98 protein-coding genes, 1 tRNA gene, 1 other RNA gene, 2 pseudogenes and 1 riboswitch are annotated in these 111,728 nt (G+C 44.3%); of the genes and pseudogenes, 95 read left to right on the forward strand and 7 right to left on the reverse strand.

Annotated features, from left to right (window positions below):
* The 14 genes and pseudogenes from C232_RS18320 to C232_RS0101940 all read left to right on the forward strand — a co-directional run.
* Nucleotides 1–831, forward strand: an 831-nt coding sequence (locus C232_RS18320; RefSeq protein ID WP_018660676.1) for an ISLre2 family transposase, incomplete at its 5' end; no start/stop codon positions are given.
* Between the two features lie 254 nt (nt 832–1,085).
* Nucleotides 1,086–2,018: pseudogene (locus tag C232_RS19180) on the forward strand (Rpn family recombination-promoting nuclease/putative transposase).
* Between the two features lie 366 nt (nt 2,019–2,384).
* Nucleotides 2,385–3,296: a MurR/RpiR family transcriptional regulator gene (locus C232_RS18325; RefSeq protein WP_018660682.1), complete on the forward strand. Its 912-nt coding sequence runs from the start codon at nt 2,385–2,387 to the stop codon at nt 3,294–3,296.
* Nucleotides 3,297–3,313: 17 nt separating this feature from the next.
* Nucleotides 3,314–4,594, forward strand: coding sequence for an allantoate amidohydrolase (locus C232_RS0101890; protein ID WP_018660684.1), 1,281 nt, complete (start codon nt 3,314–3,316; stop codon nt 4,592–4,594).
* A gap of 1 nt (nt 4,595) precedes the next feature.
* Entirely contained in the window at nt 4,596–5,948 is a 1,353-nt protein-coding gene (locus C232_RS0101895) for an amidohydrolase family protein (protein ID WP_018660686.1), read from the forward strand.
* Nucleotides 5,949–5,963: 15 nt separating this feature from the next.
* Nucleotides 5,964–7,166: an aconitase X catalytic domain-containing protein gene (locus C232_RS0101900; protein ID WP_018660688.1), complete on the forward strand. Its 1,203-nt coding sequence runs from the start codon at nt 5,964–5,966 to the stop codon at nt 7,164–7,166.
* A complete protein-coding gene (locus C232_RS0101905) occupies nt 7,166–7,573 on the forward strand; it encodes an aconitase X swivel domain-containing protein (protein WP_018660690.1) in 408 nt (135 codons plus the stop codon). The genes C232_RS0101900 and C232_RS0101905 overlap by 1 nt, the downstream gene beginning before the upstream one ends.
* A gap of 32 nt (nt 7,574–7,605) precedes the next feature.
* The gene (locus C232_RS0101910) at nt 7,606–8,574 is read left to right on the forward strand and encodes a C-terminal binding protein (RefSeq protein WP_018660692.1); all 969 of its coding nucleotides are present in this window, start codon (nt 7,606–7,608) and stop codon (nt 8,572–8,574) included.
* Between the two features lie 35 nt (nt 8,575–8,609).
* Nucleotides 8,610–9,623: an ABC transporter substrate-binding protein gene (locus C232_RS0101915; RefSeq protein WP_018660694.1), complete on the forward strand. Its 1,014-nt coding sequence runs from the start codon at nt 8,610–8,612 to the stop codon at nt 9,621–9,623.
* Between the two features lie 44 nt (nt 9,624–9,667).
* Entirely contained in the window at nt 9,668–11,674 is a 2,007-nt protein-coding gene (locus C232_RS0101920; protein ID WP_018660696.1) for a urocanate hydratase, read from the forward strand.
* A 15-nt stretch (nt 11,675–11,689) separates the two neighbouring features.
* Nucleotides 11,690–12,964: an imidazolonepropionase gene (gene hutI, locus C232_RS0101925; protein WP_018660698.1), complete on the forward strand. Its 1,275-nt coding sequence runs from the start codon at nt 11,690–11,692 to the stop codon at nt 12,962–12,964.
* A 2-nt stretch (nt 12,965–12,966) separates the two neighbouring features.
* Nucleotides 12,967–13,842 carry an ABC transporter permease gene (locus C232_RS0101930; protein WP_018660700.1) on the forward strand — a complete coding sequence of 292 codons (876 nt, stop codon included), beginning with the start codon at nt 12,967–12,969 and terminating at the stop codon, nt 13,840–13,842.
* Between the two features lie 24 nt (nt 13,843–13,866).
* A complete protein-coding gene (locus C232_RS0101935) occupies nt 13,867–14,658 on the forward strand; it encodes an ABC transporter ATP-binding protein (RefSeq protein WP_018660702.1) in 792 nt (263 codons plus the stop codon).
* A 183-nt stretch (nt 14,659–14,841) separates the two neighbouring features.
* Nucleotides 14,842–15,774 (forward strand): Rpn family recombination-promoting nuclease/putative transposase, encoded by a 933-nt coding sequence (locus C232_RS0101940; protein WP_018660704.1) that lies wholly within the window; start codon nt 14,842–14,844, stop codon nt 15,772–15,774.
* 311 nt (nt 15,775–16,085) lie between these two features.
* Here the strand turns inward: C232_RS0101940 and C232_RS0101950 are convergent, their stop codons facing one another.
* The gene (locus C232_RS0101950) at nt 16,086–16,715 is read right to left on the reverse strand and encodes a DUF421 domain-containing protein (protein WP_018660706.1); all 630 of its coding nucleotides are present in this window, start codon (nt 16,713–16,715) and stop codon (nt 16,086–16,088) included.
* 183 nt (nt 16,716–16,898) lie between these two features.
* The gene (locus tag C232_RS20355; RefSeq protein WP_018660709.1) at nt 16,899–17,021 is read right to left on the reverse strand and encodes a hypothetical protein; all 123 of its coding nucleotides are present in this window, start codon (nt 17,019–17,021) and stop codon (nt 16,899–16,901) included.
* A gap of 168 nt (nt 17,022–17,189) precedes the next feature.
* On the opposite strand from C232_RS20355, the gene C232_RS0101960 reads away from it, so the two are divergent.
* The 3 genes from C232_RS0101960 (at nt 17,190) to C232_RS0101975 (ending at nt 20,919) form a co-directional block, all read left to right on the forward strand.
* A complete protein-coding gene (locus tag C232_RS0101960) occupies nt 17,190–19,610 on the forward strand; it encodes a Lon protease family protein (RefSeq protein ID WP_018660711.1) in 2,421 nt (806 codons plus the stop codon).
* Between the two features lie 370 nt (nt 19,611–19,980).
* Nucleotides 19,981–20,283 carry a hypothetical protein gene (locus C232_RS18330; RefSeq protein WP_018660713.1) on the forward strand — a complete coding sequence of 101 codons (303 nt, stop codon included), beginning with the start codon at nt 19,981–19,983 and terminating at the stop codon, nt 20,281–20,283.
* Nucleotides 20,284–20,322: 39 nt separating this feature from the next.
* Complete coding sequence (locus C232_RS0101975; RefSeq protein WP_018660715.1) at nt 20,323–20,919, forward strand: DNA-3-methyladenine glycosylase; 597 nt, start codon at nt 20,323–20,325, stop codon at nt 20,917–20,919.
* 49 nt (nt 20,920–20,968) lie between these two features.
* On the opposite strand, the gene C232_RS0101980 is transcribed toward C232_RS0101975, so the two are convergent.
* Nucleotides 20,969–21,259 carry a hypothetical protein gene (locus tag C232_RS0101980; protein WP_018660717.1) on the reverse strand — a complete coding sequence of 97 codons (291 nt, stop codon included), beginning with the start codon at nt 21,257–21,259 and terminating at the stop codon, nt 20,969–20,971.
* A gap of 203 nt (nt 21,260–21,462) precedes the next feature.
* Between C232_RS0101980 and flaG the strand changes: the two genes are divergently transcribed.
* The 18 genes from flaG (at nt 21,463) to C232_RS0102090 (ending at nt 42,872) form a co-directional block, all read left to right on the forward strand.
* Nucleotides 21,463–21,840, forward strand: coding sequence for a flagellar protein FlaG (flaG, locus tag C232_RS19185; protein WP_026314438.1), 378 nt, complete (start codon nt 21,463–21,465; stop codon nt 21,838–21,840).
* A gap of 14 nt (nt 21,841–21,854) precedes the next feature.
* On the forward strand, nt 21,855–23,984 hold the full coding sequence (gene fliD, locus C232_RS0101990) for a flagellar filament capping protein FliD (protein ID WP_018660721.1): 2,130 nt from the start codon (nt 21,855–21,857) through the stop codon (nt 23,982–23,984).
* A gap of 13 nt (nt 23,985–23,997) precedes the next feature.
* Entirely contained in the window at nt 23,998–24,402 is a 405-nt protein-coding gene (gene fliS, locus C232_RS0101995; protein WP_018660723.1) for a flagellar export chaperone FliS, read from the forward strand.
* Nucleotides 24,402–24,749: a flagellar protein FliT gene (gene fliT / locus C232_RS0102000; protein WP_018660725.1), complete on the forward strand. Its 348-nt coding sequence runs from the start codon at nt 24,402–24,404 to the stop codon at nt 24,747–24,749. Before fliS ends, fliT begins: the two co-directional genes overlap by 1 nt.
* Before the next feature lie 233 nt (nt 24,750–24,982).
* A complete protein-coding gene (gene hpf, locus C232_RS0102005) occupies nt 24,983–25,543 on the forward strand; it encodes a ribosome hibernation-promoting factor, HPF/YfiA family (RefSeq protein WP_018660727.1) in 561 nt (186 codons plus the stop codon).
* Nucleotides 25,544–25,695: 152 nt separating this feature from the next.
* Nucleotides 25,696–27,306, forward strand: a complete 1,611-nt coding sequence (locus C232_RS0102015) for a gamma-glutamyltransferase family protein (RefSeq protein ID WP_018660729.1) — start codon at nt 25,696–25,698, stop codon at nt 27,304–27,306.
* A 71-nt stretch (nt 27,307–27,377) separates the two neighbouring features.
* On the forward strand, nt 27,378–27,947 hold the full coding sequence (locus tag C232_RS0102020; RefSeq protein WP_018660732.1) for a chromate transporter: 570 nt from the start codon (nt 27,378–27,380) through the stop codon (nt 27,945–27,947).
* The gene (locus tag C232_RS0102025) at nt 27,944–28,474 is read left to right on the forward strand and encodes a chromate transporter (protein WP_018660735.1); all 531 of its coding nucleotides are present in this window, start codon (nt 27,944–27,946) and stop codon (nt 28,472–28,474) included. The genes C232_RS0102020 and C232_RS0102025 overlap by 4 nt, the downstream gene beginning before the upstream one ends.
* 342 nt (nt 28,475–28,816) lie before the next feature.
* On the forward strand, nt 28,817–31,333 hold the full coding sequence (secA, locus tag C232_RS0102030; RefSeq protein WP_018660738.1) for a preprotein translocase subunit SecA: 2,517 nt from the start codon (nt 28,817–28,819) through the stop codon (nt 31,331–31,333).
* Between the two features lie 200 nt (nt 31,334–31,533).
* Nucleotides 31,534–32,635 (forward strand): peptide chain release factor 2 gene (gene prfB, locus C232_RS0102040; protein WP_155891528.1). Its coding sequence is split into 2 segments (ribosomal slippage): nt 31,534–31,605 and nt 31,607–32,635, totalling 1,101 coding nucleotides; the frame shifts between segments, so codons are not numbered across the junction.
* A gap of 89 nt (nt 32,636–32,724) precedes the next feature.
* Nucleotides 32,725–33,048, forward strand: coding sequence for a cytochrome c551 (gene cccB, locus C232_RS0102045; RefSeq protein WP_018660745.1), 324 nt, complete (start codon nt 32,725–32,727; stop codon nt 33,046–33,048).
* A 448-nt stretch (nt 33,049–33,496) separates the two neighbouring features.
* Nucleotides 33,497–34,183, forward strand: coding sequence for a cell division ATP-binding protein FtsE (gene ftsE / locus C232_RS0102050; RefSeq protein ID WP_026314439.1), 687 nt, complete (start codon nt 33,497–33,499; stop codon nt 34,181–34,183).
* The gene (ftsX, locus tag C232_RS0102055) at nt 34,173–35,057 is read left to right on the forward strand and encodes a permease-like cell division protein FtsX (RefSeq protein ID WP_018660749.1); all 885 of its coding nucleotides are present in this window, start codon (nt 34,173–34,175) and stop codon (nt 35,055–35,057) included. Before ftsE ends, ftsX begins: the two co-directional genes overlap by 11 nt.
* Nucleotides 35,058–35,277: 220 nt before the next feature.
* Nucleotides 35,278–36,618, forward strand: a complete 1,341-nt coding sequence (locus C232_RS0102065; RefSeq protein WP_018660752.1) for a murein hydrolase activator EnvC family protein — start codon at nt 35,278–35,280, stop codon at nt 36,616–36,618.
* 308 nt (nt 36,619–36,926) lie between these two features.
* A complete protein-coding gene (cls, locus tag C232_RS0102070; RefSeq protein WP_018660754.1) occupies nt 36,927–38,372 on the forward strand; it encodes a cardiolipin synthase in 1,446 nt (481 codons plus the stop codon).
* A 93-nt stretch (nt 38,373–38,465) separates the two neighbouring features.
* Nucleotides 38,466–38,574, forward strand: a riboswitch (SAM riboswitch).
* A 143-nt stretch (nt 38,575–38,717) separates the two neighbouring features.
* Nucleotides 38,718–40,016: an O-acetylhomoserine aminocarboxypropyltransferase/cysteine synthase family protein gene (locus C232_RS0102075; RefSeq protein WP_018660756.1), complete on the forward strand. Its 1,299-nt coding sequence runs from the start codon at nt 38,718–38,720 to the stop codon at nt 40,014–40,016.
* Between the two features lie 288 nt (nt 40,017–40,304).
* Nucleotides 40,305–41,276 (forward strand): homoserine dehydrogenase, encoded by a 972-nt coding sequence (locus C232_RS0102085; protein WP_018660758.1) that lies wholly within the window; start codon nt 40,305–40,307, stop codon nt 41,274–41,276.
* 159 nt (nt 41,277–41,435) lie between these two features.
* On the forward strand, nt 41,436–42,872 hold the full coding sequence (locus C232_RS0102090) for a S41 family peptidase (protein WP_018660760.1): 1,437 nt from the start codon (nt 41,436–41,438) through the stop codon (nt 42,870–42,872).
* Between the two features lie 138 nt (nt 42,873–43,010).
* On the opposite strand, the gene C232_RS0102095 is transcribed toward C232_RS0102090, so the two are convergent.
* A complete protein-coding gene (locus C232_RS0102095; RefSeq protein ID WP_018660762.1) occupies nt 43,011–44,264 on the reverse strand; it encodes a M20/M25/M40 family metallo-hydrolase in 1,254 nt (417 codons plus the stop codon).
* A 319-nt stretch (nt 44,265–44,583) separates the two neighbouring features.
* Here C232_RS0102095 and C232_RS0102100 point away from each other — a divergent pair, with 319 nt between their 5' ends.
* The 12 genes from C232_RS0102100 (at nt 44,584) to C232_RS0102155 (ending at nt 58,689) form a co-directional block, all read left to right on the forward strand.
* A complete protein-coding gene (locus C232_RS0102100; RefSeq protein WP_018660764.1) occupies nt 44,584–45,828 on the forward strand; it encodes a M20 family metallopeptidase in 1,245 nt (414 codons plus the stop codon).
* Between the two features lie 22 nt (nt 45,829–45,850).
* Nucleotides 45,851–46,873 carry an ABC transporter ATP-binding protein gene (locus tag C232_RS0102105; RefSeq protein ID WP_018660766.1) on the forward strand — a complete coding sequence of 341 codons (1,023 nt, stop codon included), beginning with the start codon at nt 45,851–45,853 and terminating at the stop codon, nt 46,871–46,873.
* Nucleotides 46,870–47,859 carry an ABC transporter ATP-binding protein gene (locus tag C232_RS0102110; RefSeq protein WP_018660770.1) on the forward strand — a complete coding sequence of 330 codons (990 nt, stop codon included), beginning with the start codon at nt 46,870–46,872 and terminating at the stop codon, nt 47,857–47,859. Before C232_RS0102105 ends, C232_RS0102110 begins: the two co-directional genes overlap by 4 nt.
* A gap of 24 nt (nt 47,860–47,883) precedes the next feature.
* Nucleotides 47,884–48,834: an ABC transporter permease gene (locus tag C232_RS0102115; RefSeq protein ID WP_018660772.1), complete on the forward strand. Its 951-nt coding sequence runs from the start codon at nt 47,884–47,886 to the stop codon at nt 48,832–48,834.
* Nucleotides 48,835–48,852: 18 nt separating this feature from the next.
* On the forward strand, nt 48,853–49,785 hold the full coding sequence (gene opp4C / locus C232_RS0102120) for an oligopeptide ABC transporter permease (RefSeq protein WP_018660774.1): 933 nt from the start codon (nt 48,853–48,855) through the stop codon (nt 49,783–49,785).
* 24 nt (nt 49,786–49,809) lie between these two features.
* The gene (locus tag C232_RS0102125; protein ID WP_018660776.1) at nt 49,810–51,453 is read left to right on the forward strand and encodes an ABC transporter substrate-binding protein; all 1,644 of its coding nucleotides are present in this window, start codon (nt 49,810–49,812) and stop codon (nt 51,451–51,453) included.
* Between the two features lie 119 nt (nt 51,454–51,572).
* Complete coding sequence (locus C232_RS0102130; protein WP_018660778.1) at nt 51,573–52,955, forward strand: M20/M25/M40 family metallo-hydrolase; 1,383 nt, start codon at nt 51,573–51,575, stop codon at nt 52,953–52,955.
* 465 nt (nt 52,956–53,420) lie between these two features.
* The gene (locus C232_RS0102135; protein ID WP_235801503.1) at nt 53,421–54,629 is read left to right on the forward strand and encodes a PDZ domain-containing protein; all 1,209 of its coding nucleotides are present in this window, start codon (nt 53,421–53,423) and stop codon (nt 54,627–54,629) included.
* A 449-nt stretch (nt 54,630–55,078) separates the two neighbouring features.
* Nucleotides 55,079–56,029, forward strand: coding sequence for an ABC transporter permease (locus tag C232_RS0102140; protein WP_018660781.1), 951 nt, complete (start codon nt 55,079–55,081; stop codon nt 56,027–56,029).
* Nucleotides 56,022–56,972 carry an iron chelate uptake ABC transporter family permease subunit gene (locus C232_RS0102145; RefSeq protein WP_018660784.1) on the forward strand — a complete coding sequence of 317 codons (951 nt, stop codon included), beginning with the start codon at nt 56,022–56,024 and terminating at the stop codon, nt 56,970–56,972. The genes C232_RS0102140 and C232_RS0102145 overlap by 8 nt, the downstream gene beginning before the upstream one ends.
* Nucleotides 56,966–57,724, forward strand: coding sequence for an iron ABC transporter ATP-binding protein (locus tag C232_RS0102150; RefSeq protein WP_018660785.1), 759 nt, complete (start codon nt 56,966–56,968; stop codon nt 57,722–57,724). Before C232_RS0102145 ends, C232_RS0102150 begins: the two co-directional genes overlap by 7 nt.
* Before the next feature lie 26 nt (nt 57,725–57,750).
* Nucleotides 57,751–58,689 (forward strand): siderophore ABC transporter substrate-binding protein, encoded by a 939-nt coding sequence (locus C232_RS0102155; protein WP_018660787.1) that lies wholly within the window; start codon nt 57,751–57,753, stop codon nt 58,687–58,689.
* Nucleotides 58,690–58,747: 58 nt separating this feature from the next.
* On the opposite strand, the gene C232_RS0102160 is transcribed toward C232_RS0102155, so the two are convergent.
* Complete coding sequence (locus tag C232_RS0102160; protein WP_018660789.1) at nt 58,748–58,984, reverse strand: indolepyruvate ferredoxin oxidoreductase subunit alpha; 237 nt, start codon at nt 58,982–58,984, stop codon at nt 58,748–58,750.
* A 404-nt stretch (nt 58,985–59,388) separates the two neighbouring features.
* On the opposite strand from C232_RS0102160, the gene C232_RS0102170 reads away from it, so the two are divergent.
* Both C232_RS0102170 and pnpS read left to right on the forward strand, forming a co-directional pair.
* Nucleotides 59,389–60,084, forward strand: coding sequence for a response regulator transcription factor (locus tag C232_RS0102170; RefSeq protein ID WP_018660794.1), 696 nt, complete (start codon nt 59,389–59,391; stop codon nt 60,082–60,084).
* 3 nt (nt 60,085–60,087) lie between these two features.
* Nucleotides 60,088–61,875 (forward strand): two-component system histidine kinase PnpS, encoded by a 1,788-nt coding sequence (pnpS, locus tag C232_RS0102175; protein WP_018660796.1) that lies wholly within the window; start codon nt 60,088–60,090, stop codon nt 61,873–61,875.
* A gap of 135 nt (nt 61,876–62,010) precedes the next feature.
* Here pnpS and hemG read toward each other — a convergent pair whose 3' ends face one another.
* Entirely contained in the window at nt 62,011–63,435 is a 1,425-nt protein-coding gene (hemG, locus tag C232_RS0102180; RefSeq protein WP_026314441.1) for a protoporphyrinogen oxidase, read from the reverse strand.
* A 237-nt stretch (nt 63,436–63,672) separates the two neighbouring features.
* Here hemG and C232_RS0102185 point away from each other — a divergent pair, with 237 nt between their 5' ends.
* From C232_RS0102185 to C232_RS0102335, 29 genes and pseudogenes are all read left to right on the forward strand, one after another.
* Nucleotides 63,673–64,569: a phosphate ABC transporter substrate-binding protein PstS family protein gene (locus tag C232_RS0102185; protein ID WP_018660801.1), complete on the forward strand. Its 897-nt coding sequence runs from the start codon at nt 63,673–63,675 to the stop codon at nt 64,567–64,569.
* Between the two features lie 100 nt (nt 64,570–64,669).
* Nucleotides 64,670–65,611, forward strand: a complete 942-nt coding sequence (gene pstC, locus C232_RS0102190; RefSeq protein ID WP_018660804.1) for a phosphate ABC transporter permease subunit PstC — start codon at nt 64,670–64,672, stop codon at nt 65,609–65,611.
* Nucleotides 65,608–66,492, forward strand: coding sequence for a phosphate ABC transporter permease PstA (pstA, locus tag C232_RS0102195; RefSeq protein WP_018660805.1), 885 nt, complete (start codon nt 65,608–65,610; stop codon nt 66,490–66,492). Before pstC ends, pstA begins: the two co-directional genes overlap by 4 nt.
* Before the next feature lie 62 nt (nt 66,493–66,554).
* A complete protein-coding gene (gene pstB, locus C232_RS0102200) occupies nt 66,555–67,355 on the forward strand; it encodes a phosphate ABC transporter ATP-binding protein PstB (RefSeq protein ID WP_155891531.1) in 801 nt (266 codons plus the stop codon).
* A gap of 21 nt (nt 67,356–67,376) precedes the next feature.
* A complete protein-coding gene (gene pstB / locus C232_RS0102205) occupies nt 67,377–68,165 on the forward strand; it encodes a phosphate ABC transporter ATP-binding protein PstB (RefSeq protein WP_018660809.1) in 789 nt (262 codons plus the stop codon).
* A gap of 21 nt (nt 68,166–68,186) precedes the next feature.
* Nucleotides 68,187–68,846, forward strand: coding sequence for a phosphate signaling complex protein PhoU (phoU, locus tag C232_RS0102210; RefSeq protein ID WP_018660811.1), 660 nt, complete (start codon nt 68,187–68,189; stop codon nt 68,844–68,846).
* Between the two features lie 157 nt (nt 68,847–69,003).
* The gene (locus C232_RS0102215; RefSeq protein WP_018660813.1) at nt 69,004–69,648 is read left to right on the forward strand and encodes an HD domain-containing protein; all 645 of its coding nucleotides are present in this window, start codon (nt 69,004–69,006) and stop codon (nt 69,646–69,648) included.
* Nucleotides 69,649–69,941: 293 nt separating this feature from the next.
* Nucleotides 69,942–70,187 (forward strand): CsbA family protein, encoded by a 246-nt coding sequence (locus C232_RS0102220; RefSeq protein WP_018660815.1) that lies wholly within the window; start codon nt 69,942–69,944, stop codon nt 70,185–70,187.
* Between the two features lie 14 nt (nt 70,188–70,201).
* On the forward strand, nt 70,202–70,447 hold the full coding sequence (locus C232_RS0102225) for a DUF2164 domain-containing protein (protein ID WP_018660817.1): 246 nt from the start codon (nt 70,202–70,204) through the stop codon (nt 70,445–70,447).
* Between the two features lie 215 nt (nt 70,448–70,662).
* Nucleotides 70,663–72,645 (forward strand): excinuclease ABC subunit UvrB, encoded by a 1,983-nt coding sequence (uvrB, locus tag C232_RS0102230; protein ID WP_018660819.1) that lies wholly within the window; start codon nt 70,663–70,665, stop codon nt 72,643–72,645.
* Between the two features lie 7 nt (nt 72,646–72,652).
* Nucleotides 72,653–75,517 carry an excinuclease ABC subunit UvrA gene (gene uvrA / locus C232_RS0102235; RefSeq protein WP_018660821.1) on the forward strand — a complete coding sequence of 955 codons (2,865 nt, stop codon included), beginning with the start codon at nt 72,653–72,655 and terminating at the stop codon, nt 75,515–75,517.
* A gap of 235 nt (nt 75,518–75,752) precedes the next feature.
* Complete coding sequence (gene tagD, locus C232_RS0102240) at nt 75,753–76,151, forward strand: glycerol-3-phosphate cytidylyltransferase (RefSeq protein WP_018660824.1); 399 nt, start codon at nt 75,753–75,755, stop codon at nt 76,149–76,151.
* Entirely contained in the window at nt 76,144–77,340 is a 1,197-nt protein-coding gene (locus C232_RS0102245; RefSeq protein ID WP_018660826.1) for a CDP-glycerol glycerophosphotransferase family protein, read from the forward strand. Before tagD ends, C232_RS0102245 begins: the two co-directional genes overlap by 8 nt.
* Nucleotides 77,341–77,373: 33 nt before the next feature.
* Nucleotides 77,374–78,573: pseudogene (locus C232_RS0102250) on the forward strand (CDP-glycerol glycerophosphotransferase family protein); the annotation flags it as partial.
* Nucleotides 78,570–79,373: an ABC transporter permease gene (locus tag C232_RS0102255; protein WP_018660830.1), complete on the forward strand. Its 804-nt coding sequence runs from the start codon at nt 78,570–78,572 to the stop codon at nt 79,371–79,373. The pseudogene C232_RS0102250 and the gene C232_RS0102255, both read left to right, overlap by 4 nt.
* A 213-nt stretch (nt 79,374–79,586) precedes the next feature.
* Nucleotides 79,587–82,235 carry a CDP-glycerol glycerophosphotransferase family protein gene (locus tag C232_RS0102265; protein WP_018660833.1) on the forward strand — a complete coding sequence of 883 codons (2,649 nt, stop codon included), beginning with the start codon at nt 79,587–79,589 and terminating at the stop codon, nt 82,233–82,235.
* Nucleotides 82,236–82,432: 197 nt separating this feature from the next.
* On the forward strand, nt 82,433–83,590 hold the full coding sequence (locus C232_RS0102270; protein ID WP_018660835.1) for a DUF4097 family beta strand repeat-containing protein: 1,158 nt from the start codon (nt 82,433–82,435) through the stop codon (nt 83,588–83,590).
* A 191-nt stretch (nt 83,591–83,781) separates the two neighbouring features.
* A complete protein-coding gene (locus C232_RS0102275) occupies nt 83,782–84,138 on the forward strand; it encodes a phage holin family protein (RefSeq protein ID WP_026314443.1) in 357 nt (118 codons plus the stop codon).
* A gap of 228 nt (nt 84,139–84,366) precedes the next feature.
* Nucleotides 84,367–85,299 (forward strand): HPr(Ser) kinase/phosphatase, encoded by a 933-nt coding sequence (gene hprK, locus C232_RS0102285; RefSeq protein ID WP_018660841.1) that lies wholly within the window; start codon nt 84,367–84,369, stop codon nt 85,297–85,299.
* A gap of 90 nt (nt 85,300–85,389) precedes the next feature.
* Entirely contained in the window at nt 85,390–86,202 is an 813-nt protein-coding gene (gene lgt / locus C232_RS0102290) for a prolipoprotein diacylglyceryl transferase (protein WP_018660844.1), read from the forward strand.
* A gap of 32 nt (nt 86,203–86,234) precedes the next feature.
* On the forward strand, nt 86,235–86,888 hold the full coding sequence (gene ppaX, locus C232_RS0102295; protein ID WP_018660846.1) for a pyrophosphatase PpaX: 654 nt from the start codon (nt 86,235–86,237) through the stop codon (nt 86,886–86,888).
* Nucleotides 86,885–87,388, forward strand: a complete 504-nt coding sequence (locus C232_RS0102300; protein WP_018660849.1) for an acyltransferase — start codon at nt 86,885–86,887, stop codon at nt 87,386–87,388. Before ppaX ends, C232_RS0102300 begins: the two co-directional genes overlap by 4 nt.
* 109 nt (nt 87,389–87,497) lie before the next feature.
* On the forward strand, nt 87,498–89,012 hold the full coding sequence (locus tag C232_RS0102305; RefSeq protein ID WP_018660851.1) for a tetratricopeptide repeat protein: 1,515 nt from the start codon (nt 87,498–87,500) through the stop codon (nt 89,010–89,012).
* 507 nt (nt 89,013–89,519) lie between these two features.
* Nucleotides 89,520–90,485, forward strand: coding sequence for a thioredoxin-disulfide reductase (gene trxB / locus C232_RS0102310; protein WP_268869204.1), 966 nt, complete (start codon nt 89,520–89,522; stop codon nt 90,483–90,485).
* A 556-nt stretch (nt 90,486–91,041) separates the two neighbouring features.
* Entirely contained in the window at nt 91,042–91,500 is a 459-nt protein-coding gene (locus C232_RS0102315; protein WP_026314444.1) for an NUDIX hydrolase, read from the forward strand.
* Between the two features lie 49 nt (nt 91,501–91,549).
* Nucleotides 91,550–92,437 carry an RNase adapter RapZ gene (rapZ, locus tag C232_RS0102320; protein WP_018660857.1) on the forward strand — a complete coding sequence of 296 codons (888 nt, stop codon included), beginning with the start codon at nt 91,550–91,552 and terminating at the stop codon, nt 92,435–92,437.
* Entirely contained in the window at nt 92,437–93,426 is a 990-nt protein-coding gene (locus C232_RS0102325; RefSeq protein WP_018660860.1) for a gluconeogenesis factor YvcK family protein, read from the forward strand. The genes rapZ and C232_RS0102325 overlap by 1 nt, the downstream gene beginning before the upstream one ends.
* Before the next feature lie 134 nt (nt 93,427–93,560).
* The gene (gene whiA / locus C232_RS0102330; protein WP_018660862.1) at nt 93,561–94,520 is read left to right on the forward strand and encodes a DNA-binding protein WhiA; all 960 of its coding nucleotides are present in this window, start codon (nt 93,561–93,563) and stop codon (nt 94,518–94,520) included.
* 82 nt (nt 94,521–94,602) lie between these two features.
* Nucleotides 94,603–94,857 (forward strand): HPr family phosphocarrier protein, encoded by a 255-nt coding sequence (locus tag C232_RS0102335; protein WP_018660864.1) that lies wholly within the window; start codon nt 94,603–94,605, stop codon nt 94,855–94,857.
* Nucleotides 94,858–95,013: 156 nt separating this feature from the next.
* Here C232_RS0102335 and clpP read toward each other — a convergent pair whose 3' ends face one another.
* Complete coding sequence (gene clpP / locus C232_RS0102340) at nt 95,014–95,640, reverse strand: ATP-dependent Clp endopeptidase proteolytic subunit ClpP (protein ID WP_268869205.1); 627 nt, start codon at nt 95,638–95,640, stop codon at nt 95,014–95,016.
* 211 nt (nt 95,641–95,851) lie between these two features.
* On the opposite strand from clpP, the gene C232_RS0102345 reads away from it, so the two are divergent.
* The 17 genes from C232_RS0102345 to C232_RS20095 all read left to right on the forward strand — a co-directional run.
* Nucleotides 95,852–95,923 (forward strand) — tRNA-Arg (locus tag C232_RS0102345).
* Nucleotides 95,924–96,760: 837 nt separating this feature from the next.
* Nucleotides 96,761–98,098 (forward strand): RNA polymerase factor sigma-54, encoded by a 1,338-nt coding sequence (rpoN, locus tag C232_RS0102360; protein ID WP_018660870.1) that lies wholly within the window; start codon nt 96,761–96,763, stop codon nt 98,096–98,098.
* A 21-nt stretch (nt 98,099–98,119) separates the two neighbouring features.
* Nucleotides 98,120–98,368 carry a glutaredoxin family protein gene (locus C232_RS0102365; RefSeq protein WP_018660873.1) on the forward strand — a complete coding sequence of 83 codons (249 nt, stop codon included), beginning with the start codon at nt 98,120–98,122 and terminating at the stop codon, nt 98,366–98,368.
* A 132-nt stretch (nt 98,369–98,500) separates the two neighbouring features.
* Nucleotides 98,501–99,523, forward strand: a complete 1,023-nt coding sequence (locus tag C232_RS0102370; RefSeq protein ID WP_018660875.1) for a sugar-binding transcriptional regulator — start codon at nt 98,501–98,503, stop codon at nt 99,521–99,523.
* Nucleotides 99,524–99,597: 74 nt separating this feature from the next.
* Nucleotides 99,598–100,605: a type I glyceraldehyde-3-phosphate dehydrogenase gene (gap, locus tag C232_RS0102375; RefSeq protein ID WP_018660877.1), complete on the forward strand. Its 1,008-nt coding sequence runs from the start codon at nt 99,598–99,600 to the stop codon at nt 100,603–100,605.
* 108 nt (nt 100,606–100,713) lie between these two features.
* Nucleotides 100,714–101,898, forward strand: coding sequence for a phosphoglycerate kinase (locus tag C232_RS0102380; RefSeq protein ID WP_018660879.1), 1,185 nt, complete (start codon nt 100,714–100,716; stop codon nt 101,896–101,898).
* 35 nt (nt 101,899–101,933) lie between these two features.
* Nucleotides 101,934–102,695, forward strand: a complete 762-nt coding sequence (gene tpiA, locus C232_RS0102385; protein ID WP_018660881.1) for a triose-phosphate isomerase — start codon at nt 101,934–101,936, stop codon at nt 102,693–102,695.
* Nucleotides 102,688–104,223 (forward strand): 2,3-bisphosphoglycerate-independent phosphoglycerate mutase, encoded by a 1,536-nt coding sequence (gene gpmI / locus C232_RS0102390; RefSeq protein ID WP_018660883.1) that lies wholly within the window; start codon nt 102,688–102,690, stop codon nt 104,221–104,223. The genes tpiA and gpmI overlap by 8 nt, the downstream gene beginning before the upstream one ends.
* A 42-nt stretch (nt 104,224–104,265) precedes the next feature.
* Nucleotides 104,266–105,558 (forward strand): phosphopyruvate hydratase, encoded by a 1,293-nt coding sequence (gene eno, locus C232_RS0102395; protein WP_018660885.1) that lies wholly within the window; start codon nt 104,266–104,268, stop codon nt 105,556–105,558.
* Between the two features lie 284 nt (nt 105,559–105,842).
* Entirely contained in the window at nt 105,843–106,076 is a 234-nt protein-coding gene (secG, locus tag C232_RS0102400) for a preprotein translocase subunit SecG (protein ID WP_018660887.1), read from the forward strand.
* 240 nt (nt 106,077–106,316) lie between these two features.
* Nucleotides 106,317–107,066 (forward strand): alpha/beta hydrolase, encoded by a 750-nt coding sequence (locus C232_RS0102405; RefSeq protein WP_018660889.1) that lies wholly within the window; start codon nt 106,317–106,319, stop codon nt 107,064–107,066.
* Nucleotides 107,067–107,092: 26 nt separating this feature from the next.
* A complete protein-coding gene (rnr, locus tag C232_RS0102410; protein WP_018660891.1) occupies nt 107,093–109,384 on the forward strand; it encodes a ribonuclease R in 2,292 nt (763 codons plus the stop codon).
* A gap of 40 nt (nt 109,385–109,424) precedes the next feature.
* Entirely contained in the window at nt 109,425–109,889 is a 465-nt protein-coding gene (gene smpB, locus C232_RS0102415; RefSeq protein WP_018660893.1) for an SsrA-binding protein SmpB, read from the forward strand.
* Between the two features lie 128 nt (nt 109,890–110,017).
* Nucleotides 110,018–110,380: a transfer-messenger RNA gene (gene ssrA, locus C232_RS19190) on the forward strand.
* 500 nt (nt 110,381–110,880) lie between these two features.
* The gene (locus C232_RS0102420; RefSeq protein ID WP_155891529.1) at nt 110,881–111,063 is read left to right on the forward strand and encodes a hypothetical protein; all 183 of its coding nucleotides are present in this window, start codon (nt 110,881–110,883) and stop codon (nt 111,061–111,063) included.
* Complete coding sequence (locus C232_RS20500; RefSeq protein ID WP_422723650.1) at nt 111,063–111,395, forward strand: type II toxin-antitoxin system PemK/MazF family toxin; 333 nt, start codon at nt 111,063–111,065, stop codon at nt 111,393–111,395. Before C232_RS0102420 ends, C232_RS20500 begins: the two co-directional genes overlap by 1 nt.
* Before the next feature lie 152 nt (nt 111,396–111,547).
* A partial coding sequence (locus tag C232_RS20095; protein WP_026314445.1) for a hypothetical protein occupies nt 111,548–111,728 on the forward strand: 181 nt, incomplete at its 3' end.

The raw sequence follows: 111,728 nt of genomic DNA on the forward strand, positions 1-111,728 counted from the left end.
AGTATGGAAGTCCACCATGCCATTCTCTATGAGGGGTGGGAAATCAATGGCAAAAGGGTTTCCCTGCGCCAGCCTAAAGTGATGATGACAACCAAACCAATTCAGACATTCTGGGATGAGGTCCAAGCCACAGCTGCCAACACATATTCCCTCGAAAAAGCCCGTGTCATTACCAACAGTGATGGAGGCCCGGGGTACACACCTGAACGGTTTCAAACGGCATTCTCACAGTCAGAATTTCCGACACTCAATCAGCTGGATGCTTACCATGTCGCACAGGCCGTTGTCAGGACATTTGGGGGTGGGAAGAGCGAAGTAAAGGAACAGATTAGAAAGGCGATAAAAACGCATGATTTGGGCCAATTCACGCTGTATTTGGACACGTACGAAAGCACATTAACGGACGAAAAGAGCTTCAAGAAAGTCAAGGACTTCCGTTCCTATATCCAGAAAAACTGGGAGCGCATTTTCGACTGGAGAGACAAGGTGGAGAATACGCCTGATGACGCCAGAGGCTTGGGGGCGATGGAATCCAACCAAAGGCATATCTCCTTCAGGATGAAAAAATGGGGCATGCATTGGAGCAAAAAAGGCGCAGAAGCTATGGTTAAAATCAAGCAAGGGATTCTCAACCGAACATTGAGAGAAGCCTATCTGAAGCACCGTACAAGAAGCGTGAGAAAACAACGGGAATTGAAGCAAGCAATCAGGATATCCCAGCTGCTTAAACAGCCTGTGCGCCCGTCAATTGGGGTAAAACATGGGTCGGTCAGCTTGTTTACGAGCACATCATCGGCAATCGGAAATTTAAGCAAAATTTTGAGAGTTTAATTTCAGCCTGGGTAAATGGCATTAATTTGGAAAATTGATGCCATTTACCCAGGAGAGCAAGCGAAGCGCGGTAGCTGAAAGTGTACAAAAAGAGTGTCTTGAAATACCCGATATTTAAACACTATCGAGAAAAACTTGACACATACGATTTGTATAATTCCGTTGACACTTATCGGGCTTTCAAATAATATGAAATAAATAGACATAATACCTCGTACCAATCTCAAATACCACCCCCGAAAGGACCGATCCCCATGACAACAGAATACCTCGACCTCAAAATGGACTTTATGTTCAAACAATTATTCGGCCACCCAAGCAGAAAGAAAATCACGATTGCCTTTTTGAACGATTTACTGCATCGGCAAGGTCGCGACCGGATTACTGACGTTCAATATGAAAACACCGAACTCATTAAGGCAGAGCAGGTTGGCAAGACAAGCCGGCTTGATGTATTGGTTTACACTTCCAACGATGAAAGGATTAATGTGGAAATTCAAATGGTAGACCAGCACGATATGCCGGAACGGGTGCTGTATTAATGGTCAAAACTATTTTCATCATCATTACAAACAGGACAAAATTACACCGAACTCGTCCCTACCATCATGATCTCCATCTTAAACTACCCGCTTTTTCCCCACGAAACCGACAGCTTCCACAACGTTTTTCATCTTTACGAGGATAACGAGCACTTCATTTGGAGCCCGCACCTGGAATTCCACACATTTGATTTATCGCAGTTTATGGTAAAATGGAAAAAATACAGACGTGAGATGAAAGCGAAGCCATCTGCCGAATACCCATGGCTGATGATGCTTTCCGCTGCGGATTACCGTAAAAAGACGATTGACACAAATATTTTCCATGAACTGGAGGAATTTGCGATGAATGAACAGGAAGTGCGTGAAGCGATCAAGGAATGGGAAAGCTTAAGTGCCAACCAGGAGAATAAGGTATTGTACGAAGCACGGTTGAAGTACTTGCGTGACCAGCTCTCGAATATCATGGGTGAAAGGCGGGCCGGCAGAGAAGAAGGCATAAAAGAAGGTATTCAAAAAGAACGGGAAGCTGTAATTAGAAAAATGCTGAGCAGCGGAACCGCACCCGACACGATTGCAAATATGTTGGACTATTCGCTTGAAGAAATCAAAAAAATCCAGCGGGAAATAGAGAGTGATAGGTGATTTTTCACGAACCCGAGGAATTTGCGATGAACGACTAAGTAGCCAAAAAAGATGCCTGAGAAATCGTTCATTCCTAGAATGAGTCCTGCCTACGAAAAATTCACTATTCATAACCGAATAAGTTTACTTTTAAATTAGAACATGCTTATTTAAAGAAGCCTCATCCTCAACTGGAGCTTCTTTTTTTATGCCTCATTTTTTCTAATATACAAAAAATAACTAATGATTAAAAAACATTGTCATATAACCTCACGTAATGACTGACAGCTTTGAAATTATGAATATAATGATTCATATAGGGACATTCATGAATGAAGTCAATCATAACCGAGGTTAACAGAAGGGAAGACACAATGACGAAAAAGGATGAAAGAAGGAACGAATATTAAAGAACTTAACCATTTACTTGAAAAAATATCGGTGCTCTCACAGGAATCACCGACGTATAAAAAATTGGCTTATTTTATCGAGAAAAATTACAAAAATGTGATTTTTATGACGGCTTCAGAGGTTGCGGCAAAAGCAGGAGCCAGCCAGGGGAGCGTGTCAAGATTTTGCATTGCGCTTGGTTATAAAGGATACAACGACTTTCTGCACAATCTGCAGCAGTTTGTCAGAAAAGAGATCACGGCACCGCAGCGATTGCAGTATGCTTCAAATTTTCGCCAAAATACTTCAAATATTATGGATATGGAGCATCAAAATATTGAAGAATTAAAAGAAGTCATCAGCCAGCCGGAATACCGCAAAATCGTTGAAAAGCTTGCTTCTTGCGGGCAGCTGATATTAATCTCGGCAAGGATGTCAGCGACGCTGCTGCCTTATACGTATTACGTATTAAATAAAATGAAGGACCATGTCATACAGGCCACCCCCCATGAACCTTTGTGGGAGACAATGGAGATGCTTGATCCTGCCCATGTTCAGTTTTTGGCAATTGTTTTCCCAAGATACCCAAATATCCTGTTAAATAAGCTGGAAACTCTGCATAAAAAGGGATTCAGGATTTCAGCCATTACAGACAGTATTACTTCGCCGGTAGTCAAAATTGCTGATGAAGTCGTCTGTATTCCCATTACAACTTCTTCCATTTTTGACATATACAGTACCCCTGTCCTGTTTCTTAATTTACTGATGAGGGATGTCGCGCGGCTCGTTGAAGGGGTGGACAAAAGAATCAGCATTCTGGAGAAGCTCGACCAGGAAAATCAAACGTATTTCAAGACGGCATATCTCAAGGAGGATCCCTTTTTTGTAAACAAAGACAATAAAGTCTAGGAGGCTATACAATCTGTATGGAAAATCAACCTATTGAATTGGCCACACCCATTAAAATCAATCAAACCAGGCTGAAAAGAAATCTATTTACACTTGCAGCGATGGGAAAAAACAAACAATCAGGGATCGACCGGTCTTTTGGAAGCCCGGCTGACCTGCAGGCGAGAAAATGGCTGTTAGAATTATGGCGGAAAGCTTTTGGGGCAGAGACAGAAATTGATCCTGCCGCCAATCTTTGGGCCGGGATCGAGGGAAGAGAAGCACTCCCGCCCATCGTTCTTGGATCGCATCATGATTCTGTGCCGAACGGCGGTATGTATGACGGGGCATTGGGGGTACTGCTGGCAACAGAAGTCGTGCAAACGCTCAAAGAACAGGGTACAAGCCCGAGGCATCCGCTCAAAGTGGTTTCCTTTTCCGCTGAAGAGCCCAATCCTTATCATGTCTCTACGCTTGGAAGCAGGGCAATTACAGGAAAGTTGACAAAAGAGGTTTTGCAGCAGCATACCCACAGTGAAACCCATGAAAAGCTGATTGATACGATCAAAAATATGGGAGGTGATGCGGCGAAATTGCGTTCAGGTCTATTAAAACAAGGAGATATTCGTGCGTTTTTGGAATGCCATATTGAGCAGGGAAGAAATTTATTTGACAGCGGCATTGCGGTAGGGATTGTTACAAAAATTACGGGCATCTACCGTGAGAAAATCAAAATTTACGGGGAAGCCAACCATGCCGGGACGACGCATATGAAATACCGCCATGATGCCTTGCTGGCCGGCTCCGAGTTGAATACGGCATTTGAAAAAATTATTTTGGGCATCGGCCGTGATGATGTTGTGGGCACGATTGGCTATATCAACGTACGGCCGAACTCCGCCAATATTATCCCCGGTGAAGTCGAGTTTATTGCAGAAATCAGAACACCTGATCAGCATATTTTAAAAAACATGATTGCGGCATTGACAGAGCAGATTTTCCGAATCGAAAAGAACAGGGAAGTGAGGATAGAAAGGGAAGTGATTCTCAATCAGGATGCCGTTCAAATGGATTCCCATATCCAGCAGGTTTTGAAAAAGGTGCTGCATTCGGCTAATGAACCTTATCTTGAAATTCCGAGCATGGCGGGTCATGACGCCGTACATATGGCAGCCATTGCAAATACCGGGATGGTCTTCGTGCCAAGCATTAATGGCAAAAGCCACTGCCCGGATGAAAAAACAAACATGGAAGATATTGAAAAGGCCGGAAATGTTCTTCTTCAAACGGTATTGATTTTAGATAAGGAGTGTGATTGATTTGACGGTCATTTACAGGCCCTCGCTTGTTTACCTGAATGGAAAGTTTGAAAAAGATAAAGCTGTTGTAACAGAGAATGGCACAATTGTCGAAATCGGGGATGCTGCCAGATTTACCGGCAAATATCCGGATGCTGAACTTGTCGATTGGAAAGAGAAAATTATGATTCCCGGCACTGTGAATGCGCATAATCATTCATTTCAAAGCCTGCTCAGGGGAATCGGGGCGGATATTCCATTTCTGGAATGGCGTGATGAATCACTATACAAATATTCCCCGATGTTAAAAGCAAAGGATGTGTACACAGGCGCTGTTTTTGCTTTTTCTGAAATGATGAAATGCGGGGTCACAACGGTCAGCGATTTCTTTTATGTCCATAATGAAGGAATCGATAGTGATGAAGCAATCATTCAGGCAGCAAAAGACACAGGCATCCGGCTTGTGCTGGCACGGACAATGTATGACTGGGAGGGAGCGCCTTCCGGATATATTGAAACGGTAGAAGACGCGGTCAAAAATACTAAGATGTTAGCTGCTAAATATGCAAGTGATGAGATGACGCATATTGTTCCGGCACCGCACAGCCTGCATGCAGCTTCCGTTGAAATGGTAAAAGCCGGGCACAGGCTCGCACAGGAATTGGATACGAAATTCCATATTCATGTGGCTGAAGAACCTTTTGAAGTCGAACAAATTCAAAAGGAATATCAAATGCGGCCGGTCGAGCTGCTTGAAGAGATTGGCGTCATGCAGGATCACCGCATGGTCGCGATTCACTGCGTATGGCTTGACGGCCATGAAATTGAGCTGATGGGCAGGCATCGGGCAAGTCTTGCTTACTGCCCGTCCAGCAATATGTTTTTAGCGGACGGGATAACCAATATCCCGGCGCTTATGCAGTCCGGCACGGGCATTTCATTAGGATCAGACGGCGCCTGCAGCAATAATCGCATCAGTGTGTTCGAGGAAATGCGGATGTGCGCGCTACTTCAAAAAGTCAAGACACTCGATTCCACGGCCCTAAACTACAAGCAGGTTTTCGAGATGGGTACAGCGAAGGGCGGAGAAATATTAGAACTGCCGGTTGGAAAAATTAAAGCAGGCTATCGGGCTGATTTTGTCGCGCTTAACCAAAATCATTTATCGCTGCAGCCAATTTTCCATTCCAGTGACCAAATCCTTGCGAATATCGTGTATGCGATGCAGCCTGATGCCATTGACGCAGTCGTCGTAAACGGCAAAGTCACAGTAGAAAACGGCAGGCTTGTGAATGGATCAGAAGACGCGATTGCCCATTCTGTTAACACGCTAATGGAAGGGCTGGAACGAAAATTCCAAAAAATTTCAAAATAAAGGAGGAGCGATGGCATGTTTTTAACACAGGAAGAACAGAAAATGCTGGATGGCAAGTATGGAAAAGGCACGCAATTGGCAATGAAAATCCAAGTTGCACTTGGGGAAGTGTTTAATGCAGAACGGATGGCACCTGTCAGCCGAACCCATGTGGCCCTCAGCAATCAGGAAGCTGATCTTTGGTTTGTCGAAAAAATGGTAGATGCCGGAGCAAAATGCAAAGTCTCCCCAACCGTAAACCCGGGTTTTAATTTGGAATATTTCCAATGCATCACAACGATTTCAAAAGAAGATGAGGAAATGATTAAGCGGACGAGGCAGGCGTATAAAGAGGTGGGGGCAACCTTAACCTTTGACTGCACGCCTTATTTGGAAAAAAATATCCCTCGTTTTGGCGAAATCACGGCCTATTCGGAATCCAGCGCAACCCCGTTCATTAATTCGGTGTACGGCGCAAGAACAAACCGAGAATCCGCACAAAGCGCCCTTTGTGCCGCTATTACCGGCCGGACGCCGCTGTATGGGTTTCTGCTCGATGAAAACCGGGCAGGCCAGGTTCTCGTTGATGTGCAGGCCAACATCAAAAATGACTTTGATTATCAGCTCCTCGGCTATGCCGTTCCCAAAAAATTAAAGTTTAAAACGCCTGTATTTGTCAATCTGCCGACAGATCCATCCCCTGCTGCATTAATGAATTTAGGGGCGCAGTTAAATACAGCAGGGAATGTTCCGATGTACCATATCGTCGGAGTGACGCCGGAAGCACCAACTGTAGAAGCTGCTTTTATGGGAAAAGACCCGGAACGTGTCATCACCATTACAAAACAGGATCTGGAAGCTGTCCATGACGAAATTACAGATCCGGGCGGCCCGATTGACTTTGCATTGTTTGGATGCCCGCATTTTAATATTGATCAGGTAGCACAGGTGGCCAGGCTCGTTGAAGGCAGAAAATTAAAAGTCCAATTATGGATTATGACTTCTTCCTTAACGAAAGAATTGGCAAAACGGATGGGATATCTTGAGACCATTCAGCAGGCGGGCGGGGATATTGTCGATGACACCTGCATGGACCAGCCGTGCTGGGAATTTTTATACGGCAAGAAAGGCGTGACGGACTCTCCTAAATGTGCTTACTATACAAAAAGAAGAAATATGCAGTTTGTAATCCGGAAAATAGAAGAATGTATTGATGCGGCGATGAGGGGTGAAATTTAATGGGGAGAACATTTTCCTGCCATAAAGTGTCGGAAGGTTCAATCACAGGTGAGGTGCTGATATCAAGCGATGATATTTGTTTCTACCTGGTCGATCCGGAAACTGGCATTGTGATTGAGAAAAACCATTGTTTAGAAGGCATAAGCATCAAAGACAAAATCCTGGTATTTCCAAGCGGCAAAGGAAGTTCCGTCGTGCAAGCGGATGGAATGTACCAGCTGAAAATGAAAGAAACCGGCCCGAAAGCACTGATCATTAAATATCCCGATACCGTTCTTGTTGCGAGTTCCATCATCATGGAAATGCCTGTAGTGGATAAAGTCGATGAATCGTTTTATACGCAATTAAAGAATGGGGATATGGTGCAATTAGATGCAACTAATGGCGTCATTACAATAGAATCCTAAGATTTAAGATGATAAGGATTGGAGATGGGGATTTGAAGCCTTTAATATGGATCATTGATGAAGAGTGGAAAGATTATGGGAGAGAAGGAGCTATTTTGCAAAAACATTTTCCGGACTGTACCATCCGGTATTCGGGATACAACTATATGGAAGATCTCGCAGAATTCGGCAAACATGCGGATGCAATCCTTTGCCAGGTCTATGTTGAGCTTCCGGAAGCGGTCATCAGGCAACTCACCAAATGCAAGATTATTGCGGTTTACGGCGGGGGATTTGACCGGATAGATGTAAAAGCGGCAAAAGAAAAGAATATTACCGTAACCTTTGTCCCGGGTTATTGTGTGGAAGATGTTTCTGATTTCGTCATTGCAGCTATCTATTTCTTTAATAAAAAACTTGACTATTACTTTAAGGTTGCCGGCAGCGGACCATGGGGCGCACAAGCAGCCGGCTGCCTCTTCCCAAGAATCAGTTCTTCTACTTTGTTTATTATCGGTTTTGGAAGAATCGGAAAAGCAGTAGCCGAAAAAGCGAAAAAGATGGGGATGAACATTATTGTGTATGACAGAAAGGTGAACCCGGAAGATGAAGAAGTATACGGCGTAAAATTTGTACCGCTGGAATACGGGCTTCAAAACGCTGACTTTGTGACCTTGCACATGAATCTTAACGAAGACAATGTGTCTATTATTTCTGAGAGAGAACTGGAAATCATGAAGGACAGCGCTTATCTGATCAATACGGCCAGGGGAGCGCTTATCAGTGAAAAAGACTTAATCAAAGCGGTCCGGAAAAATACGATTGCAGGTGCAATGCTTGATGTCATTGCGAAAGAACCGCCAACAGGGGAAGAAGAAATTTTCCACTGCCCGAATATTTTTGTCACGCCGCATGTTTCCTATTTATCAGTGGAATCACTGAACACGCTTAAAGAAAGAGCAGCGATGAATGTTGTAAAAGTACTAAACGGGGCAGCAACAACAGATGCTGTCATCATCTAATTACACATATAGATCAAGAATTTTGGAGGGAAAAAATGAGAAAATTAGGGTCACTTTTGTTCATTATGGTGCTTGCAAGTGCCGCCCTGCTATCCGGATGCGGTTCTTCTTCCAAAAGCAGTGGAGAAAAAAGCACGGGCAGCAGTTCAAAACAAACAGTAAAAATCGGCATTTCGTCCTGGATCGGATTTGCGCCCATGTACCTGGCCGAGGAAAAAGGTTTTTTTAAGAAACATGGGGTGAATGTAAAACTGCAAACCATCCAAAGCGCTTCGGATAGAAGAACGGCGATGGCAGCCAACCGAATTCAAGGCTTCATGACAACCGTCGATACCCATGTGATGACGGCAGCGGCGAACATTCCTGTCCAGCAAGTACTGGCACTGGATACATCGAGCGGCGGTGACGGAATTGTTGCCAAAAAGGAGATTAAAAGCATAAAAGATTTAAAAGGCAAGAAAGTCGCCTTAGATACAAGCGGCGGTGCCAGTTACTTCTGGTTTATGTATATGCTGGATCAAAACGGGATGAAATTGAGCGATGTCAATGTTGTCAACATGAGTGCCGGGGATGCCGGTGCAGCATTTGTCGGCAAGAAAGTAGATGCAGCGGTAACCTGGCAGCCATGGCTGACAAAAGCAACTAAAACAAGCTTTGGCCACGTTTTGCTTTCCAGTGACAAAACTCCTGGATTAATCGTTGACTCTCTTGGGTTGCGGACGGATTTCATCAAGAAGAATCCAAAGCTTGTCCAAGGTATTGTGGATGCCTGGTTTGAGGCTATTGATTATGCGGAAAAAAATCCGGATGATGCGGATAAAATTATGGCTGACAAAATGGGCCAAACAGTGGATGAGTTTAAAGCAGGGAAGCCGGATGTCACATTTTACGATAAAGCCGGGAACAGAAAATATTTTGGTACGAAAGAAAATGACGGCTTAATCTGGGATGTAACAAACAAGGCAGCGGATTTCTGGCTGCAAGAAGGACTCATCAAGAAAAAACCAAGCACAAAAGATATGATTAACAACAAGTTTGTAAACAATTGATCAATTAGCCGGACAAGATGCTGTACGACGGGAGGAGACGAATCGTGATCAATAAACAAATTTTGAATGATATTTCACTTGAGATGGATGAACTGCCGCCGTTGCCAGAATTTGCAGAAGGAATCAGAAGGGCGCCGGACAGAGGGTATACTTTAAACAAAGAACAAACAAAAACAGCTTTAAAAAACGCCTTGAGATACATCCCGAAAAAATTTCACGCCGCCTTGGTTCCTGAATTTCTTCAGGAACTAAAGAATTATGGCCGTATCTACGGCTATCGATTCCGGCCACAAGGGAGAATTTACGGAAAACCGATAGATTCCTATAAAGGCAGATGTTTGGCGGGAAAAGCTTTCCAAGTCATGATGGATAACAACTTGGACTTTGAGGTAGCGCTTTACCCGTATGAACTTGTCACATATGGCGAAACCGGAAGCGTCTGCCAAAACTGGATGCAGTACCGCCTGATCAAAAAATATCTTGAAGTACTGGGAGAGGACCAGACTTTGGTCATTGCTTCCGGTCATCCGCTCGGCTTATTTAAAACAAAAGTGGACGCACCGCGGGTGATCATTACCAATTCTTTAATGATCGGTATGTTTGATAATCTTGAAGACTGGGAGATTGCCGAACAAATGGGGGTTGCAAACTACGGCCAGATGACGGCGGGCGGATGGATGTACATCGGCCCCCAAGGGATTGTGCATGGTACGTATAACACGCTATTAAATGCAGGAAGAATTGAGCTTGGCATTCCGAATGACGGAGACTTAAAAGGCCATTTATTCGTCAGCTCCGGTCTGGGCGGCATGAGCGGAGCACAGGCTAAAGCCATTGAAATTGCCGGCGGCGTCGGGATTATTGCCGAAGTAGACCAGTCGCGCATCCGAACCAGGCTTGACCAGGGCTGGGTCAATACGGCCTCCGATAATCTGGAAGAGGTATTCAGAATAGCGGAAACTTATCTTGGAAAAGAAGAAAAAATCTCGATCGCCTATCACGGAAATATCGTCGATTTGCTTGAATATGCCGTAAATCATGATATCCACATTGATTTATTATCAGACCAAACATCCTGTCATGCGGTTTATGAAGGCGGCTACTGCCCGCAGCATGTCACGTTTGAAGAGCGGACACGGCTTTTAAGCGAAGACCGCGAAACGTTCAGAAAACTAGTCGACAAAAGCCTGGTCCGCCACTATGAATTAATTAAAGCCTGTACTGAAAAAGGCACATACTTTTTTGACTACGGGAATTCCTTTTTGAAAGCTGTTTATGATGCCGGCGTCAAAGAAATTTCCAAAAACGGGATCGATGAAAAGGACGGCTTCACCCTCCCGTCTTATGTTGAAGATATCATGGGACCCCACCTCTTTGATTACGGATACGGGCCATTCAGATGGGTTTGCCTGTCCGGAAAAGACAGTGATTTAGAAAAAACGGATACAGCAGCCATGAACTGCATTGATCCCAATCGCAGATACCAGGACAGAGATAATTATAACTGGGTAAAATTTGCCGGGCAAAATGAGCTGGTTGTAGGTACAAAGGCAAGAATCTTATACCAAGATGCAGAAGGCAGGATGAAGATTGCCCTGAAATTTAACGAAATGGTGAGAAAGGGAGAAATCGGGCCGGTGATGATCGGGCGTGACCATCATGATGTCAGCGGAACTGATTCCCCTTTCCGGGAAACGGCTAATATTAAAGACGGCAGCAATGTCATGGCTGATATGGCGGTTCATTGTTTTGCCGGTAACGCTGCGAGAGGGATGAGCCTGGTTGCGCTCCATAACGGGGGCGGAGTAGGTATCGGCAAATCCATTAATGGCGGTTTCGGCCTCTTACTGGATGGAAGTGTTCAAACCGATGAAATCATCCGCAACGGCATCATGTGGGATGTCATGTGCGGCGTTGCACGTAGAAGTTGGGCAAGGAATCCAAACTCTATCCAAACAGCTGTTGAATTCAATGATAAACATGGCGAAAACAATCATATTACGATTCCAAATCTGGCAGATGATGATCTAATTGACCGGTTCACTTTATAAAGAGGGAGGTACAGCATGATAAAAAAATTGATTGTGAAGGCATCCCAAATCGCAACGCCAAAGGGCAGCCATGCAAAGTTCGGGGAAGAAATGAATGATCTCACTATTATTAAAAATGGTGTCATTGTAATTGAAGACGGAATGATTCAAGAGGTAGGGCCGGCTGCGGATATTTTGAGATCTTATGATTCCGGCAGTTATGATTTCGTTGATGCGACAGAAAAATGTGTTGTGCCGGGATTTGTTGATTCCCATACCCATTTTATCTTTGGCGGCTATCGGCCTGATGAATTTTATATGAGATTAAACGGTGCTTCTTATATGGAAATCATGAATGCCGGGGGAGGCATCCAAAATACGGTCAATGCGACGAGAAGCAGCAGTTTTGATAAGTTGTTTCAGGCGGGTTTGGACCGGCTCGATGCAATGGTTGACTATGGGATCACTACTGTGGAGGGAAAAAGCGGATATGGCTTGGATGCGGAAACAGAATTGCTGCAGCTGAAAGTACAGAGCCAGCTCAATGAAGCCCATCCGGTAGATGTCGTATCAACTTTTTTAGGTGCCCATGCGGTTCCGCCCGAGTTTAAAGGCCGGAATGAAGCTTATATTGAGTTTTTAATTCAAAATGTATTGCCAAAAGTAGTGGAAGAAAAGCTGGCGGAATTTTGCGATGTGTTTTGTGAAGACGGTGTTTTTTCCATAGCATTGTCCCGCAAATTATTGCAGGAAGCCAAAAAGCAGGGGCTGGAAGTAAAAGTCCATGCTGATGAAATTGAACAGCTGGGCGGAGCGGAACTGGCAGCTGAACTGCTGGCGGTATCTGCAGACCATTTATTGGAAGCTTCAGATTATGGAATCGAACAATTGAAAAACAGCGAGATTGTCGCAACCCTTCTGCCGGCAACGGCTTTTTGCTTAAATAAACGGTATGCAGATGCGAGAAAAATGATCGATCAGGGCTGCGCTGTTGCCCTTGCGAGCGATTTTAACCCGGGCAGTTGTTTTACCCAATCTGTCCCGCTAATTTTTGCACTGGCCTGTATCCAGATGAAAATGACGCCCGAAGAAGCATTGACAGCTTTTACTTTAAACGGAGCCGCTGCCTTAAAGCGGGCAGACTCAATCGGGAGTATTGAACCCGGGAAAAAAGCAGATATCGTCATTTTGAAATATCCAAGCTATAAATACTTGAGCTACCATACTGCGGCCAATCTTGTTGAGGCCGTTATTAAAGACGGAAAGATCGTTAAACAGCTTGCCCCAAATAAAAGATATGCGGAGGTGTAACCATGCCGGAAATCCAGAAAGTCCATGCCATTGAACCGCATTCGTTTGAACAGGCTGATCTGCCTGTTCAAACGGATGAAAAGCAACATTTCCAGAAAATGAAAAATTCATTTTTCCCGCGTGCATCCATTTCCAATAAAAGTTATGTATCTTTAGGCGTTTCAGGATTTCTTATTGTTCTTTTGGCCTGGTGTATTTTAACTTACGGTGGTTTCGTTGATAAGCTATTCCTGCCTACCCCGGCAGAAATCATCCAGTCTGCAGTGGAATTATTTACGAAATTAAACTTTTTGAACGATATATGGGTAACCATTTTGCGCGTCTTAGCCGGATTTGTATTGGCAGCTATAGTGGCAGTGCCTTTAGGGATTCTGCTCGGGACTTACAAACCGGTTGAAGGGTTTTTGGAACCGCTGATGTCATTTGTCCGTTATCTTCCAGCGTCTGCTTTTATCCCGCTGTTTATTTTATGGATCGGGGTCAGTGAACCGCAGAAAATTGCTGTTATTTTTATCGGAAGTTTCCCGCAGCTGATTTTGATGGTGGCGGCTGCAACCAAAAGCGTCCAGTCAGAATTAATTGATGTTTCCTATACATTAGGTACGACCAGGACAAATGTATTATGGCATGTGATCCTGCCTGCGAGTATGCCTTCCATTATGAGTTCTTTGCGAATGATTCTAGGATGGGCCTGGACCTATATCATTGTTGCGGAATTGGTCGGCGCATCTTCTGGTATCGGCTATGTCATTATCCAGTCGCAAAGGATGCTGAATACAGCGAATATTTTTGTTGGAATTCTTATTATTGGATTAATCGGTTTGATTTTTGACTATGTCTTTAAATGGCTGACCAAACTCCTTTTTCCTTGGAGCTAAAAGAAAAGAATGGAGGGATGCAAAATGGCACATGCCAATCGTAATTTGGTAATTTCCAATATCACAAAGGTTTTTCAAGGAAGCGCAAAACCGGTACAGGCTTTGGATAATATTAATTTGACAATCAGAGATAAGGAATTTGTTTCAATATTGGGAGCTTCAGGCTGCGGCAAATCCACTTTATTGAGAATTATCGGAGGGCTTGAGGCGCCAACGACCGGAGCGGTTTTACTCGAAGGGAAGAAAGTTACAAATCCGGGTGCAGACAGGGGAATGGTATTTCAATCCTATACATTATTTCCATGGCTAAGTGTAAAGAAAAATATTGAATTCGGGTTAAAGCAGAAAGGAATGGCGCAGAAAGAGCGGGAAAAGATTGCGGATGAATATATTCATTTAGTCGGGCTCAAAGGGTTTGAGCATGCTTACCCGAAAGAATTATCCGGCGGCATGAAACAGCGGGTTGCGATTGCGAGAGCATTAGCGAACGACCCGGAAGTGATTTTATTGGATGAGCCATTTGGCGCGCTTGACATGCAGACAAGAAGCCTCATGCAGGAATTGCTGCTAAAAGTGTGGCAGCAAACACAAAAGACAGTTGTCCTTGTTACACACGATATTGACGAAGCCATTTTCATGTCAGACAGAGTCATTGTCATGAAGTCAAGGCCGGGACGAGTTAAAGAAATTCTTAATATCGATATGCCAAGGCCAAGAGATTACCGGGTGAAAACGTCCGAAGCATTTTTGAAGTATAAAGCCCGGGCTGTTGAGCTTATCCGGGATGAGACGTTGAAAGAGATGAATGTAATTTAAGTTAAAGCGCGGGCAGCTCTCATTCTGCCCGCTTTAACATTTATGATCCCCCACTACCCAAATTTGTAGAATTTGATTAAACGATAACATTATTGACACTGATCCAGTTTTCGAATAATATAAAATAAACAGATATATTACCTCATACCAACCTCAAATACACCCCCGAAAGGATTGATCTCCATGACAACAGAATACCTCGACCTCAAAATGGACTTTATGTTCAAACAGCTATTTGGCCACCCGAGCAGAAAGAAAATCACGATTGCCTTTTTGAATGATTTGCTTCATCGGCAAGGCCGCGACCGGATTACTGACGTTCAATATGAAAACACCGAACTCATTAAAGCGGAGCAGGTTGGCAAGACGAGCCGGCTCGATGTACTGGTTTACACTTCCAACGATGAAAGGATTAATGTGGAAATTCAAATGGTAGACCAGCACGATATGCCGGAACAGGTGCTGTATTATTGGTCAAAATTATTTTCCTCATCGTTGCAAACAGGGCAATATTACTCCGAACTCGTCCCTGCCATCATGATTTCCATTTTAAACTACCCGCTTTTTCCCCACGAAACCGACAGCTTCCACAACGTTTTTCATCTTTACGAGGATAACGAGCATTTCATTTGGAGCCCGCATCTGGAATTCCACACATTTGATTTATCGCAGTTTATGGTAAAATGGAAAAAATACAGACGTGAGATGAAAGCGAAGCCATCTGCCGAATACCCATGGTTGATGATGCTTTCCGCTGCGGATTACCGCAAAAAGACGATTGACACAAATATTTTCCATGAACTGGAGGAATTTGCGATGAATGAACAAGAAGTGCGTGAAGCGATCAAGGAATGGGAAAGCTTAAGTGCCAACCAGGAAAACAAGGTATTGTATGAAGCAAGGTTGAAATATTTGCGTGACCAGCTCTCAAATATCATGGGTGAAAGACGGGCTGGCAGAGAAGAAGGCATAAAAGAAGGTATTCAAAAAGAACGGGAAGCTGTAATTAGAAAAATGCTGAGCAATGGAACCGCACCCGACACGATTGCAGATATGCTGGACTATCCGCTTGAAGAAATCAAAAAAATCGAGTGGAAAATAGAGAGTAGCAATTAATTTCCCTAAAAACTGGAGGAGTTTGCGATGAACAAACAGGAAGTATGGGAAGCGATGACTGGAACTAGTTAAACAGAAGTATGGAATCAGAAACAATTGCTGAGGTTTCCGGCTGTTCTGTAGAAAATATGGAGAGATCAAGAAAGGCATGGACAGGCGATGTTTCGCGAAATGTCGGGAAAGGAACCGGGAGAGTGTGCCGCTGGAATGTCAAACTTTGCAGGTGAAAGCGGGCAGCTTCTCTATCCACCCGCTTGAAAAATGAAGGTCTTTCTTCGATTTACACATTATTTAGTATGAATCATTCGGGATCAATATGGAAAGAGTCGTAATTTACCTTTGTCATACTCAGCAAAAAAGATGTCCTCCACTTTTTCAATTCCTTGCTTTTTAAGCTGTTCAAGAAGCCAATGGGTATCTTTTCCGATATCTTCTAATCCTTCATCATAGATTTCACCATCAGAGATGACCATATAAGATTGATCTTCATCACCCACATGAATAACGGTTAATTGTCCATTTTGTTCGATCTGTGCTTTTTTTATTGAACGAATGGAACTAATTTCCTTCATCCTAAGCATCGTGGTAAATGTCTGGGTGGACAATTTTGCTTTAATGAAATTCTCAGGAATCACTTTCCCATTTCGCACAACAATGACCCGTTCACCATCAATGAACCGTTTTATAAACCTGTTTTTGAGTTTCAAGAAGCGAATCAACCAATTCAGGAATCCCCATATCAGCAGAACGATGACAAATTGCAAAATGGTAATTTGGGGACTGTAGATAATCCCCCCTACGATACCCCCTAGTACATAATTTTGAATTTGGTCGGCAGCAGACATCGGCGCCAAATTTCCTTTACCCGATAAATTCATAAAAAGAATCAAGCATAAGAAACCAAGTGATAACTTAACGATTGTTAATAAATAAAAGTCCATAATTTTACACCTTTACTCTAATTTTCCCATTCATTCATGATCCTTTATATAATCTTTGCTTTTCTTGTTCAACTTATTTATGGAGTACACTAACTTTCGGCAATAAACAAATTGAAAAGCGAACAGAAAATGTTCCGTTCGCTTTTGTCACAAATATTTCTGAACCCGGGCTCCAGAAAATGGTTATTTATCGTCCTTGTTTTCCTTCCGATCAATTGTCCCGTCACTCAAACTCTTGTCCACCATCTTTTTCGTATCCTGTTTGCCTTTCTTTTCATCATTTTTATGATTGTTGTTATTCTTCATACGGAACCCTCCTTATTTTCAATTTTCCCTTCCTGCCAAATCCAAAACCCGGCTTAACCATTCCGCACTTTTCCCGAACTTTGCAGGAAAACCTGTAAAAATGTCGAATGATTATAGTGGAGCCCCATTGCAATTCGGAGCGTTTGGGGCGATTGGAGGGATTTTTTGATGAATGAAGAAGCGTATCAAACCGTTTTATCAGCACATCAAGTGCCCGTGTCTCAGCTGCGGACGGAATGCAGCCCGGCGCAATTTTCCTTTGAAACGACGGCCGAACTTGAATCGGTTCCGAACGAAATGATCGGCCAGCAAAGGGCAGAACAGGCGATGGATTTCGGTTTATCTGTTGAGCAGACCGGTTACAATCTATTTGTCGTCGGCCCGGCCGGAACAGGAAGAATGACTTATACGCAGCACAGCGTCAATAAACTGGCAAAGACTCGCCAGGTGCCTGATGACTGGTGCTATGTGAACAATTTTGAAAACCCGGACCGCCCGCTCGTGATCGCTTTGCCTGCGGGTAACGGCCTGAAATTTCAGCACAAAATGGAAAATCTGCTGATGGAAATTGAAAGAGAAATCAGGGCCGCATTTTCCAACGAAGAAACAGAGAAGAAGAAGCGGAGTATTGTCGAACAGTCGCAAAATCAAGTGGAAGCGCTGTGGAAAGAAACTGAATCGTTTGCCTCGGATTTAAATTTTAAGCTGGAAAGGACATCGGCCGGGATCCAAAGTATTCCGCTTTTTTTCGACAGGCCGATGGAAAAGCAGGAATATGAACAATTATCGGCTGCAAATAAAGAAAAAGTGAAAGAACGCGAAAAGCAGCTTGGAGAAAAAATAAATGATACCGTTTATCAAATTCATAAGATAGAAGAAGAACTGCGGAAAAATCTGGAACAGTTTAATAAACAAACCGCAGCATTTGCAATTGAAGGCCTGTTTCAGCCGCTCCGTGAAGCTTATCAGGCGTATCCGAAAGTGCTGGATTATCTGGAAGCGTATCATCATGATGTTGTCGGGCACTTTTCGATATTTTTAAAAGACCGGGAAGAAGAAAACGCCGTGGTCCGGGCGCTGACAGGGAGCAAAGAGCAGCAGCTGCACCGCTATGCTGTTAATTTATTTGTCAGCCACAAAAACAGGACAGGGGCGCCGGTGATTTATGAAACGAACCCGACCTATCAAAACTTGTTCGGGAAAGTCGAATACCGCGGGGCCCTGGGAAGCTGGACAACCGATTTCACCTTTGTCAAACCGGGTGCGATCCATCTTGCCAATGGCGGCTATTTAATTCTGCAGGCAGCAGAACTCCTCCAGCAACCCTTTGCCTGGACGCTGTTGAAACGGGCGCTGCAAACAGGGAAAATCCAGGTCGAGAACCCGTTTGAAGAAAGAGGTGCTTTTCCAACGAGCGGGCTGAAACCGGAACCCATCCCGCTGCAAATTAAAGTCATTATTATTGGGTCGTACTATTTGTATGATCTGCTGTCCGGCGCAGACGAAGACTTCCATAAACTGTTTAAAGTGAAAGTGGAGTTCGATACAGCCATGAAGCGGGATCACGGGAACCGTATGAAAATGGCGCATTTTATCAAAAACTATGCGGAGCGCAAGCATTTGTTGCCATTTCACCGCCGTGCCGTTGCAAAAGTGATCGACCACAGTTCGCGGTTGGCGGACGAGCAGGGAAAACTGACGACGCGTTTTCAGGACATTACAAAGCTGCTCGTTGAATCAAGCTATTGGGCAAAAAAGGAAGAAGCTGCATTTGTGGATACGGCCCATATCAAAAAGGCGCTGGCAGAACAATCCCACCGTGCCAACCACATCTCTGAACAATACCGTGAAATGATAACAAATGGTACGATCATGATCGAAACAGACGGCACGCGCATTGGCCAGATTAACGGGCTTGCCGTTATGGGGACGAGGGATGCTACATTCGGAATCCCGACTAAAATTACGGCACAGACTTTTGTCGGAAAAAGCGGGATTATGAATATCGAACGTGAAACGTCTTTAAGCGGCCAGATCCATAACAAAGGGCTGATGATTTTAACCGGATTCCTCTCCGGCGTATTTGCAAAAAATGATCCGATCCCGCTTTCGGCGAGCATTACTTTTGAGCAAACTTATTCCCGGATAGACGGAGACAGCGCCTCCAGCACAGAACTATATGTCCTTTTGTCTTCGCTTGCCGAAGTGCCGATCCATCAAGGCATTGCTGTCACAGGGTCGGTCAACCAATGGGGTGAAATCCAGCCGATTGGCGGCGTTAATGAAAAAATAGAAGGGTTTTACGCGATCTGCAAAGAACAAGGGTTGACAGGACGGCAGGGGGTCATCATCCCGCAACAAAATATGAGCAATTTGATGTTGAACGATGAGGTAATAGCAGCCGTCAAAGCGGGGCGCTTCCATATTTGGGCTGTCCGCCATATCTCGGAAGGCATTGAAATTTTAACAGGCGAAAGTGCAGGTGCGGACCGCGGAGAGGAAAACCATTTTCCGGACGGCACGATTTTTGCAAAAGTGGAAGAACGGTTTAAAAAAATGTATGAATCGGTCAAACAGGCAAAACAATAGAAAGGAAAAGTCCTATGTACAAAGCATAATAAGAATGCATACATGTTTAGCCTGTGGTTTGAGTGGAAAAAGCGACATTAAAGATGTTCGCTTTTTTTTTAGCTTCGCCAAGCATTTCCTGCTGCATTCTTTTCATTGGCTGGTTCAAAGCATTCACCATTTGTCCAATAATCTATATAATGGGTTTTGTGGGATCCGGCAATATAAAGAAAAGACACCAGCGTTATCTTTGGTTGTTTTTATGAATTTTGCCGGAATTTCCTGCATGTTTACGGCGGCTCATCCAGCGCACAGGTGAAATGGGGGAGGCATTTTTGACAATGATCTGTTGGAAATGGGGACATGTTTTGCAGAAAGGATTTGAGTTTTATTGAACAGAACAACAAATGATGATTTGAAAGAAGTCTCATTAAGCGAAAATCAAATTAGAAAAATTCTCCATTCCTTTATTGAGCCATATGATTCGATTCATGTCAGGGTAAGCGAAACCCGGCATCAAAAGCTGTCGAATGATCAGGCAGTGGAACTGCTGGTACGGCATGTAAACAGAAAAGGGATTCTTGTGATCATCAGCCAGCTGAATATGATCCGTGAGCGTCATTCTGATATACTGCCTTATATAAAGTATATTTTAACCGCTGTACTCCAAAGAATTGAACGTTCAAGGACATAGAAATTCAAGCGTGATAATGGAAAGCTGGAGGGAAAGAAAATGGAAAGCCAACCTGTTATTCATCCGGTTGCGGCCGGCTTCTTTGAACAGGATACTTTAACACTTGCACAGTCGCTGCTTGGCTGTCTGCTTGTCAAGAAAACGGAAGAGGGCGTTGCGGCCGGGTTCATTGTCGAAACGGAAGCCTATATGGGCGCAACGGACCGGGCCGCCCACAGCTACAGAGAGAGGCGGACGAAAAGGACGGAAATAATGTATCACAGCCCCGGGCATGTTTATACATACAAAATGCATACCCACTGCCTTGTCAATGTGGTAAGCGGCGGGGAAGGCATTCCTCATGCCATTTTGATTCGCGCGGTCGATCCCCATATCGGCATCGGACTGATGTATGAACGCAGACAAGTCAAGATGGAAAAACAGCTCACAAGCGGGCCTGGAAAATTAACAAAAGCATTGGGAATTACAATGGAAGATTACGGCCGTGTTTTTTATGAACCGCCGCTTTTCATTGCGGAAGGCTATGTGCCCGTTTCTATTTCAAATGGGCCGAGAATCGGAATTGATCATACAGGGGAAGCACGGCAGTATCCTTACCGCTTTTGGGTAACGGATAATCCTTTTGTATCGCGATGAATGTCAAAAAAGGCACCAGTTTACATTCCGGTGCCCTGTCTATTATCGCTTACCAAAAATATCCGGGGTATCCGTAACCATACGGGTATCCATAGCCGCCGTAAAGCGCCGGTCCAAGCAGGGCGCCGGTTGCAAGCCCGCCGACTAATCCGCCTAAAAACGGGCCGCCGAAACCATAACCCCAAGGCCTCCCAAAACCCCATGGGCGTCCGAAGCCCCAAGGCCTGCCGTAACCCCAAGGCCTCCCAAAACCGCCGTACCCCCATGGGCGCCTCATATCGTCACTTTCATATATGTCATGCTGGTAGTAGGGCACTTCCTGATGATAACCAGGATTCATTTTTTTCTCCTCCTCAAAACGTTTTATTGATTACGTTAAAGAATATGTGAATGCCCTGCTGCCTGTATGGGTATCAGCCTTCTTTCCTGAATTTTTTTGCCCGCAGCAGTGTTAACAATCGTACAGATCCTCCGATATTAAATATGACAGAAAGCGGAGGGCACCGGGACATCCGGAGCCCGATTATAAAGGGGATACTTGTGATGATTGAAAGGATAGAAAGGCTGCAGGCGGCACAAACCACTCTCACAGCAAGTACATCTCAAGAACAGACAACAATGGTCAATGGACCGATCACTCAAACCAAAGCTGTGCAGCCGGATACAGATGAAAACAAAATGCGTACAGGAGAAGTGACAAAAGAAAAAATTAAAAAGGTTGTCAACCGGATGAACCAGTTTTTATCCGGCTCCCCGACACATTTGAAATTCGAATTTCATGAGCAATTGAAGAAATACTATGTGGAACTTGTTGATGACAAGACGGATCAAGTGATCAAAGAAATTCCCCCTAAAAAACTTTTGGATACCTATGCGGATATGATGCAGAATATCGGGCTTCTTGTTGATGAGAAGATTTGAAGGAAGGGTAAAAAATGACTGTACAAAGAATTACAGGGATGGCAAGCGGTATGGATATTGATTCCATTGTCACAAAAATGATGATGGGCGCCAAGCAGCCATTGATTAAATTGCAGCAAAAGCAACAAATCCTTGAGTGGCAGCGGGACGATTACCGTACACTGAACCAGAAATACTACGATTTTCGTACGGCATTGTCCGATCTGAAACTGACGTCCAAATACCGGGCACGCAACACCACTTCATCAGACGAAAGCGTTGTAACGGCAACAGCTGCAAACACGGCCGCACTGACGTCCACGACGATTCAGAATGTAAAACAACTGGCGACGGCAGCGACACGAATCAGTAAATCGGGCCAGACTGATGGTGCCGGTAAAGAAGTCACGATTTCCGGAAGTACAAAAATTGATACAGATGCTAGTTTGTTAAGTCAGGAAAGTAATTTTTCAACCCCTATTACATGGAAATCAGGGACAGTCGTTTCTAAATCAATAACGGCAGGCAGCAATGGAACTGTTACGATTGATTTGACCAATGCACCAATCACCACTGATGAGAACGGGAAGATCTCCATGAATGTAACAGTCAACGGAAAGACTTATAAAGCCGTTGATAGCAGCACATATTCAGGCTTAACGGACAAAGATGACTATATCGAACTCCAACTTTCAACTGATCAAAAAACGGGTACATTGACAAATTTCAGTACCAGTTTATCAGAGGGTACCAGTATAAATACTGAATATATCGCCAGCTCATTCACAGAGTCCAAAACATTGACTGCAACAGCAAATACGATGCAGTTATCCCGAAGTGTCAATCCATATCGTGATGGGAAATATTCTGTTTCAATCTCTGACGGGAGTACTTCTTATTCACTGGTGAAAGTGGATGATGATACTGCCAATATCAAAAACGGCGATACTACGGTAGGAACACTGAATACTTCTTCAGGCTTAATCACCATGAATGATTTATCTGCCGAAACAAATTTGACAGTTACATATCATGAAAATTACACAACGATGAACCTCGGCACCTACGAAGAAGATGGAGATAAACATACAGCGAATTTTTATATAAAAGAAAGTGATTCATTGAATGACGTGATATCAGATGTGAATCATTCCGGTATTGGGGTCACGATGTACTATGACGAAAACGCTGATAAAGTTTCGCTGACCAGAAAAGTGACCGGGGACTTTAATCCTGAAGGTACGGAAATTGATACTGGTACAGATACAAATGATTTTTTGAACCGTACACTGCAATTTGCTGGCACCGATAGTACTGAAACTGGCGGGGAAAATGCGGAATTTACCATTAACGGCCTGACAACCAGCCGTACTTCCAACACGTTTACCATCAGCGGCGTCACCTACACACTGAAAAATACGTTTAATACAGACAATGTTTCCGGCCGGCAGGTGACCGTCAATGTTTCAAACGACACAGATACCATCTACAACAACATTAAAGACTTTGTCGACAAATACAACGATTTAATCGACACGGTTCAAAAAAAACTGGATGAAGAGCGCTATTCTGATTATGCGCCGCTGACAGATGACCAGCGTTCTGAATTGACCGATGAGCAGCAGGAGAAATGGGAGACCAAAGCAAAAAGCGGTTTGCTGCGAAACGATATGACATTCAAAAGTTCGCTCTCTAGTATGCGGAGTTTAATCTATCAAAAAGTTAACAATCCAAATATTTCTTCCCAGTACAACCAGCTTTCCAGCATTGGGATTACAACGACGGCGGACTGGCTGGAAGGCGGAAAACTTGAAATTGACGAGAGTAAGTTAAAAGCGGCAATTGAAGCTGATCCGGATTCAGTTGAATTACTGTTCCGCGGGACCGGCAGTTCGACTTCTGAAGAGGGCATTATCCAAAGGCTGTATGACAGTGTCAACCATACGTACAACACGATTGTGGACAAAGCCGGGAAATCCACTTTTGTCAACGACCAATTCACGATTGGGAAAGATTTGAATTCGGTCACGAAAAAAATCAGCGATATGAACGACAAGCTGGATAATTTGGAAGACCGGTATTACGCGCAATTTACGGCAATGGAAGAAGCCATTCAAAAATATAATAACCAATATAGCTATTTATCCAGTTACTTCAGCAGTTAAGGAGAGAATGCAAATGGCTACGCAAAACCCATATCAAGCTTATCAAAATAACTCAATCTCGACAGCATCTGCCGGTGAGTTGACGTTAATGCTTTATAACGGCTGCCTGAAATTTATCCACTTGGCCAGGGTCGCCATGCAAAATAAAAATATAGAGGAAAAAAATAAGAACATCCAAAAGGCCCAAAATATTATTCGTGAGCTGATGGTTTCGTTGGATACAGAAAAATTTGCTGCTGCCGAAAAAATGCTGGCAATCTACGAATTCATGCTGCATGAGTTAATCGCAGCCAATATCAAAAACGACCCGGGCAAGCTGGATACGGTTGAAGAGTTGGTTACAGGATTCCGTGACACCTGGAAACAAGTCATCCAGTTAAACCGCAGGCAAACTTTCGGATCAGGCGGGCGGGCATAATGACCAGCGGCCTGGAAAACTATATGCAGTTGACAACCAGCATCCTGGCAGAATTCAGCAAAGAACAAACGCGCGCGGAATTAATCCGCAAAGTAACCAAACAGCTCAATCTGCGTGAAGCCTTGCTGCCGGCTATTCAGCCCCCTTTTTCCGCAGAAGAACAATTGCTGGGGAAAAAACTGGTTACATTAGACCGGCAGTTAAAGCCCCTTTTGGAAAAAATGAAACAGGATATACAGCAGGACTTGAAAAAGGTCGTGAAAAAGAAAGCTTCCATGAAGCAGTATATCAATCCATACCAGTCACTGCAGTTGAATGACGGAAGATTTTATGACCGAACCAGATAGATAACACTCCCCCCGTTTCCCGGTTGGTAAAGAACGGGGCCGGCAAAATGGTAAGCGCTTAAACTTTGTAACAACTAAAAGAAAAAATTCGCCAAAAAAGCAGGAATTTAGACAGGCAATGTGTAAATATATAAGTGTAAGATCATTTAAGCAGGCAGCGCAGCCGCTTGGACAGGTGAATTTCTTAACAAATGGCGGGTTTGAGCGCTGCAAGTCGATGAGGAGGGGTCTACATGATGAACTACAACATTCGTGGCGAAAACATTGAGGTAACTCCGGCAATCCGGGATTATGTTGAAAAGAAAGTAAGCAAATTGGATCGTTATTTCGTAGAAACTCCAGACACTTCCGTTAATGTTAAATTAAAAGTGAACCCGGATAAAACTTCTAAAGTTGAGATAACGATTCCAATGCCGCAGCTTGTATTGCGTGCAGAGGAATCCAATGAAGATATGTATGCAGCGATTGATTTGATTGTTGACAAATTGGAACGCCAAATCCGGAAACATAAAACAAAAGTGAACCGGAAACTGCGCGAAAAAGGAAGTACAAAAGAACTTTTCGGCCCTGAATCCGGACAGCCGGACAAACAACAGGGGAAAAACGAAGAAACAGAATTGCCGATTGTGCGAACCAAGCATTTTAGCTTGAAACCGATGGATAGCGAAGAAGCCGTTTTGCAAATGAACATGCTCGGTCATAACTTCTTCGTCTATACAGATGCGGAAACGAATAGCACCAATATCGTCTATCGCCGCAAAGACGGAAAATACGGGCTGATTGAAACGGTATAAAGCATCAACACAAGGCACCCGCCGGCGTGAGCTGCGGGTGTTTTTGTTTTTTGCCGTATAAAATGAAAACTTTCATTCTCATTTTTGCCATCATCCATCAATCGTTAGAAAAACACAGGGAGTAAAACCCGAAATTTAAGGGAGTTGAAATGATGAAACTGGATTACTTATACCATCCTTACCAGTCTGTGAGAAACACTGTTTTTGCCAAAAGGGGAATGGTTGCCTCGTCACAGCCGCTCGCTGCACAGGCCGGTCTTGAAATATTGCAAAAAGGCGGCAATGCAATTGATGCCGCGATCGCAACGGCTGCCACTTTAACTGTTGTGGAGCCGACATCCAATGGAATCGGTTCGGATGCTTTTGCACTTGTTTGGACAAAAGGAAAACTGCATGGTTTGAATGCCAGCGGCCCGGCACCACAATCGATTTCCATTGAAGCGGTGAAGAGAAAAGGCCATGAAAAGATGCCTGCTTATGGTGTGATTCCGATCACGGTTCCGGGTGCACCTTCCGCATGGGCCGTGTTATCAGAAAAGTTTGGAAGGCTGCCATTAACAGAAGTGCTGGCGCCGGCAATCCGGTATGCGGAGGAAGGGTTCCCCCTTACACCTGTCTTAGGGAAGAACTGGAAACTTGCTTTCCGGCGTTTTCAAACCAGTTTTAAAGGAGACATGTTCCGTCCTTGGTTTGATACCTTCGCGCCGAATGGCAGGGTGCCGGAAATCGGCGAAGTATGGAAGTCGCCGGATCACGCGGCCGCACTGCGTGAAATCGCAGAGACGAAGGCGGAAAGTTTTTACAGGGGCCGGCTAGCAGAAAAAATCAGCGGTTATGTGCAAAAGTGGGGCGGCTTTTTAGAACAAGAGGATTTGGCTGCCTATCATCCTGAATGGGTAGAACCGATTTCGACCCGGTACCGCGGCTTTGATGTGTGGGAGATTCCGCCGAACGGGCAGGGACTCGTTGCTTTAATGGCGCTGAGCATCGCCCGCGGCTTTGATTTCCGGGAAAAAGACAGCGCAGATACTTATCATAAACAAATTGAAGCCATGAAACTGGCCTTTACGGATGGAAAAACGTTTATTACCGATGCAGGGGAAATGAAGGCGGATATTACGCACCTGCTTTCGGAAGACTATGCGCATACACGGCGTAAACTGATCGGTGAAACGGCGCTGGCGCCAAAACCGTATGATCTGCCAAAAAGCGGTACGGTGTATTTGGCGGCGGCAGATGGCGATGGTAACATGGTTTCTTATATTCAAAGCAACTATATGGGTTTTGGCTCAGGGATTGTGGTTCCCGGGACAGGCATTGCGCTCCAGAACCGCGGCCACGATTTTTCACTGGATGAAGCACATGTGAATGCTTTAAAAGCAGGAAAAAAAACATATCATACAATTATCCCGGGCTTTTTAACAAAAGATGGGGAAGCGGTTGGGCCTTTTGGTGTGATGGGCGGATACATGCAGCCGCAGGGCCATGTCCAGGTGCTGATGAATACGATTGATTTCCATCTCCACCCGCAGCAGGCTCTTGATGCACCGCGCTGGCAGTGGCTGGAAGGGAAAAAAGTGCTGGTTGAACCGAACTTTCCGAACCACCTTGTCCAGGCCTTGATCCAAAAAGGCCACGACATCCGGGTGGCAGCGGATACCGGAAGTTTCGGGCGCGGGGAAATCATCTGGCGCGATTCCGGCACAGGCGTCCTGATGGGCGGTACGGAATCACGCGCAGACGGCACTGTCGCAGCATGGTGATGTGTTGAAGAACCGGCGGCAGGCCCGCTGTGGTATACTGGGTACACGAATGTAAAAAGGATTGTGGTAGTGTGAAAGCGAAGAATTGGGACATATTCATGGCGTTTTTCAGGGCCGGACTGCTTGGCTTTGGAGGCGGGCTTTCAGCGATTCCGCTGATGCACCGTGAAGTCGTCAAAGTGTATAAATGGATGGAGGAGGATGAGTTCTCTGACATTTTAGCTTTGGCCAACACGCTTCCCGGCCCGATCAATACAAAAATGTCAGGATATATCGGCTACCGGGTCGGCGGGAAAGCCGGGCTGCTGGCTGCGCTCACGGGGACAGTTGTGCCGGCGGTTCTATTGATGATCATTTTATTGACGGCATTGAATGCATATAAAGATAAACCATGGGTGCAAGGCATGTCAAAAGCGGTCGTCCCGGTTGCCGGCGTCATGCTGGGGACACTGACATGGGGGTTTGTCATCAAATCCGTGCAGGCAATCGGCTGGCCGTTAACCCTTGTGATTGTGGCGGCCGGCGTTGTGGTCATGGTGCTGTCAGGCATCCATCCCGCATTTTTTATTGGGGCGCTCTTGGCGATTGCGTTATTTACCAAAAAAGATTTTGATAGAAAAAAACGGGTGAATACTTCATGATCTACTGGAAACTGTTTTTGGCCAATCTGATTGCCAATCTGCTGGGATACGGAGGCGGCCCGGCATCCATCCCGCTTTTGAAACATGAAGTGGTGGACCGCTACCACTGGTATTCCGTCCATGAATTCAGTGAAATCGTCGCCGTCGGAAATGCCCTTCCCGGACCGATTGCACCGGAGATGGCCGGATATATCGGTTTTGATCAAGCGGGCATTCCCGGTGCACTTGTTTCGCTGGTTGGCGCGATTGCCCCTTCGTTAATTTTGTTCATGCTATTGCTCGGGCTATTGCTGAAAAACCGCGATTCCCCGAAGGTCAAAAATATGACAAAACTCGTCCGCCCGGCTATCGTCGTCCTGCTTGGCATGGTAACGATTGACTTTTTTACAAATGCCTATCACAGCATCGGCATTCTCCACGTGCTGGTTCTTTCCATTCTGAGCTTTTTCCTGCTTGAAAGATGGCGCGTCAGCCCTGTGTATGTGATTTGTGGCGCACTCGTTTACGGTGCTATTTTCCTCGGCTGAACACTTTATATCATAATAAAAAAGAACCCGGCTGGACTGTCCCGCCCGGGTTCTTTTGTTGTGAATTGAAGGCTTCAGTGCTAAAATGAAGAAAGGTTTATGTATAAAGAAAAGGTCAACTACTACTACACATCGGCAGCCGGGAAAATTCCGGCATGATGAAAATACAGGAAAAACATAACACCATAAAGAAATCTTTCGTTTACTATGATACAATAAACTTTTACAGAGACAGTGTCTTTTAGGCGAGCATGATGGGAATTGGATTGTTAGAGGCTGGACTTATATGAAAGAGAACTTGGGCAGCCACCCATTTTTTAAAAACAAAAGGAGCGTTTTTGAATGGTAGCTTTTTTGGACAAAGTGTTTGATGCCAATAAACGTGAACTGAAACATCTAGAGAAAATTGCAAACCAGATTGAAGAATTGGCCCCGGATATGGAAAAGCTTTCGGACGATCAGCTGCGCGCAAAAACGGAAGAATTTAAGCAGCGTTATCAAAACGGGGAAACCCTCGATGATTTGCTCGTTGAAGCTTTTGCGGTTGTACGTGAAGGTTCAAGACGGGTTCTGGACCTGTATCCTTATCATGTCCAATTAATGGGCGGCATTACGCTGCATGAAGGAAATATTTCTGAAATGAAAACTGGTGAAGGGAAGACGCTGACGGCAACAATGCCGGTTTATTTAAATGCCCTGTCCGGGCGCGGCGTCCATGTCGTTACGGTCAACGAATATCTGGCAAGCCGCGACGCCAAGGAAATGGGGGAATTATACAACTTCCTCGGCCTTTCCGTCGGCTTGAACTTAAACAGCATGTCAAGTGAAGAGAAACAAGCAGCATATGCCGCAGATATCACATATGGAACGAACAATGAATTCGGTTTTGACTATCTGCGCGACAATATGGTCCTTTACCAGGAGCAAAAAGTGCAGCGGCCGCTATATTTTGCGATCATTGATGAAGTCGACTCGATTTTAATTGATGAAGCAAGAACACCGCTGATTATTTCCGGACAGGCTGAAAAATCGACAACGCTGTATACACAGGCCAATGCGTTTGTACGTACATTAAATAAAGAAGAAGACTATACCTATGATGTCAAAACGAAAAGCGTCCTGCTGACAGAAGAGGGCATTACAAAAGCGGAAAAATACTTCAACTTGAAAAACTTATATGACATTAGCAATGTGACGATCAATCACCACATCAACCAGGCATTGAAAGCCAATGTCGCGATGCACCGTGATGTCGATTATGTGGTTCAGGACGGCGAAATTGTCATTGTTGACCAGTTCACCGGCCGTTTAATGAAGGGGCGCCGTTTCAGTGATGGGCTCCATCAGGCAATCGAAGCAAAAGAAATGGTGGAAATTCAAAATGAAAGCATGACAATGGCGACGATCACGTTCCAAAACTACTTCCGGATGTATGAAAAGCTGGCCGGGATGACGGGTACAGCAAAAACGGAAGAAGAAGAATTCCGCAACATTTATAATATGCGCGTTGTTGTCATCCCGACAAACCGCCCAATTATCCGTGATGACCGGCCGGATTTGATCTATTCGACCATGGAGGGAAAATTTAAGGCAGTTGTGGAAGACATAAAACAGCGCCATGATCTTGGCCAGCCGGTGCTGGTCGGCACGGTTGCAATTGAAACATCGGAATTGGTTTCTTCGATGTTGAAAAAGAAAGGCGTCAAACATAATGTGTTGAACGCGAAAAACCACGGGCGTGAAGCAGAAATCATCAAAACGGCCGGCCAGAAAGGTGCAGTGACGATTGCAACGAACATGGCCGGGCGCGGTACCGATATCAAACTGGGCGAAGGGGTGGTTGAACTCGGCGGCTTGGCTGTGATTGGCACAGAACGGCATGAGTCAAGGCGGATCGATAACCAGCTGCGCGGGCGTTCTGGACGCCAGGGCGACCCAGGGGTTACGCAATTTTATCTTTCCATGGAAGATGAATTGATGCGCCGGTTTGGTTCGGATAATATGAAGAACATGATGGAAAAGCTCGGCATGGATGACAACCAGCCGATCCAAAGCAAAATGGTGTCGCGGGCCGTTGAATCTGCGCAAAAACGCGTGGAAGGCAATAACTTCGATGCCCGGAAACAATTGCTGCAATACGATGATGTGTTAAGGCAGCAGCGCGAAATTATTTATAACCAGCGCAATGAAGTGCTGACATCGGATAACTTGCGCGGGATCGTCGAAAATATGATTCAATCCGTTGTGCAGCGGACGGTTGATTTAAATGCACCTGCCCATGAGGATGAGGAAGAATGGAATCTGCAGGGGATTGTTGACTATGTCCAGGGGAATCTGCTTCATGAAGGAGACGTGAAGGTGGAGAATCTCCTTGGCAAAGAACCGGAAGAAATGGTCGAACTGATCATGAAAAACGTGAAAGAACGCTACGATGAAAAAGAGGCGGCCTTTGAACCGGAAAGAATGCGCGAATTTGAAAGAGTCATTCTGCTGCGTTCCGTTGATTCCAAGTGGATCGACCACATCGATGCAATGGACCATCTCCGTGAAGGTATCCATTTGCGTGCATACGGGCAGATCGACCCGCTGCGCGAATACCAGTCAGAAGGATTTGCGATGTTTGAAAATATGGTGGCGTCCATTGAAGAAGACACCGCGAAATATATCATGAAAGCTGAAATCCAAAATAACCTGGAGCGCCAGGAAGTAGCGAAGGGCCAGGCAATGATTCCGGCGGATGAAGGCGAAGTTGTAAAGAAAAAGCCGGTCCGCAAAAAGGTACATGTCGGCCGTAACGACCCATGCCCATGCGGAAGCGGCAAAAAATATAAAAACTGCCACGGCAGAATGCAGGCATAAACGCCAGGGGACAGCCGCCCTCGTGAAGGCTTGCGGCACGAAAGAAAAAACGTGCTGCAGGTTGAATACCGGCGGACCCGGCTGGTGCTGTTTTTTGCAAATCCAGCAGAAAACGATTAAAGTAAAAATGAGGGCTGAAACATAGCCTTCTTTTTTACGGTTCATGAATGCAGTATTGAAATTAATTTGAGGTGAAGAGAATGGAATTATCGGAAATCAGATCAGAACTTGAAAATACAGCTAAGCGTTTAGCGGACTTCAGGGGGTCTCTTTGAATTAGAAAACAAAGAGACACGAATCGCCGAATTAGATGAGAAAATGCTGGATCCGGATTTTTGGAATGACCAGCAGGAAGCCCAAAAAATCATCAATGAATCAAACAGCTTAAAAGAAATGGTCAATGTCTATCATGACCTTTCTTCCACACAGGAAAACCTGGAGCTTACCTATGAACTTGTAAAAGAGGAGGACGACTCGGAACTGGAGGGAGAACTGGAGAAAGAATTGACCGATTTTGTCACACGGTTGAATGAGTATGAACTCCAGCTGCTCTTAAACGGCCCGTATGACGCCAACAATGCGATTTTGGAATTGCACCCGGGCGCCGGCGGGACCGAGTCGCAGGACTGGTGCTCGATGCTGCTCCGGATGTATACGCGCTGGGGAGAGAAGAAAGGATTTAAAGTCGAGACCCTTGATTATCTGCCGGGTGAAGAAGCCGGCGTTAAGAGTGTTACGCTCTTGTTTAAGGGGCATAATGCATATGGCTATTTAAAAGCAGAAAAAGGCATCCACCGCCTCGTGCGGATCTCGCCGTTTGACGCAGCAGGCCGGCGCCATACCTCATTTGTGTCATGCGATGTAATGCCGGAATTAGATGACAACATCGAAATTGATATTCGCCCTGAAGATTTGCGCGTCGACACTTACCGGGCAAGCGGTGCAGGCGGACAGCATATTAACAAGACCTCTTCAGCTGTACGTATCACCCATATTCCTACCGGGATTGTTGTGGCCTGCCAGTCTCAACGTTCCCAGTTTCAAAACCGTGATCAGGCGATGAAAATGCTAAAAGCAAAACTGTATCAAAAAGAAGTAGAAGAAAAAGAAAAAGCCATGGCTGAAATCCGCGGCGAACAAAAGGACATCGCATGGGGAAGCCAGATCCGGTCCTATGTATTCCATCCGTATTCGATGGTGAAGGATCACCGTACCAATACGGAAACAGGCAATACCCAGGCCGTCATGGACGGAGAAATTGACATGTTTATTGACGCGTATTTGCGTTCCCGGATTTCTTAAGAACTGCCTTTTGAACCAGAACAATCGGGTATAGGGTAACCAGGAAGGAACAGTACTGTGAACAATTGAAGGATGGGAGGATGCCGAATATGAAGAAATGCATCGCAGCAGCAATGGCGGTCGCGCTCACGTTCGGTCTTGCTGCCTGCGGAAATGATTCCGCTTCAGACAAAGGGACAAACAACTCTGCAAGTGCAGGAGACGCAAAGAAGCTCGTGGATCAAAAATGCTCCGCCTGCCACGGCCGGAATCTTGAAGGGAACGTGGGGCCGAGCCTGGAAAAGATTGGATCGAAAATGAATGAGAAGCAGATCCTGGATGTCATTGAAAACGGCAAGGGAGACATGCCAAAAGGAATCTTGAAGGGCGATGACGCCAAAAAGGTTGCCAAATGGCTGTCACAAAAGAAATAGTGAATTTTGTTGCGGGCCGGAAACTGTTCTTTGTTCCGGCCTTTTACCTCTCTGGATGAAAGGGCCATTTTCCCGGTTCTTCCGGCATTCCCCAGGTTTTCCCCATCGTTCGTATGTCCGGCAAGTCATTTCAAGATAACAAATTGAAATAAAACTGTAATGTATCAACAGGTTAAGGATGTTATAATAGTCGTGTGTGAATTTCGAGCAATTACGCCTAATCTCGCGTTTTTCCAAAATAAAAGTCGAAATTTGCACGTAAACCCCTTCCCCTTTTGGAGGACAAAGGGTGCGTTTTCAGTTTCGAGATTGCGCGTTCAAGCAGAAAAATCCGCAATTTTGCGGTTTAGTAGTTTGAAATGTATTGTAATTGTCGTTTTTTGGTTGCAGTTAAATTTACGGCCCTGCATCTTTGAAAAAGCAGATTGAGGAAAAGTCAGGTGATGAAATGATTGAAATGCATGATGTATATAAAAAATACCCGAACGGTGTGATGGCAGTAAGCGGCCTGAATATCAAAATCAACCAGGGCGAGTTTGTTTATATCGTCGGTCCAAGCGGCGCGGGGAAATCCACTTTTATTAAGCTGGTATACCGGGAAGAGAAGCCGACAGCCGGAACCATTACGGTAAACGGGGTAAATCTCTCAAAGATAAAGAATAAGAGAATCCCTTATTTCAGAAGACAGATCGGCGTCGTTTTCCAGGACTTTAAGCTTTTGCCGACTTTAACGGTTTATGAGAATGTCGCTTTTGCCCTGGAAGTTATTGAGCAGGATCCGCCGGCGATCCGTAAACGCGTCATGGAAGTACTCGGCCAGGTTGGATTAACGAATAAAGCCAGAATGCTGCCGTCAGAGTTATCGGGCGGTGAACAGCAGCGGGTTTCGATTGCAAGGTCGATTGTCAACATGCCGAAAGTCGTCATTGCGGATGAACCAACAGGAAACCTTGACCCGGAAACGTCCTGGGATATCATGAAGATTCTCGAAGATATCAACGTGACGGGCACAACCGTTGTGATGGCCACACATAACCGGGAGATTGTCAACGCCAGTAAGCACCGTGTTATCGCGATTGAAGACGGGAAAGTTGTCCGTGATGAACAACAAGGGGGATACGGCTATGAAGATTAATACAGTAAGGCGCCACCTCCGTGAAAGTTTTAAAAGCCTCGGCCGCAACGGCTGGATGATGTTCGCTTCGGCAAGTGCCGTTACGATTACGCTTTTGCTTGTTGGTGTTTTCTTTGTCATCATCCTGAACATGAATAAATTCGCTTCCGATATTGAAAACGATGTAGAAATCCGCGTTCATATCGATCTAACAGCGAAAGAGGCGGACAGGGAACAGCTGAAAAGCCAAATTGAACAGATCGGCCAGGTCAAATCCATTAAGTTTTCTTCAAAGCAGCAGGAATTGCGCGACCTAATTAAAACAATGGGAAATGACTTTAAACTGTTTCAACAAGACAACCCTTTATATGATGTCTATATTGTCAAAACAAAGCAACCAACAGATACGCCAAAAGTAGCACAAAAAATTCAGAAAATGGATCATGTTGAATCGGCCATTTACGGGAAAGGGAAAGTTGAAAGTCTTTTCCATGTGCTGAGCATCAGCCGTAACGTCGGTCTGGTCCTTATTATTGCGCTGCTTTTAACAGCCATGTTCTTAATCTCCAATACAATTAAGATTACAATTTTTGCGAGAAGAAAAGAAATTGAGATTATGAAACTGGTAGGGGCAACGAACTGGTTTATCCGCTGGCCGTTCCTTTTGGAAGGGCTGTGGCTCGGCATCCTTGGTTCGATCCTGCCGATTCTGATTATCTCTTCAGGATATTTCTATCTGTACAGATTAGTGGCACCACGCCTTCACAACCAGTTTATTCAACTCCTGCATTACGGCCCATTAATTTACGGCATTGACGGTTTGCTGCTCCTGATGGGTGTTTTCATCGGGATCTGGGGAAGCTCCATGTCCATCCGCCGTTATTTAAAGGTATAAGGCAAACATGGACAAGCAGGATTTAAAATCCGCGTGAATACCGGCTGGCAGATTTCTTTTCCTTCCCGGCCGGGCGCGCTTTTGTTTACATAAAGCGGGCTTTGGGTTGTTTTTCTTTTTTACCCGCTTATGTTCATAGATAAACATAGGAAAATGGAAAAGGTTTCTATCTTTTCCGTTATACATAAAAAATATATAAAAGAATTTGAGGGGGAAAGACATGAAGATAAGATCCGTCATTCCTGCGGCTGTAGCATGTACGCTCAGCCTCGGGGGATTATTTGGCTACCAGTCTGCTGCTTCGGCTGCGAGTTTGCAAGAATTGCAGCAGAAAAAAAGTAATGTAGAAAGCAAGAGTTCCGATCTCCAATCCAAGATTCATGAAAAAGATGGCCAAATTTCGTCTATCAGCGATAAACAGGCATCTTTACAGGATCAACTGGATGACATCAACACAAAAATCAACAGCACCAATGAGAAAATTTCCGATGAACAGCAGCAAGTGAGTGAAACGAAAGACCAGATTACCGGATTAAAGAAGAACATTGAAGAATTGAAAAAGCGGATCAAAGAAAGGAATGAACTGCTGCAAGACCGTGCCCGCGCCATGCAGAAAAATGGCGGCGGCTCTGTCAATTATCTCGATGTCATTTTTGAAGCGAAAAGCTTGGATGATTTAATCGGCCGCGTCTCGGCAGTCAAAACACTTGTCGAAGCCGACCAAAAAATTATCGATGAGCAGAAAAAAGATGAGCAGGACCTTAAAGAAAAACAAGCTTCGGTAGAGAAGAAACTGGCAGATTTGGAATCCATGCTGTCTGATCTTCAATCCTTAAAGTCTGAATTGAAAAGCGACCAAAACGCGAAAGCTGCTCTGGTGAAGAAATTAGAAAATCAAAAAGACAGCTTGGAAGAAGAAAAGATGTCACTTAGTGAACAAAAGTCAATTCTGGCTGACCAAAAAGCTTCCATTGAAAAAGCGATCCGGCTTGCAAAACAGCAGCAGGCAGCGGAAAAGGCAAAAGCGAAGGCACAAAGTTCTTCTTCTGAATCAGGCACTTCGAGCAGTTCTAATGGTTCAAGCAGTACAAGCCATTCAAGCAGCACAAACAGTACAAGCAGTACAAGCCATTCATCTGCGTCACTGCCGAAAGTGTCATCCGGCGCATTTACGCGCCCGGCAGCCGGATATATTTCATCTGAATTTGGCGGACGGTCCGGCGGTTTCCATCCGGGAATCGATATTGCCAACAGCATCGGCACACCGGTTGTCGCAGCGGCTGACGGCGTTGTATTCAGAGCATATCATTCATCCTCTTATGGTAATGTGGTGATGATCAGCAACTACGTAAACGGAAAATTATATACGACAGTTTACGCTCATTTAAGCTCATATGCTGTGAGCACCGGCCAAAATGTCAAAAAAGGCCAGCAGATTGGGGCAATGGGGAACACCGGCGAATCGACAGGGCCGCACCTCCATTTCGAAATTTACAACGGACAATGGACTCCGCCGCCACACTCCGGCGCCCAAAACCCGAGAAGCTTTATAAACTTTTAAATAGACAAAAAGAACCGCATCGCGATGATGTGGTTCTTTTTGTGAAAACAGGAGTCCTGCCCCATAGACGAAATGGTAGGTGGCACCGGAAAGAATATGGTATGATACAATTGTTATTTCGCGCTTCACGGTGAGAACCCCCGGGATGGAAGTTTCACATTTTTCCTCCAGCGTCATACAATAAATGAATGGGGGGTTTTTCAGCATCCAGATTGTGCTGCGAAAACCGGAGGCCGGCCCTGATCCCGGGGCCTGCAGAGAAAAAACGGATGGTGTATCCGTGTTTGTTTTGGAAAAAGGAGAACATAATGATTGTAACGGTATTATTATTTATTCTATTTATTTTAAACTTTATTCTGGCCGGAACCGTCATCTTCCTGGAAAGGCGGGACGTGGGGGCAACCTGGGCATGGCTTTTGGTGCTGCTTTTTATGCCGGTTATCGGGTTTATTATTTATTTAGTTTTCGGGCAGAACCTGAGCCGCCGGAAGATTTTTGACTGGAAAGTTCAAGAAAAAATTGGAATTAAAGAAATCTCACAGCAACAGATTGATTTGCTGCGCGCCAATCGTTTCCCTTTCCATGATGAAAGAACCATCCAGTACAAAGACATTGTCTATATGCTGCTTATGAATGACGGTTCAATCCTTTCACAGGATAACCACGTTGACATTTTTACGGATGGGAAGGACAAATTCAAAGCATTATTTGAGGACATTAAAAATGCGAAGAACAATATCCATCTTGTTTACTACATTATCCGTAACGACAAGCTCGGGAATGAATTGTTGGAATTGCTGGCCTTAAAAGCCAAACAAGGTGTTAAAGTCCGGCTATTATACGATGATATGGGGACGCGGATGCTTTTGCGGCGGAAATTTTTCAGGCCGCTGATTCATGCCGGCGGGGAAGTGGCATCTTTTTTTCCTGCCCGTATTCCGCTGGTCAATTTGCGTGTGAACTTCAGAAATCACCGCAAACTTGCCATTATCGACGGCAAAATCGGTTATATCGGCGGTTTCAATATTGGAGACGAGTATTTAGGGCTTAATCAGAAATTCGGCTATTGGCGCGACACCCATTTAAGAATTGCCGGCAGTGCCGTTTACGGAATGCAGACCCGCTTTATTCTTGATTGGAACCAGGCCTCACCCCATGACATTAAAAATGAAGAAAGCTATTTTCCGGATATTACGCCGCAGGGAGAGACGGATATCCAGATCGTTTCAAGCGGGCCGGATTCGGAATGGGAACAAATTAAAAACAGTTATATTAAAATGATCAATTCCGCCAAAAAATATATTTATATGCAGACGCCGTATTTTATTCCGGATGACAGCCTCCTCAATGCGCTGAAGCTTTCCGCCTTATCGGGCATTGATGTCAAGATTATGATCCCGAACAAACCGGACCATATGTTTGTGTACTGGGCAACGCTTTCCCATATCGGCCAGCTGCTGAAAACGGGTGTAAAGGTCTATATTTACCAAAAAGGCTTTATCCATGCCAAAATGCTTGTTGTTGACGGTAAAATCGCATCTGTTGGGACGGCAAATATTGATGTGCGGAGTTTCCGGTTGAATTTTGAAGTGAATGCTGTTCTGTATGATCGCAAACTGTCGAGCCGGCTTGGAAAGATTTTCCGGGAAGACATGGAAGAATCAACTGAATTGACGCTGCACGATTACCAAAACCGTCCGCTGTGGATCCGCTTTAAAGAGTCCATTTCCCGGCTGTTGTCTCCCATTCTTTAAAATTTTTTTACAAAAAGGGTTGACGATTCAGAATACATCTTCTATAATACAAGACAAGAAGTTATTAAAACTTTAAGAATTTTATACGTTTTACTCTTATCGAGAGCGGCGGAGGGACTAGGCCCTGCGAAGCCCGGCAACCTTCAAGTTTACACTTGAAAAGGTGCTAAATCCTACAGATCTTTGGTCTGGCAGATAAGGGGAGGAACTTACATAATGTAACCCTCTTCCTTATGAAGAGGGTTTTTTCTTTCCTCTTCTCAACGAATAAAAAGCAGCCCGGCTACCGGAATGACTTTTTATCCCGCTTGGAACAAAATTACACTTTTATGGGAGGAATTACAAATGACAAAAGAATCACTTCGTCCGGAAACATTATTATTGCATGGAGGACAGGAACCGGATCCGGCTACAGGGTCGCGCACCGTACCGATTTATCGCACAACATCCTATGTTTTCAAGGATACAGACTATGCACAGGGCGTATTTAACTTAACGCAAGAGGGTTTTATTTATACGCGGATTGGCAACCCGACTGTCGATGTATTTGAAAAACGGGTCGCATTGCTGGAAGGCGGCACGGCTGCAGTTGCCCTTTCATCCGGCGCAGCAGCCATTGCGTTCTCGATTTTAAACGTTGCCGGCGCAGGAGATGAAATTGTTTCAGCAAGCAATTTATATGGCGGAACTTATAACTTATTTGCCGCCACACTGCCAAAATACGGCATCAACGTTAAATTCGTGGATGGCTCTGATCCCGAAGCATTCCGCAAAGCGATCACACCGAAAACAAAAGCATTATACGGGGAAATCATCGGCAACCCGAGCCTGCAGGTGCTGGATGTCGAGAAAGTTGCCAATATTGCGCATGAAAATGGGATTCCTTTAATTGTCGACAGCACGTTTGCTTCCCCCTATTTGACCACCCCGATTAAATGGGGGGCAGATGTGGTTGTCCACTCCGCCACGAAATGGATCGGCGGGCATGGCACGGCAATCGGCGGCGTGGCGGTTGATGGCGGCCATTTCGACTGGAACACGGAAAAATTCCCGGACTTCAGCACACCTGACCCAAGCTATCACGGCTTAACCTACGGGGTGGATACAGCGCAAGCCGCGTTTGCAACAAAACTCCGCGTCCAGCTTTTGCGCGATTTTGGCCCGGCATTAAGCCCGGATAACGCATTTGCCTTCCTGCAAGGGCTTGAAACGCTGCATTTACGCATCCAAAGGCATAATGAAAATGCGCTAAAGGTGGCAAAATTCCTGCAAAACCATCCGGATGTCGCATGGGTAAACTATCCGGGCCTTGAGGACCATCCATCCCATGAACTCGCGCAAAAATATTTTAAAGACGGCTATGGCTCGATTGTGAACTTCGGTGTAAAAGGCGGGCGCGAAGCAAGCAGAAAAGTCATTGACAATATTACTTTATGGTCGCATGTCGCGAATGTCGGCGATGCTAAATCCTTGATTATTCACCCGGCAACGACAACACATTCGCAATTAAGCGAAGAAGAATTGCTTGAATCGGGCGTGAAACCGGATCTGATCCGTTTGTCAATTGGCTTGGAAGCAGTGGAAGACTTAACAGCAGACCTTGATCAGGCGATTGCAAAAGCAACAGCAGTTCCAACCCGGTAAAATCTGTAGGTGTAAAGAATTTGCTGCTCTCAAAGCTTGAAAAAGATCTTATGCAGAACCGGCTTATGAACGGCGCGGCCACTTGGACGCGCCGGTTCTTTTAACCCGGATTTGTCTGGAAACATACTTCGCGATCGGGAGCGCGGATAGCCCCGGCTTTTGAAAAACAAAAAAACAGATGATCATTTCTTGGCACGGTCAAAAAGTATAAGCCACAGCGGGCCAATTCCGAAATTTAATGGATTACCCGTTATGAAACAAAAAAATAACAGACAGGAGGCAGCCTGTATGACGATTAAAGCAGCATTGCTCGGGTTCGGTACAGTCGGCCAGGGGGTCTATGAGGCCATCAACAGCCACCGGGAACAACTAACAAAACGTTTGAACAATGAAGTTGAAATTGTGGCGGTCCTGATTAAAAACCCAAATAAAAAAAGGGACATCGATCCTGCTGTCCTCGTAACAACCGATTTTGAAGAAATCCTTGCCATTCCGGGCCTCGAGGTCGTGTTTGAAGCCATTGTCGGCGAGGAACCAGGCTTTTCTTATTGTTTGCGCGCCGTTGAAAAAGGCTGTCATGTGATAACGGCAAATAAAGTGATGTTTGCCAAATACGGGAAAATTTTGCTGAAAAAAGCGAAAGAACACGGCGTCCGCATCGGATATGAAGCGACAACTGCGGGCGGGGTCCCGGTTATCCGCACCATTGAACAGCAATTACAGGTAAACGATATTCAAAAGGTAGAGGCGATTTTAAATGGCACATCCAATTTTATTCTGACGGAAATGCGCGAAAAACAACTGCCATTTGAAAAAGCATTGGCCCGGGCGCAGCAACACGGTTATGCAGAAGCAGACCCCGGCCATGATATCAAAGGGAAAGACGCGTTTTACAAGCTGATGATTCTCAGCCAATTGGTGTTTGGCAGCCAGCCGCGCTGGGATCAGGTGGAAGTGAAAGGCATTGATAGGCTGACACCTGCAGACATTGAGAAAGCCGGTAGAAAAGGGCTGCGTTATAAGCATATTGCCGAACTGTACCGATACGGCAACACTTTAAAAGCATCTGTCAAACCAGTCTTAGTCGCCGCGGATCATGCCCTCTATGCCATTGAAGGCGTTAATAATGCAGTGACCATTTACGCGAGCCTCATCGGCAGCATCACTTTATCCGGCCCCGGCGCCGGAAAGTTTCCGACAGCAAGCGCCATGATTGAAGATTTCGCCAGCGGATACGGCCGCCTCCCCCAATTGGTCTAGTCTTTTTCAGCTGCCCCGTGATTTGCCAACGCTTACGCAAATTTGCTGGGCCTCTGTTTCCCTGGCATAACGTGGCCTGCTTGTACATATATTGAACTAACGAATAGAATGGGTCTTTGAAAGCTATGGCCCTTCTTTGTACAAGGAGGACACCTTCGTATGGATCGAAAATGGCTCGTGATTGCCATAACAGGTTCGATGCTGGCAGGAGCGGGGGGGAGCTATACGGCAACCCAGCTGTTTGCAAACGAAAATCACCCCAAAAGCGCCCAACAGCAAACCCCCGGCAACAATACCGGCACACCGGATTTAACCAAAATTGCGCAAGCCTATAATCTGATTAAAAGTTCGTATGTCCAAAAAGTAGATGAAGATCAGCTTGTGGAAGGCGCTATAAAGGGAATGGTCAGTACGTTAAAAGACCCGTACTCCGTTTATATGGACAGGGAAACCGCTGCGCAATTCAGCGATTCTTTAGACTCCTCTTTTCAAGGAATCGGCGCGGAAATTACCAAGAAGAATGGCAAAATTATGGTCGTGTCACCGTATAAGAATTCCCCGGCTGAAAAAGCGGGCCTGCGCCCGGAAGATGTGATCACCAAGATCAATGGCAAAAGCACAGCCGGATTGGATTTGTATGAAGTAACGAGGCTGATCAGAGGGAAGAAAGGCACAAAGCTGACACTGGAAATCATGCGCGAAGGTTCGCACAAACATATGTCGGTCACCGTTAAACGTGATGAAATACCGATGGACACGGTGTATACCGTGCTGAAACATGAAAACGGCAAACCAATCGGCTATATCAATATCACACAGTTTTCAAAAAATACCGCAGGAGATTTTGCCCGATCCTTAAAAAAACTGGAGAAAAAAGGCATCGAAGGCTTGGTGATCGATGTACGCGGAAATCCGGGCGGCCTGCTTTCCAGTGTGGAAGATATTCTCAAACAATTTGTGACAAGGGACAAACCTTATTTTCAAATTGAAGAACGCAGCGGCCACAAAGTCCAATATGTATCCAATTTAAAGAAGAAAAAGGCTTATCCTGTCGCTGTTTTGGTCGACAATGGCAGTGCATCTGCTTCTGAAATTTTGGCAGCCGCCTTACATGAAGCGGAAGGCTACCCATTGATCGGGGTTCGGACCTTCGGTAAGGGTACCGTGCAGGAAGCCGTACCCATGGAAGATGAAAGCATTATCAAGTTGACGATGTTTAAATGGCTGACACCTGATGGCAACTGGATCCATCACAAGGGCATTTCCCCGACAATTGAAGTCAGGCAGCCGGAATTTTTCAGTGCCCGCGCCCTGCAGCCGAGCCGTACTTTAACAAAAGATATGAACAATGACCAAGTGAAAACGGCCCAGCAAATATTAAAGGGGCTCGGGTTTGCACCTGGAAGGGAAGATGGCTACTTTGACGTTCAAACTGAAAACTCCGTTAAAGCCTTCCAATACGAAAACGGGCTGCCCACAACAGGCAAAATAGACAAAAAAACCGCCAGGGAAATGAGAAAGACCCTTTTTACGGCCATGCACGAGGAGAAAAATGACCTGCAGCTGCAGGTGGCATTGAAATACATCAGTAAATAAAAACAAGTAGCCGGACCGGCATATTTATAAATAGATGAGAAGGATAGTATTAAAAAAGCAGCCGACAATCATTCCAGGCTGCTTTTTACAGATTTCTTAATAGTTTTTACATAGTTTGAACCTCATTCGACCAGGCTGTTATTTTTTAAATAGAATAGATTCTGTTTCATCAGTACCCGATAAAGCAAGCAAAGTGATAAAAACGCTTTGTGCCCCAATATATCCGTTTTCGGGATTAAAAAATTCCTCTAATGTATGCTCATTCCCGCTTACTCCACCGCCGCCTAATGTAACAGCAGGAATTTTCAAATTGATCGGCACATTTGAATCCGTGCTGGCCGCATCCAGAGAAGGCCGGAATCCAAGAGCTTGGACAACAGCGGAGGCTGTCCGGACGATTAAGTCATCGGAAGACTGGGCGCCGGCAGGACGGTCTCCAACTTTTTCAAAATCAACTCGTATTTTTTTTTCACAATTCCAGCGCTGGTTTTCATCATCTACCGCTTGTTTGACGCATGCAATGGCTATTTTTTCGAGTGTCTGAAGTGATCTAGCAGAAACTGACCGCATATCAAGGCACATCTGCGCATCTTGTGCGATTGTGTTGATCGAGGTACCGCCGCTGATCGTACCAACCGTGAAAGTAGTAGCCGGCTTTTCTGGTACTTTGATTTCGCTGATCGCGGCAATTGCGCGCCCCAAAGCATGAATGGCGCTTGGTGTTCCAAATTGAGAAAAACTATGTCCACCCGGGCCTGTAAACCTGATTTTGTAGCGGCGGCTGCCGACAGCGGTGCACGTAATTTTTGTTGGATCTCCAGGTTCAATTGAAATGAAACCGCCTATATCTTCACTGCTTTCAAATAGATGTTTTACTCCCCGCAAATCCCCCAGCCCCTCTTCGCCGACAGTCGCCGCAAAGAGCACGGAATGCAGCGGTTTGATGCCGGCTTCATTCATTGCACGGATGATTGTCAAAAGAACGGCCAAGCCCCGTCCGTCATCTGCAATCCCCGGAGCGTAAATAATTCCGTTTTTTATTACTGCTTTTGTATTTGTGCCTTCCGGAAAAACAGTATCCAGGTGTGCGGATATAACCATTTTAGAATCCGTTATGATGCCCGGGAAAATACCAAGTACATTTCCCTCGTGATCAATTTGGACATCCTGCAGGCCTAAATTCCGAAAACGATCCGCCATCCATGCTGCTCTATTTTTCTCCTGAAATGATGGAGCAGGTATAGCGGTCAGTTCAATTTGCTTAGCAGTTGTCCTGTCATTATCCGACATTAAAAAATCCATCGCTTTTTTTGTAGAAGGGAGGCCGACAAGATGTTCAATTAACTGGCAGATTGTACCTTGGCTTATATTGTTGTCATTTGTAGTTTTCACTCATATTCTCTCCTTTAATATTCAATAATGTAAATTATATAAATAAGAATAACACTTAAATAATTTTTTTAAATGCAGATTTTCAGAATTCTATTGACAAATTTCGAGAAAATTATTATTGTTAATATATGATACGTATTGTGTTAGGTAATGTAACATTACGAGATAGGTATCTCTTCGGGATTTGTTGATTACAAAAAATGGATAGCAGATTACAGGATTAAGTGAAAGAGGAAGCCAAAATGTAATGATTTTACGGATTATCAGGTAAGTTTTTAACATTTGCTACTTAAATCACTTAACTCAATAAGGAGGAATAATGACAGTGAATGCTATAGAAAAAGCGGCAGTAGAAATACCTTGGATGAATGAATTAGAAAGTATATATGATTCAATGGTGGAATGGAGGAGATATCTGCACCAGTATCCCGAATTGTCATATGAAGAGTCTAAAACATCGGCTTTCATAGAAGACAAGTTAAAAAGTTTCGGCATCACTGATATTCGGACAAATGTAGGCGGGTTCGGAATTGTTGCAGTAATTCACGGGGGAAAGCCGGGAAAAACAGTTGCTTTAAGAGCTGATTTTGATGCGTTGCCGATAGATGAAGAAACAGATGTACCGTATAAATCGAAAGTGCCCGGCGTGATGCACGCATGCGGACATGACGGGCATACTGCTACATTATTGGGTGTTGCAAAAGTTTTGTATCATCACCGCAAAGAATTGGCGGGAAATGTTGTTCTGATTCACCAGCCGGCAGAAGAAAATCCTCCGGGCGGCGCACAGGCTATGATAAAAGACGGATGTCTGGAGGGTGTAGACGTTGTATTGGGAACGCATCTTTGGAGCGCTTTGCCGATAGGGACAATCGGATACCATAAAGGTTATTTTATGGCCGCCTCAGACTACATTAATATAAAGATCCAAGGAAAAGGCGGGCATGGGTCGGCTCCGCAATATTCTATAGATGCCGTTGCTGTTGCTTCTCAAGTTGTGAACCAGCTCCAACTAATTGTCAGCAGAGAAGTTGATCCGCAAAAAGCTGCCGTTGTAACAATCGGCAAGTTCCAGGCGGGGGTTGCCCATAATGTCATCGCAGACACCGCTTTTCTGGAAGGTACTGTCCGTACTTTTGACGAAACAGTCAGACAAAAAGTAAAAACGGAGTTAACGAACATTGTAGAAAAAGTTTGTTCCGCTTTCCACGCGGAGGCGACGGTTGAATATCGTTTTGGCTATCCGGCAGTTTATAACCATGAAAAAGAAACGGCACTGTTTAAGAAAACAATGGATCGGACGTTTGAAGATAAAACGATCGTTGAAATTGCGCCACAAATGGGTGGGGAAGACTTTTCTTACTATTTAAAAGAAGTACCTGGAACTTTTTGGTTTACAGGCGCAGGAAATCCTGATTTGGAAGCAGATTATCCTCACCATCATCCAAAATTCAATTTTGATGAACGCGTGATGTTAATCGCCGGAAAAGCTTTTTTATCGATGGTTCATCAATATCTTTGTTCTTCCGGAGATAAACGGTTAACCGAAGAATCCAACGGCTAAACTTACGAGGAGGAAAACAGGTTTGGAAAAACTCTTAAGCGTTAATCAGATTAAAACAGAGTTTAAAACGGAAAAAGGATCTGTCACTTCTGTTGACGATGTAAGTTTTGATTTAAAAGAAGGCGAAACGATCTGTCTTGTTGGCGAGTCGGGATGCGGCAAATCGGTGACATCGCTTTCCATCATGCAGCTTCTTGAGAAAAATGGAAAAGTGACGGAGGGTACTATTGAGTTTAATGGCAGAAATTTGCTGGACTTATCAGAAAACGAAATGAGAAAGATACGCGGGAACACCATCTCAATGATTTTTCAAGAACCGATGACTTCACTCAATCCGGTATTAACCATTGGTGATCAACTTTCTGAAAGCATCCGTCTGCATATGGGATATTCGAAAAAGCAGGCAAAAGATTATTCAATTGAGATGCTTAAAAAAGTTGGGATACCAAGAGCCGAGGAAATAATTGATGATTACCCACATCGTTTATCTGGAGGCATGCGGCAGCGTGTCATGATTGCAATGGCACTTAGCTGTAAACCTAAATTATTAATTGCTGATGAACCGACAACTGCTTTGGATGTGACGATTCAAGCACAGATCCTGAAATTAATGAAGCAATTAAGGAAGGAATCAAAAACATCCATCATTCTCATTACACATGATTTGGGAGTCGTGGCGGAGATGGCTGATAAGGTTGCTGTCATGTATGCCGGACAAGTTGTTGAAGAGACGGATGTTTTTACGTTATTCGACAATCCAAAGCATCCTTATACTTTGGGACTAATGAAATCAATTCCGCATATTACAAACCCGGATGATATGAGATTGGATTCTATTCCGGGATCAGTGCCAAGCTTGCATAATATGCCAAAAGGGTGCAGGTTTTACGACAGATGCCCTTTTGCAATGGACAGATGCTTAGAAGAGCAGCCTAAACTGAAACCAATTAAGGATAGACAATCTCACAGTATCAGATGTTTCTTATATGATCAAAAAAATCACAGGGCGGGCGGGACAACGATTAAAAAGGAAGTGAGAACTTGAACAATACAGCTGCAAAACAAGAACAACCTCTCATGCAGGTAAGAAACCTAAAAAAATATTACCCTATTAAGAAGGGTGTAATATCGAGAACTGTCGGCCATGTTAAAGCTGTGGATGATGTAAGTTTTAACATTTATCCTGGTGAAACATTGGGGCTTGTAGGTGAATCCGGATGTGGAAAATCAACAACAGGAAGATCCCTTGTAAGGCTGGAGAATCCAACAGATGGTAAAATCTTCTTCCAAGGAAAAGATTTGGCCAATATCTCTACAAAGGAAATGCGGAAAATGCGGACGGACTTGCAAATTATTTTTCAAGATCCATATTCTTCGCTTAACCCAAGAAAGAGAATTGGGGATCTCCTGGCTGAACCGCTGCTTGCACATAAATTGGCGGATAAATCGGAAACGGCAGAGAAAGTGAATCATATATTAGAAATTGTCGGCCTGTCCAAACATTATAAAAACCGGTATCCCCATGAATTTTCGGGAGGGCAGAGGCAAAGAATCGGAATTGCCAGGGCCCTGATGTTGAACCCGAAGTTGATTGTCTGTGATGAACCTGTTTCCGCACTGGACGTTTCTATTCAAGCACAAGTTTTGAATCTGCTGAAAGACCTTCAAAAAGAATTTAATTTAACCTATGTTTTTATCGCCCACGGGCTTGGTGCCGTTAAATATATTAGCGATCGGATTACGGTGATGTATTTAGGCAAAGTGATGGAAATGGCCAAGACTACGGAAATTTTCGCTCACCCCAAACATCCTTATACAGAAATTCTATTAAATGCTTATCCAGTTCCTAATCCGCATCTTCGCGATCGGGAACAAATTGTAGTAGAAGGTGATGTGCCGAGTCCTGCCAATCCTCCAAAGGGATGCGTGTTTCATACAAGGTGCCCATTTGCCCAGGAAATATGCCGGCAGCAGGTTCCGAAACTATTAGGCAAGGAACACCTGGTTGCCTGCCATTTTCCAATTTCATAAAAGATTGAAGGGAGATACAAAATAATGTTTCAGTATATACTCCGGCGGATTTTCATTGCCATACCAATCTTGTTTGGTGTTACAATCCTGAATTTTTTTATTATTAATCTCGCTCCCGGCAATCCGGTTGATATGTATGTTAACCCGTCAGCGACAGAAGAGCAGCTCGAAATGACTAAACATGCACTAGGTCTCGACAGGCCGATCTGGGTGCAATATATAAACTGGTTAGGGCAGCTGTTCCAGGGGAATCTGGGATTCTCTTATTCTACCCGTCAACCAGTTACAGAAATTCTTGCCAGCCATATCGGGCCGACTGTTTTGTTAATGGGAATCTCCCTTATTGTAGGTTATCTTATCGCCATCCCATTGGGAATAATTTGCGCGAGAAGACAAAATTCATGGATTGATTATCTTGTTACCGGATTCTCGTTTTTCGGGATTTCAATTCCCCACTTCTTCTTAGGGTTAGGTGTAATTTATATTTTTGCCACCCAACTTGGATGGTTTCCAACGGGCAGTATGAATACTTTAGGAGGAAACGGCGGACTGGCTGATTCGGTTATGCACCTTATACTGCCGGTGTCAGTTTTAGCGACAGGCATCGCAGGGAATATGGTCCGGTACGTACGGTCCAGCATGCTGGATGTGTCTGGAAAAGATTTTTTGAGAACTGCAAGAGCAAAGGGATTGAGCCGATTTAAAATTACAAACAAGCATGCACTGAGAAATGCACTGATTCCGATTATTACAATTATTGGTGTTGATATTCCAATGATCATCGGCGGGGCAATTGTAACGGAACAGGTTTTCCAGTGGCCTGGTCTGGGACTGTTAACCATTCAGTCTATTACATCACGGGATTATTCAACACTAATGGCAATTAATTTACTGGCAGCTGTTGCGGTCTTACTCTCTAATTTATTGACAGATATACTTTATGCTGTAGCTGATCCGCGTATCAGATATGAATAAGGGAGGAGTTGAAAAATAATGTCGATGAACTTAAATCCAAATAAAAATGTCATCGCAGCAGTTGAAATAAAAGATGAGCATGCAATTTTAGAAGAGCTTGGCCGTGAAGAAACCTATATACATATGATCATGCGGCGGTTTTTAAAGCATAAGCTTGCCGTGGCCGGGCTAATCGTATTTCTGCTGTTTATTATTATGGCATTGTCGGCGCCACTGCTTTCGCCTTACAATCCGAATAAAATTTTTAGCGAATTTGAGGCTACTCCATCTTCCAAGCATATTTTGGGCACTGATCAAGTTGGAAGAGATGTCTTGAGCCGGTTGATTTACGGCGCGCGCGTATCGATTGTTGTTGGTATCGGTGCGGTAGCCATTTATGTAGCAGTGGGCGTTATTCTCGGGCTTGTCGCCGGTTACTTTGGCAAATGGGTTGATATGATAATCATGAGGTTAACAGACGTATTTATGTCTTTCCCTTATTTTATGGTCATTTTGGTGCTTGTCAGCATCATTGGCCCAAGCTTATTTAATATCACAACTGTAATTGGTTTATTAGGTTGGCCGGCCATTGCCCGTTTAGTCAGAGGCAGTGTGCTTTCCATAAAGGAAATGGATTATGTCAAGGCAGGTGTTGCTTTAGGTTACTCTACCCCGAAAATACTGTTTCAACATATTTTGCCTAACGCTTTAGCGCCTATTTTTGTAAATGCTACATTCGGTGTTGCCTCTGCCATTATTTTGGAAGCTTCTTTAAGTTTCCTTGGTATGGGAGTAAGGCCTCCGGCAGCAAGTTGGGGAAATATGTTGACGCAAGCCCAGTCAATAACGGTTCTATCTTCGCAACCTTGGTTGTGGATACCACCGGGTCTCATGATTTTATTTGCAGTTTTAGCAATTAATTTCATTGGTGACGGCTTGCGTGATGCAGTCGAATCGCAACAAGCAAAATAAAAATAAGGATGTGAAAAAGGTTCTATGAAACAAACAGGGGGAAAATCGAAAAGAAAAAGCATGATCAGAATGTTGTTTAGTTCATTTACTGCCCTTCTATTGGTGCTTTTGGCTGCGTGCGGGTCTAATTCAAGCACAAGCAGCAGTGCGAAGGACACCATTTACATGGGCATGGTGAATCCGCCTGCCGGATTTAACCCGATCAATTCTGGTGACATTGCTGCACAGTATGCTGAACGTTTTATGTTTGATTCGTTTCTGGACATGGTAGAACCATTAAAATTCCAGGCAAAACTGGCCAGTTCCATTGATACGTCAGACAATCAGATATATACAATTAATCTGAATCCGGATGCAAAATGGACAGATGGAAAGCCTGTCACAGCCGATGATGTTGTCTTTACATTTAATTTAATTGCAAATCCAAAAACGGAAACGGCTGTTGGTTCAAATATATCAACGCTTACAGGTGTGGATGCAAACGGCAAGTTGGCCGGCAATGCAACGTCAATCCCGAATTTGAAAAAGGTTGATGACCATACTGTAACATTCAAGACGAAAAATCCGGTCGATCCAAACTATATTAAAGAAATGATTGGGACGAAGATCATTACCCTTCCAAAGCATGTCCTGGAAGATGTTAAGCCGGAAGATCTGGCACAAAGCAAATATATGCAAAAGCCGGATGTTACAAACGGCCCTTACAAGTTAGTGAAATACAGCAAGAATACTTATATTGAATACAAAGCGAATAATGACTACTATCTTGGCAAACCGAAAACGCAAAAAATGTTCGTAAAAATCATGCAGGCGTCCAATCTGGCTGGTGAACTGGAATCCGGAAGCATCCAGATGAACGTTTCAGGCGGTATCGGAAACATACCGTTCCAAGATGTTAAAACAGTCAAAAAGCTTGAAAACGTCAAGACAGAAATCCATCCGCAAATTGGGTTCCAAACGATGCAATACAATACAAAAAAACTACAGGATCCTAAAATTCGCCAAGCACTTGCATATGCGATCAACCGCCAGCAGATTGTCAACAAACTCTTAAAAGGCAACGGCGAAATCATTGATGGTCCGTACTCCTCTTTGAACCCTTACCTTGACAAGAGCCTTGATGTCATTAAATATGACCCGGCGAAAGCAAAACAAATGCTGAAAGATGCGGGTTGGGATTTCAGTAAAGAACTGAACCTGGTTGTACCAATTGGAAATAAGGTTCGTGAACAATCTGCGGATATCATTGTTCAAAACTTAAAAGCAATCGGCGTGAAAGTAAAAGAAACAACATATGATTTCCCGACAATTATGCAAAAAGGAAAAGCAGGTGACTTTGATTTGCTGCTGATCGGATTTACATTTAATCTTGATCCGGATGTGTCGGCATTATACAGCCCGACCGGTACGTATAACTTTATGAAATACAATAATCCGGAAGCTACAAAGTTACTTGAGCAAGGTAAGGCAGAGCCTGACAGTGGCAAACGGAAAGAAATCTACAATAAACTGCAAAAAATCTGGCAGGATGATATGCCCGTTTTGACACTTTACTCTGATAATGAAATTAACGTGGTAAATAAAAATATTGCATACGGAGGCGCATCGGAATACTGGCCTGGAACTGTTGCGAATTTCGAAAAATGGGCATTCAAAGGCAGCAAGTAAACAAGCCCAAGATGAAAGTTTCAGTGAATTTGCCTAAACAGCCGTAATAAACGGCTGTTTAGACACTATTTTATTACATTTCGTTTGCCGTAAACCATGATCAATTCAGGAGGAGTAATATGCAATCGTACATAGATAAAACGGATAAAAAACAGATAGAGGATTTAGCAAATGAATCATTGCCAATACTTTATGATTATTTACGACTGCCCTCGATTTCTGCCCAGCATATGAAAATAACGGAAACAGTTAAATATGTGGAACGTATGCTGCTAGATTTGGGGGGGAAAGTAAAAATTTTAGATGATCTCGGCGGTAATCCTGTTGTCTATGCGTGTTTTGCCGCGGCCAGCAGTGGTGACACCGGTTCACAAAAGACATTGCTTTTCTATAATCATTACGATGTTCAGCCGCCGGATCCGCTTGATGAATGGGAATCGGAACCGTTTGAACCAGTACTTAAGGACGGCATCTTATATGCGAGAGGAACGGCAGACAATAAGGGTTCCCTCCTCCAGCGCCTGGTAGCCATAAAATACCTGCAAGAAAACGGCGGGCTGCCGTGTACGGTGAAATTTTTAATAGAAGGAGAAGAAGAAAGCGGCAGCCGGCATCTTGAACCTTATCTCCGGAAATACAAAGAATTGTTTCAGGCAGATGCCTGCATTTGGGAATTTGGAAGTTTAGATGATAAAGAGAGGGTACAGCTCTATGCGGGGATAAAGGGATCCGCTTATTTTGAATTATCAACAAAAAGCGCAGCCATTGATATCCACTCATCGCTTGCTGCATGCATTGACAATCCTGCTTGGCGGTTGGTACAGGCGCTCGCTTCTATGAAAAATCAGCAAAATGATATATTGGTTGACGGCTTTTTTGACGAAATTAAGGAGCCGGATGAAAAAACGAGAAAGTTAGTTAAAGAACTGCCATTTGACAAGGAAGCGTTTCGTGATCTGTTTGGATTAACACGCCCATTGATTACAGAAGCGAGGGGAGAAGACCCCAGGGAAGCGCTAATGTTTCATCCGACAATGACCATTTGCGGAATGGTCAGCGGTTATATCGGCGAGGGCTCAAAAACAGTTTTGCCAAAAGAAGCAAAAGTAAAAGTAGACTGCAGAATGGTGCCCGGCCAGACAGGGGAATATTTGCACCGCTGTATTAAGCGCCATCTTGAGCGTCATGGTTTTTCGGATATTAAGGTCGATTTGATCGATGCCCAAAGAGCTTACCGTTCCAATATAAACCATCCGTTTGTCCAGCTTGTAAAAACAACCGCGGAAGAAGCCTACAGGACAAAAGCTGTACTATATCCGAATTCGGAGGGGACAGGGCCAATGTACATCTTTAATCGATATCTATCCCTCCCGATTGTCAGCACAGGTGTAGGTTGGGCACAATCAAAAGCGCATGCGCCAAATGAATCAATTCGGATCAAAGATTACATTGATGGTACTGTTCATATGGTTTGTTTATTGCAGGCACTTCCTGAAATTTAAATTATAAAGAAATTAAAATGAGCTTATGTTTTACATCAAGACTAAGCATCAATTTACGTGATTACTACTTTTTACAGCAGGCAACTGAGTAGATTTATTAATTAAGTTCATTTTATAGAGCAGGTGAGGTGTATTTGGTATAGCATAAGAAATACCAAAAATAATTAGTGAGAAGAGTACAGTATAATAAGCGGAAAGGTTTGAGAAAGGGCTGAATTAAGATTTTGTACCAAATAAGTCCAGGTGTGAATTATGCTATCGCGGATACTGACTGAGCAAGCTAAATGTTGAGAAAAACAGACCGCCACCAGATAAACTGCTGATGGCGGTTTTTTAATGGGAAATCTGTGGCCTTATCAAAAGATACATATTACGCAGATTGAAAACAATTGTATTTCATCCCATGCTGATTTTACAAACAATATCTGCTAAAATAAAACTACTACGATGTACGTGCAGGGGATGGTGTTTGATTTGGAACAGGTTTGGCTTAATGAAGCATTTAAGGCGATAGGCAGGTTTTTGATGCACCCGGTACTTTATTATTCTGTCATTCTCGCGATTGCGGTGGGCGCCGCACGAGTGAAACGGGAAAGGCATGATTTCCACACCAGGATTTACAACAGTTTTTTGGAACTTCGGTTTTTATTCCCGATTGGGCTTTTGGCCGGGCTGATTCTGTCCGCGATTTCGATTGCCGGCGGATATGCTGTCTCATTGCCGCTGCTTGGCACTGTTGCTGCGCTCACCATTCTTTTTTCTATTGCCGGGCAGTTTCGCTTTTTGTCCCCGGCATTTACAATGGGCATCACAGTGATCGTATTTTTTGCTGTTAAATTGCTGCCTGTTAAGCTTCCGGACTGGGTCGAAGGATATATGCAAAGTACGACTTTTCATATGCTGGCCGGTTTTTCGGTTCTCACCGGGCTATTTATGATTGCTGAAGGCTGGTTCATGCACAAAAGCGGCTCTCAAAAGAACTCGCCAAAGCTGCGGAAAAGCCGGCGCGGGTTAACGGTGGGCGCATTTCCGGCAAAACGGCTGTGGCTGGTGCCTTTTATGTGTTTTTTGCCGGCTGGCCCGATTTCGGCGTCTGTTTCATGGTGGCCGGCAGTTGATTGGGGCGGCCATACTTTTTCGCTCATTTTGATCCCGTTTCTGCTCGGTTTCCAGCATCAAATTCAAAGTACATTACCTGCGGAGGCGGTTAAGCGGCTTGGCGGCCAGGTGATCTGGGCCGGGATGCTTACAACCCTGATCGGAGCTGGCGGATTATGGATTTCTTATCTGTCTTTGGCGGCAGCCGTTTTTGCTATTCTGGCGAGAGGATGGATCTCAATCCGCCACCGCATCAGCGAAAATGCGGCACCTTATTATTTCACCCGGCAAAATGACGGCATCATGATTCTCAGTGTCATTCCCGGCTCCAAGGCGGATAAGATGGGGCTCAATACCGGAGAAATCATCCACAAATGTAACGGACAAGCAGTACATAACATGGATGAATTTTATAAAGCCCTGCAAAGAAGCCCTGCCTACTGCAAACTGGAAGTGATTGATGTGAACGGGGAAATCAGATTTGCCCAGGGTGCGCTCTATGAAGGTGATCATTATGAACTCGGCATCTTAACGGTGGAAGATAAAACGGAATGGCAGCCGGATCAGGCGCTATAATTTATACAAACGGGGATCTTTTTAGAGAAAAGATCTCTTTTTTACTAAAATTGCTGGGAGGCCGGTCATAATCATCAGCCTCCTGGCAATTTTTTGTATAAAAGGTATTCAAAAAATTCAGATATTATTACAGCGATACGATTTCCCATATATTATTTATACAATGTGATGCCTTGGGACTCGTCAAACAAACGGTCATTCTTTGATTTGGCGTATGATACGTATTTGCTAAAAAGATAATTTTCCTTCCCTTTTGCAGAAAAGCCCACCATTTAATCGCTTACAAAACATTGAGGAAATGTTCAAAAATTAATTGACAGTAATTCTCAATTACAATATAATTAAGTTGTTAATGATAATCATAATCAATTACATAGATCGATGGATTTGGAGGGGGATATAGAGAAAACCAATTCCAAACGATACGGGTTAGAAGATGGGTGGATAAAATGAGAAAGAGATATTTGCTGCCTTTGCTCATCGTGCTCTCAGTTGTTTCCGTTTTTATCGGTGTGGAAGAGATTAAACCTGGCGATATTTTTCATTTAACCCGGGAACAAGTTGAGATTCTGCTCATTAGCCGGCTGCCGCGTTTAATCAGCATCATTACAGCGGGAATCGGTATGAGCATTTGCGGTTTGATTATGCAGCAGCTGACACGGAATAAATTTGTGTCACCGACAACTGCGGGAACAATGGACTGCGCAAGACTTGGAATCTTGGTTTCTATCATTGTGTTCTCTTCAGCAAGCATGATTGTAAAAATGGGGGTTGCTTTTTGTTTCGCCCTTGCCGGAACATTGGTTTTTATGAAAATCTTGAGCCGGATCAAATGGAATGATACGATTTTCATCCCGCTTGTCGGCATTATGTTCGGCAATATTATTGGTTCAGTCTCCACCTTTTTTGCCTATAAATACGATCTGATTCAGAGTTTATCATCATGGTTGCAGGGTGACTTTTCAGGGATATTAAAAGGCAGGTACGAGATGATGTATATGACAGTTCCTGCCGTGCTGATTGCGTATCTGTTTGCCAACCAATTTACGGTTGCCGGGATGGGCGAGGATTTTGCTAAAAATTTAGGGCTCAAATACAAGCAGGCTGTGAATATTGGGCTGATTCTTGTCGCATTAATCACATCGGCGGTCGTTCTCACAATCGGCAGCATCCCTTTTCTGGGGCTGATCATTCCAAATATTGTCTCCATTTACCGTGGCGACCACATTAAAAAAAGCATTACGGTCACAGCTCTGCTCGGTGCGGATTTCCTGCTGTTCTGCGATATTCTTGGACGTGTGGTCATCTATCCGTATGAAGTACCGATCAGCTTAACCGTCGGCATCATCGGCAGTGCCATCTTTGTATACCTGCTGCTAAGGGGGCGGTCATATGCGTAACCGGATAAAGTTGCTGGCGCTTCTGCTGGCCGCAGCCCTGCTCATTGCCGGCTATATCTGGATCGGTTCATACAATGATTGGAATTATATTATCCCGTCGCGGAGCAGAAAAATTTTTGCGATTATTTTAACAGGGAGTGCCATTGCGTTTTCAAGCTTGATTTTTCAAACGATCACCCAAAATCGGATCTTAACGCCAAGTGTGCTCGGCCTTGACTCGCTGTATATGCTGATTCAAACGGTAGTTGTCTTTCTGTTCGGCGCCAAAACGCTCACGATAGTGCAAAGCAATCTTAATTTTGCCGTCTCGCTTGGTGTAATGATTCTGTTTTCGGCTGTCCTCTTCCATTTAATTTTGCGGAAAGGGAAGCAAAACTTGTATTTTTTGCTGTTGATCGGGATGATTTTCGGAACATTATTCGGGAGCTTTTCTTCTTTTATGCAAATGCTGATTGATCCGAATGAATTTCTCATCTTGCAGGATAAAATGTTTGCCAGTTTTAACAATGTGAATGTGAATCTGCTCTGGGCGTCGTTTGCGCTCACCGTTGCAGCAGGACTGTATTATATGCGGTTTGCACGCTATATGGATGTAATGCTGCTTGGCAGGGACCAGGCTATGAACCTGGGCGTCGATTATGACCGCATTGTAAAACACTTGCTGCTGATCGTTGTCATCCTCATCTCAACGGCTACTGCACTGGTCGGTCCGGTGACATTTCTCGGGCTGCTTGTCGTCAATGTAGCTTATCAATTTTTCGATACATACCGGCATAAGATTCTGATACCGGGCGCCATGTTAATCAGCATCATTGCTTTAACGGGCGGGCAGCTGCTTTCGGAAAGAGTTTTTGAGTTTTCGGCGCCGTTAAGCGTCATTATCAATTTTGTTGGCGGCATCTATTTTATCTATCTTTTATTAAAGGAGAGTCGGGCATGGTAAATGTGATGAATGTATTAAAAAGTTATGGCAATAAAAAAGTGGTTGACCATGTTTCCTTAAAAATTGAAAAAGGTAAAATCACCTCTTTTATCGGTCCGAACGGGGCTGGAAAAAGCACACTGCTTTCCATCATCAGCCGCCTGACTGTTTCGGATTCCGGCGAGGTGTACATAGACGGGGAAGCAGTCAGCCGCACCAATCATAAAGAGCTGGCCAAAAAGCTTGCCATTTTAAAACAGTCCAACCATCTGAATATCCGCTTGACGGTAAGAGATCTCGTGTCGTTTGGCCGCTTTCCGTATTCGCAAGGCAAGCTGAAAACAGAAGATGAAAGATTAATCAATGAAGCGATTGCCTATATGGAACTGGAAGAATATGAAAATCAGTTTTTGGACAGCTTGAGCGGCGGGCAGCGGCAGCGCGCCTATATTGCAATGGTGCTTGCCCAAAATACCGAATATATTCTGCTGGATGAGCCGCTCAATAATTTGGATATGAAGCATTCGGTGCAGATCATGAAAGTGTTGCGGCGAATGGCGAATGAATTGGGCAAAACCATTCTCATCGTGATTCATGACATTAATTTCGCATCCTTTTACTCGGATAGTATCATTGCGATGAAAAATGGAAAAATTGTCAGGCAGGGGTCCACGTCTGAAATTATCCAGCCGGCTGTGCTAAAAGAAATATATGATATGGACATTGATATCAGGGATTACTGTCAGAATAAAGTTTGCCTTTACTTTGGTTGAAAATATTGGGGAAAAGAGGGTTTAAGATGAAAAAAAGAATGATCATTGGAATGATGGTTTTCGTATTGGCTATTTTTGCAGCTGGCTGCGGAACAAAAGAAAGTTCTGAGAACAGCACGGCAGCAACGAAAAAGATATCGGTCAAACACGAACTTGGCACAACCAAGGTTGCGGAAAACCCGAAAAAAGTCGTTGTCTTTGATTTTGGTGTACTGGATTCGCTTGATCAGTTAGGCATCAAAGTAACCGGCGTGCCACAGGACAATATTCCTTCTTACTTAAAACAATACAAAAGCAGCAAATATGAAAATGTCGGCGGCGTAAAAGAACCGGATTTTGATAAAATCAGCCAAATCCATCCGGACCTGATCATCATTTCGGGCAGGCAGCGTGACAGCTACAAAGAGTTTTCCAAAATTGCGCCCACGATTTATATGGGCGTAGATGACACCCGTTACTTTGCGTCCTTCAAGGAAAACATGGAAACGCTTGGGAAAATCTTTAATCAAGAACATCAAGTGCACCAGGCGCTTACGAACATTAATGACTCCATTGACCATATAAAAGCAAAAACAAAAACAATGGATGAGAAAGCTTTGATCGTGATGTCAACCGGCGGAAAGGTAAGTGCTTACGGCCCGGGTTCCAGATTCGGCATGATCCACGATGTATTCGGCGTACCGGCTGCGGATAAAAACATTAAGGTTTCCACACACGGCCAGAATGTTTCATTTGAATATATCGCAAAACAAAATCCGGATTATCTGTTTGTCATTGACCGCGATGCTGCTATCGGAGAAGGCAACAATGCCAAAAGCGTGATTGAAAATGACCTTGTGAAGAAAACGAAAGCTTATAAAGAAAACCATATCGCTTATTTGGATCCGGGCTACTGGTACCTTTCAGGCGGAGGGTTGGAGTCCGTATCCGAGATGGTGAAAGAAGTGGAAAAGGCAATTGAATAAGGCCATTTAAAAAACCATCGCCGATTCATGCGGCGATGGTTTTTTAATTTGCTTTGTATCAGGTTTCATAGAATTTCCTTGCTTTTTCCAGAAAAGCCATATCTTCTTCCTGTAATTCTTCTTCATGGTAGATGGCTTCGACCGGGCATACGGCCTGGCAGGCACCGCAGTCGATGCAGATATCAGGATCAATAAAATACTGGTCTTTTCCTTCTGCAATACAGTCTACCGGGCAGACGTCAACGCATTCCGCCGCTTTTTCATCAATACAGGGTGCAGTGATTACAAATGACATATGATATTACCACCTTTTTCATTTCTCGATTCGCAGAAGATATATACATTTTTTCCAGACCACCAGCCGGGCATACAGAAACGCCCGCTTCTTGAATGCCGGGCAAATCTATTCACGGGCAGTGATGCATCATTGGATCTGCATATGCTGAAATCCAAATCTTGGTTGCAGGATGGAACCGCCGCTAACCACCTGTTTTTCAGCCGAATGGTAGTCCTGGAAATCCCGTACATCTTTTTTTATCCCCTTATGTATATCATTTTAAATATAGCAGAATGGTGTGAATTTTTCAATTGAAAGGTTTGCTCAAATTGGTGACTGCGTTTTCATGGCGTGGGACAGGCCCCTTGTACTTTAGATGATGAAACTATACAATAAAGAAAAATAGGGAGAGGGGAATGAGGATGACGAAGAAGGTGCTGGTTGTCGATGATGAGCCATCGATTGTGACACTCCTGAAATTTAATTTGGAACAGGCCGGATTTGAAGTGGCAACGGCATATGATGGAAATGAGGGCTATGCTGCTGCATTAAAGGAGAAACTTGATTTTATCATTTTGGATCTGATGCTGCCGGGAATGGATGGCATGGATATTTGCAGACAGCTGCGCCAGGAGAAAGTCAATACGCCGATTTTGATGCTGACAGCCAAGAGCGATGAATTCGATAAAATTTTAGGCCTTGAGCTTGGTGCTGACGATTATATTACAAAGCCTTTCAGCACGCGGGAAGTGGTAGCGCGTGTCAAGGCGATTTTGCGGCGCGCAAAAACTGAGGCGGGCAGGGACGTAAAATCAGAAGAAATCAGGATCGGCCAGCTCCGGATTTTACCCGAACAATTTGAAGCGCATTTTAAAGGGGAAAAGCTTGAGCTTACCCCAAAGGAATTTGAACTGCTTTTGTATTTGGCGAACCATGCCGGCAAAGTCCTGAGCCGCGACCAGCTGCTTAATGCTGTTTGGAATTTTGATTTTGCAGGCGACACAAGAATTGTTGATGTACATATCAGCCATCTGCGCGAGAAAATTGAAGAAGATTCGAAGCAGCCGCAGTATATTAAAACGGTCAGGGGATTCGGCTACAAAATGGAAGGCATCTGACAGATGAATAAATTATGGATCCGGATTACTTTGGCCTATTTAAGCATTACGGCTGTTGTCCTGTTCTGCACCGGCTTTATTATCGCCGACCTGATCAAAAATACATATATGGACATGACACGGACGCAGCTATCCCAGGATGCCGATCTTCTGATCAAAACCATTCAGGCAAAAGCGCTGAAAGACCAGCAGGCGGAATTGCAGAAACAAGTCCGCCACTACTATTCCAATCATGAACCGCGCATTACGATTATTGATGTAAACGGCAGAGTGCTGGCTGATTCTGATGACAATCCGGCAAAGATGGAGAGTCACGCCAACCGCCCGGAATTTAAGGAGATTGTCCAGGAGCATAAAAAAAGCGGCGAATCGATCCGGGCAAGCCGCACGCTTGGTTATAATATGATGTATTTGTCCAAGCCGTTCATAGACGATGGAAAAGTCACGGGTGTTGTACGCATTTCCATCACGTTGAACAAGATTGATGCGGTGCTGCGGAGACTGTGGATTAGTCTTGCATTTGCAATGGCGGCGGCTTTTCTCGTTTCGGGATATATTGGCTACCTTATGGCAAGAAGATTTACGCGCCCGATCGAAGCTGCCATTGAAACCAGCAACCGCCTCATCGAAAAAGACTATAACAGCCGTGTACCTGTTAAAGCAAGCGGGGAACTCGGGCAGTTAACCAATGCGATCAACAACCTGGCAAAGAATTTAAAACAGCAAATGGATGAAATCAAAGAAAACCAGCAAAGGCTGACTGCTGTTCTTGAGAATATGGCAAGCGGTGTGATGCTGATTCACACAAATGGGCGGATTATGCTTGTCAACCGTGCAATGGAAGGCATGGCCGGGCTTCCGGCTGATCAGCTCATCGGCAGGCGCCCGGTTGAAGTGGGGAAAAGTTTCGGGCTCAGCCAGCTCATCGACCGTTCGCTAAAAACCGGGGAACAGATTCATGAGGAAGTCCAGCTTTATTACCCGGCGGAGCGCATTCTGGATGCCCATATTGCGCCATACTTGGGAGAAAAAAGAGAATTGCGCGGGGTTGTCACTGTTCTGCATGATATCACGGACATCAGGCGCCTCGAAAAAATCCGCAGCGAGTTTGTCGCAAATGTTTCCCATGAATTGAAAACGCCGATTACTTCTGTGAAGGGTTTTGCGGAAACACTGCTGGATGGCGCGATGTACCATGAAGAAACTTGCAGGGAATTCCTGAAAATTATTTATGAAGAAAGCGACCGCTTGCACAGGCTGATTTCAGACATTCTCGATTTGTCAAAAATTGAGCAGCACCGGGTTCCGTTCAATACGGAACCGCTGAATATAAAAGAGGTCATTTTGGAAACAGCAGGGACGGCAAAAAAGAAAATCGCGGAAAAACAGCTCGAACTTATTCTTCCACAGCAGCAAACGGTCACCATCGAGGCGGACAAAGACCGGCTGCAGCAAATCATTTTAAATTTGCTGACCAACGCAATCGCCTACACGCCTGAAAAAGGAAAAATTGAAATCCGCCTGCAGGAAAGAGAAGACGAAGTGGATCTTATCGTCGCGGATACCGGCATCGGGATCTCGCAAAAAGATCTTCCGCGGATTTTTGAACGTTTTTACCGGGTGGATAAGGCACGCTCCAGACAGTCCGGCGGCACCGGCCTCGGGCTTGCGATCGTGAAGCATTTAGCGGAATCGAACCACGGCAGGATCAATGTGGAAAGTGAAGAAGGCAAAGGGTCTGTGTTCACCGTTACACTGCCTAAAACGCAAAAAAATCCGGATGCCGAATAAGTGGCATCCGGATTTTTGATTCGCGGGAAGAAACACGGATTTTCAAACCTGTGTTTCCTTCCCACATGCCTTTAGGCGAACGTCTTTTGTTTGAATACATATAGTCTTTTCAGTTATCAACCGAATTTACGAATTTCACAAAGATACTTTTCCGGATTTTTGTTGCTTATGCTGCAGCCGTGCCATTACTTTCTCTGCTGTTTGCTTGCCATTTAAAATGCAATCGGCAATGCCAACCCCGTAATACGAGCACCCCGCCAAAATCAGATTTGGATCGGAAACAGCCAGTTTTTCATTTAAGGCGGCAATCGTTTTGCGGTGGTTTAAATCATAGCGCGGCATTTGATCCTGCCATTTTGTGACTTCGGCTGCAACCGGTGTTCCGGTAATACCCAAAGCTTTAGCCACATCCTGCAGTGCGGCCGAAACGAGTGCATCTTTATCCATGGCATTCAGCTTCGCGAAAAGCTCCGGATTCGTATTTTTGTAAAAAAGGCGCAGCAGCAGATGCCGATTTTTAGAGGTGTGCCGCCATTTTCTGCTCGTCCATGTGCAGGCATCGCACAAAAGATCGCTGTCTTTCGGGACGATAAATCCGGTGCCATCGCCCGGCAGCACTGTGTCAGGCAGATCAAAGCCAAGGTAGATGCTGATCAGCGAGGCAGTCTTAAATTTGTGAAATTCGTGAGCTAAGGAAGCTTTGCTAAGAAGCGATTGCGCAGTGGTATGGGGCACTGCCAGCACAATCACATCTGCTTTAAGTTTCCGGCCGCCTGATAATGCAAGCTGATAGCTGTCTCCGCGGCGTTTGAGCGCAACAGCTTTCGTTCCTTTTAATATTTCAGCACCGGCTGTTTTTTCTTCAAGTCTGTCAATGATCTCCGAAAGCCCGTTTTGAAACGAAACAAACTTTTTACGCTCCGGCGATAAAAAGATAGGCTTATGCGCCGCCAGGCCTTTGATGATGCTGCCGTATTCATTTTTGTAATCTACGAGAAACGGCATGGTTGTTGCCAGTGTCAGCTCGTGCAAGTCTCCGGAATAGACGCCCGAAAGCACGGGGGCAATCTGCTTTTCAACCAGTTCTTTACCGAAAAATGCTTCTAAAAATTCGCCGGCCGAGCTGTCTTTTGTAAAAGTGGTGTTGCGGGTAAACAAGTCCTTTAAAGCCGTGATCTTGCCTTTTATGGAAACAAGCTCACTGCGGAAAAGGGCGTCAAGGCACGCCGGGATGCCAAACACCGTTTCTTCCGGGATCGGCTTCAGCCCGCCTGCGGTATACAAATACGATTTCCCGGTGTCATTGTGGCACATCCGGCCTTGCAAACCGAGTTCTTCAATAAAAGCGGCGACGCCCGGTTTGCGCGCAACAATCGAATCGGCGCCTGTTTCCATTGTAAATTCTCCATGCTGAATGGTCCTGATTTTCCCGCCTAAGCGCGGGCTTTCCTCAACCAGCGTGAAGGCCGCCTCGATACCGGCATTCCGCGCTTTTTTTTGAAGTTCATACAATGCGGTGAGCCCGGTAATCCCGCCGCCAATGATAATGATGGATTTCAATGAAGTCAACTCCGTTTCTTCCCATTCATACTTTTTATTATAAATCAATCCGTTCCCATCTATTTTGCTTGAATATGTAAACCTTGTGACATCTGCCGGTGAATCCTATCTTCTATTTGATCTTATCCTGATTCTATGACATTTACAAACTCTTAACATTTCATTCATACCCGCTTAATACCGCTCGATTATCTTTATCTATGTAAGGAACAAGCAAATGACATAGGGGGCAAAAAAATGAAAAGAAAGTTTACGGGATTACTAAGTCTATTATCCGTTTTTGCCATCATCGCTGCAGGTTGCACAAGCGCAAGCGGATCGCAGCAAGGATCCGGCGCCGCGAAACAGCAAAGCATTACGGCGGTAGGATCGACGGCACTTCAGCCACTTGTGCAGGAAGCCGCAACACAGTATATGAATGAAAACGCCGGTGCAACGATTAATGTTCAAGGCGGCGGCAGCGGAACAGGATTGAGCAAAGTCGTGGAAGGCGCCGTCCAAATTGGCAATTCTGATGTATTTGCAGAAGAAAAGGACGGCATTGATGCGAGTAAAATCGTGGACCATAAAGTCGCGGTTGTAGGCTTTGCACCGGTTGTGAACAAAGATGCCGGCGTGAAAAATATTACAAAACAACAATTAATCGGGATTTTTACCGGAAAAATCACAAACTGGAAGCAAGCCGGCGGAAAGGATCAGAAAATCGTGGTGATCAACCGCGCGGAAGGTTCAGGCACCCGGGCCGTTTTTGAAAAAACAGCGCTCGACGGTGCAACGACAGTAAAGGCGCAGGAACAGGATTCTTCCGGTACAGTTCAAAAAATTGTCAGTGAAACACCAGGCGCGATCAGTTATCTCGCATTCTCTTATATCAATGATAAAGTACAAGCTTTAAAAGTAGATGGCGTTGAACCGACAGAAGACAATGTCAAAACAAATAAATGGGAAATCTGGGCATATGAACATATGTATACAAAAGGTGAACCGAAAGGACTAACAAAAAAGTTCCTGGAATATATGCTGTCAGATGAAGTCCAAACCAATCTCGTTCCAAAACTCGGCTATATGCCCGTTTCACAAATGAAAGTCGAACGGGATGCAGACGGAAACATGACAAACAAATCAGGGAAATAAATGCTGAGATCGTTGCTCAGCTGGCGGGCTTTGCAGGACGGGGGGCATCTTGCCGGCATCGTCCGTTTTCCCGTGTTCAGATAGAAAGGGGCCAAACAGCATGCGTGAAAATGCATTAAAGTGGGCGGAAACAGAGATCAAACATAAAAAGTCCCGCTCAAAAGTGAAAATAGAAAGACGCGGCAAAATGATTACTTTTGCCTGTATCGCCCTGATGGCTGCCATTGCTGTTTCCATTTTTGTCTTTGTGGCATCAAAGGGGTTAAGCACCTTTTTTGTCAACCATGCCGGTGTTGCTGAATTTTTCACCGGCACACATTGGGAGCCGGGGAAAACAGATGCTTCCGGCAATCCGATGGTCGGCGCACTGCCGATGATTTTCGGTTCTTTTGCAGTGACATTTCTTGCTGCGCTGATTGGTGCGCCGCTGGCAATCGGGGGAGCCGTTTTCATGACGGAGATTTCGGCAAAAAGAGGGCAAAAAATGCTGCAGCCGGTCATTGAGCTGCTCGTGGGCATTCCATCCGTTGTTTATGGGTTCATCGGGTTAAGCGTTGCTGTTCCATTTATCAGGGAACATCTGTCAGGCAGCGGATTCGGGATTGCTGCAGGGACAGTCGTGTTATCGATTATGATTCTGCCGACAATGATGAGCTTATCCGTTGACGCAATCCGCGCGGTGCCGGCATCGTTGCGGGAAGCTTCACTTGCACTCGGGGCAACAAGGTGGCAAACCATTTACAAAGTGGTGCTGAGAACCGCACGGCCGGGCATTTTAACCGCCATTGTTTTCGGGATGGCGCGCGCATTCGGGGAAGCATTGGCCGTACAGATGGTTATCGGCAATGCAACCGTGATTCCGGAATCCTTGTTTGAGCCGGCATCCACCTTAACCAGTATTTTAACAATGGGCATGGGAAACACGGTGATGGGCAGTGTTGAAAATAATGCATTATGGACACTTGCGCTGATTCTCTTGCTGATGTCACTTGTGTTTATCATCATCGTCCGCTTTCTCGGCCGCAGGAGGAATCTATCATGAAGGCAAAAATCGCAGACCGCATCGCAACTTCAGTTCTCTATTTCATCGCCCTGTTCATTGTTACGCTGCTGGTGGGGTTATTAGGGTATATTTTGGCGAAAGGCCTCCCGCAGGTCAGCTGGTCGTTCATCACCTCGCCACCGCAGGTATTTACAGCAGGCGGCGGCATCGGCCCGCAGCTTTTTAACTCCTTTTATTTGCTGGCGTTAACCATGATCATCAGTATCCCGCTCTCGCTCGGGGCAGGCATCTATATGGCGGAATATGCGAAGAAAAACTGGCTGACAGATGTGCTGAGAACGGCCATTGAAGTCTTATCATCACTTCCGTCAATCGTTGTTGGCTTGTTCGCCTTTCTCTTCTTCGTCCTGTCCATGGGTTGGGGATTTTCCATCCTGTCAGGCGCACTCGCTTTGTCGCTTTTCAATTTGCCGCTGATGGTCCGGGTTGTGGAAGATTCCTTGCGCGGGGTTTCAACAGCACAGCGTGAAGCCGGGCTGGCGCTTGGGGTATCAAGATGGGAAACCATTAAATTCGTGTTGCTCCCGGCTGCGCTTCCGGGGATTATCACGGGGATCATATTAGCATCCGGAAGAGTATTCGGGGAAGCTGCCGCATTAATTTATACAGCGGGCATGAGTTCGCCCAATTTGGATTTCGGCAACTGGAACCCATTCAGTATCAATTCCCCTTTAAACCCGCTGCGGCCGGCTGAAACGCTCGCCGTCCATATTTGGAAAATCAACGGGGAAGGCATTATGCCCGATGCCGCAGCTGTATCAAGCGGTGCGTCTGCCGTATTGATTCTTTTCATTCTCATTTTCAACTTTTCTGCCCGTTTCATTGGAAAATGGATTCATAAACGGATGACATCCCACTAATACAGGAGGAAACAAAAATGGCGCTATCCACTTTACCCAGAAAAGAAAATGACGGCTCGCGGATGCGGTTTTCAGTCGCAATCGAGCAGCCGTTTTCCCCCGCGAAAGAGCAGGAAATTATGCTTGAAACCAAGAACCTGCGCGTATTTTACGGGGAAAAAATGGCGATCCGTGATGTCAGCCTTACCTTTCCAAAAAATCATGTGACCGCGTTGATCGGACCGTCCGGCTGCGGAAAGTCCACCTATTTGCGGAGTTTGAACCGGATGAATGATGAAGTGCCGGGCTGCCGGATCGAAGGGGATATTTTGTATAAAGGGGAACAGCTCAACCGCCCCGGAACGGATGTGTTTGAAATCAGAAAACAGATCGGCATGGTATTCCAGCGCCCGAACCCTTTTGCAAAATCCATTTTTGAAAATGTCGCATTTGGCCCGAAACATCACGGTGCACGGAAGGCATTGCTGGAAGGGATCGTGGAAGAAAGTTTAAAGAAAGCGGCATTATGGGATGAAGTAAAGGACCGCCTGCATACTTCAGCGCTTGCATTATCAGGCGGCCAGCAGCAGCGCCTCTGCATTGCGCGCGCACTTGCCATGAACCCGGATGTGCTGCTGCTCGACGAACCGGCATCCGCCTTAGACCCTGTTTCAACCGGGAAAGTCGAAGAACTGATTGCAGAACTAAAGAAAGAATATACCGTGGCGATTGTTACGCACAATATGCAGCAGGCCGCGCGCATTTCTGATACGACAGCGTTCTTTTATATGGGGGAACTGATTGAAGCGGGCCCGACCTCACAGATGTTTACGAATCCGCAGAAAAAACAGACCGAAGCCTATTTATCCGGCCATTTTGGTTAAAAGCCGCTGGGAGGAGAAAAAATGACGACGATATTAAGAAACGCAAAAACTGAAAATCAAACCATGATTCGTGCTGAGCACGTGAATGTCTTCTATCAGGATTTCCAGGCGCTGTACGACATCAATCTTGATTTTGAAAAAAATCACGTGACGGCTTTGATCGGGCCGTCCGGCTGCGGAAAGTCGACATTCCTGCGCACATTGAACCGGATGAATGACCAGGTGCCGGGCTTCCGTGTTGAAGGGGAGATTGTAATTGGCGGTGAAAATATTTACGCGCCAAAAACAGATGTTGCCGCATTAAGAAAAAATATTGGCATGGTTTTTCAGCGTGCCAATCCGTTTCCAATGTCCATTTATGATAACGTGGCTTACGGGCCGCGCATTCATGGCATAAAAAAGAAACAAGTGCTGGACGGCATTGTTGAAAACTGTCTGCGCCAGGCTGCTTTGTGGGATGAAGTGAAAGACCGGCTTCACACCGCGGCTATGGGACTTTCCGGCGGGCAGCAGCAGCGCCTTGTGCTGGCAAGGGTGCTGGCAATCGAACCGGGCATCATTTTAATGGATGAACCGGCATCAGCACTGGACCCGATTTCAACAGAGAAAATTGAAGAACTGATTTTGAAACTGAAAAAGTCTTATACCATTGTCATTGTCACGCATAATATGCAGCAGGCGGCAAGGGTTTCCGGCCATACGGCATTCTTTTTAAATGGAAGATTAGTAGAGTTTTCCGAAACCAAAACGATGTTTACGAACCCGAAGTCGAGGCAGACAGAAGAATACATTTCCGGACGTTTCGGATAATCGGTAACAGGGGGAGAATACATGGCAGGGAGAAAAGTTTTTGAGGACAACATGCAGGATATGCACGAGCGCCTGCTGAAAATGGGTTTGCTTGTGGAAGAGGCCATTTTTAAAAGCGTAAAATCATTCACAGAAAAAGACATCGGCCTGGCACAGGAAGTGATCAAGAATGACAGTAAAATCAACCGCTACGAAGTGGATATTGAAAAAAAGTGTTTTGAAATGATTGCCACCCAGCAGCCGGTCGGGACCGATCTGCGCAGAATCGGAACCATGTTAAAAGTTGTAACAGACCTGGAACGGATGGGCGACCATGCTGTCAGTATTGCAAAAATCGCAGTGGAATTAAAGAAAGATACCTATTTAAAACCATTTGTGAAGATCCCGCAAATGGCGGATACGGTCAAGGAAATGGTGCACGAAGGCCTGAATGCTTACATTATCCTGGATGAAGATAAAGCAGTTGAAGTGGCGAAAAAGGATGATAAAATCGACCGCAAGTTCCGGGCGATTTTCAATGAGCTGATGGGCCAAATGAAACAAAACCAGGCCAATATCCACCATGCTTCTTTTATGCTGCTTGTTTTGCAGCATTTGGAACGGATCGGCGATTATGTCACCAACGTATGTGAATGGATTGTTTACTTAAAAACCGGCGTGATCGTCGACCTGAACAACTGAATACCTGCCGGAAAATGAATCCAGTTTCTTGACGCTGGGTTTGTTTTTTTTATAGAATGAGTAAAATATAGATAAGTTGAACGTGCAGAAAAGTTTAGTGTTCATTTTTGTACAAGATTTCAAGTCCGCACACAAACATAGAGAAGGAGGGAGTGCAGTGGGAGTCCATCAATATTTTAAAAGTTTATCCGATCTTGAAAAAATATTCCGCTGCCCGGGCAAGTTCAAGTTTCAGGAACACTCGGTTGCAAGCCATTCGTTTAAAGTAACGAAGATTGCCCAGTTTTTCGGAAATGTGGAGGAACACGCCGGCAATGAAGTCAATTGGCGTTCGCTCTACGAAAAAGCGCTCAACCACGATTATCCGGAGCTTTTTACGGGCGATATTAAAACGCCTGTGAAATATTCATCAAAAGAACTCCACCAGCTTTTCAGGCAGGTGGAAGAGGAAATGACAAAGAATTTTGTGGTCGGCGTCTTTCCAAAAGAATACCGGCAGATTTATTTGAACCTTTTCAAAGAAGGGAAGGACGATACGCTCGAAGGTAAAATCTTATCGGTTGCCGATAAAGTTGATCTTCTGTATGAATCATTTGGCGAAATCCAAAAAGGAAATCCTGAGCCGCTTTTTCAGGAAATTTACGAAGAATCGCTGCGCACAATTCTGCATTTTTCGGAAATGGCTTCCGTCCGCTACTTTTTGAAATCGATTCTCCCCGACCTGCTTTCGGAAAGGTTTATTGAGCACAGCGAACTGCGGGCGATTACAAACGAAATCATTGAAAATGAGTTTAGAAAATAATTCATTTTCAATGATTTTTCTTGTATTTTCCATCCATATGTTAAAAAATATAGTTAAAGTGAAACTTCCATCAGTGGGGTTTTTCCACTGATTAGAAGATGAACAAAGGCTAAGATCTCAGGCGTCCTGTTGCAACGCCTTTGTAACCTGCCTCGTGCAGGCCTAACCAATCGGAACATAACGGGCAGTTGATCTCCCACCCATCTCCTTCGTACCTTGAATCTTAAGGCGGGAGTCTTACTGCCCGTTATGTTGGGATAACAGCAACGACAGTTACGGCGGGTGGGGTGAAGATGATGATACAACTATTGGTGGCCGCTTTTTTTCCATGTTTTCTTGTGATTTTCTTTACGAGGGTGACTTTTAACCAAGTGATTGGATTAATTATAACGGTGGCGCTGATTGTGGCATCTGTTTATAAAGGTTATACGCGTACCTGGCCGGTTTATATTGTCGATGCAGCTTCATTGACAATCGGCTTTTATTTTGCTAATACAATGATACAAAGAGCAAAGATGAAAAAAGAATCTAAAAAGTAAAGGCGGAGGCAGCTATGCTCATTTCAAAACCGGATCCTGCTAAAAAGCAGCGGATTCTGGCAGATATTCAGCAATTTGTATGGGAACAGACAGGGGAAGAAATTGGCGTGATCGCTTCACAGGCATATTTTGACTTTTTTGAAGAGAAGCTTGCCTCCTATTATTATAACGCGGGCATTACAGCTGCAAAAAAAGCCTGGGAAGTGCAGAACGCGCGTCTGGAAGAAGAGTGGTATGCCCTTGAAGTACCGGTAAAATAATGGGAATCATATAGGACGTTGATGCTGATAGCGGTAGGGTTGCCTTACCGTTCTTTCGTGTGCACCCGGCCGCACGGAAAGAAGGGGAAAACCTGTTCGCTTTTTGTTGGAGATCGGATATGAATTATGTTAGAATATAAGGAACGAAGAACGGAATGTACAATCCATATGTTTGTATATAGATCAGCCGCTTCAATCCAATAGGAGGATCATGAATGGAAGAACATGCATTTGAGCTTGTTTCAAAGTACCAGCCACAGGGTGATCAGCCGGAAGCGATCCGTGAACTTGTTGGCGGCATCCGCGCGGGTAAGAAAATTCAAACCCTGCTCGGGGCAACGGGTACGGGAAAGACGTTTACCATTTCCAATGTCATCAAAGCAGTCAACAAACCGACGCTGGTCATTGCCCATAATAAAACATTGGCAGGCCAGCTTTACAGCGAATTTAAAGAGTTTTTCCCGAATAATGCGGTCGAGTACTTTGTCAGCTACTACGATTACTATCAGCCGGAAGCGTATGTGCCGCAAACCGACACGTATATTGAAAAAGATGCCAGCATCAATGATGAGATTGATAAACTGCGGCACTCAGCGACATCGAGCTTATTCGAACGCAATGATGTCATTATTATTGCCAGTGTATCCTGTATTTACGGCCTGGGTTCACCGGAAGAGTACCGCTCCCTGGTTGTATCGCTTAGAACCGGCATGGAAATTGACCGCAACCAGTTATTGAGAAAACTCGTCGATATTCAATATGCGCGCAACGATATTGATTTTCAGCGCGGAACTTTCAGGGTGCGCGGCGATGTTGTTGAAATCTTCCCGGCATCGAGGGACGAACATTGTATCCGCGTTGAGTTTTTCGGAGATGAAATTGACCGGATCCGCGAAGTTGATGCCCTCACCGGCGAAATTATTGGCGACCGTGACCATGTCGCGATTTTCCCGGCCTCCCACTTCGTCACCCGGGATGAGAAACTGCAGATTGCAATCCGCAATATTGAAGCGGAACTGGAAGAACGTTTAAAAGTACTGCGCGATAATGGCAAGCTTCTCGAGGCACAAAGATTAGAACAGCGTACCAATTACGATCTTGAAATGATGCGCGAAATGGGCTTTTGCTCCGGGATTGAAAATTATTCGCGCCATTTGACGCTGCGCCCGCCCGGTGCAACGCCTTACACCCTGCTCGACTACTTTCCTAAAGACTTTTTGATCGTCATCGATGAGTCCCATGTGACACTCCCACAAATCAGGGGCATGTTTAATGGGGACCAGGCGCGGAAACAGGTGCTCGTCGACCATGGTTTCAGGTTGCCGTCTGCGCTTGATAACCGTCCGCTCCGTTTTGAGGAGTTTGAACAGCATATTTCGCAAATGATTTGTGTATCGGCAACACCGGGCCCGTATGAGCTTGAGCATACACCGGAAATGGTAGAGCAAATTATTCGCCCGACCGGCCTCCTGGATCCGAAAATTGAGGTGCGCCCGATCGAAGGCCAAATTGATGACCTGCTTGGTGAAATCAATGAAAGAATTGCCAGGCATGAACGGGTACTGGTGACGACCCTGACAAAGAAAATGTCAGAGGACTTAACAGATTATTTAAAGGAAGTCGGTATCAAAGTGCAGTATCTCCATTCCGAAGTCAAGACATTGGAACGGATCGAGATTATCCGCGATCTGCGCCTTGGCAAATACGATTGTCTTGTTGGCATCAACCTGCTCAGGGAAGGGCTCGATATTCCGGAAGTTTCGCTTGTTGCGATTCTTGACGCCGATAAAGAAGGGTTCCTGCGGTCGGAACGCTCGCTGATCCAGACGATCGGAAGGGCTGCCCGCAATGAAAACGGCGCGGTTATCATGTATGCAGATAAAATCACCGATTCCATGGAAAAAGCGATCAGCGAAACCAAAAGGCGCAGGGCCGTACAGGAGGCTTACAATAAAGCGCACGGCATCACACCGAAAACGATTCAAAAAGATATCCGCGATACGATCCATGCCACTTATGCAGCTGAAGAACCGGCTGCTTATGAGGCGGAAGAGAAGCAGAAGCCGATGACGAAAGAAGAACGCGCGCTTATGATCGCGGAGCTGGAGGAAAAAATGAAAGAGGCCGCAAAAGCCCTGGATTTCGAGCACGCAGCCAAGCTTCGTGATGCCCTTTTAAAATTGAAAGCGGAAGGATGACCCAAAAATGGTACTGGATAAAATAGAAATAAAAGGGGCACGTGTCCATAATTTAAAGAATATAGATGTCACACTGCCGCGGGACCAGCTTGTCGTACTGACGGGTTTATCCGGTTCCGGAAAATCTTCTTTAGCATTTGACACAATCTATGCAGAAGGGCAAAGGCGTTATGTGGAGTCGCTGTCCGCTTATGCGCGCCAATTTTTGGGGCAGATGGATAAACCGGATGTGGATGCGATTGAAGGGCTGTCGCCGGCGATTTCCATCGACCAGAAGACAACGAGCCGCAATCCGCGCTCTACGGTTGGCACGGTCACTGAAATTTACGACTATTTGCGTTTGCTGTATGCACGTGTCGGCAGGCCGATTTGCCCGAACCACGGCATTGAAATTACTTCACAAACGGTTGAACAGATGGTCGACCGGATTATGGAATACCCGGAACGGACACGGCTGCAGGTGCTTGCCCCGATTGTGTCCGGAAAAAAAGGCGCCCACGTAAAAGTGCTGGACGATATTAAAAAGCAAGGTTTTGTCCGCGTCCGCATTGATAATGAAATGCGCGACCTGGGTGAGGACATTAAACTCGATAAAAATAAAAAACATTCGATCGACATTGTCGTTGACCGGATCGTCGTAAAAGAAGGCATTAATACGAGGCTCGCAGATTCGCTTGAAACGGCGCTGCGCCTTGCTGACGGCCGTGTCATCATTGATGTGATCGGCGAGGAAGAGCTGCTTTTCAGTGAACATTTAGCCTGCCCGTTATGCGGTTTTTCCATTGATAAGCTTGAGCCGCGCATGTTTTCCTTTAACAGCCCGTTTGGCGCCTGTCCGGAATGTGACGGCCTTGGTTCTAAATTGGAAGTGGACCTTGACCTTGTCATTCCGGACTGGTCCCTGACTTTAAACGAAAATGCGATTGCCCCGTGGGAACCGATCAGCTCGCAGTATTATCCGCAGCTGCTGAAATCAGTGTGCAGCCATTACGGTATTGACATGGATACGCCGGTGAAAGATCTGCCAAAGGAACAGCTGGATATTATTTTGTACGGGTCGGGTTCGGAACGGATTTTCTTCCATTATGAAAATGATTTTGGCCAGGTCCGCGACCATATGATTGAATTTGAAGGGGTTATCCGCAATATTGAACGGCGCTACCGTGAAACAAGCTCGGACTTTACGCGTGAGCAAATGGAAAAGTATATGGCGCAGCAGCCGTGCCCGAAATGCAAAGGCTACCGGCTGAAACCGGAAAGCCTGGCTGTAAAAATCAACCACAAACATATTAGCGAAGTGACCCGCTACTCAATCGGGGAAGCCCGCGAATTCTTTGCCCACCTGGATTTGACGGAAAAAGAGCAGGCCATCGCCAAATTGATCCTGCGTGAAATTGAATCACGGCTTGGATTTTTGATGAATGTCGGGCTCGATTATTTAACGCTCAGCCGCTCAGCCGGGACATTATCCGGCGGTGAAGCGCAGCGCATCCGGCTGGCTACGCAAATCGGTTCGCAGTTGACAGGGGTTTTGTACATTCTTGATGAACCCTCGATCGGCCTGCACCAGCGCGATAATGACCGCCTGATTGCAACGCTCAAAGAGATGACAAGCATTGGCAATACCCTGATTGTCGTTGAGCATGATGAAGATACGATGCTGGCTGCGGATTATCTCCTCGATATCGGGCCGGGTGCCGGTGTCCATGGCGGCCGGGTTGTCGCAGCCGGGACGCCGCAAGAAGTCATGCGCGATCCGGATTCGCTCACGGGCCAGTATTTATCCGGAAAAAAATTCATCCATCTCCCTGCTGAACGCCGTAAAGGGGATGGCCGTTATATTGAAGTCAAAGGCGCAAAAGAAAATAATTTAAAGAACATCAATGTAAAATTTCCGCTCGGCACTTTTATTGCGGTTACCGGCGTGTCCGGATCGGGGAAAAGTACTTTGGTGAATGAAATCCTTCAAAAAGCGCTGGCACAGAAACTTTACCGCTCGAAGGCAAAACCGGGCGCTTATAGAACCATCAAAGGCATCGAACATTTGGATAAAGTCATTGATATCGACCAATCGCCGATCGGCAGGACGCCGCGCTCCAACCCTGCTACCTACACCAGCGTGTTTGATGATATCCGTGATGTATTTGCGTCAACCAACGAAGCAAAAATCCGCGGCTACAAAAAAGGCCGCTTCAGCTTCAATGTCAAAGGCGGCCGCTGTGAAGCCTGCCACGGTGACGGCATCCTTAAAATTGAGATGCACTTTTTGCCGGATGTGTACGTACCATGTGAGGTATGCCACGGGAAGCGGTATAACCGTGAAACATTGGAAGTCACCTACAAGGGCAAAAATATCGCTGATGTCCTTGATATGACTGTTGAAGATGCGATTGTCTTTTTTGAAAATATCCCGAAAATCAAAAGGAAACTGCAAACGATCGCAGATGTCGGCCTCGGCTATATCAAACTGGGGCAGCCTGCCACCACCTTATCGGGCGGCGAAGCCCAGCGCGTTAAACTCGCCTCAGAACTGCACAAGCGTTCAAACGGCCGTTCCTTTTATATTCTTGATGAACCGACAACAGGTCTGCATGTCCATGACATCGCAAAGCTCCTCGATGTGCTGCAAAGGCTTGTTGACAACGGCGATACGGTACTGGTAATTGAACATAACCTGGATGTGATCAAAACAGCCGACTACCTGGTTGACCTGGGTCCTGAAGGCGGGGACAAGGGCGGAACGATTGTAGCAACGGGCACACCGGAAAAAGTTGCCAAAAACCCGGATTCTTATACTGGTAAATATTTGAAATCAATATTGGAACGGGACCGGTCAAGAATGGAAAAAGAAATCAAAAAAATGGTTCATTAAAGCTTACAACAATAAAAATAGGACCCCCGCAGGCAGCATGATCAGGGGCCCTATTTCTATTACTTGGCATAACAATAGAAAGAAGCAGGCATACAGATTTTGAAAAGATATTTCCTCATTGAATTCTATCTTGAATAGACATATAATGAACTAAGATTGGGAAAAATAAAGAGGCATCCCTTTTAGAAAGAATGGTACCGATCATGATGACTATTGTTAGCAGGGAGAGAACTGTATGAAAAAAGTAATCACATACGGAACATTTGACCTTCTCCATTGGGGACATATCAACTTATTAAAACGGGCAAAAGAATTGGGTGATTACCTAATCGTCGGCCTGTCGTCGGATGAATTTAACCAAATTAAAAATAAGAAATCATACCACAGTTACGAAAACCGGAAATTAATCTTGGAAGCGATCCGTTACGTTGATGAAGTCATTCCCGAAAATAATTGGGAACAAAAAATTGATGACATAAAAAAACATAATGTCGATATTTTTGTCATGGGTGACGACTGGAAAGGCAAATTTGACTTTTTAAAAGACTATTGTGAAGTTGTCTATTTGCCGCGGACGGTCGGCATTTCCACATCAAAAATTAAAAAGGATTTATTTTCCGTAAAAAATGGCTAGGGAATTTTTTATTTTCGTATATTTGCTGCTTTTTCATGTCATTTTTGCTTTTTGCAGTATTTTTCCTGTAAAAAGAAAAATCACGTTTGTGGTTTCGTTTAAGCAAAACAGCCTATTTGTATACAACGAACTGAAGAAGCAATCTAAACCTTTTCAAGTTACTTTCGTTTGCACTCCTTCCTGCTATCAGCAGGTGGCAAAAGAAGTTAAGCAAAAGAAAGTATTTCTATTTGACCTGAAAAAACCGTGGCATTTTATCAGCAGCATTTACCATATTGCCACTTCTCAATATGTGATCGTGGACAATTATTACGGCTTTTTGTCCACAGTTTCTTTTAAAAAAGGTGTGGAATGTATTCAATTATGGCATGCAGCCGGGGCCATTAAAACATTCGGCCTTAGCGATAAAAGCATCCATATGCGCAGTAAAGGTGCACTTCACAGATTTAAGAAAGTATATGCACAATTTGACCATGTTGTCATCGGTTCTGAAAAAATGAAGCATATTTTCATGGAGGCCTTTGGGCTTTCTTCTGAAAAGTTTCTTTTAACGGGGATTCCGCGGACCGATCTTTTTTTTGAGAAAGAAAGAAAAGAAGCGGTTGTTAAACATATTTACCGCCGGTATCCCGCCCTTAAAAATAAAAAAGTCATTCTTTATGCGCCAACGTTTCGGGATGGCCAATTGGACAAGTTTGACTTGAAGCTGGATCTAAGTCAGATGCATAAAGCGTTCAAGGATACATATGCTTTGATCGTGAAACTCCATCCTGCTGTTAAAAAAAATGCAGACTTGTCGCGGTATCCCGGTTTTGTGATAGATTGTACTGATTATGATGACGTCAATGAACTCTTGTTGATTACGGATGTTTTAATTACAGATTATTCTTCGATTCCATTTGAATTCTCAATTCTAAACCGTCCGATGATTTTTTACCCGTATGATCTGGAGGCCTACCAAGAGACACGCGGCTTTTGGGAATCTTATGATCAGCTCGTGCCCGGACCTGTTGCTTACCAGACCGGGGAAATTATCAAATTAATAAAAAGCGGTTCATTCGATTACAGGCGGATAGAGGCGTTCTCAAAGTTGTGGAATACCTATTCTACAGGGCATTCCAGCAGGAATTTGGTGCAGTATCTTTATCATCACGAAGAGAACAAAGTCCATTATGATCGTGGAGATTAATTGTTACACTTATGCGAGGATGTAGGATTTATGAAAAAGAGATTGATATCGTTCATCAAAATAAAATGTATTGAGCCGATCTACTTTTTGGCTTTAATCCTCATTGGAAAATTGCCGGCAAAGAAAAATCTGGTTGTTTTTGAAAGCTTTCAGGGCAAACAGTACAGTGATAATCCAAGAGCCATCTATGAGTATCTATTTGAACACAATCCCGGCTTTGTATGTTATTGGAGTGCGCACAGAAAATTCCTACATAACTTTAAAAATAAGAATGTCCGCTATATAAAAAGGCTGTCTCCAAGATGGATCTATCTCATGGGGAGAGCCCAATATTGGGTAACCAACAGCAGAATGCCCCTCTGGATACCGAAACCAAAACATACCATCTATCTGCAGACTTGGCATGGTACGCCATTGAAAAAGCTTGCAAATGATATGAACGAGGTTCACATCCCAGGCACCACAGCAGAAAAATATAAAAGGGAATTTATCCAGGAAGCAAGCAATTGGGATTATTTAGTTTCACCCAATGCATATTCCACAGAAATTTTCCGCAGTGCATTTCAATTTAAGAAAACGATGCTGGAGACTGGTTATCCCCGTAACGATGTGCTTGTGAAAAACAATAATCCTGAGTATGTCAATGCATTAAAAAGAAAATACGGGCTGCCGCTTGATAAGAAAGTCATTCTGTATGCCCCGACATGGCGGGATAACCAATTTTATCAAAAAGGTAAATATCGATTTGATTTGAATTTAGATTTGGCGATGATGCAGCAGCAGCTTCAAGAAAACTGTATTGTCATTTTGCGGATGCACTACTTAGTAGCAGAAAATTTTGATGTTTCACCTTATCGGGGATTTGTATTTAATTTTTCAAACCATGAGGATATCTCAGAGCTATACTTATTATCAGACCTTTTAATAACGGACTATTCATCTGTTTTTTTTGATTATGCCATTTTAAAACGGCCTATGATCTTTTTTGTATATGATATAGAAGAATACCGGAATCATTTGCGCGGTTTTTACTTTAACTTTGAAGAAGAGGCTCCGGGCCCGCTTGTAACAACCACTGCACAAGTAATTGAGGAAGTTAAGAAAATCGTCACAGATGGTTATCAATTGCCGTATTCATTTGATACATTTTTTGTGAAGTTCTGTTATTTGGAATGTGGAAAATCATCCCAGCGCGTTGTTGAGCGTGTGTTTCTAGAAAGGAAAGAGCTATGAAATCGGCCATTACGATTATAAAAGAACAAGTAAAGAGCTTTTATTTAATTATGCGCCTCTCTCTCTATGAGGTCAGAAGCGAAAACCGGAATAACTATTTGGGGATCCTTTGGGAAGTGATTAACCCAATGATCCAGCTCGCCATTTACTGGTTTGTTTTCGGGTTTGGTTTAAGGGGAGGGAATCCTCGTCCCGAATATGTTCCTTGGTTGTTTGCCGGGTCTACGATATGGTTTTTTATTAACCCGGCTGTTTTACAAGGATCGAGATCGATTTATTCCCGGATTCGAATGGTTGCAAAAATGAATTTTCCTATGAGTGCAATTCCCAGTTATGTCATTATGTCTAAGTTTTACCAACATATGCTGCTACTGGCTATTGTTGTGATTATATTACAGTTTCAAGGATATCCGGTTTCTGTTTATTATTTAGAACTCCCATACTATATGGTTTGTGCATTTATTTTTACATTTTCTTTATCACTGGTTACTTCTACTTTGGCAACAATCGTTAGGGATGTACAAAATATTATGCAGGCTATCATGAGGATGATGATTTATATCTTGCCTGTATTATGGAATCCATCTACTTTAAAAGGAACGATTGCAACCCTATTAAAAATGAATCCATATTATTATATCGTTGAAGGCTACCGTTCTGCACTTCTTGGGAACACCGGCTGGTATCTTATTGAACATTGGCATTACTCCGTATATTTTTGGGGAGCGACCATGATTGTATTTATAATCGGATCCGTCCTTCATAATAAGTTCAGAAATAGTTTTGTTGACTTTCTATAAGCAGGTATAGATTTGTTATGTTTCTATACAATAATATTCATGCGATATAGAGGCGCTAAAGTGAGAAAAATAAAAGAGGCGGTCTTTCAGGCTGCTGGTTTGGGAAAGATAGCTGCAAGTTTAAAAAATAAGGTCTTAAAATTCGATTATGTGACTAAGTTAGGCCAATATTTTAAACAATAGAGTATATAGCAAAGGAAGGGATTATGAAACGTGAGCATCTTTTCAAAATTAACAACACGAATAAGACGTGTAAAAAAAATAAAAACAAAACAGAACTATCTGTATTCCTATCCTAAGTTCTTCCGAAAAGAAAAAATTAAATCTAATGTTGTTTTGATTGAATCTTCTCACGGTAATCAACTATCTGGTCATCTTTATTATATTTTAGAGGAATTGGCAAACAACTATAATCATTTAAAACTTTATGTTGCAGTAAAAAATGTGGATAATCAAGCCGACTTTCTTTCACACAGAGGAATTAATAATGTAAAAGTCATTTCTTACCTTTCGGATGAATATTGCCAAGTGTTATGCTCAGCAGAATATTTATTAAACGATACAACATTTTATCCTTTTTTTACCAAAAAAGAAGGACAGAAATATATTAACATATGGCATGGTACTCCATTAAAACATTTAGGAAAAGATATGGATGTTTTAACCGATATGGGGAATGTTCAACGTAATTTTTATATGGCAGATACAATCATATCTAGCAATAAGTATACACAAGAAATTCTTGCAGAATCTCACAATTTAAATGGTGTCTACCAAGGAAAAATGGTTATTGGTCCGTCACCAAGGAATTCAGCGCTATTTAATCATACTAGCCGTACAAAAATAAGATCAGCATTAGGAATTGCAGACAAGAAAGTCATTTTTTATATGCCAACATGGAGGGGAACAGTAGGTAAAGTATCAAAAGACAATAAAAAATTATTTGAAGATCTTCGCCAAATATCAAATAGCCTGTCAGAAAATGAAATTTTTTATGTTAAATTACACCCTTTTCAAGCTGAAATTGACCTGGGGGAGTTTGATAATATTTTTCTAATGCCTCCATCCTTTGAGTTATATGAATTCCTAACAGCTGTTGATATATTAATAACAGATTATTCATCGATAATGTATGATTTTTTAAATACAAATAGGAAAATCATTCTTTATACATATGATAAAGATGAATACTTTAACACAAGAGGGGTTTACGAGAATATAGATGATTATCCTTTTGTGCAAGTAAATGATGTAGAAGATTTAATTAAGGAATTCAAAAAAGAAAATGATCATGTCTCATATCAGGATATGCAACGTAGATTTTGTCCTGTGGATAATATTGAGGGAACCAAAGACATATGCAGATATATATTCAAGCATAGTTTAGCACCAACCATAACTGAAGTTTCAATTTTCAACGGAAAAGAAACAGTAGCTATGTTAAGTGGCGGTTTTTGGGATAATGGAATTACAACTGCCCTTATTAATACGCTAAATAATATTGATACAAATAAAAGAAATTACCTTATCTTCTTTGGTAAATCAAAATTAAAACCAAAGCATTATTTTAGAGTGAAAAATTTACCCGAAAACGTATTATTCTTTCCAGTTCCCGGAACAATTAATGGCACGCTGCTGGACAGAGTCATACTTTCTGCCTATATGAGATATGAAAAATTTAAAGGATTATTTATTAGCGGTGTAGTTGAACGATTAATGAAAAATGAGTTTAAACGTATCTTTGGTGATATAAAAATTGATGCATTTATTCATTACACCGGTTTTGAAAGAAAATATGCGGAAATGATTAAACATATCAAGGCCAAAACAATTATTTGGGTTCATACGGATATGTTTAAGGAATATGAGGTTAAAAAGAATTTTAGCAAAAAGGTTGTATTTTACTCGGCATATAAATATGCATCGAAAATTGTACTCGTGAGTGATCAGCTATATGAAAAAATGGTTAAGAATCTGCCTTTTACAAAAGAAAAATTATGCACCATTGATAACTTTTTAGGAGAAGAAAGAATTCAAGAGGAGGCAAGAGAAAACGTTTTTTATACTTTAAAAAGAACAGCAGTTGATTATGCATCAAATCCGCGTGATCTAGGCACACTTCCGATTCCATATTTAATAAAAAATAAAGAATTATTTTTTGAATCAGATCCAATTTACTCCGAATATTATCATCTATCTTCTGATAGTAATTTATGTGATTTACTGAAGGAAGTAGATGTTTCAAAACAAAATCTTCTCCAAGATACGATAAAAAAACTTTCTCTTGGAGAAGAGTTAATGATTAAAAAAGCTCTTGGAATGACTAAATCCCGACTAATAAATGATTTGTTTGATCCTGAAATAACAGTTTTTATAAATATTGGTCGGTATGATTATCAGAAAGGTCATGAACGCCTAATTCGTGCATTTGAAAGGATTTATGATATAAATGAAAATACGCGTCTTGTAATCGTAGCGCCCCATGGCCCACTGAAAAAAGATACAATATCCTGGGTTAGGAATAGTAGTGCAAAAAATGGAATTATTTTACTGGGACGAATGGACAATCCATATAGTTTATTAAAGTTATGTAATGCTTTTGTTCTTTCATCATACTATGAGGGGTTGGGACTCGTTTTATACGAGGCTTTAGCCGTTGGAACAAAAGCAGTAACAGTTGATTTACCACAAACTATTCAACATTTGAAAAATGATGAAGTGATTATTGTGGAAAACTCAGAACAAGGTATATTTAATGGAATGAAGCAAATATTAGATAAATCATTCCAATTTAAACCCTTTGATTTTACCTACTTAAAGGAAAAATCACTTGTTAGCTTTGAAAACTTATTCTTAGATTAGCAATAAAGAATTGGTAGTTCTATAAGGGGATTGCCAATTCTCTTCCCTCTTCAATACACTTTAGTCAACGTATCATTTAATATGGAATATATTTTTTTAGGAAAAATAATCATACCTTCAAGAATTTTAAAATGTGAAACCATCCTCGCGCCCCAAACGTATTCATACTTATCACAACTGAAAAGGAGGCTTACACCGTGGAAGACAAACGGAAGCGCATTTTGGATTTAGTAAAAAAAGGTACATTGTCGACGGATGAAGCACTGACGCTTTTAGAGGCATTAGATAAAGAAACGAAAAAAGGGAATACCGGCCAAAGTGAAACTTATGCACAAAATGGACCGGAAGCGGGCAGCGGAAAAAAGGAAAGGGATCAGACACAAAATTTCAATGAAGCAAAAGAAAAATTATTTGACCTTGTAGGCGGGGCATTGAAAAAAGTGAAGGACTTCGACTTTCAGATTTCCCAGTCTGTTGAGGTTCCCCATGTCTTTCAGCAGCATAAGGAGGCAGTTGATGATGTGGAGATTGACATTGCAAACGGCCATGTTGCGGTCCGGCAATGGGACCAGGAAGATATCCGCGTGGAGTGCCGGGCAAAAGTATTCCGTACCAATGACCGTGATGAAGCGCGCAGTTTTTTATTAAATAACAGCTCTTTTTCTGTTGAAGACGGGCGGTTGTCCTTTACGACGCAGTCGAAGTGGATGAAAGTGGATGCAGATATTTATTTGCCACCCGCGCAATACCGGAAAATCAATTTGCGGACGTTCAGCGGGAATGTCAACAGTAAAGAAATCAAGGCAGAAAAAATGAATATTAAAACGCTGCACGGGAAAGTACTTATTGAACAGGGTGAGATGGAGAAAGTAGATGTGGAAACAGGAAACGGTTCGATTGAATTTGATGCGAATGTGTTCGGCCAGGTGGATGCCCAAACAATGAATGGCGATATCCGCTCGAACGGGACTTTTCATAAAGCGGACTTGGAGTCTTTTAATGGCAACATCCAGGTTGGCTTAACCGCTGAAGCAGATACGCTGCATACGAAAACGGTATCCGGCAATATAGACATTACGGTACCGGAACATATGACGGTGCAGGGGGAAGGAAAAACGAACTTTGGCAGTTTTGCGCTCGAATTGGACGGAGTCGATCAATATGACGAAAGGAAAGAATTGATCCAAAAGCTGGTGCGGTTCAGCAGAAAAGGTGAAGCTGCCGGTAATCTTTATATTTTTGCGGATGCGAAAACGGGTTCTATCTTCATCAAAGAAAAAACCAGTGAAGCGCAGCATCCGGATATTAGAAATACAGAAGAAAGCACCGAACAAACGGAAAATGAAGAAAAATAATTTATTCTGCCAGAGCCCGGGATTTTCAAGACAGGATTTTTTTCGGGAGCCGGTGTATACTGTAGGTAGGTGAAACTTGCAGCCGTGTGGGTTTCACTGATGGAAATCCGAAAAAAGGCTAAAATTCTTACTGCCCGTTAACGGCGGGATAAAGCAGACAATATTTTGATAAGAGAAAAGGTTTGATGCTGATGCGCTGGATATTTGGAATTTTGATCAATGCCGTTTTGTTTATTGCGCTTTCAGGGTATTTTGAAGGTTTTTATGTGGCAAGTATCGGGTCGTCGGTGCTGGCGAGCCTGGTTTTATCGATCTTGAATATTCTGGTGCGGCCGATTTTAATTCTGTTGACACTGCCGATTACTTTGATCAGCCTCGGTGTTTTTTTACTGGTCATTAACGCCATCACGCTCGCAATGACGGATGAGCTGATGGGGCCGAGCTTTGATATTGACAGTTTTGGTTTGGCTTTTCTGGCTGCAGTGATTATGGCAGTGGTTAATTTGATTTTGCAGGAAACCGTCTTCCGGAGCAGGACACATGAATAAAAAAACGCGCATCTTTACACATAGCAGTGGGCTTCCACTGTTTTTTTTTCGGTTAGAAAACGGGAGAAGCGAATTGGAAATTTGGGAAAGGCGTGCCATTTCATTGAAAGGACTAGTCTAGCCCGCTATAGAAATGATAAAATAATAAGAAGCCTTTGATTCAACAAGTATTAACATTTCCGGTCCGTTTTTACTCATCATCGGATCTTGGATACAGGAGGAATAAAAGTGGCAAAGGTGCGTGTAGCAGATATTATAAAAAAATTTAATCTTGAGCTGATCAGCGGGGAAGAAGGCATCCACCGCCCGATTACCACGAGTGATATTTCACGGCCGGGATTGGAAATGACGGGATTTTTCGATTATTATCCTGCCGACCGTATTCAGTTATTGGGAATGACGGAGATTACTTTCAGTAAAAGGTTAACACCGGAAGAACGAAAAAGCAGGATGGAAAATTTATGCAGCGATATTACACCGGGGATCATTATTTCAAGAAATTTGGATGTGCCCGATGAATTGATTGAGGCTTCAGAGGAGCGGTCCATCCCTGTCATGAGAACTCCGATGAAAACGACGCGGTTTTCAAGCCGGCTGACCAATTTTTTGGAGTACAAGCTTGCACCGACAACGGCAATTCATGGCGTGCTGGTCGATGTATACGGGGTTGGCGTCCTGATCACGGGAAAAAGCGGCGTTGGGAAAAGTGAAACCGCCCTTGAACTTGTAAAAAGAGGGCATAGGCTTGTTGCGGATGACTGTGTGGAAATTGTCCAGGAAGAAGAAGGCTCTTTGATCGGGAACGCGCCTGATTTGATCGAACACTTATTGGAGATCCGCGGGGTAGGCATTATCAATGTGATGACCTTGTTTGGCGCCGGTGCGGTCAGAAGCCATAAAAGGATTACGATGATCGCCAATCTTGAACTATGGGACCAGCATAAGCAGTATGACCGGCTTGGGCTGGATGAGGAAAAAGTAAAAATTATTGATACAGAAATTACAAAAATGACCGTGCCGGTGCGGCCCGGGCGAAATCTTGCCATCATTATCGAGGTGGCGGCGATGAATTACCGGTTAAAGAATATGGGCGTAAACGCAGCCCAGCAATTTACAAACAAGCTGGCCGATGTCATTGAAGAGCACGAACGCCAGGATTAAGTAAGGAAAATTGTACCGGCCATCAGTGAAAGGACAATTTTTTCTGATGGCAATTCTCGTTTTAAAAATTGAATAGGAGATGATATGAGAATGGATTCAGCGATTACCCCGATTAATCCGATTGCCTTCCATTTAGGCGGTCTCGAGGTGCACTGGTACGGAATTATTATCGGCTGCGGCATCCTTTTAGGGCTGTATCTGGCTATGCGGGAAGCATCCAGGCTTTCGGTTGATCAAAACATCATTGCGGATTTATTGATTTGGGCCATTCCAATTTCAATTATCTGTGCGCGTATTTACTATGTTATTTTTGAATGGGATTATTATTCACAGCATACAAATGAAATCATTAAAATCTGGCACGGCGGGATCGCCATCCACGGAGCCTTAATCGGGGCTGTTTTGACAGCGATTATTTTTACCCGGGCAAGAGGCGTCTCCTTTTGGAAAATTGCCGATATCATTGCACCCAGCTTAATTTTAGGCCAGGCAATTGGGCGCTGGGGGAACTTTATGAACCAGGAAGCCCATGGCGGCGAGGTCAGCAGGGAATTTTTAGAAAATCTGCATTTGCCGGACTTTATCGTGAACCAAATGTACATAAACGGCACGTATTACCAGCCGACTTTTTTATATGAATCGCTGTGGGATTTGCTCGGCTTTATCGTACTGCTGCTGCTGCGGAAGGCAATATTGCATCGGGGCGAAATCTTTTTAAGTTATTTAATCTGGTACTCCATCGGCCGTTTCTTTATTGAAGGGTTGCGGACGGACAGTTTAATGCTCAGCACCGATATCCGGATCGCCCAGGTGGTTTCGGCTGTTCTGGTCGCGGCTTCTGTAGCTCTGTGGATTTACCGGAGAAAATCCGGTCTCTCATCGAAGCTGTATGATGAGAAATAATCAGTTTTTAAATGTGAAAGAGGGTTAGGGAATTGAGCAATAAGATCACGACGCTTTTATTTGACTTGGATGGCACGTTAATCGACACAAACGAATTGATTGCCCAATCTTTTTTACATACATTGGAGGCGTACTACCCGGGCCATTACAGCCGGGAAGATGTGCTGAAATTCAACGGCCCGCCTTTAATCGACAGTTTTTCTGCAATTGATCCGAAACGGGCGCAGGAAATGGTTGCCAAGTACCGCGCCTATAATATCGCACAGCATGATGCACTAGTGAAGGAATTTCCAGGCGTTTACGATACCATTAAAACCTTAAAGGAAAACCATTTTAAACTTGGTATCGTGTCGACAAAGATGAAAGATACGGTGATAAAAGGGCTGAAGCTTACCCATCTTGACCCGTTTTTTGATGTGGTGATTTCCCTTAATGATGTGAAGCATGCAAAGCCGGATCCGGAACCGGTGAACAAGGCGCTCCGTATACTCGGATCAGAACCAGCGGAGGCGATCATGATTGGCGATAATTATCAAGACATTGAAGCCGGAAAAAATGCCGGCACCTATTCAGCCGGGGTTGCCTGGTCCGCAAAGGGGCGCGCTTTCCTGGAAAAATACAAACCGGATTTTATCCTGAACCATATGTCTGACCTTGCCAAAATTGTCGGGGTCCCGGCCAAATGAGAAGGACACAGCGGTATCCGGTTTCAGGGGCGAACTCGCTGTGGCAGATATACAGAACCGTCCCGTTTCTTAAAGTGCTGAAGAATGTGATCATTATTGAAATCGCCCGTTACACGCCGTTTTCACGCTTAAAAAACTGGCTGTACCGTACATTTTTACACATGGAAGTTGGCGGCCGGACTGCTTTTGCATTTAAGGTAATGGTGGATATCATGTTCCCGGAAAACATTACAGTTGGCCGAAACGCTATCATCGGCTATAATACGACAATTCTCGCCCATGAGTACTTAATTGACGAGTACCGGATCGGAAAAGTCGTCATTGGGAATGAAGTGATGATCGGCGCCAACTCAACCATTCTTCCCGGCATTAAAATCGGGGACAGGGCGGTTGTCGCTGCCGGTTCTGTCGTCCATAAAGATGTTTCGGCCGGTGCTTTTGTTGGCGGGAACCCGATCAAGGTGATCCGCACACCGGGGGAAACACGGGATGATGGATGAGTAAAACAAGCGTGAAGGCAGGATTTGCTTGAAGGCAAAAGGTTAAAAGAAGCCTGAATGTATGATATACTACAAGCAACAAATGTTTAATGGTTTGCGGGGGACGAACATGAGCAGAGACTCAAAACTAAGGCAGGAACAAGGAAACGTACTTTCTTTTATACCGACGGGAGAATACTATTTTAATAAAGGGATACAGGCGTATGACCGCCACGATATGAAAAAAGCAAAAAAATATTTGCAGCGTGCTGTCCAGCTGGAACCGTATGATCCGGTTATTACGTGCCAGCTCGCCATCATCTATACCCATTGTGAAGAGTTTCAGCAAGCGATTGAGCTTTTTCAGCATATATTAAATCAATTGGACCCGAGCATGGTGGAATGCCATTATTTTATGGCGAACAATTATGCAGAACTCGGATTCTTTAATGAGGCTTTTTACCATGCCAGCCAGTATCTTGAAAAAGATCCGGATGGCGAATACAGTGAAGAAGCAGAAGAATTATTATATATGATCGACTTGGAGGAAGAAGATTTCGAGTATTCGTCCTTCGAGCAGGATGAATTGATGATCAAGCAGGACGAAGCAAGGCATCTGCTTGAAACGGGAAATTTTGAAATGGCCCTGAAGCAGTTGAATGAGCTGATTGATAAATATCCTGAATTCTGGTCAAGTTATAATAATGTTGCACTTGCCTATTTTTATCTTGGGAAGACGGAAAAAGCGATTGATGTGCTCCGGACGCTGCTGCAGAAAAATCCGGGTAATCTCCATGCCCTGTGCAATTTAGCAGTATTTTACTACCATCAGCATGATACCGAAAAATTGGAACATCTATTAAACGGGCTTGAGAAAGTCCAGCCGATTTTAATTGATCATCAATATAAGCTCGGGGCAACATTTGCGATTGCCGGCCGTTATGAAGAAGCCTATCATTGGCTGAACCGTTTGAAGAAAATGGGCTTTGAAGGGGATGAGTCCTTTTATTACTGGCTGTCTCTGGCTGCTTATCATACCGGACGCCGGCAGGCAGCACAGTCTTTTTGGCAGCAGCTGCTTGAAATGAACCCGGAGAAGAAGGGCTTTGAGCCATGGAACCAGGATTTGGAAAAGGAATTAAATGATAAAAATACACAGTTTGTTTTAGGAAAAATCAACAGTGAGGAGATGCCTGAACGTTTATTTGGCATTTTTTTGATCGGGCTTGCTTCCAACCGTTCGGATATTGTTTCGCATCCCGATTTCAAGCGTGTGGATGAATTTACGCTGACGGAGAAAATTTATTTGGCCCATGTACTGGATTCGCAGATGAATGACCTTGTTGATCCGGATGAAGTTTTTGCGCGCGGGCACAATATTGCATGTATTCTTTATGACCATTATAAGCCGCTGCTCCCTGATCATGCCAAATTAATGCTCGCTTGGTTTACGGTCTTTTTGAAAGGCTTGCAGCAGGGGGAACGCTTTAAAAATGAGTGGGCTTATGCGGCCGCCATGGATTATTTGTGGCACCAGCATAATGGGAGAAAAATTTCCCAGCAAAAAGCGGCAGCGGCTTACCGGACTTCCGTATCCACTTTACGAAAATACATCAACCAGATCCGCACCCTGTTTCAAGTATGATAGCAAGGCGCCTCCGCTTTTCTTGATCCAGCTGCGGGCGCTATCGGCTCGGGGTCAAATGTTCCGGCACCATTGAAGTCAAAGAGCGGACTTCACTGGTGCCGGAGCATTTGCCTGTCGCCGATGAGCAAGCGCCCTCCGCTTTTCTTTGATCCAGCTGCGGCGCCTATCGGCTAGCGGATTTCCAGGCCCCCTCCCTGCGATAAGTCAACATCGGTTCGTACCTCACCGTGTTTCCTTTATCTCAGTCGCGGTCCATGAAATCCGTACGCCGATGAACAGGCGCTTCCGCTTTTCTTTGAGCAGATGTTTGGACGGGGTGGTTTTTATTTTATAGTATAAGGTGGTAGAGAGGGAATGGTTTGTTCCTTTGGTACCCTTATGTTTATATCCCCACTACAGATGGATGCAGTGGGGTTTTTTAAAAGCTTGCGGGGTATGGAAACGCGGCTTTGTGGAAGGATGAGTTTAGGACGGGATTTAAATGGATAAAGGATTCCAGCCTTTTTGGATAAGGAGTGTAAATCAATGAGCGAAATACAAAATTATGACGTCATCATTATCGGTGCCGGGCCTGCCGGTATGACAGCCGCTGTTTATGCATCGCGTTCAAATTTAAAAACATTAATGATCGAACGCGGTATTCCGGGCGGGCAAATGGCCAATACAGAAGAAGTTGAAAACTATCCGGGATATGAGTCCATTCTTGGCCCGGAATTATCAAACAAAATGTTTGAACATGCGAAGAAGTTCGGTGCTGAATACGCATACGGGGATATCAAAGAAATCACGGTAGACGGCGATTATAAAATCGTCAAAGCCGGCACAAAAGAATACAAGGCTTTGGCCGTGATTCTCGCAACAGGCGCAGAATATAAAAAATTAGGCGTTAAGGGAGAAGACGAACTGGGGGGCCGCGGTGTATCATATTGTGCAGTCTGTGACGGTGCCTTCTTTAAAGGAAAAGACCTTGTCGTTGTTGGCGGCGGTGACTCCGCTGTTGAAGAGGGTGTCTATTTAACGCGCTTTGCCAATAAGGTCACCATCGTCCATCGCCGCGACAAATTGCGTGCGCAGAAAATTCTTCAGGACCGGGCTTTTAACAATGAGAAAGTAGACTTCATTTGGAACCACACTGTAAAAGAAATTCATGAAGAAAATGGCAAAGTCGGTTCAGTAACGCTGGTATCGACGGTCGACGGATCAGAAATGCCGTTTAAAACGGATGGCGTATTTATTTACATCGGGTTAGTGCCATTAACAAAACCATTTCAAAACCTGGGTATTACCAATGAGAACGGATATATTGTGACAAATGATGAAATGGAAACGAGTATTCCCGGCATTTTTGCCGCAGGTGATGTCAGGGAAAAAACGCTCCGCCAAATTGTAACGGCAACCGGAGATGGCAGTATTGCAGCCCAAAATGCCCAGCATTACATTGAAGAACTGAAAGAAACACTGAAGTCTTAAAAAGTCAAGCGGTTTTAACGGTTTTGTAACCCTCATGAAATAAATTTCCGTTATGATAAAAATAGTATTAACCCCCTTTTTTATATAGCCCTTTGTCTGCACAGGCGTAATGCCTGTGCTTTTTTTGGGGGTAAAAGCCATGCTTTTAGATGTGTTCTGCCGCTGTTTTCACTTTATCCCAACATAACGGGCAGTAAGACTCCACCTCAAGATTCAAGGTACGAAGAAGACAGGTGGGAGATCAAACTGCCCGTAAAGTTCCGATTGGTTCAACTAACCATCAGTGGGGGATGAAGGAAAACCCCCACTGATGGAAGTTTCACTTTATTTTCCAATGCAGGGCCAGCGCATTCATTGTTTGCTTGATTTATTATATAGTATAATAAAAAGAAAACATGATGAAGAAACGGCTTTTAATCATTACAGGCGCTTATCGCAGGGACGGCTTTCATTGGCTGGTCCCGGTTTAGGCAGTTGTCCGGATGTGGCAAGTAAATTTCAGTACATAAGCCGTCATTTTCAGCATCAATGTTGTTTGAACATGAGGTGTTTTCCTTTGCAAAGAGTAACAAACTGTGTGTTTATAAAAAATGATCAAGTATTGTTATTGCAAAAGCCAAGGCGCAACTGGTGGGTGGCGCCGGGCGGGAAAATGGAACCCGGCGAATCCGTCCGTGAAGCAATGATCCGGGAATACCGTGAAGAAACCGGTATTTATTTGAAACATCCCGAATTAAAAGGGGTGTTTACCATCGTGATTAAAGATGGGGAAAAAAGGGTGTCGGAATGGATGATGTTTACTTTTGTTGCAACAGAAGGGGACGGCGTAAATGTAGACCAATCAGATGAAGGGATTCTGCAGTGGCATCCTGTTGAAGATATTAAGAACCTGCCAATGGCTGCCGGGGATGCCCATATCTTTGAGTACATGGTTCACGGCAGCGGCATGATATACGGGCAGTTTACCTATACACCTGATTTTGAATTATTATCATACAGGCTCGATCCAAGCTGACGGCCGGAACAAGGCAGAAATGGATTTCTTAAGTCAGGGGGAAAATGAAATGGACACAGAAGAAAACAACGTACAATTTGTAATTATTACAGGAATGAGCGGGGCTGGGAAAACCGTTGCCGTTCAAAGCTTTGAGGATTTGGGCTTTTTCTGTGTTGATAATTTACCACCTACGCTATTGCCAAAATTTCTTGAACTTATGAAAGATGCCAGTAATAAAATGAATAAAGTCGCACTTGTCATGGATTTACGCGGCCGCGAATTCTTTGATTATTTATTTAAAGCCCTGGATGAACTGGATAAGTCTTCCTGGCTGACACCGACGATTCTGTTTTTAGATGCAGATGATTCTATTTTGGTACGCAGATACAAAGAAACACGCAGATCCCATCCGCTCGCCCCATCCGGTTTGCCGCTTGAAGGGATCCGCCATGAAAGGAAAATATTGGAAGAATTAAAAGGGCGTGCCCAGATCATTTACAATACTTCAAATTTAAAGCCGCGGGAATTGCGCGAAAAGATTGTCGCGGAATTTACGGCAAATAAACAGGCCTTCTTTACAGTAAACATGGTTTCGTTTGGTTTTAAAAATGGCATTCCGATCGACTGTGACCTCGTATTTGATGTCCGGTTCCTTCCGAATCCCTTTTATATTGAACATATGCGTCCGAAAACAGGCCTTGACAAGGACGTTTATGACTACGTTCTAAAATGGAATGAAACAAAGAAGTTTATAGAAAAACTGACTGATCTGCTTGCCTTCATGCTTCCCCATTATAAACGGGAAGGAAAGAGCCAGCTTGTCATCGGAATCGGGTGCACAGGCGGGCAGCACCGTTCTGTGGCATTGGCAGAATATATCGGCCACTATTTTGAAAAGGACTATAACACGAAGATTTCACATCGTGATATTAAAGGCAGAGAGGAAAACGCATAATGAATTTGGATAAACAGCCAAAAATTGCAATTATTGGCGGCGGAACAGGGCTCCCTGTCCTGTTAAGAGGGATAAAAAAGTACCCCGTAGACATCAGCGCCATTGTAACGGTCGCAGACGACGGCGGAAGTTCCGGCAGAATCCGCCACGAAATGGATATTCCTGCTCCCGGTGATGTCCGTAATGTGCTTGCGGCCTTATCGGATGTTGAACCGTTATTTGAAAAAATGTTCCAGCATCGTTTCGAAACCGGCAATGAACTGTCCGGGCATGCACTTGGCAATTTGATCATCGCGGCCCTGACCTCCATAACCGGGGATTTTGTGCATGCGATCCAAGAGATCAGCAAAGTTCTCAACGTACGCGGCAAAGTACTGCCGGCAGCCAATCAAAGCGTTGTACTGCATGCTGAATTGGAAGACGGCACGTTCGTATCCGGGGAATCGAAAATCCCGTGTTCCGGGAAAAAAATCAAGCGTGTCTTTCTCACGCCTGAAGTCATTTCGCCGCTTCCTGAAACTTTAAAAGCCATTCAAGAAGCAGATTTAATCGTAATCGGGCCGGGCAGCCTCTATACAAGTATCCTGCCGAATTTAATGGTGCCGGGCTTAGGGGAGGCGGTTTGCCGGGCAAAAGCGAAAAAGGTATATGTCTGTAATCTGATGACGCAGGCTGGTGAAACGCTGAACTATACGGCTGGTGATCATGTGAAGGCGATTCATGATCATTTAGGATGTGCTTGTATTGATACAATATTAGTGAATAATGAAGAAGTGCCGGCGCATATTCAGGGAAAATACCGCGAAGAATTAGCAAAACCGGTTGTTTATGATATGGACCGGTTAATCGGGCTCGGCCTTGAAGTGATTTCGGATCATATTTTAACATTAAAAAACGGTGTCATCCGCCATGATACAAACAAAGTTGCAGAAATCCTTTATCATATATTAAAAGACCAACAAAGGCTTCCAAGGTTTAGCGCCAAATAGCAGGCAGCTGCACCTGTACAAGGCTTGGCCGCTTTTGCTTTTAAAAGTGGATGAATCCTGTAAGATCATCATCCCTTTCCCGCCTTAAATACATGTGCGGATATTATTTTATTCTACCTGAGGGGGCTTTAGGGATGTCATTTGCATCAGATATAAAAAAGGAATTAACCAATTTAGCTGTGAAAGATTGCTGTATAAAATCCGAATTATCCGCGCTGATCCGCATGAACGGTTCCTTATCTTTTTCCAACCGGGTACTGGTTGTCAATGTCCAGACGGAAAATGCCGCGATTGCGAGAAGAATCTATATCCTTATAAAAAAATTATATGGAGTCCCTGTTGAATTATTGGTCAGAAAAAAAATGCGCCTCAAAAAAAATAATGTCTATATCGTGCGCATGAAAGCCCGTGCGAAGGAGATTTTGGAGGATCTTCACATTCTCGGCGAAAATTTCACTTTTATCCGGCATATTGCACCTGAACTGATTAAAAAGAAATGTTGTAAACGGTCTTATTTGCGGGGGGCTTTTCTGGCAGGAGGATCCGTAAACAATCCGGAAACTTCCTCCTACCACCTGGAGATTTTCTCGCTTTATAAGGAACATAATGACTCCCTTTGCCGCTTGATGAATGCTTTTCATTTAAACAGTAAAACACTTGAGAGAAAGAAAGGGTTTATTACGTATTTAAAAGAAGCGGAAAAAATTACAGAGTTCCTGAACATTACCGGGGCGCACAATGCGCTTCTCCGTTTTGAAGATGTCAGGATTGTCAGGGACATGCGAAACTCAGTCAACCGGCTGGTGAATTGTGAAACAGCAAACTTGAATAAAACGATCGGGGCTGCCCTCCGCCAAGTTGAAAATATCCGTTACATTGAAGAAACGGTCGGACTGCAGATATTGCCGGATAAGTTAAGGGAAATTGCAGAACTGCGCGTTACCCACCAGGATGTCACTTTAAAGGAATTAGGTGAAATGGTGTCCGGCGGGCAGATCAGCAAATCCGGCATCAACCACCGCCTTCGCAAAATTGACGAAATTGCCGAGAAGCTGCGCCTCGGGTCCGGTATGACAAAGCACAACACAAAATAATCAAGAGAAAACAGGCGGGCTGGAAGCGGCGGGCTTCCTGCTGCCCCGCTTTAAAGTTATAAAAAAGGGGAGAGAGGAAACATTGATTGAAAAGCAAATAGAAGTGAAATTAAAAACCGGCTTGCAAGCACGTCCAGCATCCCGTTTTGTCCAGGAAGCGACCCGGTTCGCATCCGAAATCTATCTTGAAAAGGATGGGAAACGCGTCAATGCGAAAAGCATCATGGGATTAATGAGCCTGGCAGCCGGCTGTGGGGAAAAAGTGGTTTTGAGTGTGGATGGCAGCGATGAAGAAGAAGCATTTGAGCAGCTATCAAAATATATTGAAAATCAATGACAACAAAAACCGGGGAGTAAAATTTAAGCGCATTCACTTGAATTTTACTCCCCGGTTTTTTGAAAGGCTGGTAAAAAGAGGCACCCGCCAGGTCTGCAATGAACGATTGGAAAGCTATGTATGCAGATCTAACGGATGCGAAAATGATGGTTTGAATTATTTTTTCAATTCGTTCCGTTCCATAATATGGTCAATCAAACCGTATTCTTTTGCTTTTTGGGCGCTCATGAAATTATCGCGGTCCGTATCTCTTTCAATGATTTCAATCGGCTGTCCGGTATGGTGGGACAGGATTCTATTTAATTTTTCACGCGTATAGAGGATATGCTTGGCTGCAATTTCAATTTCTGTTGCCTGCCCCTGTGCGCCGCCTAAAGGCTGGTGAATCATAACTTCGCTGTTTGGAAGCGCATAGCGTTTTCCTTTTGCGCCGGCTGTTAAAAGAACGGATCCCATTGAAGCCGCCATGCCGATGCAAATCGTTTGGACATCCGGTTTAATAAACTGCATGGTGTCATAAATGGCCATTCCGGCTGTAACACTGCCGCCCGGGCTGTTAATGTATAGGAAAATATCTTTTTCCGGGTTTTCTGCTTCCAGGAATAACAACTGTGAAACAATGGAGTTTGAGACATTGTCATCAATTGCGCTGCCAAGCATGACAATCCGGTCTTTCAGCAGTCGGGAATAAATGTCATATGCCCGTTCCCCGCGGTTTGTCTGTTCAATAACTGTAGGAATTAAATTCATCATTTTTCCTCCTTTTTCTTTTTGGGATTGGATCAAACATCTGTTATGTTATTCATGTTGATTCAATAAGGGAAAATTCCATCCTTATGTACTGATCATACAATAATGGTCAATAAAGGTCAAACAAATCGCCTGATCCTCGATCACAATACCATAATATCCAAATTTCGTTAAAATAAACAGAATAAAGCATTGCAATTTTTGTTTGCGTCCAGTATAATCTATTATTGTTGGATAACATATTGCCCTCGTGGTGCAAAGGATAGCACGTGAGATTCCGGTTCTTAAGATGTGGGTTCGATTCCTGCCGAGGGCGCTAAAATTGAGAAAAGCCATTACGTTTCGTAAAACGCAATGGCTTTTTTGATAAAAAAGTATATTTGAACAGCAGTCCAGGTGATTGTAAATGGACGGATCGAAATAGTGTTCATAAGGCCGATGAAAGCCAATTCGGCGAAAATCTTGGCTCGGAATGTTGTTCATAAGCCTCATGAAAGCCAATTCAGTGAAATTTCCGGATCGAAATGGTGTTCATAAGGCCGATGAAAGCCAGTTCGGTGAAAATTTTGGCTAGAAATGTTGTTCATAAGCTTCATGAAAGCCAGTTCGGTGAAATTTTTGGCTAGAAATGTTGTTCATAAGGCCGATGAAAGCCAATTCAGTGAAATTTCCGGATCGAAATAGTGTTCATAAGGCCGATGAAAGCTAATCCAGTGAAATTTTTGACTCGAAATGTTGTTCATAAGGCTGATGAAAGCTAATCCGGCGAAATTTTTGAGTCAAAATGGTGTTCATCTTCGTATGAAAGTCATTTTGCCGCGATTTTCTTGTTAAGGCGTAGTTCATAAGCTTCATGAAAGCCACTCCGGCGAAATTTTTGAGTCAAAATGGTTTTCATCTGTCGTATGAAAGCCATTTTGCCACGAATTTCTTGTCGGGTTGTCGTTCATAAGCTTCATGAAAGCCACTCCAGTAAAATTTACAGATCCAGAATGGCGTTCATTGCGCTGGTGCAATCCGCTTTCCCCATTTCAACCCACTATCTGCATGGCCCCCGCAATCAAGCGCTCTCCGGTTTCATGGGACTTCCTGCCAATGCATATACTAATCTATAAAAATGATGTAAAATAAAAAATTAAAGGGGGGGAATGAATTGGATTTACACGTAGGTTTATGGCAGAAGCAATCGATGAAGCTGGCGATGACCCAGGAATTAAAGCAGGCAATTGAGCTGCTGCAATTTTCATCCCAGGAGCTCGCTTCTTTTCTTGAAGACAAGGCAGCGGAAAATCCCCTTATTGAGCTGTCGAATAGCCATATCAAGTTGGTGGATTCCCGTTTCTCCGGTGTGAACCGGTCAAAAGGGCAGAAAAAAAGCCAGGAGAAGGATTGGATTGAACAGATACCCGAGCAAACCGAGGTACTGCCCGAGCACTTATTAAGTCAATTGGATATGAAAACGTTAACAAAAAATGTTGTAAAGGCTTTTCATTTCTATGCAAATCATCTGGATGCCAATGGCTACTTGTCCATTGATACCGGGGAGGCAGCGAAAATCGCCGGCGTTTCGCTTGAAGATGCCAGGGAAGCCCTTGCACAACTGCAAGCTTTGGAACCCGCCGGCATCGGTGCCCGTTCACTTCAAGAATGCCTGCTGATCCAAATTAAAAGAGACAAAAGCGCGCCGGAACTGGCAGCCCGATTACTTGAATCCCATTTTCTTGAATTTGCCGAAAAAAAATGGCGGGGGCTGGCAAAAACGCTGGACGTCACGATGCAGGATATCCAGCAAGTTTCCGATTATGTACAAACCCTGAATCCAAGGCCGGGATCGGCTTTCCACCATGAACGGCCGCAATACATTGTGCCGGATCTTTTGGTAAAAAATGAACAACAAGGACTCACTTTGTACCTCGTTGATGGTTATGTGCCGAAAGTGCGTCTGAATAAAGACTACTCAAACAGGCTGGCCCCGGTAAAAGATGCGCAGGTTAACCAATTTTTAAAAGAAAAAACACAGGAGTACCGCTGGATCCAAAAAAGTATTGAAAGCAGAAAAGAAACATTATTAAAAGTCGGCCATGTACTGCTCGAAAAACAACGGGATTTCTTTTTGCACGGAAAAGGCCATCTCAAACCTTTAACGATGAAGGAAGTATCTGAAGAGATCGGAATGCATGAATCCACGGTCAGCCGGGCTGTCCGGGAGAAATTTATTCAAACCCCGCAAGGCACATTTCCTTTAAAACAATTCTTCTCCAGTGCCGTGCCGCTGCGGAACGGATCAGGAGAAGAAGCAGCCTCCAGCGTGCAAATTAAAAATACGATCACAAGATTGATCGAAGGGGAAGATAAGAAAAAACCACTCTCAGATCAAATTCTGGCAACATTATTAAATCAGGAGGGGTACGAAATCTCCCGCCGTACCGTTGCCAAATACCGCGAACAGTTAAAGATTCCTTCATCTTCAAAGCGAAAAAGATACGAGTAACGAGCAAAAGGAGTGTGCCGCTTGGAATTAACCATCTTTACAAGAAGCCAGTGCCCATTGTGTGAACAGGCCAAGCAGCAGCTGCATATCTTACAAAAGGAAATTTCTTTTCGGCTGATTGAAAAAGATATCAGCAGCAGCGAGGACCTGACCGAACAATACGGGTTGATGATCCCTGTCGTCGAATTTGAAGGGGAAATCGTGGCATATGGAAAAGTTCACCTTTTCGACATAAAACAGCGTTTGCAACGAAAAATCAGTACAATATAGTTGAAATGCAAAATTTATCCTGCTAGAATTAAAACCGTGGCAAGGGTAAATTTTTTTTGAAGCAAGTGGGACATAAAATGTCTGTATGGGACTCAACACGACCTACATAATTTTTTAAGGAGCTAATCATCTATGCGATCGTTGATAGAGGTTCAGAAAAAATTATTACCCGATGTTTTAACGATCATGCAAAAGCGTTACCAAATTTTACGTTCGATATCGCTGATTGAGCCGGTTGGAAGAAGAACACTTGCCCAGATGCTTGGCTTGTCCGAACGGGTGCTCCGCGGTGAAGTCGACTTTTTAAAAAGCCAAAAACTGCTTGACATTAAACCTTCTGGAATGTCCATTACAAAAGCAGGCAGGAAATTATTACAGGATTTGGAAAGCATGATGAGGGAAATATCGGGTATTAATGAAATGGAAGACAGGCTGAAAAAAGCTTTGGACCTTGAAGACGTTGTGGTAGTTCCGGGAAACAGTGATGAAGAGCCCTGGGTGAAAAGCGAACTTGGAAGAGCGTGCGCGATAAGAATGAAAGCTGCATTAATGGGGAACAATATAATCGCTGTTACAGGAGGAACGACCATGGCGGCAGTCGCAGATGTGTTAACTTCTGATTTTTCGGCGCAGCAGCCGGTGTTGTTCGTCCCTGCAAGAGGTGGCATTGGTGAAGACGTAGAGAACCAGGCCAACACCATTTGTGCGAAGATGGCGGAACGGACAGGCGGGAAACACCGCGTATTGTATGTACCGGATCAAGTGAGCCCGGAAGTTTACAAATCTGTCGTAACCGAACCATCGATTAGAGAAGTTCTTGCCCTGATCAAGCAGGCAAATATTGTGCTGCATGGAATTGGCGATGCGATTGCGATGGCAAAACGCCGTAATACCATAGAAAAAGATATGGAAAAGATTATCCGCGGCCATGCGGTGGGTGAAGCGTTTGGATATTATTTTAATGAACAGGGTGAAGTGGTTCACAAAGTCCGGACGATCGGCCTGCAGTTGGAAGACTTGCCGCATATTCAGCATGTGTTTGCAGTTGCGGGCGGCGCTTCAAAAGCAAAAGCGATTAAAGCCTATATGCATTCCAAGCCTGATTCAACTGTTTTGATTACAGATGAGGGCGCAGCCAAAAAGATATTGTCCTGATCATAACGCGTGTTTTTAAAAGGGAACCCCCTTTTGAAATATAAAATCTTTTTGAATTCAAGGAGGAAACACAAATGACAGTTAAAGTTGGTATTAACGGATTTGGACGTATCGGACGTAACGTATTTCGCGCCGCAATGAAGAATCCAAATATAGAAATCGTTGCAATCAATGACTTAACAGATGCAAATATGCTTGCACACTTATTGAAATATGATTCCGTTCACGGCAATCTTGAAGAAGAAGTAACAGTAGACGGCGATTCCATCGTTGTTGGCGGGAAAAAAGTAAAAGTACTTGCTGAACGCGAACCTGCAAACCTCGGCTGGGGCAAACTTGGCGTAGAAGTTGTGGTTGAATCAACAGGCCGTTTTACAGCTCGTGAAGGCGCTGCTAAACACTTGGAAGCAGGCGCTAAAAAAGTGGTTATCTCTGCTCCTGCTAAAAACGAAGACATCACAATCGTTATGGGCGTTAACGAAGAAAAATACGATCCTGCAAAACACGATGTGATTTCTAACGCATCTTGCACAACAAACTGCCTGGCACCATTTGCAAAAGTGCTTCAAGAAAAATTCGGCATCAAACGCGGTATGATGACAACTGTTCACTCTTACACAAATGACCAACAAATTCTTGACCTGCCGCACAAAGACTACCGCCGTGCACGTGCCGCAGCTCAAAACATCATCCCAACAACTACAGGTGCTGCAAAAGCTGTTGCATTGGTATTGCCTGAATTAAAAGGCAAATTAAACGGTATGGCAATGCGTGTACCTACTCCAAACGTTTCTGTTGTTGACTTAGTTGCTGAACTGGACAAAGACGTAACTGCTGAAGAAGTTAACGCAGCATTGAAAGCAGCAGCTGAAGGCGAATTGAAAGGCATTCTGGCTTACACAGAAGAACCGCTTGTATCAAGAGACTTCAACCATACGACTGTTTCTTCCACAGTTGATGCACTTTCGACAATGGTAATCGAAGGCAACATGGTGAAAGTTATTTCCTGGTATGACAATGAATTCGGTTATTCAAACCGTGTCGTTGACTTAGTGGACTACATCGCTTCTAAAGGTCTTTAATTTTTAAAGACAAAGGGAAGTCAACTGAATATAAGAGTACAAGGGGGGCGGGGAAGAATCCCCTCTCCCTTTTTCATGCTTTCCCACTCAAAAGGAGGTTCGTTTGCCATGAATAAAAAATCAATCAAAGACGTTGAATTACAAGGAAAACGCGTATTTTGCCGTGTGGATTTTAATGTACCGCTGAAAGACGGCAATGTAACGGATGATACAAGAATCCGCGCAGCCCTTCCAACGATTCAATACCTGGCAGAAAATGGCGCAAAGGTAATCCTGGCCAGCCATTTAGGCCGCCCGAAAGGTAAAGTCGTGGAAGAATTAAGATTGACTCCGGTTGCGAAACGTTTAAGCGAACTGCTGAAAAAAGACGTAAAAAAAGCAAATGAAGCATATGGTGATTCTGTCAAAACAGAAATTAGCAAGTTGAATAACGGCGACGTGCTTTTGCTTGAAAACGTCCGCTTCTACCCGGGTGAAGAAAAAAATGATCCGGAGCTGGCAAAAGAATTTGCCGCACTCGCAGACCTTTATGTGAACGACGCATTTGGCGCTGCCCACCGTGCCCATGCTTCAACAGAAGGCGTTGCCCACCACCTGCCTGCAGTGTCCGGCTTCTTAATGCAAAAAGAATTGGATGTGCTCGGCAAAGCTTTGTCGAAACCTGAACGTCCTTTCACTGCCATTATTGGCGGCGCGAAAGTAAAAGATAAAATCGGTGTCATCGACAATCTTTTGGATATCGTTGACAACTTGATCATCGGCGGCGGGCTTGCTTATACATTTGTAAAAGCACAAGGCCATGAAATCGGGAAATCGCTGCTTGAAGAAGATAAAATTGATTTGGCGAAATCCTTTATGGCAAAAGCAAAAGAAAAAGGCGTAAACTTCTATATGCCTGTTGACGCCATTGTTGCAGACGAATTCTCTGAAACAGCCAACAAAAAAGAAGTGGCAATCGAAGAAATTCCGGCTGACTGGCAAGCTCTTGACATCGGCCCGAAATCTGTGGAACTTTATGCAAAAGTTATCAAAGAATCCAAATTAGTGATCTGGAACGGGCCTATGGGCGTATTCGAAATGGATGCCTATGCACAAGGGACAAAAGGCGTTGCCGAAGCTTTAGCAGAAGCAACAGGCACTTACAGCATCATTGGCGGCGGCGACTCAGCTGCAGCAGTTGAAAAATTCCATCTTGCTGAAAAAATGGATCATATTTCAACAGGCGGCGGCGCATCGCTTGAATTTATGGAAGGGAAAGTTCTTCCTGGTGTCGCAGCTTTAAACGATAAATAAGTTTTTGTGATTTTAGAAAGAAAGGGAGTGTCCTTATGCGTAAACCAATTATCGCGGGAAACTGGAAAATGAATAAGACATTGCCGGAAGCACTCGCTTTTGCTGAAGCAGTCAAAAATTCAGTACCGGACAAGTCCGTTGTCGACAGTGTCATTTGTGCACCTGCGCTGTTCCTGGAACGTTTAGTGGAAGCAACAAAAGATTCCAAAGTGAAAATTGGCGCCCAAAATATGCATTTTGAAGAAAGCGGTGCTTTTACAGGTGAAATCAGCCCTGTTGCACTTGCTGATTTAAAAGTGGATTATGTCATTCTGGGACACTCTGAACGCCGTGAAATGTTTAATGAAACAGATGAAGCAGTGAACAAAAAAGTGAAAGCTGCATTTGCTCATCATTTAACACCAATCGTGTGCGTTGGAGAAACCCTGGAACAACGTGAAAATAATGAAACGACTTCATTTGTCGGTTCACAGGTGAAAGCAGCTTTCGCCGGCCTTTCCGATGAACAGGCGAAACAAACAGTCGTAGCCTATGAACCAATTTGGGCGATCGGAACAGGCAAATCTTCCACATCAGCTGATGCGAATGAAGTTTGTGCCCATATCCGCAGCGTCATTGCGGAACAATTCAGCCAGGATGTTGCCGATCGCGTCCGCATTCAATACGGCGGCAGCGTAAAACCAGGCAACATTAAAGAATATATGCAACAATCTGATATCGATGGTGCATTAGTGGGCGGCGCAAGCCTTGACCCGCAATCTTATTTGCAATTATTGGAGGCGGTAAGCCATGAGTAAAGCACCTGTAGCTCTTATCATCTTAGACGGCTTTGGCTGCCGGAAAGAAACAAAAGGAAATGCAGTAGCCCAAGCAAATAAACCAAATTTTGACCGTTTTTGGAACGAATTCCCGCATAACCAACTCCGTGCAAGCGGTGAAGCTGTTGGTCTTCCGGAAGGCCAAATGGGAAACTCGGAAGTCGGCCATACCAATATCGGTGCAGGCCGCATCGTTTACCAAAGCTTAACCCGTGTGGATTTGTCAATCAAAGAAGGCAAATTTGAAAAGAACGAAACTTTCTTAGGCGCGGTTGAAAATGCGAAGAAATACGGGACGAGCCTGCATTTATTCGGGCTTTTGTCCGATGGCGGCGTACACAGCCACATCCGCCATTTGTTCGCACTCTTAAAGTTTGCAGCTGACCAGGGTTTGAAAAAAGTATATGTCCATGCATTCCTTGATGGCCGTGATGTGGGCCCGAAAACAGCTGAAAAATACATTAAAGCAACCGAAGAAAAATTCAAGGAATACGGTGTTGGCGAATTTGCAACGATTACCGGCCGTTATTATTCAATGGACCGCGACAAACGCTGGGATCGTGTAGAAAAAGCATACCGTGCCATGGCATATGGCGAAGGACCTGCTTATCCAAACGCAATGGCGGTTGTTGAAGACTCTTATAAAAACGGCATCTTTGATGAGTTCGTTATTCCTTCTGTGATTACAAAAGCAGACGGAACACCTGTTGCAACCATTAAAGATCACGATTCTGTTATTTTCTACAACTTCCGTCCTGACCGTGCGATCCAGATCTCGAATGCATTTACAAATGAAGATTACCGTTCATTCGATCGTGGTGCCAACCACCCGAAAGATTTGTATTTCGTATGTATGACCCATTTCTCGGAAACGGTCAAAGGCTATGTGGCATTTAAACCAATTGGCCTCGACAATACAATCGGAGAAGTTCTGGCCCAGCATGGTTTAAAACAGCTCCGCATTGCAGAAACTGAAAAATATCCGCACGTTACATTCTTTATGAGTGGCGGCCGGGAAGAAGAATTCCCAGGTGAAACGAGAATTCTGATTCACTCCCCGAAAGTAGCTACCTATGACTTGAAGCCGGAAATGAGCGCTTATGAAGTAACGGATGCGTTATTGGAACAAGTTCAAAATGACAAGCAGGATGCGATCATTTTAAACTTTGCAAATCCTGATATGGTCGGCCACTCCGGCATGCTGGAACCAACCATTAAAGCGATTGAAGCTGTTGACGAATGCCTTGGCAAAGTTGTTGATCTGATCTTGGAAAAAGGCGGCACAGCAATTATTACAGCGGACCACGGCAATTCTGATGAAGTGGTAACGCTGGAAGGAAAACCGATGACCGCACATACGACAAATCCGGTTCCTGTCATCATTACGAAAAAAGGAATCGAAGTACGCGACGGCGGTATTTTGGCTGACCTGGCACCAACCATGCTTGACCTGCTGAATGTACCACAGCCGAAAGAAATGACCGGCAAGAGCTTGATTAAAAAATAAGGCATTTAGCTTACACTAACGCATTAAAGGAGAGAATTGAATATGTCTACCATTACTGATATTTATGCACGCGAAGTACTTGATTCCCGCGGCAATCCTACTGTTGAAGTTGAAGTTTTAACTGAATCCGGCGCATTCGGCCGCGCTTTAGTACCAAGCGGTGCATCTACCGGCGAATATGAAGCAGTTGAACTCCGTGACAATGACAAATCCCGTTACATGGGAAAAGGCGTACAAACTGCTGTAAGTAACGTAAATGATAAGATCGCTGAAGCCATCATCGGTTTCGATGTTACAGATCAAGTTGGCATTGATAAAGCAATGATCGAACTTGACGGCACACCAAATAAAGGCAAATTGGGCGCAAATGCAATCCTTGGCGTATCCCTTGCCGTTGCACGCGCTGCTGCAGACTTTCTTGGCGTTGAACTTTACCAATACCTTGGCGGATTCAATGCAAAACAATTGCCTGTCCCAATGATGAACATCCTTAACGGCGGTGCACACGCTGATAACAACGTTGACATCCAGGAATTCATGATTATGCCGGCTGGTGCTCCTAATTTCAAAGAAGCACTCCGCATGGGCGCTGAAATTTTCCACAACTTAAAATCTGTACTGAAAGAAAAAGGCTACAACACAGCTGTTGGTGATGAAGGCGGCTTTGCTCCTAACCTGAAATCAAATGAAGAAGCACTTTCCACCATCGTTGAAGCCATCGAAAAAGCCGGTTACAAACCAGGCGAAGAAGTTCTGCTTGCAATGGACGTAGCTTCTTCTGAAGTATACAGTGACGAAGACCATAAATATCATTTGGCAGGCGAAGGCAAAGCCCTTACTTCTGAAGAAATGATAAACTGGTTTGAAGAATTAATTTCTAAATACCCTATCATTTCAATCGAAGACGGTTTAGATGAAAACGACTGGGAAGGCCACAAAATGCTAACTGAACGCCTCGGCAAAAAAGTTCAGCTCGTTGGTGACGACTTGTTTGTGACAAACACTGAAAAACTTTCCCGCGGTATTGCAGAAGGGGTCAGCAATGCCATCCTGATCAAAGTAAACCAAATTGGTACTTTGACTGAAACTTTCAATGCCATTGAAATGGCTAAACGCGCAGGTTACACTGCTATCGTTTCCCACCGTTCAGGTGAAACGGAAGACAGCACAATTGCTGACATCGCAGTGGCTACAAATGCCGGCCAAATCAAAACAGGTGCCCCTTCCCGTACGGACCGTGTTTCAAAATACAATCAATTGCTCCGTATCGAAGACCGCTTAGGCGAAACGGCCCAATTCCTTGGAAAAGATACTTTCTATAACTTAAAAAAATAATATCATAATGATTTAAAAAGCTGCCCGGTTCAAACCGGGCAGCTTTTTAAATCGGGTATTGCTTTTAAAACAAAACATTCATGTACTGTGAGATAGAATGGTCTAATTAAAGCAGCCAAAAAGATGGCATTAGCCGGATCAGGATATTTCAAACCCCCACGTCAATTCTCCGTTGCAAAGTTGAATATGCCAGACGTGCGCCAAATATATTCCTTTGTTTGATCTGGCTCATCCTTTATGGTAGACTGAAAGCAGGTACTGTTCGTTGCAGGAGGTGTGTGTACATGCATACATTGTTGATTACGCTATTGATTATTGATGCGATTCTTTTAATTGCTGTTATTTTGCTGCAGCCCGGAAAAAGTGCGGGGCTTTCAGGCGCCATCTCGGGCGGCGCTGAAACGCTTTTCGGCAAGCAGAAAGTGCGCGGGGTGGATTTGATTTTACACCGCACAACCATCGTATTGGCTGTTATTTTCTTTTTGCTGACAATCGGACTTGCATATTTGGGTATATAAAACAACCTTTGTCTGGCCTGAAAATGACGGCCAGTTTTTTTTTACTGGTCGTACATATTTCTGGAATTTTTTTCTTCTCTCTGTTACAAATAAAATGAAACGATCATCAGTGGTGATTTTCTGCTGATTAGAAGATGAACAAAGGCTAAGAGGCGGGGGTCTTACTGCCGGTTCTGCCGGGATAAAGTTGAGCGAAATCACGTATATGTAAATTGAGAAAAAAAGGGGTTTTAAAACAACATGATGAGAATTGTCACGCCAAAGCCCTTTTTATTTGAAGGCGGCAAAAGGGCGGTGCTTTTGCTTCACGGTTTTACAGGCAACTCGGCGGATGTCCGTATGCTTGGCAGATATCTTGAAAGAAGGGGATACACCTGCCATGCCCCCCAATATAAAGGGCATGGGGTGCCGCCGGAAAATCTGTTGCATACCGGACCGCAAGACTGGTGGCAGGATGTTTTGCGCGGCTATCATTTGTTAAAACAAAAAGGGTATAAGGAAATTGCCGTCGCCGGTTTATCTTTAGGTGGGGTATTTTCGTTAAAATTGGGTTACACTGTACCTGTAAAGGGAATTATCCCCATGTGTGCACCCATGTACATAAAGAGCGAAGAAATCATGTATGACGGTGTTGTAAAATATGCCCGCCAATACAAACAATTCGAAGGCAAAAGCGAAGACCAGATTGAAAAAGAGATCGAAGCATTTAAAAAAACGCCGATGAACACGCTGAAATCTTTGCAAAACCTGATTCAGGATGTGCGGCGCCACGTGGACCTCATCTATGCGCCGGCTTTTATTGTACAGGCCCGCCATGACGAAATGATCAATCCGGAAAGCGCACGGATTATTTATTCTAAGGTAGAATCAACACAAAAACAATTAAAATGGTATGAAAACTCCGGCCATGTGATCACATTGGGACAGGAAAAGGAACAGCTTCACGAGGATGTCTTTCAATTTCTTGAAACACTTGACTGGTCGGTGTAAATACTCCCTTAAAAGGAGGGAAAAGAATGGATCAATTCCAACAAAATGTGGAGAAAATATTATCCTATATGAAAGAAGAAACGTATAAGCCGCTGACTGTCCAGGAACTGGAAAAAGCTTTTGGCATTCAGGATTCATCTGCGTTTAAAGAGTTTGTCAAAGTGCTTGTCTATATGGAAGAAAAAGGGCTGGTGGTTAGGACAAGAAGCAACCGCTACGGTTTGCCGGAAAAAATGAATTTAATCCGCGGCAAGCTGATCGGGCACCCGAAAGGCTTCGCATTTGTGGCGCCCGATGAACCGGGGATGGACGACATTTTTATTCCGCCTCATGAAACGAATCATGCTTTAAACGGGGACACTGTCATCGTCCGCGTATCAAGCAGAAGTTCCGGACAGCGCCAGGAAGGTACGGTGGTACGGATTTTGGAACGCGGCCAGACAGAGCTTGTCGGCACCTATGTGGAAAGCAAGCATTTCGGCTTCGTTGTACCCGATGATAAGCGTTTTGGCAGTGATATTTTTATTCCAAAAACGGCAAACGGCGGCGCTGTTGAAGGACATAAAGTGATTGTACACATTACTTCTTATCCGGAGGGCACGAAAAACGCGGAAGGCGAAGTCATTCAAATTCTCGGCCATAAAAATGATCCGGGTGTCGATATTTTATCAATTATCCACCAATACGGGCTGCCGCAAGCTTTTCCGGATGAAGTGCTGGAACAGGCGAATGCGGTGCCGGATGAAATCGATGAAAAAGAAATTGGAAACCGCCGCGATTTAAGGGACCAGGTGATTGTCACGATTGACGGTGCGGATGCAAAGGATTTGGACGATGCCGTGACGATTACAAAACTTGCTAACGGCCATTACAAACTGGGTGTCCATATTGCTGATGTCAGCCATTATGTGACAGAAGGATCGCCAATTGACCGTGAAGCTTTTGAACGCGGGACAAGCGTTTATTTGGTTGACCGTGTCATTCCAATGATCCCGCACAGGCTCTCAAACGGCATTTGTTCTTTAAATCCGCGTGTGAACCGGTTTACGCTTTCCTGCGAGATGGAAATTGATGAAAACGGGACTGTTGTCGGCCATGAGATTTTTGAAAGTATCATTAAAACGACGGAACGGATGACATATGCTGATGTCAACAAAATCCTTGTCGGCCATGATGAAGAAACCCGCAAGCATTACGAAGCACTTGTGCCGATGTTTGAAACGATGGCGGAACTCGCGGATATTTTACGAAAGAAAAGGATGCAGCGGGGCGCGATTGATTTTGATTTTAAAGAAGCACAAGTGCTGGTTGATGAAAACGGCAAGCCGCGTGACGTGGTGCTGCGCGAACGGTCCGTTGCGGAAAAACTGATTGAGGAATTCATGCTGGCTGCAAACGAAACCGTTGCGGAGCATTTTTACTGGCTGGATGTGCCGTTTATTTACCGGATTCATGATGAGCCGAAAGCAGATAAACTGCAGCGCTTCTTTGAATTTATTACAAATTTCGGTTTGATTGTCCGCGGCACTGCGAACGCTGTCCATCCGCGCGCCTTGCAGGAAATTATCGAGACTGTCGCAGGCCGCCCGGAAGAAATGGTTGTGTCTACAGTGATGCTGCGGTCGATGCAGCAGGCAAAGTATGACACGGAATGCATCGGGCACTTTGGGCTGTCGACGAAATTTTATACGCATTTCACATCGCCAATCCGCCGCTATCCGGATTTAATCGTCCACCGTTTGATCCGCACGTATTTAATTGAAGGAAAATTGGGCGAGACGACAAAAGAAAAGTGGAACGAGCGGTTGCCGGAAGTTGCCGACCATTCGTCTAAAATGGAGCGCCGGGCTGTGGATGCGGAACGGGATACGGATGAATTGAAGAAAGCTGAATTTATGGAAGATAAAATTGGCGAAGAATTTGACGGCATTATTAGTTCCGTGACGAATTTCGGGATGTTTGTTGAACTGCCGAATACGATTGAAGGCCTTGTCCATGTCAGCTACATGACTGATGATTATTACCATTACAATGACCGCCAATTTGCGATGATCGGGGAAAGGACGGGGAACGTATTCCGGATTGGGGATGAAATCAGGATCCGGGTGCTCAACGTCAATAAAGAGGAACGCAATATAGACTTTGAAATTGTCGGGATGAAAAACAATAAGCCGAAAAAACAGGCGGGAGAACGGCCAAAGAAAATTGTTAAAGTCCGTTCCGGAAAATCATCCCATCATAAACCAGGCCAAAAGGACCAGGATGAGTGGTCCACGAGGCCGCCGAAAAAGAAAAAGAAAAGAGCAAAAAGAAGGTAACCGGGTTTTTCCCGGCTAACCTTTACGGAGGGGAAACGAAATGCCTAAAGGTGAAGGGAAAGTGCTGGCACAAAATAAAAAAGCCCGCCACGATTATTTTATTGAAGAAACATATGAAGCGGGGATTGTCCTGCAGGGCACCGAAATCAAATCGATCCGCGCCAGCCGTGTGAATTTAAAGGATTCGTTTGCACGGATTGAAAAAGGGGAAGTGTATTTGTACAATATGCACATCAGCCCTTATGAGCAGGGCAACCGCTATAACCATGACCCGCTGCGGATTAGAAAAATTTTACTGCACCGCAAGCAAATCAACAAATTGATCGGCGAGACGAAAGAGCAGGGTTATTCTTTAGTTCCATTAAAAATTTATTTAAAAAACGGTTATGCAAAGGTTTTGCTCGGCCTCGCCCGCGGGAAAAAGAATTATGATAAGCGTGAAGCCCTGAAAAGGAAAGAAGCCAACCGCGAAATAGAACGGGCCTTTAAAGCCAGGCAGCGGTAACGGCAGCAGGCAAAAACTAACAATTGCAAGATCCGCGATTCATGTTATAATAATGTATGTAAGCCAGTTAGAGAATGAAAGCAGTAAAGCTTCATGTTCCTTGATCCAATACTTCCCTTTTTTATATCGGGGACGTTATGGATTCGACAGGGGTAGTTTGAGCTTAAGCTGCGGGCCGAGGGGCCGTCCTCGTTAAAACGCAACGCCTAAATATAACTGGCAAATCTAACCAAAACCTCGCTTTAGCTGCCTAATAAGTAGCTAGCGGATCCTCCCTCCATCGCCCATGTGGTAGGGTAAGGGTCTCAACTTTAGTGGGATACGCCGGCAGTCCTCTGCCTGGGGACGAAGGAAGAGACCAATCAGGCTAGCGCGCCGGACGCCCGCCGATAGGCATAAGGCAGCGCGAAACGCGAATATACCGGCTACGCTCGTAGACGCTTAAGTGGCGATATCTCTGGACGTGGGTTCGACTCCCACCGTCTCCATAAAACGAAAAGAATTGATTTCAAACATCACCGAAACCCTTGTATATCAAGGGTTTCTTTGCTTTTTACTATTTCATTTACATCCAATATATCAGAATTCTAACTGCCACAGGTCTTCCTAAATAATTGAGAAGTTTAATTGTAGCCGCTATGATTCAAAGGTTGTTTTTTCTGGGAATATGCCACCTTCTCTTACAAGGCAAACTGCCAATCTTTGAGCAGCTCGATCAAAATAAAACTTAGCTTGCTAAATGAATCGGATACAAACCAAAATTTGATACGTTTCCTTCAGCAAACCCTATTTAAAGTTTTTGGCTGAAAATGTGGAAAGGTATTCATTGACATTGAATTCCCGTTTTTGTACTATTACGTTAGGGTATTCATATTATAAAGTAGCATAACTCACCGCAAGTATTATAGTACGAATCGCTGACCATACTATGACCAATTAACCTTTTTGAAAGGTGGTGATAAGTATGGCGAAAAAGGGGAGGAAGTATCAAATGTCAGTTACTCTGACAGAAGTAACAAAAGCCCATGCGGAAGCCAATAAAAAAATTGCTGTCGGAATTGATATGAGTAAGGTTATGAGAAACCTCAATCAGCATAGCTTGCGAACAAATGATGAAGGTCAAATCGTCCTGGATCGGAACAATCCTCGTGATATGGAGTGGATTGAAGAATGATGCAGCCAGGGGATATATACAAACTTGATTTTGCGTATCAATCCCCAGGAGTGGGGAGCAGGTTTCGCCCCGCTCTTTGCATGTATGCAGATTCACAGACCAACGTTGCTTTACTATGTAAGGTCACTACTTCTGAACCGAACCCCAGATTTCCTTACCGTGAAGAGATCGTCCATTGGCCAGCTGCTAACTTGGACCAACAATCCTGGGTACAGTACGACTGGTACAATGCAGTAGATTCAAATACAGTAAAACACAAGTATGTTGGCACAATGGACACAAATGATTTTCAAAGAATCTTTGACAAATTCAAGACATTCCATAACCTTTAATAATTTTAGTTTAGCAGATATACATAAAAAAGATCCTCCCGTACCGGGAGGATCTTTTATGGTGCGCCGCGCATGACGATTCGCTAGGCGGCGAAAGTCCGCTATGGGGGTAGATAGCGACCAACCATTAGCCAAGAGCAAGGGTGTCCATTGTGAAGTGGAATCTGAAGGAAGCTGGAGGCAAAATTCTGACCCGAGGAACACGAATACCATCAGGCGTACTCTTACAGGGTAAGACTGCCAAACAAGTCAAAGCCCAAAAGCTATCCGGATGTGGAGGCGTAAATGATACGGGTGCATGGAATGAAAGGGAATCGTCTTACCGCGGGAGGT

The sequence above is a fragment of the Heyndrickxia acidiproducens DSM 23148 genome, from assembly GCF_000374345.1.
GTDB lineage: Bacteria > Bacillota > Bacilli > Bacillales > Bacillaceae_C > Weizmannia > Weizmannia acidiproducens.

What these genes read in the sequence shown, in the direction of transcription:
- C232_RS18325 (WP_018660682.1), top strand. Translation starts at nt 2,385, where the DNA reads ATGAAAGAAGGAACGAATATTAAAGAACTTAACCATTTACTTGAAAAA.
- gap (WP_018660877.1), top strand. Translation starts at nt 99,598, where the DNA reads ATGACAGTTAAAGTTGGTATTAACGGATTTGGACGTATCGGACGTAAC.
- pstB (WP_155891531.1), top strand. Translation starts at nt 66,555, where the DNA reads ATGCGGTTTTCAGTCGCAATCGAGCAGCCGTTTTCCCCCGCGAAAGAG.
- C232_RS0102245 (WP_018660826.1), top strand. Translation starts at nt 76,144, where the DNA reads ATGGCTAGGGAATTTTTTATTTTCGTATATTTGCTGCTTTTTCATGTC.
- ftsE (WP_026314439.1), top strand. Translation starts at nt 33,497, where the DNA reads ATGATTGAAATGCATGATGTATATAAAAAATACCCGAACGGTGTGATG.
- C232_RS0102255 (WP_018660830.1), top strand. Translation starts at nt 78,570, where the DNA reads ATGAAATCGGCCATTACGATTATAAAAGAACAAGTAAAGAGCTTTTAT.
- pnpS (WP_018660796.1), top strand. Translation starts at nt 60,088, where the DNA reads ATGAATAAATTATGGATCCGGATTACTTTGGCCTATTTAAGCATTACG.
- C232_RS0102220 (WP_018660815.1), top strand. Translation starts at nt 69,942, where the DNA reads ATGATGATACAACTATTGGTGGCCGCTTTTTTTCCATGTTTTCTTGTG.
- C232_RS0101935 (WP_018660702.1), top strand. Translation starts at nt 13,867, where the DNA reads ATGGCACATGCCAATCGTAATTTGGTAATTTCCAATATCACAAAGGTT.
- C232_RS0102170 (WP_018660794.1), top strand. Translation starts at nt 59,389, where the DNA reads ATGACGAAGAAGGTGCTGGTTGTCGATGATGAGCCATCGATTGTGACA.
- tagD (WP_018660824.1), top strand. Translation starts at nt 75,753, where the DNA reads ATGAAAAAAGTAATCACATACGGAACATTTGACCTTCTCCATTGGGGA.
- pstB (WP_018660809.1), top strand. Translation starts at nt 67,377, where the DNA reads ATGACGACGATATTAAGAAACGCAAAAACTGAAAATCAAACCATGATT.
- C232_RS0102370 (WP_018660875.1), top strand. Translation starts at nt 98,501, where the DNA reads ATGCGATCGTTGATAGAGGTTCAGAAAAAATTATTACCCGATGTTTTA.
- fliT (WP_018660725.1), top strand. Translation starts at nt 24,402, where the DNA reads ATGACCAGCGGCCTGGAAAACTATATGCAGTTGACAACCAGCATCCTG.
- C232_RS0102305 (WP_018660851.1), top strand. Translation starts at nt 87,498, where the DNA reads ATGAGCAGAGACTCAAAACTAAGGCAGGAACAAGGAAACGTACTTTCT.
- secA (WP_018660738.1), top strand. Translation starts at nt 28,817, where the DNA reads ATGGTAGCTTTTTTGGACAAAGTGTTTGATGCCAATAAACGTGAACTG.
- secG (WP_018660887.1), top strand. Translation starts at nt 105,843, where the DNA reads ATGCATACATTGTTGATTACGCTATTGATTATTGATGCGATTCTTTTA.
- C232_RS0102225 (WP_018660817.1), top strand. Translation starts at nt 70,202, where the DNA reads ATGCTCATTTCAAAACCGGATCCTGCTAAAAAGCAGCGGATTCTGGCA.
- C232_RS0101940 (WP_018660704.1), top strand. Translation starts at nt 14,842, where the DNA reads ATGACAACAGAATACCTCGACCTCAAAATGGACTTTATGTTCAAACAG.
- C232_RS0101890 (WP_018660684.1), top strand. Translation starts at nt 3,314, where the DNA reads ATGGAAAATCAACCTATTGAATTGGCCACACCCATTAAAATCAATCAA.
- C232_RS0102075 (WP_018660756.1), top strand. Translation starts at nt 38,718, where the DNA reads ATGACAAAAGAATCACTTCGTCCGGAAACATTATTATTGCATGGAGGA.
- C232_RS0101900 (WP_018660688.1), top strand. Translation starts at nt 5,964, where the DNA reads ATGTTTTTAACACAGGAAGAACAGAAAATGCTGGATGGCAAGTATGGA.
- flaG (WP_026314438.1), top strand. Translation starts at nt 21,463, where the DNA reads ATGATTGAAAGGATAGAAAGGCTGCAGGCGGCACAAACCACTCTCACA.
- rnr (WP_018660891.1), top strand. Translation starts at nt 107,093, where the DNA reads ATGGATCAATTCCAACAAAATGTGGAGAAAATATTATCCTATATGAAA.
- opp4C (WP_018660774.1), top strand. Translation starts at nt 48,853, where the DNA reads ATGTCGATGAACTTAAATCCAAATAAAAATGTCATCGCAGCAGTTGAA.
- C232_RS0101905 (WP_018660690.1), top strand. Translation starts at nt 7,166, where the DNA reads ATGGGGAGAACATTTTCCTGCCATAAAGTGTCGGAAGGTTCAATCACA.
- uvrB (WP_018660819.1), top strand. Translation starts at nt 70,663, where the DNA reads ATGGAAGAACATGCATTTGAGCTTGTTTCAAAGTACCAGCCACAGGGT.
- uvrA (WP_018660821.1), top strand. Translation starts at nt 72,653, where the DNA reads ATGGTACTGGATAAAATAGAAATAAAAGGGGCACGTGTCCATAATTTA.
- C232_RS0101975 (WP_018660715.1), top strand. Translation starts at nt 20,323, where the DNA reads ATGGAAAGCCAACCTGTTATTCATCCGGTTGCGGCCGGCTTCTTTGAA.
- rapZ (WP_018660857.1), top strand. Translation starts at nt 91,550, where the DNA reads ATGGACACAGAAGAAAACAACGTACAATTTGTAATTATTACAGGAATG.
- C232_RS0102125 (WP_018660776.1), top strand. Translation starts at nt 49,810, where the DNA reads ATGAAACAAACAGGGGGAAAATCGAAAAGAAAAAGCATGATCAGAATG.
- C232_RS20355 (WP_018660709.1), bottom strand. Translation starts at nt 17,021, where the DNA reads ATGAAGAATAACAACAATCATAAAAATGATGAAAAGAAAGGCAAACAG.
- pstC (WP_018660804.1), top strand. Translation starts at nt 64,670, where the DNA reads ATGCGTGAAAATGCATTAAAGTGGGCGGAAACAGAGATCAAACATAAA.
- C232_RS0102275 (WP_026314443.1), top strand. Translation starts at nt 83,782, where the DNA reads ATGCGCTGGATATTTGGAATTTTGATCAATGCCGTTTTGTTTATTGCG.
- C232_RS0102065 (WP_018660752.1), top strand. Translation starts at nt 35,278, where the DNA reads ATGAAGATAAGATCCGTCATTCCTGCGGCTGTAGCATGTACGCTCAGC.
- fliD (WP_018660721.1), top strand. Translation starts at nt 21,855, where the DNA reads ATGACTGTACAAAGAATTACAGGGATGGCAAGCGGTATGGATATTGAT.
- C232_RS0101950 (WP_018660706.1), bottom strand. Translation starts at nt 16,715, where the DNA reads ATGGACTTTTATTTATTAACAATCGTTAAGTTATCACTTGGTTTCTTA.
- phoU (WP_018660811.1), top strand. Translation starts at nt 68,187, where the DNA reads ATGGCAGGGAGAAAAGTTTTTGAGGACAACATGCAGGATATGCACGAG.
- gpmI (WP_018660883.1), top strand. Translation starts at nt 102,688, where the DNA reads ATGAGTAAAGCACCTGTAGCTCTTATCATCTTAGACGGCTTTGGCTGC.
- smpB (WP_018660893.1), top strand. Translation starts at nt 109,425, where the DNA reads ATGCCTAAAGGTGAAGGGAAAGTGCTGGCACAAAATAAAAAAGCCCGC.
- fliS (WP_018660723.1), top strand. Translation starts at nt 23,998, where the DNA reads ATGGCTACGCAAAACCCATATCAAGCTTATCAAAATAACTCAATCTCG.
- C232_RS0101980 (WP_018660717.1), bottom strand. Translation starts at nt 21,259, where the DNA reads ATGAATCCTGGTTATCATCAGGAAGTGCCCTACTACCAGCATGACATA.
- hutI (WP_018660698.1), top strand. Translation starts at nt 11,690, where the DNA reads ATGATAAAAAAATTGATTGTGAAGGCATCCCAAATCGCAACGCCAAAG.
- ftsX (WP_018660749.1), top strand. Translation starts at nt 34,173, where the DNA reads ATGAAGATTAATACAGTAAGGCGCCACCTCCGTGAAAGTTTTAAAAGC.
- C232_RS0102085 (WP_018660758.1), top strand. Translation starts at nt 40,305, where the DNA reads ATGACGATTAAAGCAGCATTGCTCGGGTTCGGTACAGTCGGCCAGGGG.
- C232_RS0102025 (WP_018660735.1), top strand. Translation starts at nt 27,944, where the DNA reads ATGATCTACTGGAAACTGTTTTTGGCCAATCTGATTGCCAATCTGCTG.
- cls (WP_018660754.1), top strand. Translation starts at nt 36,927, where the DNA reads ATGATTGTAACGGTATTATTATTTATTCTATTTATTTTAAACTTTATT.
- C232_RS0102300 (WP_018660849.1), top strand. Translation starts at nt 86,885, where the DNA reads ATGAGAAGGACACAGCGGTATCCGGTTTCAGGGGCGAACTCGCTGTGG.
- C232_RS0101930 (WP_018660700.1), top strand. Translation starts at nt 12,967, where the DNA reads ATGCCGGAAATCCAGAAAGTCCATGCCATTGAACCGCATTCGTTTGAA.
- C232_RS0102100 (WP_018660764.1), top strand. Translation starts at nt 44,584, where the DNA reads ATGACAGTGAATGCTATAGAAAAAGCGGCAGTAGAAATACCTTGGATG.
- C232_RS0101960 (WP_018660711.1), top strand. Translation starts at nt 17,190, where the DNA reads ATGAATGAAGAAGCGTATCAAACCGTTTTATCAGCACATCAAGTGCCC.
- C232_RS0102150 (WP_018660785.1), top strand. Translation starts at nt 56,966, where the DNA reads ATGGTAAATGTGATGAATGTATTAAAAAGTTATGGCAATAAAAAAGTG.
- C232_RS0102185 (WP_018660801.1), top strand. Translation starts at nt 63,673, where the DNA reads ATGAAAAGAAAGTTTACGGGATTACTAAGTCTATTATCCGTTTTTGCC.
- C232_RS0102160 (WP_018660789.1), bottom strand. Translation starts at nt 58,984, where the DNA reads ATGTCATTTGTAATCACTGCACCCTGTATTGATGAAAAAGCGGCGGAA.
- C232_RS0102140 (WP_018660781.1), top strand. Translation starts at nt 55,079, where the DNA reads ATGAGAAAGAGATATTTGCTGCCTTTGCTCATCGTGCTCTCAGTTGTT.
- C232_RS0102145 (WP_018660784.1), top strand. Translation starts at nt 56,022, where the DNA reads ATGCGTAACCGGATAAAGTTGCTGGCGCTTCTGCTGGCCGCAGCCCTG.
- C232_RS0102015 (WP_018660729.1), top strand. Translation starts at nt 25,696, where the DNA reads ATGAAACTGGATTACTTATACCATCCTTACCAGTCTGTGAGAAACACT.
- pstA (WP_018660805.1), top strand. Translation starts at nt 65,608, where the DNA reads ATGAAGGCAAAAATCGCAGACCGCATCGCAACTTCAGTTCTCTATTTC.
- whiA (WP_018660862.1), top strand. Translation starts at nt 93,561, where the DNA reads ATGTCATTTGCATCAGATATAAAAAAGGAATTAACCAATTTAGCTGTG.
- C232_RS0102130 (WP_018660778.1), top strand. Translation starts at nt 51,573, where the DNA reads ATGCAATCGTACATAGATAAAACGGATAAAAAACAGATAGAGGATTTA.
- lgt (WP_018660844.1), top strand. Translation starts at nt 85,390, where the DNA reads ATGGATTCAGCGATTACCCCGATTAATCCGATTGCCTTCCATTTAGGC.
- C232_RS0101915 (WP_018660694.1), top strand. Translation starts at nt 8,610, where the DNA reads ATGAGAAAATTAGGGTCACTTTTGTTCATTATGGTGCTTGCAAGTGCC.
- cccB (WP_018660745.1), top strand. Translation starts at nt 32,725, where the DNA reads ATGAAGAAATGCATCGCAGCAGCAATGGCGGTCGCGCTCACGTTCGGT.
- C232_RS0102155 (WP_018660787.1), top strand. Translation starts at nt 57,751, where the DNA reads ATGAAAAAAAGAATGATCATTGGAATGATGGTTTTCGTATTGGCTATT.
- C232_RS0102380 (WP_018660879.1), top strand. Translation starts at nt 100,714, where the DNA reads ATGAATAAAAAATCAATCAAAGACGTTGAATTACAAGGAAAACGCGTA.
- C232_RS0102405 (WP_018660889.1), top strand. Translation starts at nt 106,317, where the DNA reads ATGATGAGAATTGTCACGCCAAAGCCCTTTTTATTTGAAGGCGGCAAA.
- C232_RS0102115 (WP_018660772.1), top strand. Translation starts at nt 47,884, where the DNA reads ATGTTTCAGTATATACTCCGGCGGATTTTCATTGCCATACCAATCTTG.
- C232_RS0102420 (WP_155891529.1), top strand. Translation starts at nt 110,881, where the DNA reads ATGTCAGTTACTCTGACAGAAGTAACAAAAGCCCATGCGGAAGCCAAT.
- eno (WP_018660885.1), top strand. Translation starts at nt 104,266, where the DNA reads ATGTCTACCATTACTGATATTTATGCACGCGAAGTACTTGATTCCCGC.
- C232_RS0102325 (WP_018660860.1), top strand. Translation starts at nt 92,437, where the DNA reads ATGAATTTGGATAAACAGCCAAAAATTGCAATTATTGGCGGCGGAACA.
- C232_RS20500 (WP_422723650.1), top strand. Translation starts at nt 111,063, where the DNA reads ATGCAGCCAGGGGATATATACAAACTTGATTTTGCGTATCAATCCCCA.
- tpiA (WP_018660881.1), top strand. Translation starts at nt 101,934, where the DNA reads ATGCGTAAACCAATTATCGCGGGAAACTGGAAAATGAATAAGACATTG.
- C232_RS0102090 (WP_018660760.1), top strand. Translation starts at nt 41,436, where the DNA reads ATGGATCGAAAATGGCTCGTGATTGCCATAACAGGTTCGATGCTGGCA.
- hpf (WP_018660727.1), top strand. Translation starts at nt 24,983, where the DNA reads ATGATGAACTACAACATTCGTGGCGAAAACATTGAGGTAACTCCGGCA.